The sequence below is a fragment of the Sphingobacterium sp. UBA5670 genome (genome assembly GCF_002420705.1).
Classification (GTDB): Bacteria; Bacteroidota; Bacteroidia; order Sphingobacteriales; family Sphingobacteriaceae; genus Sphingobacterium.
The window spans coordinates 1-115,343 of sequence record NZ_DIIM01000004.1 but is presented as its reverse complement, the minus strand read 5'-3'; the positions used below and the strand labels follow the sequence as shown (position 1 = coordinate 115,343).

The window sequence follows — 115,343 nt, the reverse complement described above, 5'->3', positions numbered from 1 at the left end:
AAAGTCATCTTGATCTTCTTCAGCTGAGGTTATCTCTTCGCGTATTTTTGTCGCATTATACAGTATGCCCGAATCTTTAGATTGACGGACAACGGAGGTCAGTTCATGTGGATAAACGCATAGATGAAATTCACTTTCGAGATAACTTGGGTTTAATGCGGGGCTGTCTAGGAGTCCTACAGGAGGTAACTGGGCGGTATCCCCAACAAATAATAGCGTGCAGTTCTTTCCTGATTGCACATAGCGGATCAGGTCATCCAAAAGACTTCCTGAAAACGCATTCACAGGTGCATTGGATATCATAGAAGCCTCATCAATGATAAATAAAGTATCTTCATGAAGGTTCTCCGCTAAAGTGAAATCCAGCTGAAATGAAACAGCAGATTTTTTTCGATAGATTTTCTTGTGGATCGTTAGTGCTTTGCGTCCCGAATAATAGGTGATTACTTTTGCGGCCCTGCCCGTTGGAGCTAGCAGAACAGCTTTTTTGCGCAATGCCGGTAGTACTTTGACCAGTGCCGAAATTAACGTTGTCTTTCCCGTACCGGCGTATCCTCTCAGTACAAAGCAGGATTGCTTGTCAAAAGCGAGTAGAAATTCTTGCAGTAATTCGAAGGCCTCCAACTGCTGATCGGTGGCCTGCCATGGGAATTGCTGTATTAACAGATTTTTGATGAACACCCTCAAAGTTATTTAAAAGGTTTGTCTTATCCTCTAGAAAAAGCTATTTTTGCTCTAAGAAGTTTTAATTTTTACAATTCAGCGAATGAATTATATTTCAAAACAATTTAATATTCATTATTTACCGGAGTACAATCTTTTGGTCAAGGCTGGCTTTCAGAAGGATGTCTTGGCAGTGGTTGATAAAAAGTCGGTTGCACCGATTTTGATCGAGTATCCGTCAGAAGAGCCCATTTTGGATGCCACACGAATTATGAGCCTTCCATTTCGATTTGTTCGCGTTGTGATACCGCATCAAACTTTTACGTTTATTCCAAAAGAATTTTTTCTGAGCGAACATGTGAGCGATTACCTACAGTTTTTAGGTACAACTGATCTTGAAAATACATTTAGCTATTCTTTAGATAATCTTAATTTAGTTGCTGTATACCAGTTTGATGGACTTTTATTAAATAGGTGGAAGCGGTTGTTTCCTGACGCTGTTATACTTCCCGAATTCGCAGTTGTGCTTGATCGCGCACAGGAGCGTGTATCCATTAGAGGCAGTGTGTTGGGGCTCCACTTTGTAGCTGAAAATACAGTTGATTTTTATCTTTTTAAAAACGGGGTTTTTCAGCTCTATAATAGTTTTGAAATTCATAATCTAGATGATATTAGCTACTATGTACTAAATATTTTAACGCAATTCAATCTAGGGGACTCCATCAATAAGGTGCTCCTTTCAGGAGAAATTCCAAATGAATCCTATTATAAACGTATCTCTACTTATGCTGGTGATATCGAAATATTGGATTTGAAAACCAAAGTTGTGTTGGCGGATAGCGAGATCGAGTCAAATTTGACGCCGTATAACGTATTATTTGATTCTATACTATGCGAATAATCGGAGGTCGTTTAGGTGGTTTAAGGCTGAACCCACCAACCAATTTACCTGTGAGACCAACCACGGATATCGCTAAGGAAGCGCTGTTTAATATTTTACAGAACCGACTGGATTTTGATAGTTTAAAGTGTCTGGATCTTTTTGCAGGAACAGGAAATATTAGTTTTGAGCTCGCATCGCGGGATGTGGAGCATGTAGATGCGATAGACCTTCATTTCAAATGTGTGCAATACATCAATGATACGGCAGAGAAGATGAAATTGGCGCGGATTAAAGCAAGGAAAGCCGATGTGTTTAAGTTCATTGCCAGTTGTAAGAATACTTACGATTTTATTTTTGCAGATCCACCTTATGATATTCCTAAATTGCCACAATTACCAAAATTAATTTTTGAACAGGAATTGTTGCATGAACATGGGCTCCTTGTTGTTGAGCATCCGTCAACAAGACAGATGGAAGATCATCCAAATTTTATAGAAATTAGAAAATACGGGTATTCATCATTTTCCTTTTACGCTAAGACTATCTAATATGAAAATTGCTGTTTTTCCGGGCTCTTTTGATCCCTTTACATTGGCTCATCAAGATCTTGTTGAAAGAGCAATGCCGCTATTTGATAAAGTTATTATTGCAGTGGGCTATAACGCCAATAAAAAAGGAATGTTAGATCACGACGAACGGGTAGATTCAATTAGCCGTGTTTTTAACGACGTAAGTAGGGTTGAGGTGCTTAAATATAAAGGCCTAACAGTGGATTTCTGCAAGCAGGTTAAAGCGCGTTTTATATTACGAGGGCTCCGCAATACCAATGATTTTGAATTTGAAAACGCCATTGCTCAAAATAATCTGTTGCTCAATAACGAGGTAGAAAGCTATTTTTTGATGAGTAGATCTGGAACGGCTCATATTTCTTCTTCCATTGTTAGAGATGTGTGGTTTAATGGAGGGGATATCAGTGCAATGGTGCCTGTTGCTATTCTGTCGTTGTTGAATGAAAAAAGTAGATAAGCCAGATTAGTAAAGCAAGATCGCGGATTTAACAAAAAATGTCATACGAAATAATATTTTGTATGACATTTTTTGTTTTTGATAAACAAGGTTTTGCGTGTTTTATGTAAGCAATATATTTTCATTTTTTAAGATGATATGCTCTCATCTATGCTGCATGGCCAAATATTATTTGGTTGCGCGGTTTACTTGTGTTTGATTGGTTTATTTTCAGTTTGTTATATTGTGTTTTTCTTGTTGATACTTTAGTAGGCGCTTGCTTTGTCCAATAGATAACACTCTTCAGGTGTTAACTTGATTTCGACAGCTCTGCTGAGTTCTTCTAGCTGCTGGATACTGGTTGCACTTACAATAGGAGCTGTAACCGAAGGTCTATTTAAAATCCAGGCTAAGGCAATGGCTGACATGCTTGCTTGTTGGCTATGCGCTGTTTCAGCCAAGACATCTAAAATACGTAGACCGCGGTAATTGAATCTGTCTTTTAATGCATCGTAACGCTTCACCTCTTTTATATCATCCAAAGAGCGGTATTTACCCGAGAGGAAGCCACTTGCGAGTGAATAATAGCTGATTACACCCAGGTGATTGTCAAGGGCCAATTGTTCATACTGTTCTTCATATTTCGTTCGGTCGTAAAGGTTGTATTCCGGCTGGATAGCGATGTAAGAGGGTAAATTGTGTTGTTCGGCAATACGGAGAGATGCCGAAATTCGCTCTGGACTTAGATTTGATGCAGCAATCCATTTTATTTTCCCAGTTTGGATCAGGTGATGATAAGCTTCCAGTGTTTCATCGATTCCGGTTGTCAGATCATCGTGATGAGATTGATAAAGATCGATTGTGTCAACATTCAGTCGCAAGAGTGAGTCTTCCACAGATTTAATAATATACTCTTTTTTCAGATTAGGTTTACTATTATCTGCTCGGCGCCCACCGACTTTTGTGGCGATCTGAACTTTATCGCGAATATCTCTTTGGCTGATCCATTTGCCAATGATTGTTTCTGATTCAGATCCGCTGTGTCCCGGTACCCAGTGCGAATAGTTGTTGGATGTATCAATAAGGCTGAATCCCATATCAATAAAAGCATCTAATAGGGCGAAAGACTGCTTCTCATCGACGGTCCAGCCAAATACGTTTCCACCAAAGACAAGTGGCTTGAATTCAATTTCACTGTTTCCGAGTTTTACTTTTTCCATGATCATTTGATTATTTACTGATTAAAAATAAGTAAAAAAGGCCGTTTTCAATCCACTGCTAGGGCAGTGAAAAGTTTTTTTAAAATTTTCTTATTCATTTTCAGTGAGTTTTAAAAATGCTCGTTAGGATGATTTGGAATAATAAAAACTTTCCTTACTTTTGCATCATCCCAAACGGATATGCCCGGATGGCGGAATTGGTAGACGCGCTGGTCTCAAACACCAGTGGGAAACCGTGCCGGTTCGACTCCGGCTCCGGGTACTAAGCCGAATTGAGTACTAATTTAGTTCTCGATTCGGTTTTTCTGTTTTCAAACCTTTGTTCTCCATGAAGGTAAGTTCGGCCGCTTTGTGTATTTTCTTTTTTTATTTTGCCATCATATTGTTGCCAGTTGTGATTCGATACTGCGTTGGTCAGGTTGCAGAGCAAGCCACATTATACTTGTGTGGTTATTTTTTCTTCCGTCAATGACCAGTTGATTTTAGATCCTGATGCAAGAGTAGATGAAGAAACTATTTAAGCTAAAATTTCATTTAAATTCCTTTTTATTTCAATTGTTCTTAATTTTAGTTGCAATAGATTAATTTTATCGAATAAAACCATTTTTTAACAAATATTATTAACTATAACGTTTTCGTTAATAGTGCAATCGTTTGCGGAAAACTGTAGCGATATTTTTCCCTTATATTCAGTAAATAATTATAAACGGGTTCTATAGAACATTATTTACTCAAGTCATAAACTTAAATTTAAAACTAATGAAAAAGAACATTTTTTATCTCATTGCGATGGCTCTTTTTGTACTATTTTCATCCTGTCGAAAAGATGGCGGCTGGATGTTGCCTGGTACGCCTAAAGTTCCAGTAATTAAATTGGCAATTGCAGATTCTACCCAAACCTATCACATTACCCCTTCAGCGAGCACAGAATCAGACCGTATGCAGTTTCAGGGAACCCACAATGAAATGCAAGCAACCGGATTTTATGTTGCGCCAAACAGTAGCATAACCCTAAATGTCAAGATCAATTCAGGCAATATTGTACCACGATTGGCGATAGGAACTCCTTTTAGGGATAACATTCGGCCTGTCAGGCAGTATTTTAATCTTCAGGACGGCACTCAGACCTTTACTGCCGATCAGTATGGCGGTTTGGTGTATGTCATCTACACGGCAAATAATTATACGGCCACCGGTGAAATTGAAATTACCTTCGGCAATGGTTTTATTCCCGTACCTTATTTTGAGAAAGGAAAAACCACGCATAGCCAATGGATTGCCACTTTGGACTCACTTAAGAATAGTGCTCCAGATGTGATGTTCTCGTCAGATCATACAATCATGGTAGCCAATATGGACGAAGCTGTTCTTTATAAGAATGAAGATCAGCAGCTTATTGTGAACAGACTGGATTCTATTATCGGCTTCTCAAATTATATTAGTGGACTGAGTGGATCAAGTGGGGTGCATGCAGTTCCTTACAATAAGCATCTGATTACCGTTAGAGACTCGGCATCTGGCGGATATATGGCTGCAGGAATTTCGATTTACTATACCGAGGCACTATCCTACAGGATGCTGCAGCCCAAGTACCTTTCCAATACCAACGGCTGGGGAATCTGGCATGAAATAGGACATACATACCAACAAAAAGCTTGGACTTGGGGAAACTTGACTGAAACTACAGTAAACGTTTACTCGATGGCTAGTGAGCGTGGATTTGGTCTGCCAATCAGCCGTGTGAAGGCCAACAACTCATGGCCCAAATTGGATACTTACTTTCAAAAAAATGTAGCTGATCGAAATTTCAATGCTGGCGATAACGATTTGAAGCTCATTATGTTCCATCAGTTATGGATGGCGTTTGGGGATAATCTGTATATAAATTTGAGTAAATCGACCCGTGAAAATAGACCTTCACTGGCTAACGATGGAGAAAAAATGCGTTATTTTATGCTTTCGGCCTGTCAGATTACCCAAAAGGACTTATCGGATTTTTTTGTTAAATGGGGATTCAAAGTGGACGCATCGGTCTATACAGAAATTGCCAACCTGAATTTACCGGTGCCTTCGCAGGATCTTACGCTATTAAGAGATTAGTTTTTGGAGATCACTTTTAACCGGCATTCCAAAAATTAGGCACGAATTTCTTCGTGCCTTTTTTATTTCGTACCCTCACAATACTTTAAGAATTTGATTGATATTTAGTTATTGCGCCATTTTTTTATAAAAAAGCCATCAACTGTTGGGCAGAAGACGGCAAGAATACGATTTTATTTTTTTATTAAATAATTCAATGAAATGTGAACTTCAGATTCCTGTATCCTTAACTGTTCAATATAATGATTGGGCGACATGCCCATATGCCGTTTAAAATAATTTGAAAACCCCGCAAGATCAGTAAATTTTAAATCCACGGTCAGTTGTTTTATTGATTTTTTACCAGTGACCAGGTCGTAGGTAATCAATTTTAGCGTTTCTCGTGTAATTATGGCATTAGCACTTTTATTTAGATGTCTGTGGCAAAGCTGGTTTAAATAATTTGCCGATACTCCGAGTTTATTCGCATAATATTGCGCCGTTTTACGCTCATAGATATTTGTCTGTAACAAGAGAAGGAAACGTTGCATGATGGGCTTGTGGACAGATTCAGCCTCTGGGCCTAATTTTTCTAGGATTTCCCTATTGTAAATGAGGGAAACGATTTTAAATTTTAAGAATGCAATTTCGTTTAGTCTTCTTTCCTCTTTAAATTCGGCATCTATACCCGTAAATTCGTGAAGGAGTTCTTTAAATATCCTTGGCGAAAGCTTCATCACCGGATAGCGCTTATAGTATTCTATGGGACAGATAAATAGATGTTCAAAAGTTTTAAATAATCTTGCCGATAAAAAAAGGACATGTATTTTACCGTCAGCTTGCATATCCCACCTATGGAATTGGCCCGGAAAAATAATGTGTAGTTGCTGGTCATTTAATTGATGGGTGACTCCATCGATTGTATGTGTGCCTGTTGCTTTTTCAAAAAGCAGAAAAGAAAAGAAGTCCAATCCAATTGGATCTTCCCGATATGAGCGGTGGCTAACCTGAAAATAAAGCATTTCCTCTTTGATTCTCATTTTCTGCTGAACATCCTCAAAATGTTCATGTAGATGATTTTTCTTTGTCATTTTTAATCCCCTTTGATGATTTTTAATTCTTTTCATTTTTATGCTGATCATAATGGATTAGCAAGGCGTTGTTCGAACAAACTGACCACTTTCTCTAATTAACGTGATTTTAAGCGTTCTTCAAAATATGTTTAAACAAATAAATAATTATAGAAAGCGTATTACTGATTTTGGAAAGCGATTCTTGGAATTTCTCAAAAAAGACAAATTGGGTTATGTAATTTTTAAATCGATAAAAAAGAAATAGAAATGATAATTAAGTAAAGTGAATGCATAATTACGGTAAGCGAAAGCTATTGCAATCAACGAAAGTTGCCTTTAACTTTAGCTAAATAAATACTAATATTCATAAACATAAAATTAGGATAGGGGAAGCTGGTTTTGAACCTGGTCAAGTATTTCATCAAAGTTTAAAGTTCCATAGGTTGTTTTAGAATTCCCCAGACCGAACTGAGTTGAATTTTTTACACTTTAAATAACATGAATATGGAAAGGCAAATTAATCTTAAACAGTTAGCGCTAAATCAGTCAAAACTGAAAGAAGAAAATGTCAGGGGAAAGCGGATTTATCGTACCCCAACAGTAGATTCTTGGGTTTTGGAGATGGAAAGCGGCATCGCTGCCGGATCTGGAACGGCTTCACCGGGAACAACAAACGATGAAGTGAAGTCCAACTGGAATGCTGATGACGATAAAAATGCAGAAATGCAATGGTAGCCAATTATTTGTTAATTAAGACTATTAAATCATGGAAAATAAATCAAAATTTGTTTCTGTACCGCTGATCGTTTCATTTTTGTTTCTGCTGTCGTGTAATTCAAAAAAGGATGACATTTCGGTCGGCAGCTTAGCGAAGGTTAGGATCGAACTTCAGGGCAGCAGCTATTCAGGGGCCGGTACACTGGGGGATGGAAAGAAAATGTCTAATCAGGTAAACAGTTCTCCCTTATCCGTTCAACGGAGGACGCTTCGCTTCAATGATGACCTGACACTTTTAATGGAACTGAGCCCGGTAACGCAGGCGGTAGCTCAGCTCAAGGCTACGACTAGAGCGGCAGTTGAAGAAAATGATCTGGCAGCTGGAGTGAAATATAAAGTTGCCGTTTTTAATTCTGGTGGAACTTACATCAGCGAGCGCGATTATGTGCGCGGATCTGAAGCCAATGCCGAAGAATTAAAACTTAATGGTGGACAGACGTATACCTTTGTTGCCTATTCAATTAACAGTAATACGGACCTGCCGACGATTGAATTTACGGATAATTCGGCAAAGACGTTATCTACGGCACATCTGAGTAGCATCCAGGGGAGTTCAGATTTTATGTACTTTCAGAAAGTTATGGAGATCGCCGCGGATCAGGACAATTATCTGGGAATCAATCTGCAGCATAAGTTTAGCCAGATAACCGCGAGTGTTGACGCATCAGCAACGGGTTACATGATAGGTGCTATAAATGCAGGTTTTGATTCCCATTATCCTACAGCAGATATTCAGTTGGCCAATGGGAGCATCACAAAGACCGGAGCTGCAAGTGACGTTGAGATCTCCTCATTTTCCGGACTGAACACTGCTGTCGTTACTGGCAGTCCCACTATCATCAATGGCAGTACAACCGACGCTTCCTTTAAAATTTCTTCCATCCAAATCGGTTCGGTTACAAAAACTAATTTGCCGGGTATTACAGGTCTTGCCATTAGCCCAGGAATCAAATATAACCTAAAATTAACCGTTACGCCGAATGATATCTATTTGACACAACAGGGGCAATCTGCGGCAAGGATCGGTGGCTTAGTTTGGATGCGTCACAATCTTGGCGCCAATACAGCAACGGATCCTGACAAATCTCCTTCTACGACAGATCTAAATGGAAATTATTACCAATTTGGAAGGAAAGCGGTTGTGGCAACGGTCAATACGGCCCCCGGTGCAATTTCGGGATGGAACACGACAGCCGCCGCAGATGGTTCCTGGAACTCAGGTACCGAAACCAGCCCTATCAAAACAGCGAATGATCCTTGTCCTACTGGATACAGAGTGCCTTTAAAAGCTGAATTCCAGAAATTAATGGACAATACAGATGATAGCAATACAGGGACCTGGGCAACTTCTGGAACACAAAATACAATCGGAGCTGCTAAAGTATTGACCAGTAAAACGAATAGCAATGTTAAGCTCACCTTTCCAGCTAATGGATACCGTAATGCAAAACAAGGGATTCTGTACTGGCGCGGCGGAAGTGGCAATTATTGGAGCGCGTCAACAAAAACTAACGATCAGGTGATGTTTGGGTTTTATGAGAATTCAGTAACGCTATATGGCGGAGTGCCATCTGATCCCGATTTTTTTGCTAAAACAACTGGAGCTCCAATCCGCTGTATCGCAGAATAGTTAAATTAAAATAGGTGTTATAGGTGTTTCAGATAAAAGGGCATGGATGATCCACGATTGTCCATCTCTTTTTGCTGACAAGATTTATCAATTTAAAGATAATGAGATCAAATATAATGATGTAAAGTAATGGATGAATTGCGTTAACTGGTTGTGCTAAATCATTGGCTATTTTTGGCTTAAAAGATAACTAGAGCGAATGGTCTGACGTTTGTCAGACCATTTCACTTTGATTTCCAATTAATAAAGACCAGAAACGAAGAAAAACCAAGGATGAAAAACCATCAATACCCTGTTGAACATTTCGAAGACTTTCAAAATAAAAAGGGTTCTAACGAAGACATTTTGTACTTTAAGACTAAATCTGCAATAAAAAGAAAAGATCCCATCGGATTGGATTTCTTTTCTTTCCTACTCTTTGAAACAGGCAGCGGGACTCATACCATTGATGAAGTGGCGTATGAGATCCAGAGTAAACAGCTTCATCTCATTTTTCCGGGGCAGCTTCACAGCTGGGATATTTTGGCAGGGAGTAAGGCGCATACGATATTTGTGTCGGCAAAACTGTTCAGGCTGTTTGAAAATTTTTTCATTTATCCGATCGATTTTTATAAGAAAAACCCTGTTTTTGAGCTGTCGAGTCAGATTTATCGAGAGCTGCTTGTTGAATTTAAAGGTATTGATAGAGAACTTGTTCATGCCGAAGGCATGCGGGAAATTATCTATTCTAAATTTAGGATCATTTCTCTGATGTTCAATAGGCTGGTTCTTCACGAAAGCAAGCAAATTGGAGATTCAAAATCTGGTCCTTTATTAACCAGGTTTTCGCTGCTCCTTCTTGCATTCAGCAGGGAGCAAAGGACTGTAAAGTTTTACGCCGAACGGATCGGAATATCTGCAAACTATCTTAATATCCTATGCCAGCGATATTTTGAGATGAATGCCAATGCTTTCATTTCAAAGGAAGTGATCAACGTAATTATTGTTGAGCTTCTAAGTGCTGGTCGAACCGTTAAAGAAATCGCTGTTGAATTTAATTTCAATGACCTTTCGGGCTTCTCTAATTATTTCAAAAGACATACCGGGTTGTCACCGCGAGAATTCCTGTCATTGCAAGAATGATCATTTTGGTAGAAAAAATTATCTAGATTATAGATGAGTTTTGTTTGTCATAATATTGTCAACTTAAGTCGTCCATTTATTTTGAAAAGCGAATGAATAATTACGAAAACTGCTGAATGAGATATATTTCTGAATTTAGGCGCCACAAATATGGGAAGGTGCATCTTCCATATTTATCAAATAATCAGGCTAGTAGCTACGTCTGCCAATAAGAAAACAATGAAAAGATGAAAATTATCGAAAAAAAGAAAGAGGCTTACATCGCGCCCCAAATTACGGTTGACCTAATCGAATTGGAGCAGGGCATTGCAGCTGGATCTGCAATTATTAATACAGGATCTGATAATCAGACTCCACAGGAAAAATCTTGGGATAACGGTTGGAACAATAACCAGGACTTTGATATTTAATCTTCTATTCAATCTAAAAAAATGTATTTTAATAAAATAAAATGGCTGGGAATCGCTGGCTTGATCACCATGACTGCGATTTCTTGTTCGACCAATAAGGATAAAAATGAAATCTCCTCTTCGGATAGCAATATCAGCATCCGGTCAGTAAAGTTTATCAATGATGATCATGTCACTGATATCAATGTAATAAGTGATGAAGATGGATCATCGGCCAAACTCAGCGCGTCAACACAAAATGCGACAACGGCAGAAAATACCTTGGATATTCAAAAATCGGCCGAATTTGATTACACCGCCGATCTGCAGTCTAATGCAACCCTCAAAACTAGTACGAATAGTGGACTTGCACGTGCATCGGTGGATAATAAGCTGAAAGCTGCTAACATTCCCCTTACCAAAGACAAGAAGTTCCGTCTAGTTTTCGTAGAAGATGGTCAGTCCACACCGCTTTACAATGATGTGCTTAATGCGGGCCAGGATCCGCAGCTAAAAGTTGCTGCTGGCAAAAAGTACCATTGGTATGCGTTTTCTGTTAACGACGCCAATACCGTTCCCAATATTGATGGATCGGGAAATATATCGCCTTCGGATCTGACCAATAAAGACTTTATGTTTGATTCCGGAGATATTACAACAACGGAGGATCAAAATTATCTGGATATAATTTTCTTGCGTCAGATGGCGGCAATTGATGTTACTGTTAATACAAGAGGTATATTTGGTGGAATCACCGATAATTCTACCTTTTCTGTAGGATCTGGAACCGGAACTAATTTTACCAACCTGATTCAGACCGGTACGTTTAATGTATACAATGGATCATTCTCGAACTTACAGGATGCGGAGCCATTAAAGGGATCTCAAATGACAGCTGTTGATAGCCGCTGGGGCAACGCTGAGAAAACCGGTCGTTTTTTTACAGCCAATACAACAGCAACGATAGCGGCCAATAATCTCCGTATTCGGTTAAATTCACTGAACATCGCTTTGGATGACAATACTACACGTACGTTCAGTTCGAATACACTTGTTCCTGTTAGCCATGCGGCATCATTGAGCCTAGCAAAAGGCACACTGTCCAAGACGAGCATACGGTTGATCGAATCTGGAATTAAAGTCGGCAATGTGGTGTGGGCACGCACTAATATGATTTATGACGCGAATAAATTATATGGTTCGGCCTATACAAAGGGTAGTTCCGATGCTTACCGTTTCAGAACCAACAATGAATATGCATACCCTAACGTCAATGCAGAATACTGGAACTTTGGAGCGTCCACGCCAACTGGGACAGATGTAAATACGGTAGACGGATGCGGACGCGTATTTCCCGAAGGTACCTGGCGTTATCCGCAGGAATTAAATAACCCGAAAGAAATGACACTGCTATCGCAGAATACGGATCGCACAACGTTGACAAAACAAGTTTCTGATGGCTACCGTCATAGTATCATCTGGAATACTACACAGGCAACAAATCCGGCGTATCCGGATAATAAACTGGTTATCTCTTACTATGGCTATCGTGATGCGAACGGTGTGGTTCAGCAGAACCCATCCAATTCCCAGACTGGAACGGGAACATTGCATCTGAGAAGCAACCAATATACTAATAATGGGAATGCCTATATCCTATACAGCCAATTACAGAACGGCAGTTTCGGTGGGACAAGTGTTCCTAATACATCACAGCGGCAGGGAGTACAGATCCGCTGTGTTAGAGCGAAGCTCAACAATTAAAGCAATTCTTTTTCGAAGCCTTTAACAATTCCCCGATCCCGCATTTGCGAGTTCGGGGATTTTTTTAGTTGAGATGCTCCTTCACGAACGGAAACAGTAAGATCAGAAATTCTTGTAAAACTGGAGAACATTCGGTTGAGATGATTTGCTTTGCTGACTTGTACACATTTTATATTCCTTGATTATTGTTTCATTGCAAATGTGTCTTTTTAAAAGTTTGTACTCTTACAGCCGTGATGAAGAATCCATTTTTTTGACTAAAAGATAATTTTGAACTTGTTTTTAATTAAAGTGTTTACGATACACTATATCGTTTTCGATATTAGCACAATCGATTGCGTTTCATTTTACCGGCAAAAATTTAAGTTTATTGACCTAATATTACAAATATGATTCACTTCTGGTATTCTAAATCCTGGAGTGGATTAATTTGATTCATGTATATTGGATTTTCCAATATCATAAACCATTTATAAATCATTATTTATATATCATTTATGAAAAGGAATAAAATTCAGATTCTTTTAGTGTTAGCTATGTTGTCTCAGGTAGCTTTGGTTAAAGCGCAATGGACAGGTAAAAGAGAAAAACCAACCAAGCTTGTTGAAGTTAAATTTGGGTCTATTACACCACCAAATAGGAAGGATTCGGCGATGGTGGCTTTCCGTAATTATGGGCTTGGACAATTTATCCATTGGGGATTGTATGCTATTCCCGGCAACGAATGGAATGGCGTAAGCGCGAGACAGGGGGCTCCAGCATCTGAATGGATCAGAACTTGGGAAGGTCCCACTGCTCCAAAAAACTGGCTGAACATTTATGACAATCTTTATAAGCAATTTAATCCTAAGAACTTCGATGCCAAAAAATGGGCTAGAAGAGCCAAAGAAATGGGGGTCAAATATCTGGTTTTTACGACAAAACACCATGATGGCTTTTGTTTATGGCCCTCTAAATACTCGGACTATACAGTTGCAAATAGCCCCTATAAGAAAGATATTGTCAAACAGGTTGTAGATGCTTATACAGAGCAAGGTATTGATGTCTTCCTTTATTTTTCGGTGACCGAATGGGCCAATAAGGACTGCGTTACATCGATCCCTCAAACCGCAGATGAAAAAGCAAGATTTGACCGTTTTCTAAAATATACAAAAAACCAGCTACTAGAGCTGCAAACAAATTATCCTCAGATAAAAGGATTCTGGTTTGATGGCACCTGGGATAGTTCCTGGGTGAATTCCTACGAATTTACCTACAATTTGGAAAAAGAACTCCGGAGAAATAACCCAAAACTAATCATCGGATCACGTTTTCGAAACGATGAGCACCAAAGTAGACATTTTGACTCAAACGGGGTATTGTTAGGGGATTACGAACAGGGATGGGAGCGGAAAATGCCCGCTAATATGGATATCCTTGATGGACATGATTGGGATTGCGTGATGACAATACCCCCGAATGGATGGGGCTATGTGAAAAATACAGATGGTATGTACCTTAAGACAACCGATGATGTTATTGACCTATTGATGAAGTCCCGTTCTATGAATGGTAATTTTGTCCTCAATTTTGGTCCTGATGCGGATGGAAACATGAGCAAGCATGAAAATGAACTGATCACAGATTTGGGAAGATGGACCAAGACGAATGCCGAAGGTATCTATAATGTCAGCCACTTTCCACTTGAGAGTGATTATGGATACTATACCGTCAGTAAAACCGATTCGACTTCATTATTCCTAACTGTGCTGAATAGGCCCGTTAATCATATTTTAAGAATAGTATTTCCTAGAAATTCTAAACTTATTCCCGCCGCAGCTTCATTATTGGACTCTCAGCAGGCTTTAATTTTAAAAAAGTCAAATATTGGTTTTGATAGGGATAAAAATATGTATTTCGATATTGTCATTCCTAAAGATTTACAATCTAAAAGACCCTTTTTGGTGAAGATAAAACTTGGGAATGCTAAAACTCTAGAGGACAAACTGATGGATGCGAAAATCTAATCCCAATATATCAAAAAATCAAAAGGAACAGAATAATTAATTGGTTAAAGGAAGATTTTGAACTAGGGCATGAACATGCTACAGTTATGTATGCTTATATTAATGGAAAACGTGAATAGAAAATTAGGTCCTAGGTGAATCATATAGAAGCTGTCAAGCCGTATTGCTTTTTTAAGCCAAATCTCAAAAAATAGTTAAGCATTGTTATAAATTCTTAAAGTGATTGAATAATTATGAAAATAGGAATATCATTACTGAACCCTATTTTTGCTATATCATAAATATGACAACAATCCTAATTGCTTGATCTATCTTATCCAGTCCCGGTTTTCCCGAATCCAACAAATTCCTCCGGGGCTGGTAATTTTTTGATATAGGTTAAATTTATTAAAGCAATACTTGTTCATGTTTGTAGAGATTAGCGGATTTTATGAGAAATAAAAAATTTGTTGCAGAGCATAGAGGCGGGGACCTTACTTTAGAAAACCATCGTGGATTAATGAATTGGGCAATCGCATGTGCAAAACATGCGTTGGAACTTTTCTCTGATAGGAACATTGATATCCGTTTATTTCAGGCGCTTGACATTGCCAGAGAATGGGAAAGGGGAAATGTCGGGACCGGTGCGGCAATGGAAGCGGCCTGGGCCGCACATGCAGCAGCGCGTGAGACAGCTGATCCAGTATTAAAAACTATTTCACGCGCTATTGGTCAGGCGGTATCAACAGCGCATATGGCAGATCATAGTTTGGGGGCTTCTCTGTATGCCCTCAAGGCTGTCAGCCAATCTGGAAAATCCGTTCAGGAAGAAATTGGCTGGCAGGATAAAATGCTCATCAGATTACCGCCGCAAATAATCGATCTTATACTTGAAACCCGTGAAATAAAAAGAAAAGGATTCAAAGATTTATAGTCTTACATTTCTTAGCTTTCGATTGATAACTTTTTAATGACTATGTACGTTCTCCTGTCTTTTTCCTTGATAGGTGTTTAAAATAAAAAACACCACAATACAGGCTATTATGGTGTTACATGGATATGTGGTTTGATTAGTTTTTCGCTAAGACCATCTCTGGTTCTTCTTTTCCGCCATGACAGGTTTTACAGGAAATCGCTTTGGCGGGTGATCCATCCCAGCTACGATTAAAATACTTTTTGTTTATCTTTTGGGTCATCTTAATCATCGCTCGTCCAATCTCTTTTTTGTGGTTATCATCACTTGCAAAATCCATTTTTTTAGGATCCTCTTTCGATGGCGCGTGACAGAAACCACATTTTACCCCTAAAGCGACATTAAATTCCTTCATAGTGGAAATCAATTCATCGTGGGTTATATTTTTGGGAAGAACTTTTAGATTGGTCGGTTTTGGTTCTTCTTTAGGTTTTTCCTGTTGGAAGCTAAATGCACTCAACGCAAGGGCTATAGCAAAGACAGACGCAATTGCACCTAATTTATGTATTTGTTTCATTTCTCTTTTCCATTTGTACCTAACTAAATATAGGGAGAAAGAGATAATTTTCAAACAGAATATGAATTTTATATGACAATTTAGATTGATTATTATTTACGGACAGCCTCATTGACTATCCAGGCCTGACTATTGGACTGGTAGTTAATTGTCAGCAATTTTCCCTCAATCTTCACGTTTTTTAAACCTGTTGAGTCGGTGGAGGCCCAGGTGCTGTCATTGGTTTTATTTAATACAAGGTCTGTAATATTCGGAATGCCTGTATAAAATTCAATTTTATAGGTATTTCCGCTCACTTGCAATACACGTATTAAACGATTATCCCGATCCACATCCAATGTATTATCCTGATATTGAACACGGCCTATAAAGCTGCCGGAAGCCCCTGCAGATTCACCCCCTGTGTTATCATTTTTTGCACATGAGATTATTAGAATAATAAATAAACTGAACAGGGCTAATGGGATAAACAACTTCATGTATGTAATTTTTGCTCTAAAATAAGACTTTTTGACCAAAAACTCAATTGATCAATCCAGAAATGATATTTATTGTCAATGCAACGACAAATGTATTTAGAGCAAAGGAGAGGAGGCCGTGAAATAAAACTACCCTTCGTATTTTTTTTGAAGAGATTCCCACGTCAGAGACCTGAAAGGTGCAGCCCATCACAAATGAAAAATAAGCAAAATCTAAATAATCGGGTTTGTCGTCTCCCGGAAATTCCAGCCCAGTTCCAGCCGCATTATTTTCATAGTATAAACGTGCGTAATGAAAGGTGTATATGGTATGGACCAATATCCAGGAGGATAGTATGGCTAATATGCAAACAACGATAATGTACGCGTCATTTAATTGTTTATCCTTACTTGATATAATAATCATCAGTACCGAAACAAAGCAACCTATGGTCACTAGAATGATAAATAACGACACGAAGAGCCGGCTTCCATCCTCCTGCTGTGCTTTCCGGGCAATGGAAGCAATCGGCATTGTGTAGAATGTGTACCAGGATATAGAAATATAGGATACACAAAAGCCAAACCAGCATAACATTAAATTAAGCAGTGGAAGGCTTTTAATCGGGGAGATCAGGTAGATCAACAAAAAGAAAAAGACCGAAATCAGTGCCCTATGGATGGATTGCATCCGATGCAAGTAGTAGTTCATTTTTCCCATTTGAGGTTCAATTAACAGTCAAATTGTTCTTCTGCTTCAAACATCAGTGGGTTGCCGTGATTGGACAGAAACAGGAGCATTGCTTCTTCCTCATAATTTTTTGGATTTGAAAAAATGAAATCTAATGCACCATCCCGGTCGATATCGCCAACGAATAGAGTAGACATAAATACATGGTCATATTGATCTACCTGGAAAAGTGTCTTTTCTTTATTTCCATTAATAGAGCTGTAGTTGAGTTTATAATTGGCAACCTCATGAAATACTTTCTCGTGACCGTTTTCGTCGGTTTGCACTTCAGTGGATTTAATGTCACCCAATGCTTTGAGCGCTATTTTTTGGTTCTTAAAAGTATACTGAACGGATTCTTTTGGCCAAATCTCGGACTGATTTATCTTGAGATGTTCTAGTGCGCCTGTTTTAAGTCCTTTCAGCTTCAGGAATAACAATGAATTTCTTCGTGATTCAACACTTTTAGTCGCTACTTGTGCGCAGTCGTCAAAACCGTCCTTAACTTCAAAATCTACTTTGTCCAAATAATACTGGCCATTTTCTTCGTAAAGATCATACCAATCTTTATTTAAGACGGCCGTTGGATCTTCCTTTTCCCAGATACGATAGCTGCTGACAAGAAAGATCTGCCCTTTTGAAGAATCTGTCTTCGGAGAAATTAAAGATGTAGTGCTATCGCTAGTTGATATTGCTAAACTGTCTGATGTTTTTGCTGTATCAGTTAAATTTCTGTTCTGTTTTGTAGAAGAGTTTGTACATGCCTGTAGGGAAAATAATCCTAAAATCAGGCTGAAGGCAATGAAAACATTCATATACGGTGAATTTTGCTTAAATATATAAAATTCACCGTATATATAATATTTCTGTTTCCTAGCTAAATAGCTCTTTTAACAATGAAAATGAACGAAGACATTTGTCGTCATCGAAGATATAGGAAGTCGCCATGATTTCATCGACCTTATGATCCTTAACAAACTTTTCTATTTCCGGACGGATTTTGGCACCATCGCCAATAAATGCACAAGAAGCCATACTCTGTACGGCCTGCTCAATTGCGGGGATACCTTTGTAAATTACATCCTGCGTTGGTTCTGAGAGAGGCCTTCGTGTGTTGGTCACTATGCCGGCAAATAGGTTATAGAAGCTTGTTGCCAAAAAATTTGCTTCTTCGGTACTGTCAGCTGCGATAACATTGACACACGAGATGAAATAAGGTTTTTCTAAAACTTCTGAAGGTACAAAATTTTGATGATAGATCATGCTTGCTGAAGCAAACTGTGCCGGAGCAAAATGCGTTGCAAAAGCATAAGGAAGACCCAAGCTAGCCGCTAAATAGGCACTATCGGTGCTTGATCCCAAAATATAGAGTGGGATATCCAAACCTTCACCTGGAAAAGCTCTAACTTTTGCATCATAGTTCTCTGCACTGAAATACCGCTGCAGATCTTTTACCTCTTGTGGAAATTGAAAGGCTGTATTCAGGTTGTTTCTGCGTAACGCCATGGCGGTCAGCTGGTCCGTTCCCGGAGCACGCCCCAAACCAAGATCAATACGACCGGGAAATAATGTTTCTAATGTACCAAATTGCTCAGCAATGACCAATGGTGCATGATTCGGCAGCATGATGCCCCCAGATCCCACACGTATATGTTGGGTGTTTGCCGCTATATGCTGTATCAGAAGTGATGTTGCTGAGCTGGCTATATATTCCATATTATGATGTTCGGCAACCCAAATCCTTTTAAAATCTAGTGTCTCTATATGTTGGGCAATTTTTACAGTACGTCGTAAGGCACTGGCGGTATTTTCTCCTTTTTTGATTGGTGCTAAGTCCAATGCTGATAATGCTATTTTATCCATGCATTAAAATTACGGAGAAGAATTTCGACAATTGTAATGAAAATGTCTATTCTAAGAGACGTTGTGTATGTATGACACTAAATTGATCATTTAGGGTTGTCGTAAAAAATGTGAACGAGTCGCCGGCATCTTTTATTTTAAACTTCTTTTTGATTTCCTCGGTTTTCAAGGGGAAGTTTTTTGCGATAATATCGGATTTTAATTGTTTTTTACTTTTCTTAAAATCCGTGAAAGATTCTACTTGCTTTATAACAAATGTCTTGCCCGGAAAATTTTCAACCTTTTTATCGGAGGTATAGAGGTGGGTGTTTTTATGCAGTTTTTTTACATTGAACACTTGAGCAATCGTTTTAAAAGCTCCAGCTTTGGATAGTGCAACATCAGGTTCATATAAATAGGACAGGGGAGCACTGTAATCGTTTACAATTGCACGTTCGTTTTCGTAAGTAAAGGAGACAAGCTGCTGCTGATCTTGAAACAATCTTACGCCATGTATGGATGGCTCACCTTCGTAGCCCTTTTCCTGTATAAAAATGAGTTCCTTGCAGTCATTCTGTAAAGAAACGACGTAAACGTTTTTTACATGTCGGAGCGCTTGTATTGCCGCTGATATATCCAATAATGGAGCAAGCTTGCTGATTATCGTATCAGCATGTTTAAAAAACTCATCTTGTAATTCAACTAGATTAGGCTCACATTCATCCAGTAAAAATACCTTTTTATTCAGGACTCTTCTTGATGGGTCTAGGTAGATATAATCAAATCGTTCAGCCGGGCCCCTGAGAATATAATCGACTCCATTTGCAGCGATGACCTGGAGATTGTCTGCATTTAAGACTGCCGCATTATGCATTGAAATTGCAGCGAGTTCGGGGTTCAACTCACAAGAAGTTACTTTTTTTGCCTTTTGCGAGAAGTAGTAGCTATCAACACCGAAACCGCTAGTGGCGTCAATTAAATGACTTCCTTTTTTTATAAGCGAACTTTTGAATATACCTGTTTTCTCGGAGGAACATTGCTCAAGATTAAGCTTAGCAGGAAAGTAGATTCCTGGTGTTTGTGCCCACAATGGAATTTTAATACTTGCCCGCTGGCGACCATCAAGCTGGGCTGCAAGTTCAGCGGAAGATATTCCTTCAAAAGGAGATTTTTTTAACGCAATTTTAGCTGGGGACTCATGCATGTTTTTCTCTAAAAACTGCTGAATCTCCTCTTGAAGGATTAATGTATTCATTTATATTTTTTTAACAAGAAGTTGGCAAGTATAAGTATCCTTTAATTCGCTAATAACTTCCTTATCAACCAAAACACGGTCAATTGTCTCCTGATTGTAGTAACGGATTGTAATGAGCTCTAGTCCTGATTCATACTTGACCTTAAAACGCTGCTCTAATTCATTGATCAGGTCGACCAGATTTTTCCCTGTATCGTCTACTGATACCGTAAAATTGATTGCTGTGTTGTGCATCATATTGATTTTGATACGGTGCTCATGAAATAAATTAAAGATATCCCGGAGGTTGTCTTCGACTATAAAGGAGAAATCTCTCGGCGAGATAGAAATGAAAATCTGGTTGACCTTAAAGATAAAAGAGGGTACTGGTAAGGTCTGATTTGTACTCTTTATCATGGTACCGGGTGAATCGGGATCAACAAAGGAACGTACATTTAGAGCAATCTTTTTGTTTTGCAGGGGTTTTATTGTTTTCGGATGGATGACTGTTGCGCCGTAATAGGTAAGTTCAATAGCGTCGGTGTAAGACAATTCAGGAATCAATTCAGTTTTTTCAAACCATTTTGGATCCGCATTGAGGACACCCGGTACATCTTTCCAAATGGTTACATTTTCGGCATTTAAACAGGACGCAAATATCGCTGCAGAATAGTCGGACCCTTCACGGCCTAAGGTAGTTGTGAAATTTTCAGAAGTAGATCCCAAAAATCCTTGTGTGATTACAATGTATTCGTCGAGAATAGCAGGAAGTTCTGCACGGATTTTTTCTTCCGTTTTGTTCCAGTCCACCACAGCTTCGCGATAGGTATTATCTGTGAATATATAGTCACGTGCATCCAGCCATTTTACTTTTTCTCCAATCGAAGAAACATAGGCCGCAACGATCTTCGTGGAGATAAGTTCGCCCATCGACACAATCTGATCAAAAAGGTAATCATATGAGTCTTGAGGTTCTTCTTCCAAAATCCATTCGATTTCGACAAAGCAGTTGGCAATTTCATCGAATATAGGGTTTCCGGCTTCAGGAAACAATTCCTGAAGGATATGAAAGTGAAATTCTTTAGCTTCCTCTAATGACTGAAACTGCGAACCTGTGTTATTAAAATACTCTTTGGTCAATTTTTCCAGGAGGTTTGTTGTCTTTCCCATAGCGGATATGACGACTAATAAGGCGTCGCCTTTGTATTTTGAAATAATCCGCGCTGAATTTCTGACACTTTCAGCATCTTTTACTGACGCCCCTCCAAATTTAAAAACCTGCATTTATTTATTAGTTTAGTTGATTGCTAATTGATACTGTTGATATAGTTTAGTCCTTTGTCCGAAATCAGATGCTTAAATGTTGTATAGGGGATACGCAGTTCTGTATTTCCCTCGGCATAGGATTTGATCTCGTATACATTGTAGTAAAACAGGATATCATTTTTTTCAAAAGTGAAATTATCGGCCAATGAAAACTTGCCGTCTTCAAAAAAATATTTTCCATTTAATGAATCATCACCGCTTAATCCTTCTTGATTCCGGAAATACTGCTCAACGATCTTTATAAATTTATCTTTATTATCTTCTAAAATGATATCATCGATCGTAATCGCTTTGTTGGATTGTCGATCAAAATTCGAATATAGAATGAAGTGGTCTCCATGTGCTCCACCGGTATACTCTTCCTGTTTGGTTCGTAGTCCTAAGAAAATGGGAGTGTTGGCGACTACATCCACTTGTAGGTCCCGGTTCCAGGTTGCTGTAGATTTCCCATTATTCTCTTCTACGTACTCGTTGTAGGAATTAATAAAACGATGTGCTGCCTCTTCCATGCTTGTATCGCCTTCGAGATGAACCACGGTAGCAATAAGGTCATTAATTTTGCTTTCTTTGAAAATAGGATATTTTGCCCGGAAATAGGTCGTATCCAATCGATCATCTTCTTTTAGAAAATAATTGCTATGCTCATCTATGTTTTTTCTGGTGTAGAAGAGTGTATCGGTATGCTGTACTTCTACAGGTGTTTTATTTTGACCATTGCATGCGTATAACAAACCGCTGAGAACTAAAATCTTTAAAAAAAAGTGAAACCGCATTGATTTGAATATTCCTGTTATTTAATAAGTGATTGACACATTGATCCACTCCGCATCAAAGTTTGCTTTATATCTTTCATAAAATTTTATAGCCGGCTCATTCCAATCCAGGACCTGCCATACCATTCCATGAAATCCACACTGTTTGCCATAATCCAAAGTCTTATCAAAAAGTAGTTTACCAATTCCTAGACCCCGCATACTTTCTGTGACAATCAGATCCTCTAAATAGAGTCTCCGGCCTTTCCAGGTCGAATAGCGTGTATAATATAATGAAATTCCAACAATTTCGCCGTCTATCTCCGCAACAAAGGCACCCCATACCGGATGAGTACCAAAACCAGCATCCTGAAATTCTGAAAGTGATACGGTTACTTCGTCTGGCGCTTTCTCATAAATAGCTAACTCTTTGATTAACTCAAGCATTCGTGGACAGTCTGCAATAACTGCTTGTCGTATAGTGGTTTTAGTCATTGTTTTTGAAATGTTTTATAATTCTTTTGCCAAAAATTGTACTTCCAATCCGTACCATCGTCGAACCTTCCGCTATTGCCAGTTTATAGTCTGAGGACATTCCCATGGATAGGGTGTTGAAAAACTCATCTTTTCGGTAGAAACTTGCCTTGATTCCATCAAACAACATCTTCAGTTCATAGAATTCAGCTTTAATTACTTTTTCCTTATCCGTATTTGACGCAATTCCCATCAAACCGCATATACGAATATTTGTCAACGCAAGAAACTCTTCATCACGGAGAAGTTCGATGAGCTCGGCATGGTCAAACCCAAATTTTGTTTCTTCTTCCGCAATATATACCTGCAAAAGGCAGTCGATTGTCCGCTTTGCTTTTAGCGCATGTTTGTTGATTTCTTTCAGTAATTTTAATGAATCGACTGATGCAATTAAGTTGATGAAAGGTACGATATATTTAACCTTATTTGTCTGAAGGTGCCCTATCATATGCCACTGAATATCTTTAGGTAAAAGCGCTGCTTTTTCAACCAACTCTTGAACATGATTTTCACCAAAGATACGTTGTCCAGCTTCGTAAGCCTCCATGATGTCTGAATTGGATTTTGTTTTTGAAACAGCTACAAGTCGTACACCAACAGCCTCGGTTTCCAATCTTAATGCTTCTAAATTACTAGCGATACTCATTTATGATATAGTTTTGATGATGTAAAAAGTGCCAAATGTCGGTGCTTTTTGTAAATTTGTACAAAACTACGAAATGCTACGATTAATACTGAATCTACTTGCTGTGATTTTTTTATTTGGTTCTTGTGTCGGAACTGGGGGGAAAGATATTATCTCTCAAAGTAAGTTTGTCGACGCACTTACTGAAATTCAATTGACTGATTCCTATCTCAATATTTTACCGATCGATAGTGCACGCAAAGTGATGTTGCCTTTGTATCAAGTGACTTTTGACAAATACGGTTTGGATTCGGTCTCTTTCAGGAAGAATTTGGACTATTATGGTAAGGATGCAGAAGTTATGGCCTCTATTTATAAGAGGGTGGAAGATAATCTGACGAAGGAAAATAAGTTTTATTCGGATATAGAACGAAAAAAACAGGATTCCATCCGGACGAGGGATTCTATTCAAAATATGCATATTCAGGATAGCACAAATCGCGTTATGCGTGCGCAGCAGGCCTATCAGGAGCGTATCGCAGCACTTATACATTATTTGCCGAATAAGTCGAAATTCAATTTTAGAGAATCTTCTTCACTGTTTAACAAAGGAATTCAATCAAAGACTGGTATCAGCATGGACGGTTATTTAATGAATCAGCTGTCCGTAGGCATTTCAAATTTACCAATTGAAACGCCTTCTCCACAGAAAAATGTAGTTTCTCCGCCGATAACACCTGGTACTTCGACTAGGGATACTACATTGACACAAAAATCTGTGGTGCCAGCGCCAACAACAAGTGAACTGGAAAAGAGGCCAGTTCTTACTCCGCCGCAGCAGATAAAGCCGCCGGTGAAACTTTAACCATTTAAGAAAATAATTTCTATGGTATATCCAATAAATGCAATTGATAAACTCGGATTTTCCGAGATAAAAGATAAAATAAAAGAAAAATGCCTGAGTGAGTCAGGCCGTGAGCTGGTTGAAAAGATTCAACCGCAGACTCGTTACGATCAAATTGATAGATTTTTAAGACAAACTAGCGAGTTTAAAGATCTTTTGATCAATGACAGTGCATTTCCCGTTGAGAATTTTTTTCCTCTTCGATCCATTATTGAAAAGGCAAGGGTAGAAGGTACATTTTTACTTGAAGAGGAATTTTTTAGGGTATTGTTGTCTCTAAAAACCGTCTATGCCATTATTCGTTATTTTAACGAACGCGAGGGGCTTTACCCCAATCTTGAAGTACTATTTGAACATTTACCGATCGAGAAAGGAATTATTCGTGATATCGAGATGGTTATTGATGAACGTGGGAAACTTAAAAATAATGCTTCCCGCTTGTTGTTGGAAATTACGCAGCAGATTCAGCGTGCCGAGCAAGAGGCAATGAAACGTATCAACAGCATCTTTAAGAGTGCTCAAGACAGTGGTTGGACCGCAGATGGGAACCTAACCATACGGGATGGACGGCTCTGTATTCCTATTTTGGCAGAGAATAAAAGGAAGCTGAAAGGTTTGATACATGATGAATCTGCAACCGGACAAACTGCTTATATAGAACCTGAAGAGGTGTTTCACCTAAATAATAAAATCAGAGATCTAGAGTTTGAACGCAGGCGTGAAGTCATTCGCATTTTGGTTGAATTGACGGATAAAGTCCGTCCACATATTCCTTTATTGCTGTCTTACCATGGTCTATTGACAAAAGTGGATTTTGTGCGCGCAAAAGCACTCTTTGCACTGGATATAGAGGCCGAGATGCCCGAATTGTCAAAAGAGGCGGAGATCAATCTGGTGAATGGTCGCCATCCGCTTTTACTACTGAATCAGCACCATACTGTTGTTCCATTGAATATTCAGGTTGATCATATCCAACGTGTTATCGTAGTATCGGGTCCTAATGCTGGTGGTAAATCAGTTTGTATGAAAACGGTGGGGCTGTTGCAGATTATGGTGCAGTCAGGTTTATTGATTCCCGCTGAACCGACATCAAAAGTAGGTGTTTTTAAACAGATATTTGCAGATATAGGTGACGATCAATCCATCGAAAGTGATTTAAGTACCTATAGTGCCCATCTGTCTAAGATGAAATATTTCACTGAATTTGCGAATGGTCGCACCTTGGTGTTGATCGACGAGTTCGGGACTGGAACTGATCCTTTGTTTGGTGGACCTATCGCTGAGGCTGTATTGGAATCGCTAAACAAAAAGCAAATTAGGGGAGTCGTGACAACACACTATTCAAATCTGAAAGTCTTTGCTAGTAATACCCATGGACTGGAGAATGCTTCGATGTTATTTGACAACCGCGAAATGAAACCGATGTATATCTTGCAGATTGGCAAACCTGGAAGTTCTTATGCATTTGAAATTGCGCAGAAAATAGGTTTGGGCAAAGATATTCTAGAATCTGCTAAGGGTATGATTGGCGTACAGCAGAAGAAAGTTGACACATTGTTAATTGATTTAGAGAGAGAAAAGAAAGAAGTATTTGATACAAAAGTAGCAATCAATAAAAGAGAGAAAGAACTGGAGTCGATTAAATCGGAGTATCTTGAACTACAAAACTATTTGGAAGAAAATAAACGTGTCATACTGAAGAAAGCCAAAGAGGAGGCGCAGCAGATTATTAAAAGTTCGAATAAGTTAATCGAAAATACGGTTGCGCAGATCAAATCTGCAAAGGCGGATAAGGAGAAAACACGTGAGCTGCGCAGCAATTTGGATCAGGCGCTTCAAGCTGTTCTTCCCAAAGAGCAAAAACCAGCAAAGCAAATCGTCAAAGTGAAAGTGCCTGAATCCGCCGAATTAAATATTGGGGATTGGGTACAGATTATAGATAATGGTGCTGAAGCGCAGATCGTCGAAATTGCAAAGAACAATTTAATTCTTGCCATGGGTGAATTGCGTACTGTTCAAAAGCGAAAGAATGTGATTAAACTTGAAGGTCGGGAAGGGAAGAAAACTGCAAAAAGTTTGTCCAGGTCACTATCTTCCGGTACTGTAGCTGACTTTAAACCCGAACTTGATCTTAGAGGCATGCGGACAGAGGATGCGTTAAATGAACTGGAACGCGTATTGGATCGAGCCGTAATGATTGGTTATCCATCTTTAAAAATCATTCATGGCAAGGGGGATGGTATTCTGCGTAAATTCATCCGTGATTATCTCCGCAAATATAGTCATGTAAGCCGATTTGAAGATGAACATCAGGATCGTGGAGGAGATGGCATAACCTATGCTTATTTATAGTTAAAAATTAAATGGAGTCCTAATGCATGCATATTGGGGCTCCATATTCAATCTTTCTGCAAAAGTTTCTTATGGAAAGCATTATTGATTTTTTGAGCAGTGAACCTTTATTAAATGCCCTTACTTCAATTTTGTGTGGCAGTTTAATTGGTTTTGAACGGGAATACAGAAACAAATCGGCTGGATTTCGAACGGTGGTGCTTATTTGTTTTGGCTCAGCCATGTTTACCATTGTTTCCTGTTTGTTTATAGGCAATAGTACAGACCGTGTTGCAGCCAATATTGTAACTGGTATCGGTTTTATTGGTGCTGGAGTCATATTTAAAGGTAAATTATCGGTCAGTGGCCTCACTACTGCTGCAGTTATTTGGGCCACAGCTGGAATTGGAATGTTTGCAGGTTTGGGGCAGCTTGTATATGCGATCTCTTTTGCAGTGTTTATGGTCGTTATACTTGCGCTTTTTCAACGGATAGAGATCCTTTTAGCGCGTTATTACCTGATCCGTTCACTTCATATTAAATTCAGCTCCAATGAATTCTATCATTTGCATGAATTTGAACAATTAGCACTTGATTTTAAGATTAAAACGACAAGGCGTGTCATAGAAAAAATAGGTGGGAAGCTAGAAGTAATGTATGATATCTCGGGCAAAATGAATGATCTGGATCGTTTTAATCAGCAATTGGCCGGTTCCCAAGTTATAGATGAGTTTTACTACAACAAATAAAACTCATCCCTTAAGATTGCCCAATATATTCTTAGGTCGTTTCTTTCCCCCCAAAAGTAATCAAAATCATGCCTGAAATAATGACAAACATGCCTAAGACCTGCTGCCAGCTCAATGGACTTTTAAAATACAGTGCCATGGCCAGCTGAACGGTTAGAAATGTGCCGCCTGAACATAAGGCGATGACGATAGGCTGAGAAACATTTTTAAATAGCTGTACAAGAAACCAACTTGCAGAAAGCAGAATAATATTTCCAATGATCAATGCTGTCCATTTATATTTTGGATGTATTCCTCCAAGTTTGAATAAGATAGAGGAGATAATTTGACATGCCCAAAATGCGGCAAAATATATATAGTTTAACATAAATCTGTTATTCGTATCTATTGTAAGCACTGTTAAAAGATTGACGCATCAATGCGAATTGATCGATTACACTTTTTAGAAATTCCTCATCAAGTAAATCGAATACGCCATTTACACCACCAATAATATCCATTTCCGCAATTTTATAGGATTGTTCTAAATTGCCTTGCTCAAACTTAATAATGAATTTTTGGTTCATGCCAAAAATTGAAATCTTGCAATCAGGGTGGGGAAGTTCAGCTATTAATCTCATGTAAAATTCTTGTTTTTAAATTTAGCATAAAAGTATAAAAAAACGCCCAAATGCAATGCATTTGAGCGTTCAGGATTATGATATGATTAGAAAAAGGCTTAATTATACGATACCTTGTGCTTTCATAGCATTGGCGACTTTAATAAAACCACCAATATTGGCACCTTTTAAATAATTTACGAATCCACTGTCCTGACCATATTTCAGACAAGTTTCGTGGATACTCTCCATAATGGATTTTAAGCGATTGTCAACTTCTTCTGTACACCATTGAGTACGGATTGAGTTCTGAGACATTTCTAATCCGCTAACAGCAACACCACCAGCGTTCGCAGCTTTACCAGGTGCAAAACTAATTTTTGCGTCAAGAAAAACTTTAATAGCTTCCGCAGTAGAAGGCATATTGGCACCTTCAGCAACACAGATACAACCATTTGCTATAAGTGCTTTTGCATCGGATTCATCCAGCTCATTTTGTGTTGCACAAGGCAATGCGATATCACATTTAAATTGCCAAGGTTTCTGACCAGCTAAAAATTGGGCATTAGGGTAGCGAGCCGGATATTGATCCAAATTTCTTCCTAATGTTGCACCAAAGGCCATTTTTTCAGCATCAAAACCGTCAGGATCATATAATGTTCCTAAGCTGTTTGATACCGTGATTACTTTAGCACCCAGTTGCAGCGCTTTCTCTACAGCGAAAAAAGCTACATTGCCAGCTCCTGATACGGTAGCAACTTTACCCTGTAATGATTTTCCCTGATGTCTGAATATACAGTCGACGAAATATAATAAGCCATAACCAGTCGCTTCTGGACGGATGTATGAGCCGCCCCACAGTTCACCTTTACCTGTAAGAACTCCAGTAAAGTTGTTTTGAAGACGTTTAAATTGTCCAAATAAGAAGCCAATTTCACGGCCGCCAACACCGATATCACCGGCAGGAACATCTGTATCTGCGCCAATATGACGGTACAGTTCAGTCATGAAACTTTGACAAAAACGCATAATTTCATTGTCTGATTTACCTTTAGGATCGAAATCAGAACCACCTTTTCCACCGCCAATTGGTAATCCAGTTAAGCTATTTTTAAATACCTGCTCAAAAGCGAGGAATTTTAAGATGCTTTGATTAACGGAAGGAGCGAAGCGTAGACCGCCCTTGTATGGACCGATTGAACTATTCATCTGAACACGATACCCACGATTAACTTGTACTTGATGGTTATCATCCAACCAGGTTACACGGAAAGATATAATACGCTCAGGTTCAGTAAGTCTTTCAAGAATTTTTTGGTCAAAAAATTCAGGATGGTTTTCAGTGATATAAGGAAATAAATCCTCAGTAACTTCTTTTACAGCTTGTAAGAATTCTGGTTCATTTGGATTACGTTTCTCAACGATTGAAATGAACTCGTTAAAGTTTTTTGACATGTTTTAATTAGTAAAATTTCCCTTTGGCTGGCACTAATTTATGTATTTTTTAACAAAAAACCAATAATCATTAATTATTTACAAATATTATTCTGTTTTGATGAAATTTCATATTTCATTTAAATTGTTTAAAACAGAATATTCAATTGCGAAATGAAGGTTAAATGACCATATAACAGTATTTTATTCGAGTTTATCTCAGAAAGATAGAATCATTTTCGTTTTTAATAAAATAGTTATAAATATCCCGTTATGATTGATGAATATTTAATTGTTGATAGTTTTTTCTGATTATTTAATAAGCGCTAATGACGCCTATTTTATCATTATATTTTGTTTATAATTTATATTATGTTAAATAGTAAATGTAGAAATGCCCCTATTGTACAATTACCTTCTATCATTTCGGGTCTTTAAAAGTAGATTCTCGATAATGTTAGCTATATTTCGAAAAAAAAAGGAACTCATACATTGTCTGAGTTCCTTGAAAAATATTTAGGTTGAATATTTACATTTTAAAAAGATATTAGTCAACTGCCTGAATCATTAAAGCACCAACAGTTAGATTTGTTCGTGGGTCAATAACAATGGCTTGCGAATTTTCTGCGTTTTCATTTTGTAAATCAAATACAAGATTTTCAGCAGATTTAATTGCTATTCGGCCAATATCATTAAGCTTGATCTCCTCATTATAAACTTTTTCTTGTGTATTGATATCAAATTTGTAAAGCACATCAACAATCTTAACTTTTGTTAATTTACTGTGACTTTGAACCAGGTAAATTTGGTCCGTATCCAAAGGTTTGTTGTCGAACCAGCACAAATTTGCTTGGATATTACGTTCGAACTTCGGTGGATTTTCCACGCTGGCAATTGTGTCTCCACGGCTAATGTCGACGTCATCGCTGAGATGGATAATGACAGATTGTCCACTTTCTGCCCGTTGAAGCTGCTGTCCGTTCAATTCTATAGCTTTTACTGTGCTGAAAGTCTCTGCTGGATAAACAATTACAGGATCTCCCACTGTTAACCCCTCTCCTAATACGCGACCTGCATATCCCCTATAGTCGTGTAAATCATCCGTTTGTGGTCTTACAACCCATTGGACTGGAAATCTCCAGTTGGCTGTTTCGTGTTCATGTATTTCTACATTTTCCAGGTAATCTAATAAAGATTCGCCTGTATACCAGAACATACGATCCGATTTATGGACGATATTATCACCTTTTAGAGCGGAAACGGGTATGAAATCAACATCTTTGAGCCCTAGATTGCTAGCCAGTGTTAGGTAATCACTTTTGATCTGTTCGAATACCGTTGCACTGTAATCGACCATATCCATTTTGTTAATGCAAACCAAAACCTGCTTCATAGCTAGTAGTTTAGCGATGAAAGAATGGCGTTTTGTTTGCTCTATTACGCCTTTACGGGCGTCAACCAAAATGATTATGAGGTCCGAATTGGAAGCGCCAGTTACCATGTTTCTTGTATATTGGATATGCCCTGGAGCATCAGCTATAATATATTTTCTATGATCAGTCTGGAAATATTTGTAGGCAACATCTATAGTGATCCCTTGTTCACGTTCAGCCTTAAGACCATCAGTCAATATGGCCAAGTCTACCGTTCCATCATCATTTTTCCGGTTAGCACGCTGTATGGCTTCCAATTGATCATCCAAAATGGAGTTGGTATCGTAAAGCAAGCGACCTATTAAAGTACTTTTACCATCATCCACGGAACCGGCGGTTATAAATTTCAATATATTCATTGTTGTCAATATCAGGTATTAATTTGAAAGTGGATTAAAAGTATCCTTGTTTTTTACGTTCTTCCATAGCTGCTTCAGACACTTTGTCGTCCATTCTGGCTCCACGTTCACTTACAGTTGACGCTTTTATTTCAGCTATGATATCATCAAGTTCTGTAGCCGTTGAATCTACAGCTGCTGTACAGGTCATGTCCCCAACAGTTCTAAACCGTACTGATTTGCGTTCGATTACATCATCATCATCGATATTCAGAAACGGTGCAGCTGCCATTAGTTGTCCATTGCGTGTGATAACTTCCCGTTCGTGGCTGAAATAGATAGATGGCAACGCAATCTGTTCACGTTTTATATAATTCCAGACATCCAATTCTGTCCAGTTTGAAATAGGAAATACCCGTACATTTTCACCCTTGTTTATTTTACCATTGAATATGCTCCACAGTTCAGGTCTTTGGCGTTTGGGATCCCATTGGCCGAATTCATCTCGCACGGAGAAGATCCGCTCCTTCGCACGGGCTTTTTCTTCATCTCTGCGTGCACCTCCAATACAGGCGTCGAAGCCATGTTTCGAAATTGTATCTAATAAGGTGACTGTTTGTAAAGCATTTCGACTTGCATTTTTTCCCTTTTGCTCCACCACTTTGCCTTGGTCGATACTTTCCTGCACATAACCTACAATCAGTTTTTCCCCAATTTCTTCAATCAGTGAATCCCTGAAAACAATTGTTTCGGGGAAATTGTGGCCTGTATCAATGTGCACTAATGGAAATGGAAATTTTCCAGGTCTAAATGCTTTTTTTGCGAGGTGAACAAGTGTGATAGAATCCTTGCCACCAGAGAATAGTAACGCAGGTTTCTCAAATTGCCCCGCGACCTCCCTTAATATATATATTGCTTCCGCTTCTAAATGATCTAAATAGTCCATTTTCTGAAATAATAAAATTTGATTTAATGAATTTGAGTTTATGCCTGGTTATTTTAAGATTTAACAGCATGTAAACCACATTCTTTTTTACTTTGATCTTCCCACCACCATCTGCCAGCACGGAAATCTTCACCTTCCTGTATCGCTCTGGTGCAAGGCTGGCAACCGATACTCGGAAAACCTTTATCGTGCAGGACATTATAAGGAATGTATTGTTCCTTGCAATATTTTTTCACCTCGTCAAAGGTCCAGTCAAATAAAGGATGGATTTTAATGATCTGATTAACTTCATCGTATTCGATAAAATCCATATCGTGCCGATTGACGGATTGATCAGATCTGATCCCGGTTACCCAAATTTTCTTCCCTTTGACTGCGCGCTGCAATGGTTCTATTTTTCTTATTCGGCAGCATTCCTTACGATTGTCTACCGATTCATAGAATGAATTGGGGCCTTTTCTGCTGATGAATTCTTCTAATAGGCTTGTGTCTGGCGTGTAGGTCTTAATTTGCAGTTGATAGCGCTCCAAGGTACGGCTCCACAATGAATAGGTTTCTTTAAACAGTCGTCCGGTGTCCAATGTGAATATTTCGATATCAATATTATTTTTACCGATCCATTCTGTAATAATTTGGTCCTCTATACCAAAAGATGTTGAAAAAACGACTTTATTCGGAAATATTACAGCTATCGTTTGTAAGAGCTCCACTCCTTTTTTGTCACCAATAATTTCTTTGATTTCTTTAACGTTCATAACGTAATATATTTTTGGTATGTTCGTTCAACTTCTTTACTTTAAATTCGAAATCGCCTTTGAGCTGCTCTCGGTAGGCACTCATCAATGACAAAGTTTCGTCAATTTCTTCAGGTAAAAGGTCATTTAATAATTCTTTTACACGTTTGGCAATTGTTGGAGATTTTCCGTTTGTTGAAATAGCTATTTTCAGATCACCTTTCTTAACAATTGATCCTAAGTAGAAGTCACACAAATCCGGTTTGTCCGCCGCATTAAACAGTATGTTTCCTTGTGATGTTAAACTACGTAACTGATCGTTGAGCGCAGTATTGTTTGTTGCTGCAATGACCAGCTGTTTATCGATAAGATCGTTCGGCTCAAATGGACGGACATACAGCTTGACCTGAGGGTATTCTTGTAGAAGTTCTTCAAACGCAGGATTGATTTCCTTCGCTACGATTGTTAAGTTCAATGCTTTGTCATTAGAAACGAGTGCCTGAAATTTTTCCAATGCAACGTTCCCTCCTCCAACGAGCAAGGTGTGAATCTGATTCAGTTTGACGAATATGGGAAATAGCTGGTTCATGGCTATAAGGTTAGAGCTTTTTCTTTAATTTCCTGAAATAAGCGATGTTTTGCCACCACTTCACCGATTACAATAATTGCGGGCACCCCTACTCTTTTCTCCGTAGATTCATCCAAAATGCTTTCTATGGTGGCGAAAACGACTTTTTCGTTCGGTAGAGAACCATTTTGAATTAAAGCAATTGGTAAATTATGCAGGTTTCTTTCGCGATAAATGTTCACGATTTCAGCTAACTTTCCATAGCCCATCAGTACAACAACGGTAGCTTTGGACTCAGCGGCTAAATAAAGGTCTTTGGATAGCGAACCGTCCGATCTGGAGCCCGTAATCACCCAAAAACTTTCACTGATACCGCGATAAGTTAATGGTAGCTGCTGCAATCCAGTCAGTCCAATAGCAGAGGAAATACCTGGCACAACACTTGTTTCTATACCATATTGATGTACATAATCAATTTCTTCTCCGCCGCGGCCAAAGACAAATGGATCACCTCCTTTGAGACGGACAACATGCCCGTAATTTAGTGCATAATCCACCAGTAGGCGATTGATTTCGTCCTGGGAAGTTGAGAGCTGTTCGGCGCGTTTTCCAACATATATCTTGATGCAATCAGGCGCTGCATAATCTAGCAATTCTTCATTTACGAGCGCGTCATATAAAATAACGTCCGCTTTTTCTATCGCTTTTATCCCTTTAAGGCTGATCAGTTCAGGATCTCCCGGTCCTGCTCCAACTAAGGTTACTTTCGCTTTTATTGACATACAATTCTCTCCCTATACCAATACTGGTTTTAAATTTTTACGTTGATAAACCGCATTGATAAACTTTGTTGCTTCCTGAATATAGGTAGCTGCAAAGTGTTCGTTTGGTTCATTTTTGCTGATCTGTAAGACCAGTTCTGGAAACGCCTGATCAAAACTATATTCACCTGTTTCCACAAAATGGGCTTGGAATTCATTGATAACCGTATTTTGTGTACTTGCGCTAACTCCCTTATCTAGTAATAATGCTTTTGCTGCTTGTACAAAGGCATTATATCCGTGATAGATAGCATCGGAGAATTTAGATTCCTGGAATGTCTCATTTGCCCATTGCAATTTTTCATCCGCCTCATAAATTAATGTTGCGACTAAGTCGATCACGACTCCCGCACATTCTCCCACGCCAATAGCTGTCTGAAATGTTCCTTCATGACCCCAGTCCACAAACTCGTCCTCAGCAAGATTGGTCAGATCCGAAAGTGGTTTTAAAAGATTGTAGAAGTAATTCTTTCCTTGTCTATCATAGTAAGCATGAAAATTTTCATTCTCTTCCGCATTTTTCTTGTAATCGTTCAGTACCCATTCAACGACATGCAAAACCCTTTTTGTTGGAACTTTGATAATGCGTTCGGCAACACGGCCTTCGCCATTTCCTATAGTTCCACCTCCCAGCATAACTTGTGCTGCAGGGACTACTTTGCCTTCTGCTTTGACAGAACTGCCGTGAAAACCGATATGTGCTAAACCGTGCTGACCACAAGAATTCATGCAGCCAGAGATTTTAATTTTCAGATCTCTATTAAATACGAAATCCTGATGGAATTCGGCGATGTAAGACTCAATAACACGAGCCATTTCCGTGCTATTTGAAATACCTAGATTACAGGTGTCTGTGCCAGGGCAGGTTGTTACATCTGCTGTACTGTCAAAGCCTACTTCTGCAAGATCCAGTGATTTCAGCAGCTGATAAATATGTGGCAGAGATTTTTCTGTCGCATATTTCAATAGCAGGCTTTGATTTTGCGTAATGCGAATGTCGTCAGCTACCAGGTTTTTTAGCCCTGTTACCAATGCGCGTGCCTTGTCAGTACCGATATCACCTGTGGACACTCTTACATAAACTCCGTAATATCCTTCTTGTTTCTGTGCAAAAGTATTGGTGCTTTTCCAAACCTGATAGTTTAGGTCACTATCCAAATCGATGCTTGATACCTCGCTATCGTCCGGGGCTAAAGGTTGTTCGATTTTGCTTCGGTCAATAGGGAAAGTCTTTACTTTCGTGGCAATTTTTTCGGATTCAATTAAGCTCAAAACCTGCTCTAAGCCTAATTTTTGGATAAGGTATTTGAAGCGCGCCTTGTTTCTGTTATTTCGCTCGCCATAGCGATCAAATACCCGGAGTGTAGCTTCTATATAAGGGATAAGCTCGTCTTCGTGTAAAAACTCACTCGTAACGGACGCCAGGAAAGGCTGAGATCCTAATCCTCCTCCCAGCAGAACTTTGAAGCCGCGGGTTTCGAAACCATCGATTATTTTAATTTTTGGGATAAAGCCCAGGTCGTGAATATATGAGAACGCTGTATCTTCATCACTAGCCGAGAAAGACATTTTGAATTTTCTGCCCATTTCTGCACAGACTGGATTACGTAGGAAATATTCAAATGTAGCCTGTGCGTATGGAGATACATCAAAAGGTTCCTTGGGATCAATACCCGAAGTTGGTGACGCTGTCACGTTGCGCACTGTATTGCCACAAGCCTCACGTAATGTGATGTCATCTTCGGCCAATTTGGACCAAAGTTCTGGTGTACGGTCCAAGCTAACATAATGGATCTGTATATCTTGACGTGTTGTAAGATGCAGGTTACGGCTTGCATATTCATCCGATATCGCAGCAATTTTAATCAATTGCTTAAACGTAACCTTCCCAAATGGAAGCTTTATACGAACCATCTGAACTCCAGGTTGTCTTTGTCCATATACTCCCCTGGCTAAGCGCAACGATCTAAATTTCTCGTCGGCGATCTTGCCCTCATGGAATAATCGAATCTTTTTTTCAAGTTCGATAATTTCCCTTTCCACGATTGGGTTTTCTAATTCTGTGCGGAAACTTTGCATAAAACAAATAAAATCTATTGATTTGGTATTCTTTTCTCGAGTCAAATGTAAAAATATTTTTTCAATATTCTATAATATCTACCAAATTAATATATATTTGCCATGTAAATTTTAATATACAAAACCTGTAGACTAATAGGTGTAATGATGAGAAAGTGTTTTATAGTCTTGATTTTAAGCTTTATAATCGTATTTGAAATAAGTTCCTGTGCGCCTAAAGTTAAGAATGGCTACAGTAAAGAACGTGGTTTTGAAGGTAATATTTCTTTATCTGGGGCATTTGCACTTTATCCTCTAGCAGTTGTATGGAGTGAAGACTTCAAAAAAGTACACCCCAATGTTCGGTTCAATATATCAGCTGGTGGAGCGGGTAAAGGAATTGCCGACGTACTTACAGGCATGGTCGATATTGGGATGGTTTCGAGGGATCTTCATGAACAGGAAATAAAAAAAGGGGCTGTTCCAATAATTGTTGCAAAGGATGCTGTGATCTGTACAATCAACCCAGGAAACCCCAACTATCAGGCGATTTTGAAACGTGGTCTAAGCCGTGAAGAACTGTCCGATATTTTTATCAGTCAAAAATTCAAAACCTGGAAACAAATTGACCCTCGATTCACAGCCGACCCGATCAATGTATATGTCCGTTCTGATGCAGCCGGAGCAGCGGAGACCTGGGCTAAATTTTTTGGTCATAAGCAGGAAGATTTGCAGGGTATTGGAATTTTTGGTGATCCTGGGATAGCGCAGGCAATTAAAGATGATATTCATGGTATTGGCTTCAACAATATTAATTATGTCTATAATCTAAAAACAAATAAGGTATTTGATCGTATTGATGTGGTTCCATTAGATCTGAATAAAAATGGCCAGATTGAAAATGAAGAACAGTTTTACCATACCTTATCTGAATTAACGGAGGCAGTTGCAGCAGGCAGGTATCCTGCTCCACCCTCCAGAGAGCTGACCTTTGTGACGCGTCATAAGACAGAGTCACTGCTATTGAAGGAGTTTATTTCATTTGTGCTTCAAAAACAGGCACAATCACAGCTCCTTGAAAACGGTTATGTGCCGTTAAATGAAATATTGATAAAAGAAGAACGTAATAAGTTGTAGTATGCTAAATACCCGTCTCGTTAAAGATGCGCTGGTGAAGAGATCCACTTTGCTTCTGCTGCTGATCTCTCTCTCCGTGGTGGTGATCATCGCGGTCGGCCTAACTATCAAGTCAATTCCACTATTTGAATATAGCAATATCTTTCAATTGCTGACTGATAAAGTATGGTCGCCGATGAAAGGCTCATTTGGTTTTTTACCTTTTATTGCAGGGACGCTAGCAGTCACTTTGATTTCACTTGTCATTGCAATTCCACTCTGTGTATTAACGGCAGTTTATCTGACTGAATATGCTTCCGATGCTTTAAAAAATATGATGCTTCCTTTGGTCAATATTTTGGCTGCTATACCACCAGTGCTCTATGGTGTTTGGGGGGTATTGTTCATAGTTCCATTGATTCAGCTGTACATTGCTCCTATTTTTGGGGCTGTAACCTCAGGGTATTCCGTACTTGCTGGTGGTATTGTGCTAGCCGTGATGATCTTCCCAATCATGATTTCCATTATGGTTGAAGTGCTTCAAACAATACCTTATGAGCTAAAAGCGGCTTCGTTATCTTTGGGTGCAACAAAGTGGGACACCATTAAACATGTTATTTTGAAAAAAGCACGGCCGGGAATTGTCGCTGCAATTGTCTTGTCGACCTCTAGGGCATTTGGTGAAACAATAGCCGTGTTGATGGTTTGTGGAAATGTTGCAAAAGTACCCACCTCGGTATTTGATGCTGGGTATCCTATTCCGGCCTTGATTGCGAATAATTTTGGCGAAATGATGTCAATTCCGCTCTATGAGTCCGCTTTGATGTTTTCGGCATTATTGCTTTTTGTCATCATATTTGTTTTTAATTTAATTTCTCGTCTGATATTGAGACGACTGGAAGGAGATCAGCATGGATAATACAAAAAGACGCTTACTGGGCGAAAAAGTAGCTAAGGGTTTTATGCATCTCTCGGGGATTACCGTAACTGCCTCCCTTTTTTTTATTGTTGGAACTATTTTGTATAAGGGGCTTCCCTATCTCAGTTGGGAGATGGTCAGCCAGCTGCCTAAGGGTGGATTTTATATTGGCAAGGAAGGTGGTATTTTGAATGCTATACTCGGTTCATTATATCTGGCTGGCGTAGCAACTGCGCTTTCCGCTTTCATCGGGATACCCATTTCCCTTTATCTTAATGTGTATTTGGGTTCAAAATCTAGGGTTACACAATTCTCAAAGCTGCTTTTTGACGTACTTTATGGTGTTCCTTCTATTGTTTATGGTGCCGTTGGTTTTGGGATCATGGTGTATTTGGGCATTCGTGCCTCCTTATTGGGAGGAATTATCACAGTAACCTTGCTTACTGTTCCCATTGTCGTGCGGACCGTGGATGAACTGATCAAAACAATTCCCGAAGATCTAAAGAATGTGACGCTTTCGCTTGGAACTACTCGTTGGGAACTGGCTAAGGTGATGTTAAGAAGTGTACGTACCGGTTTACTCACCGCTATTTTGCTCGCCTTTGGTCGGGCTATTGGCGATGTGGCAGGCGTCTTATTGACAACAGGTTTTAGTGATAATCTTCCAAAATATATCGATGAACCAGCGGCGACACTGCCTTTGGCCATATTTTTTCAATTAAGTAGCCCTATTCCTGAAGTTCAGGGGCGTGCCTATGCGTCGGCTTTAGTTTTAACAATCATTATTTTAATTATTGTAGTATGCACACATATCCTTCAATCGAAACAAAAGAATCGTCGATAATAAATACGCTTACTGATCCGCATATCGAAATTAAGGATCTTAACGTTTATATCGATGGACGGCATATACTCAAAAATATCAATCTCGCTTTGCCCAATAATAGCGTAACATCTATTATTGGTCCTTCGGGTTGTGGAAAGACAACGCTTTTAAAGACGCTCAACCGCTTGGTGGATGATACCAAAGGTGTTGAGATAACAGGGTCAGTGCTAGTGAATGGCGAGGATATCTATGGCAAGAATGCTGAAGTGACACATATCCGCAAGAAAATGGGACTCTTATCACAGAAACCGTATCCACTACCCATGTCTATCTATGACAATGTAGCCTATGGTCCACGTATACACGGTACTCGAAGCAAGAAAGAGCTGGATAAGATTGTCGAAAAACAGCTACGGAATGTAGCGTTGTGGGATGAAGTAAAAGATCGTCTAGGGCATTCTGCTAGCGGTTTGTCCATCGGTCAGCAGCAAAGACTTTGCCTGGCTAGAGGCTTGGCTGTAGAGCCAGAGATTATACTTGGCGATGAATCGACATCGGCTTTGGATCCATTGTCTACAGCTAAAATTGAGGAGTTATTGATTGAATTAAAAAAAGATTACACCATCGTTTTGGTGACACATATATTGCGGCAGGCAAGACGGGTGTCCGATTATATTCTTTTTGTTTATGGCGGGGAAATACTTGAGTTTGGTCCAACGGAACAGGTTCTATTAAACCCACAAAATGAAATCACTAAACAGTATGTAAAAGGATTTATATCCTAAGCAAGGAAGCTGATTATTCTTTGGTCAGAAGGTTGCATTCTGCCATCTTGATTCAGGCTATAACTTTACTTAGTTAAAAATATAGTTATAGCCTGATTTTATCGGGTGAATATTTCCGAATCGTTTTTACTTTAAATGGAATAAATCATCTACTCCAATTATTTTCTTTGATGTAAATCCTTCAGCATATTTTGCTTGGATGTAACGTCCAAATTCACGCGCTCTAGCCGCGGTGGATTCCATGAAATCGGGATTGGAGATATAAGTCTGCGGTTCGTCGGGATTTATATTTTCTCCAGTGTAAAATTGGGTTTTATAAGCTAAAACAGATTTTTCTTTGATGTGGTAATAGTCTGTTATGTCAATAACAACATCTGGTTTGATATAATAGTCCTGTACAAATTGTAGTACTAATCGAGGGCGGTAGGCCTCTTGAGGAAGATTGTTTTGGTCAAATGTTTCCACTTTTCGCAAGCCTGAAAGAAAGCAGGCTTCATTGACCATTTGTCCAGCTCTTCCGTGGTCTGGATGCCGGTCAGTAATGGCGTTTGTAATCACAATTTCTGGTTGATACTTTCGGATCGCGCGTATCACTGCCATTTTCTCTTTTTCTGCATTTTCAAAAAAACCATCTCTTAAGCCAAGGTTTTCCCTTGCAGCTAAGCCAAGAATCTCAGCAGCATCCTTTGCTTCCTGTGCTCTTGTTTCGGCTGTGCCGCGGGTACCCAGTTCACCTTGCGTCAAATCAACAATTCCTACTTTTTTTCCTTCAGCAACGTATTTTGCCATTACTCCGCCAGCGCCTAATTCAGCGTCGTCAGGATGTACAGCAATGATTAATAGATCTAATTTTAACATATAATATCTTTTATTGACCCTCCACTTTTTGGGCAAATTGTCTTACTTTATCCTTTTGAAATAGTCGGGTGTTATATTGTCTCTATTTCGAAATGATATTGTCGGCAATTCGATATACGAATGACGTTTGCACTGCGGAGCCGCGGCAAAGGTAAGTAGTTTATGGTTTACTCTTCTAATAGACGCTCAATATTGCGGCAAATTTTACGTGATAATGGCGAAGTAGTCGGATAATAGAAATCAATCACTTCACCTTTTTTGTTTATCAGGTATTTGTGGAAATTCCAGGACGGCTTACTGTTGATGCGTCCATTTTTTTCTTTGTTTGAAAGAAAGCTATAAAGAGGGGTTGTGTATTCACCAATAACATGACTGCGTTTGAAAATAGGGAAACTCACCTGTTGATTGATCCGGCAGAATGTTTCTAATGTACTGCCTGTTAACGGCTCCTGATTCCGGAAATTGTTGGCTGGGAAAGCTAAAATTTCAAATCCTTTGTCTCTGTATTTTTGATAGAGTTTTTCGAGCGATTTAAACTGTCTCGTAAAAAGGCATTGACTGGCAGTATTGACGATTAATAACACTTTTCCTTCAAAATCAGCGAGTGATTTTTGTTTGCCATTAAACTGAAGCGCATCAAAGTCATAAACTGTTTTCATCTATTTTATGTTTTAGTTGGCTACATGACAGGTTGAGGTCTCGACTTTTCGAATTCCCGAATGATATTTTCAATGGCAAAGTCTTCTCTTGGGTCATAAGTTGACTTTAGATTGTGCCCGAAAATTTTAGCAACACCTTGGTAGAAAAAAGCAGAAATCCCACCCTTCATTTCCTTGACCATTTCGTAGCCTGTATGTCCTGTATAACGGTCGATCAATTTGATGAGTATTTTACCTTGTGAAATGGTCATATTTTTGATTTCCCGATCAAACATTTGCTTTACATCGCTTTCACATTTCTCTACTAATACTTTCTGTTCTTTTTTGTCTGAAGTCAAAGCGAGATCCCGATCAAGCTGGTCATATCTTTTTTGCGCGTATATTGCATAAGGTAGAACCTTGAGGACATTTCTTCTAAAGCGGAGATACTCTCTTCGTGCTTCTTCGCTCGACCAGGTCCGTTTAGCTACAACAATGACTTCTGGAATGGGAAACCATGGTAAAATCTCCCCGCTTTCCAGGGTTGTTGTCATATAACTGTTTACAGTCTCCTGTGCCCCTTCTCCATACAAAGGGAGGGTGAGCGATTGAGACTGTGCCCAACCGGACAAAGTCCCTGTGAGAAAAAGCAAACAAAATAAAATTGTCTTCATCTGGGCAATTATATAACGCTTTTTTAATTTGTCAATGCTATAATATTTTGGTAGATTTATTACAAAATAAGTTAGCTTGAAAATAGTATTCAAGAATACATTAACTAAATTACACAAATTTACTCAAAAAACATCATTTACCTGCAACGTTTATGAAAGATTATGTGATTGATATTGAAGCAGAAAACAAAGAGATAAGGAAACGTTACCGTGCATTGTTACGCGCTTGTAAACCTACTTTACAACGTGGAGACAAGCAAGAGATCCGAAAGGCATTTGATTTAGCGTTGGATAGTCATAAAGAAATGCGTCGCAAATCAGGGGAGCCTTATATCTATCACCCGATTGCTGTTGCCCAGATTGCTGCCGAAGAAATTGGTTTAGGAACAACGTCAATTGTATGTGCCTTACTCCATGATGTAGTTGAGGATACCAATGTTACGCTGGATGAAATTGAAGAAATGTTTGGTAAAAAAGTTCGCCGTATCATCGATGGGCTTACCAAGATTTCAGGGATTTTTGACCCCAATAGTTCCATGCAGGCTGAGAACTTTAGAAAAATGCTGCTCACGCTTGCCGATGACGTCCGTGTAATTCTAATCAAATTGGCTGATAGGCTGCATAATATGCGTACTATGGAGTTCATGGCGAGAGACAAGCAGCTAAAGATCGCCTCCGAAACTAGTTATCTGTATGCACCTTTAGCGCATCGCCTGGGACTTTATGCCATTAAATCCGAATTGGAAGATCTTTCGATGAAATACACCGATCCGGATACTTATAAATTCATCGCGCGAAAACTGAATGAGAAGAAAGCGGAGCGTGAGCGGTTTATTGGTGACTTTATCGGTCCTATTAAAGAGATTTTGGAGGAACAAGGTATTATGGCCTCTGTATTTGGGCGGCCAAAATCTATCCATTCTATTTGGAATAAGATGCGGAAGAAGTCTATTCCTTTTGAGGAAGTTTATGATCTTTTTGCAATTCGTATCGTCATAGACGCTGTTGATGAAAAGGAAAAGACAGAATGCTGGAAAGTCTATTCTATTGTGACAGATCTGTATCGTCCTAACCCAGACCGTTTGCGGGATTGGATCTCCTCTCCTAAAGGAAATGGCTATGAATCATTGCATACCACAGTAATGGGGCCAAAAGGACAATGGGTAGAAGTTCAGATTCGGACCAAACGTATGAATGAGATTGCTGAAAAAGGTTTTGCGGCGCATTGGAAGTACAAAGAATCAAATTCTGATTCGGGTCTGGACCAATGGATTAAGAAAATACGCGATGTATTGAGTAGTCCGGACCAGAACGCAATGGATTTTGTGGATGATTTTAAAATGAATCTGTTTTCCGATGAGATTTTTATATTCACCCCGAAGGGAACTTTGATTCAGTTGCCAAATAGTGCTACCGCTTTGGATTTTGCGTTTGAAATACACTCCGATATTGGCGCTAGCTGTATTGGAGCTAAAGTAAATCACAAGCTTGTTCCTTTGAGTCATATTTTACAAAATGGAGATCAGGTAGAGATTATTACTTCGAGCAAACAATCTCCTAAAGAAGATTGGTTAAATTTTGTGGTGACTGCAAAAGCCAAATCCAAAATTAGATCTTCTTTAAAAGAGGAAAAAAGAAGAGTGGCAGAGGATGGAAAGGAGATTTTGGAACGGAAGTTGAAATCCCTAAAAGTCACATATAATACGGATAATATTAATAAAATTGCCAACTTTTTGAAATATCCCAGTTCTCAGGATCTTTTCTATAATGTTGCTAAGGGAGTTGTTGACATCAGGCAGTTAAGAGAGTATGTGGCGCATGAAAAAGCGGTTGAAATTAATACAAGTTCCTCATCCGGAAATCAATTCAATACCCATATTGGCGGTTTGGTCGAAAAGATCAATAAGAAGGAATTCGATACGATCTTGATTGGTGACGACATGCAGAAAGTCGATTATACCTTAGCGCCATGTTGCAACCCAATCCCTGGTGATGATGTTTTTGGCTTTTTAACTGTTAATGATGGCATAAAAATCCACCGTACGAGTTGTCCAAATGCATCCAAATTGATGGCTAATTATGGTTATAGAATTTTAAAGGCACGCTGGGCTTCAACAAAAGATTCTGCATTTTTGACAGGTTTACACATTGTTGGCATAGATGATGTTGGATTAGTTAATAAGATTACAACGGTTATTTCACAAGAATTTGCTGTCAACATTCGGTCGTTGGCCATTTCAAGCAACGAAGGTATTTTTGACGGTAATATTATGGTCTATGTGAATGATACTGCACAACTTGAAAGTTTAATGAAAAATTTAAAGCAAGTCAGAGGAATAACAGGAGTCAATCGATACGAATCGGAAAATTAATAGTCAATGTTTGGATTGATGATTCTGCTAGAGCGACTGCTCCTGCGTCCTATTTTAATAGAGGAAATATCAATCTTAATTGGTAAATTTGTACAAGAATATTTTTACTATGAATCAAGCTGAAAATTTTGCAACTGTAAAAAAAATCTTCGAAGCCTACTTAGAAAATAAAAATCTAAGAAAAACACCAGAACGCTATGCGATTTTGGAAGAGATTTATTCCCGTACTGATCACTTTGATGTTGAGTCTTTGTATATCCATATGAAGAACAAGAAATATCGTGTTAGTCGTGCTACAGTTTATAATACTCTAGAACTTTTGGTGTCATGTGACTTGGTTACAAAACACCAGTTTGGAAGGAACATGGCACAATTTGAGAAATCTTATGGTTTCAAACAACACGATCACGTGATCTGTATTGAATGTAATAAGGTCGTTGAATTCTGCGACCCACGTATCAATCAAATTCAGAGTCTGATGGGTGATCTTTTAAAATTTGACATTAAGCACCACTCACTCAATTTGTACGGTGTATGCCAAGATTGCCAAATTAAGAACAAAAAGGAAGAGACCATAGCTCATGAAGCTATTTCAAATTAATCTTATATTTTCTTAAATATAATAGTACATTTGTTCAGGAATGTTCAGGGGGAAAATTCCTGAACATTTTATTTTTAGATAGAGTCTATTTTATTAATAACATTTTAATTACTATACTTTAAAAGCTATGCAAGTTGATGTGCTTTTGGGCTTACAATGGGGTGACGAGGGTAAAGGTAAAATCGTAGACGTATTTTGTCCAAAATACGATTTAATCGCTCGTTTCCAAGGCGGCCCTAACGCCGGACACACGTTGGAATTCGATAACAAGAAATTCGTACTCAACACAATTCCATCTGGTATCTTCAATGAAGGTACGCTAAATCTTATTGGTAATGGCGTCGTTATCGATCCAATTATCTTAAAAAGAGAATTAGACAATCTGAAGGCAGCTGGTTTTGATCCGGTGGGTAAAGGCAATTTGGTCTTGGCGCGTAAAGCACACCTTATTCTGCCAACACACCAATTATTGGATGCCGCTTCCGAATCAAAAATGGGAGCAGGAAAAATCGGGTCTACCTTAAAAGGTATCGGTCCTACTTATATGGATAAAACAGGAAGAAATGGTTTACGTATAGGTGATACCACTCTTCCAGATTTTCAAGAGCGTTACCAAAAATTGAAGGAAAAGCACCTTAGCATTCTTTCGCACTATGGGGAAATTCCTGATTTCAGTGAAAAAGAGAAAGCATTCTTAGATGCTATCGAATTCATTAAGTCTATCCCGCATGTGGATTCAGAGCATTTGGTTAATCAATATCTCAAAGAAGGCAAGCGCGTGTTAGCGGAGGGTGCACAAGGTACACTTTTAGATGTTGATTTTGGTTCATATCCGTTTGTTACTTCATCGAACACTACAACAGCGGGTGCTTGTACAGGCCTTGGTATTGCTCCGAATAAAATAGGCAAGGTATATGGTATCTTTAAGGCATATGCCACTCGTGTGGGTGGTGGTCCCTTCCCTACTGAACTTCATGATGAAACGGGTGAGAAATTGCGTCAATTAGGTCATGAATTTGGAGCGACTACTGGTCGTGCTCGTCGTACAGGTTGGATTGATATTCCGGCGTTGAAATATGCCATTATGTTAAATGGTGTGACTGACCTGATTATGATGAAGGCAGACGTATTGGATACTTTCGATAAAATTTATGCGTGTACACACTATAAGTACAATGGTGAAGTGATTGATTATATGCCTTATGAAATCATCACACACCAAGCTGAGCCTATTTTAGAAGAAATTGAAGGCTGGAAGCAAGATTTGACAGGTATAACATCCGAAGGAGAAATACCTGAAGCATTAAAAAATTATATTTCTTATTTAGAGAAAGCTCTCGAAGTGCCTATCACGATCTTATCGGTGGGTCCTGATCGTAAACAAACATTAGCTTTATCAAAATAAACTATGCGGATCGAAAGTTTTGATCTTCTCGATTCTAAAGATAAATTTCATCAAAAAGCCCTGCATTGGTCAGGGCAATTTGATGAAATTTCTTTCTTTAATAGCAATGGGATGTCCGATCAATGGGGGAAATTTGAACGTATATTAGCAGTAAAAGCTTTATACTCTTTTCGTGCAGAGGAAAATGTATTTGACCAGCTTGATGCATTTTTGAAATTACATCAGCTTCCGTTTATTCCTGGATTCTTATCCTACGACCTCAAGAATGAGATAGAAGAATTACAAACAACAGGCAAGGATCAGCTTGGATTTCCGGAAGCCTATTTCTTTGTACCAGCCATTATACTTCGATGGACAGATGATCAAGTACATATAGAAGCCGAAGATCCTGTTAAAATCTATCAAGCTATCTTAAATACTAAGATTCCTGCAACAGCCCCAATTTCCGTGCAAGTTCAATCGCGTTGGACAAAGAGTGAATATGTTAAAGCGTTTGAAAATGTACAAGCTCATATTCAGCGTGGAGATATTTATGAAGTCAACCTTTGCCAAGAATTTTTTGCTGAGGGCGCAGATATCACTCCTGTCGAAGTTTATCATAGGCTAAATACCATATCGCCTACACCATTTAGTTCATTCTTCAAAATCGGGCATCATTTTATCATAAGTGCCTCACCAGAGCGGTTTTTAGCGAAAAGACAAGAGAAGCTCATTTCTCAGCCGATTAAAGGGACAGCTAAAAGGGGAGCAAATTCAGTAGAAGACCAGCAAATTATAGCGGAGATGCTGAAGTCAAAAAAAGAGATCGCCGAAAATGTGATGATTGTTGATTTGGTTCGGAATGATTTGACAAGGAGCGCTTTGCCTGGTACGGTTGAGGCTACCCATCTTTTTGAAATTCAATCTTTTGAGCAGGTGCATCAGATGATCTCTACTGTTACCTGTATGCAGGATCCGAAAATTTCCAATGTGGATATATTTAGAAATACCTTTCCCGCAGGTTCGATGACAGGAGCTCCCAAAATCGCAGCTATGCAAATCTGCGATCAGCTTGAAGGCCGAAAGCGAGGTATCTACGCCGGATCTATAGGATATTTTGACAGTGTACACGATGAATTTGATTTTAACGTGGTTATTCGCTCATTGCTTTACAATAAAGAAAAACAGTACCTTTCCTTTCATACAGGTGGAGCAGTTACCAATCAGGCAGCTGCAGATCAGGAGTATCAAGAATGTCTCTTGAAAGCTTCTGCGATCCTTGAAGCCTTGGATGCAAGTTTGGGATCATAAAACTATACTAATTTTGTAGAGAATATTTTTTGCATCAAGTATTTTTTCGACCTTTGTCCCGTTGGCAGCACAGACTCCTTATATCGATCTACATACTCATCGGAATTATCCGGTCAAAGAGCTTGGAATTCTTTTTCTTAAGAATGTTGCCTTGAACCATTCTGAGGCAATCACTGAAGCGGATTGCTCCATAGGTTTACATCCATGGTTTATCGATGGGAATTCTGAGGACGAATTGCGATTAATGGCCAATGAATTAAATCGAGCGCAAGTTTTGGCTATAGGTGAATGTGGCTTGGACAAAAATATCGCCATTCCCCTCTCCGATCAAAAGTCTGTCTTTGACCGACAGGTTCAGCTGGCTCAGACTTATCGGAAGCCCTTGATTATTCACTGTGTTCGCGCTTTTCAGGAAACTGTCGATAGTTTAAAGAGCATGAAGTTTGAAGGAGCTGTTGTTTTTCATGGTTATCGTAAGAATGGGATTTTAGCTAAACAGCTAATAGACGAAGGTTACTATTTATCTATAGGTGTACATTGTTTAAATGGAAGCCAGGATGAGCTCTTGAAAAATATTCCGCTCGCGCATTTGTTTCTGGAGACCGATATAGATGTTACAGTGGAGATCACCACGCTCTATCAATACGTGGCACAGATCAGATCTCTTGAACTAGAGGAGCTAAAAGAGATTCTTTACCAGAATTATAGGAATGTATTTAATAAATGAAATCACCTGGATTTATTTAGTCGCGATACTGAGCAAATAAATCTGATAATTTCATCACAGGAAGAAAATAAATTTGAATAGATGAAAGATTTAAGTTGGCTGTCGCGTACCGAAGCATTGATCGGTAGAACGGCAGTGGAAAAATTAGCAAATTCACATGTAATGGTCTTAGGTTTAGGTGGAGTTGGTTCTTTTGCTGCGGAATTTATATGCCGAGCAGGTGTTGGTAAAATGACTATCATTGATGGAGATACCGTAGATCCTTCCAATCGAAATAGACAACTACCTGCTTTGGCGACCAATCACGGCGAAGCAAAAGCAGAGATTATGCGGGAAAGACTATTAGCGATCAATCCTGAACTTGATTTAACAGTTATACAAGACTTTATCATACCAGAAAAAATACCAGCTTTGTTAGATCTTGCTCCGGATTATTGTGTAGAAGCTATTGATAGCATCACGCCCAAACTATTCTTTATTCGAAGAGCGCTGGAGGCTAATATTCCATTTGTAAGTTCCATGGGGGCCGGCGGTAAAGTGGACCCAACAAAGATCCAGATTGCAGATATCGGTAAATCCTACAATTGTAAACTGGCACAGCACATTCGTAAGAAATTACGTAAACATGGTATTCGTGATGGTGTTAAAGTAGCATTTTCCACAGAATTGCCAGACAAGAATTCATTGTTATATACAGACGGAAGTAATTTTAAAAAGTCCGCCTATGGGACCATGTCTTACCTACCGGCAGCATTTGGTGGAGCAATAGCATCGGTTGCTATACGAGATTTGATCGAAAATGCTTAACTTAGGTATTAAATAAACATATGAACAAATAAAAGAAGCTTCCTTTCCTTTGGATCGGAAGTTTCTTTTTATTTTCGCTATTTACTCGTGACGCCTTTCATGTCAATTCCTTTAGGTTTGATATGTGCTAACCTTTTTTTTAGCGTATCTATTTTTGATTTTTCAAGGTTACCCGTCGCAATGATAATTCCCTCCTTAACCTGTGCTGTTATGGTTGGAAAATCTTCAAGAACAAGGTTTACGTCCCTTGTCAAAGTAGAATCTATAGCACCACTCAAGATTTCATGATATTTTTCACGGGCATCCTCGGGTTCTGGAAGATTAACAACGATATTGTTGTGAATAGATTTGATATCCTCTCCTCCTACCGTTCTTGTTTTATCTTCAATTTCTTGTTTAAGTGAGTCTGAGCCGATCTGTCCGTCCAAAGTTACGTTACCTTCTTCCACATCCACTTCTATTCCCGCCGTAGTCTTTAATGCGTCCCGAATTTTTGACTTAAGCTGGTCATCCGATTCAGGCGACCTGCATGAATGAACAAATGGTAAGACACCTAACGAAAACATTAAAAATAAACTATTTAATTTCATATCCTCTTTCTTTTCTATACTAAATAAGAACAGATAGATTAAAATATTGTTTAATTTTTCCGTTTTCAGGCCGCTATTGAATTTCAGTTATTTGCTGAGTTATTTTGTTGAATGTAAAACTATCTCCTATTTCTTTTCCTATAAGCAGCTGACCTATTGGGGATGCAGGAGAAATGACGAAGATACTATTGTCCCTAATCTTTAATGCACCAATACTTGTTGCGATTAGGTATAGCCCCGTAGTTGTCCGGACAAGGCTTCCCGATCTGACAAATTCTGGTCTATCGTCTATGGTCGATTCTATACTGATAAGTTGCTGAAGATCTTTATTGGCCTCTAATAGTTGCTTCTGGAAACGATTGATATCCTGTTGGATCATTTCGCGAGAAGTCTCGTATTTGTCACCAGCACTACTTTTTGTGTCATCGTTACTTGAATCCTGCGCTGTTTCCAACGCTGATTCTATCATGTCGATTCGTTCCTGTGTCCGTTTTAAGGCCATTTCAAGTACTTCCTTTTTTAAATCGAAATTGCTATTTGTCATCCTGAAAAATAAGGAATAAGTTTTATTCATAAAAAAATAAAAGCAATAAGCTTAATCTCAATAGGATATAATAAATCCGCTAGGAAAATATTAAATGGGGCTTGCAATGCATTAGAAAATTGCTACATTTGTGCACTGAAACACGGAAAGGTGTCAGAGTGGTCGAATGAGCAGTCCTGGAAAGACTGTATACGGGATGACTGTATCGAGGGTTCGAATCCCTCCCTTTCCGCTAAATGATACAAATGCCACGAATAATCGCTATTCCTGGCATTTTTGTTTTTAGCATAAAATACGCACTGGATGCAGCTTTGACCTGTAAGGTTCAAATCCCTACCTTTCCGCTGAGAAGTTTTTTTTATCATCAAAAATCCTTTAATTTACTCAAAATTGTCTGCTTTTCGTTTTTGAATGCTTTACCAAAATTTTTAAAAACACGCTAATCCCTGTGATGTTTTGTATAATTGCGCGATTATAATAAGCAAGATAAATATTAAAACTAATACATCTTACTACCAGCTTATATCTAATAACAATTTTAAACCAATTTTTTGGACAGTGATCAGTCATTTATTATACAATTTATATTGAATGATCACTGAACAAGCTCTGTTAAAAGATCAAATTTAATCACTACTGCAAAAAGTCACTGATGTGAGTTAATATACGATTTGAAAAATAGTTATCAATGCTGCTTTATTTTGCAATCCAGCCTTCCCCCTATTGCTTCAATAATTTGGATAAATACTTGAATTATCCGCTATTTATACGGGTAGAGGCATTAAAGGCATATAATTTGTATTTCATCTATAAATTAAAAATTACTTTGTAGAATACTAAAATGTGATATATCACTTCAATATGACAAAAAACGATTCAAATATAGCGCAGTTAAAGCAATACCTCCATCGTAAAAGCAATGACCTTGATCTGTATCTCAAAGCATTAAATTCTGCTTATTCAGGTATTATTATCACTGACAATACACAATTTGACAACCCTATTATTTATTGTAACAAAGCGTTCGAAACAATTAGTGGCTATTCGCACAATGAGATTATTGGCCATAATTGCCGTTTTTTACAAGGGCAAGATCGTTCTCAGCCTGAACGCCAATTGTTGAAGGAAAGCATTTCTCGTGGAGAGGAATGCAAGATAGAAATTCGTAACTACCGAAAAGATGGTACTTTTTTTTGGAATGAACTCTTTATCTCTCCAGTAAAAAATGATGAGGGTTTTGTGACACATTTTATTGGGGTTCAGAATGATATTTCTGCACGTAAGAAGTCGGAGCACGAACTTCGGGAAGAAAAAAACTCTGTAGAATTAAAAATACAGCAGCGTACCAAAGAGCTGCGAGACAAAGAAGTGTTCCTATCGAGTATAATTGAAACTGTAAGAGAAAGCCTTGTTGTACTAGATGCCAATTATATTGTATTGAGTGCAAATAAACATTTTCTTAATTCTTTTAAAGTGTCTTCCGAAGAAACTGTTGGAACACCCCTCTTTGAATTAGGAAATCATCAATGGGATATTGCTACGCTTAGAGAGCTTCTGACGGACATACTTCCGACAAATAACCCTGTTGTGGATTATGAAGTAGATCATGTGTTTCCACATATTGGCCGGAAAGTTATGCTACTCAATGCTTACCGTATAGAATTTGAAGGACATTATAAAGACCGTATACTCATCGCCATCGAAGACATTACGGAAAAAAAAGAGTTAGATAGAAGGAAGGACGACTTCTTATCAATAGCGAGTCATGAATTGAAAACACCACTTACGACGATCAAAGGGCTTGTGCAGATTTTACAGCGAATCGGTACGGAACACCACAATACAAAGTTTGTTAGCACACTAGATAAAATGTCTTCTTACATCGATCGTCTTAATCTTTTGATTACACGATTATTAGATACGTCCAAAATTCAGTCTGGCAATATTGAACTTCATATGGAACCAATTGATATAGACAGAGTGATACGGGAAGCCATCGAAAGTATCAGCTATGCTACTCCGGATCATAACATATGCCTAATAGGAAGCAGCGAAGCAATTGTTGAAGGTGACGAAGCACAAATTATTCAGGTTGTCAATAATTTATTATCCAATGCGATCAAGTACTCACCCGAGCATAATAAAGTCGAAGTGAGCATCAGCATAGTGGCCAACTTTGTAAAGGTATCCATACGGGACTACGGTATGGGCATCAACTACCACGATAAACAGAAAATTTTTGAACGATTTTATAGAGCAAGTCATATACAGAAGAAATTTCCAGGCTTGGGCATCGGTCTTTACGTATCCCACGAGATTATTAGCAATCATCAAGGCACCTTATGGGTGGAAAGTGAGGTCGGTGAAGGTGCTACATTCAATTTTACATTACCTATTATGCAAAAAAATGAAATACATGGAGACTAAACGAATAATGATTTGTGACGACGATGAGGGAATACTTGAAGTGCTCGAACTATATTTAGAATTAGAGGGGTACGTTGTTTTTACTGTAGCTAATAGTATTAAGCTCGTTGAGCAGATAACACTTCATTCGCCCGACTTACTGCTTCTCGATCTGTGGATGCCTTTGCTTTCCGGAGATCAGGCGATAAGAATTATCCGCGAAAGCGATATGCTGAGCGCTTTACCCATCATTGTGCTTTCCGCTAGCGTGGATGGTGCAGCAGTAGCCAGTGCTATGGGAGCAGATGGTTTTATTGCCAAACCTTTTGATCTCGATGATATTAAATTAAATATTGATCGAATAATTAACAAGGAACCTCCACAATAATTTCATGCTCTAACCAATTCTATCAAAATATTTTTATTAATTATATTTAGCATATGATGCCAGTTTAAAATAAACTATGATCCTCTATTTTTTTGTGGGAAGAAAAGTTCTATAAAGGAATCTTTTAACTTGCTTTAGAAAATCAGCGGGGAGATAGATTTATAGTTTTTGGAGGAGCTTAATAGTGTATGATCGGGTATTTATCAGTATATTCGGTTATTGCCAAAATATACAAAAGCATGGATAATCTTAACTTTCAACTTACTCTTAGACCGACAATATTTACTGACTTAGAGACACATTATCAATTTCAACTGGATGAAGAAGCAAATCATCTCGCCGCTTTTACTTCAACCAGCTCTTCAGACAAGGAGGCTTTTCTTGAGAAATATGGTAGATTTCTTACTGAGCCAAGCATCAACAACCAAACAATTCTAGTTGATGGTACCATTGTTGGAAGTATAGCGAAGTTTTTAATTGGAGAAGATGCCGAAATCACCTATTGGATTGATCGAAAATTCTGGGGACGGGGTATTGCGACAAGAGCACTCAACTACTTTCTTTCGCTTGAAACAACCCGTCCTATTTATGGGCGTGTAGCTTTTGACAACATAGGCTCTCAAAAAGTATTGGAAAATTGCGGCTTTGTTAAAATAGGTACAGACCGTGGTTTTGCAAATGCACGGCAAACTGAAATTGAAGAATTTATTTATAGACTGGACAGTTAGGCTAATAGTTTGAATGAGGTATCCATTACCTGTTACAGAATAATAACAAAAAACTCATGCAAAAATGGCCCTCCAAAATAAGTTCTAAAAGAGGCTATTTGAAATATACTAAATTGATAGCTATGTTTAAATGGCGTTTACTTATATTGATGAGTTTTTAGTTTTTTTGCGAGCAAAAGTTTGTTTCAGTTATTAACATGCAGTATATCAGTTCACTATTGTGAACTAAATGCAATTAGTTGATGTCCTTTTATAAAAAAGATTGAAATGAAAGCGGGAAAGATATATATCGGTACGTCAGGTTGGCATTATAAACATTGGAAGGATTTTTATCCAAAAGATATCAAACAATCCGAACAGCTCGCATATTTAGCAAATATGTTTTCGACTGTTGAAATTAATAATTCTTTTTATAAATTACCAACAAAGGAAACCTTTGAAAATTGGCGAAAGGAACTTCCAGATGATTTCATTTTTGCCATAAAGGGAAGTCGATTCATTAGCCATATGAAAAAGCTTAAAGTCAATGGAAAGAGTATCGATGATTTCCTGGATCATGCTAAGTGCTTAAAAAGCAAATTGGGTCCTGTTCTGTTCCAGTTACCCCCTCGATGGAAAGTAAATGCGGAGAGATTGCGAGATTTTTTACAATTATTGCCGCGAACTGTTCGTTTCACTTTCGAATTTAGGGACCACAGTTGGAATACTTCGGAGATATATAACTTGTTGGAACAATACAGATGTGCTTATTGCATTTATAATTTAGCGGGATATCAAAGTCCGTCTATTATAACTTCTGACTTTGTCTATATACGTTTACATGGGCCCGATGATAAGTACGAAGGGAGTTACTCAAAGTCCGCGCTAACTAAGTGGGCAGAGAATTGCCTCGCTTGGCAGACAGAAGGAAAAGATGTGTATCTCTTTTTCGATAATGACCAAAACGCCTTTGCTACAAAAAATGCATTGACATTGCTCAGTTTGTTATGGTAAACTTGTCAATTTTTATTCTAAAACTTATAATTGGCAAGTTATTAATTTGTGTGTTTTGCCAAACTTTTGCATATTTGTGTGTTAGCACCAATATTTGACAAAATCACCTCTATATTAACTTAAAGCTGTAAAATGCAAGACGAAATTATTAAGCATACAAAGAAAATTTACAAAACTGCGAAAGAGCCAAAACATAGTCTTGGTGAAAAATTGAAAGAAATTTCCATAGAGATTTTTATTATTGTTTTTGCGGTATCCTTATCCATCTGGCTTCATGGTTGGAGTGAACATCGACATGAGCAACAAGAAGTAAAAGAATTTTTGGAAGACCTTAAAGTTGATCTAGAAAAAGATGTCAAAGATTTAGAGAAACAGAATTCATATCTTGCATATACGTCTGAAGGCTGTAAATTTTATGGAAATCTAAATCAGCAAAAAATTGACAGCCTGGCTAAAGTTAATCTAATTGATCGTATCAAGATGAATCTCAATCCTATTTTCAAAATCAGAAATACTGGAAATTATGAAGGATTTCGCTCCAGTGGGAAAATTGGTCTAATCAAGGATCGGAAATTAAAAACAGGAATTTTGGAATATTATCAAACAACAGTTCCAGCAAAAGACGACTGGCAGACATACTACAATTCTCTCGTTTTTAAGCTTGCGGATGAATTGGTAGCAGTGCCAAATGCGAATGCAAATCCTGACATAATGTACAGAGCAATTAATGCTTCCCCAAAAGTAAAGGGAATTCTTATGAATGCTGCTTCTCAGGCAGATATGGTTATTCAACTAAATGAAAAAGTAATCAAATCAGCCAAAGAAATTATTGAGGAAATAGAACATAATAGTTAATGAAAACAACTGTCAATAAGAGCAGCGCAGTACGCTTTTAGAAAAAAGAGCCCATTTTTAAATGGGCTCTTTTTTCTCATATGCTTAATGCTGTTTTCTCATTGGCCGTCGATTTCCATCCGCATCTCCAATAAATTGGGCTTAAATCCAACTTTGCGATAAGCATTTTTTGCGATGGTATTCTCATCATAAACCTGTAGCCTAACTTCCGAGATATTTCTTTCTTTGGCCCAGCTTATCAATCTCTCTAGAATTAATTTGTTAACGCCTTGACCTCGGTATGTCGGTTTAACATACATAAAACCTAGATAGGCATACTTTTTATATTTCTGATAAGGTTTAGCATCCAATAACTTAGCATACCCTGATCCGACAAGTTGATCTTCAACAACTGCAACGAGGACTTCTGCTTCCTCGGACTTGATCAGTTCTAAGAGATCATAATAATGAATTTGACCTTCTCTCAATGTATTGTCAAAAGGTCGCTCTGCTTCAACAATGCCCTGTTCAAATTCGATTAATGCATCGACTTCACTTTCCTGCGCCTGTCTGATGATTGTTCCCATACTTAAAATTTCCAGTTACAATAAGGTTACTTAAATATTACACTCCATATCTGATTATTGCAATCTATCAATTGAACATGCTACTTGATGATTTGAATTTTTATGAACGATTCCATCTTAAGGGCTGTTCAGCAGATAACAATATTTCAACAAAAATAGAAAATATGAGACAGTTTAAAAATCCACACTCGAAATATCCTGTACCGCCATTTCCAAAGCAGAAGCAGGAAGTTCCTGGAACGGAATCTGAAATGAAACCAAAAGCTGATCATGGTGAAGAAAGCTATATCGGTCATGGTAAATTGAATGGCGCAAAAGCTATTATTACAGGAGCAGATTCGGGTATAGGCCGTGCAATAGCAATCGCTTATGCACGCGAAGGTGCCGATTTGGTCATCAGTTACGGCTACGACATTGAAGATGAAGATGCTAATGAAACAATACGCCTAATAAAAAAGGAAGGTCGTAAAGCGATTCTATCTAAGGGAGATCTTCGCGATGAAAAATATTGTAATAAATTGATTGATAGTGCGATATATGAACTTGGAGGTCTAGATATTTTGGTGAATAACGCGGCTTACCAAATGGCACACAAGACCTTGGATGAGCTTACTGCAGCGGAGTGGGATTGTGCTTTTGAAACAAATATTCGGAGTATGTTCTATTTGTCGAAAGCAGCAGTCCCGCATATGCTGCCGGGAAGTTCCATTATTAATACAGCATCTGTCAACTCCTACCATCCTAATGCCGTTCTATTAGACTATGCTGCCACCAAAGGCGCAATTCAGAACTTTACGGCTAATCTTGCGCAAATGCTCCTCGAACAAGACAAAGGTATTCGCGTGAATGCTGTAGCACCGGGCCCTGTATGGACGCCTCTAATTCCTTCGACAATGCCTGAACCGGAGAATTTTGGTAAGGACAGCCCAATTAAAAGACCAGCCCAACCCGCAGAAATTGCGCCAGCCTATGTCTTCTTAGCTTCCGAAGAGAGCAGCTATATAGCCGGCGCTACATTGGCTATAACCGGAGGTAAAATTGCTATATAATTTAAGGGGAGTATAATATATTTTTTAACGCACTATCTGTGAGATATTTACAGCTAGTGCGTTATAATAAAAAAAAATAAGGTATAAGCCTTCAATATTTCGTTTATTCTACTGTAAACCAGCGATAACTTTCTGCTGGGATAGTAATGCTTAGCGTTGCTTTTGATTCACGATCTAGGGATACTTCTTTGGTCGATTTATCATCAAAGTCTATTTTAGCTCGACCGGTTAATCCTGTGTAGTACAATGGAAGTTTTATCGTTCGCGTAATCGCGGTTTTCAATGGATTGAATAGCATACCAAGCCCTTTGAATCCTGTTTCAGTTGCGTTAACATGTAAAAAGCCATCCCAGTCCCTCCCGTCGGCCCGACGAAGATGGATCAGGTCTGAGTTTAGGATCGTCCGATATTTTTTATACCATTGAATAACATCAATAACAGTCTCTTTGGTTTTTTCGCTGTCGTACAGACGCGGACCTCGGTAACAGGCTTGGACTCCAGCACCGTAATATTGCATCATGAGTTGCTTGTAGTCTTCCCTATGTGCATGGAGCGGCTCTAATACAGCGTCTTTGCCTCCACCTTGATAGGCTGTTAACGGCACAAAGCCCCATGCCATCGATGGATTCTCCTCCCAAAGTGCATCGAAGATATTCTGACGGTTGAGTATGCGCTGGTTTTCACGAGGAAGTGAAAAATTCACCTCACGATACCCCAACCCCGTCTTGTTCGAACCGTCCAGAAAATACCAATCCGGCGAATTTATATAAACTCCACGAGCATTGAGCCAGTGATAAAGTTCTTTTTGCATATTAAATTGTACCCATTGACTGTCTTCAAGGCCATGGTGACCGGGATGACTGGTCGAGGCACATTGATCACCCGGAAAAGGACCATCATTTTCCCAGATATCAAAACCAGTTTTTTCAAAGAATGTTTTAATACGTTTTGTGTAGCCTATTCCCCATACAGAACCAAAACATGGCGCATTCCCAAAGAAGGCACCACCTGTTTTACCTGTCTTGGGGTTAATCACATCGTCAGCTTCACTTATTTTACGTGAACTGAACAAGGAGTAAGCACCAATTTTAACGTTTCTATGATGGGCATAATCAGCTATTTTTTTGAGATTTGAAAGGTTTGCCGCTGTGGTATCCTCCATATTGACGTGGCTTCCAAAGCTTAATATAAGGGCTTCATATCCAGTAGCAGCACATTGATCAATAGCTGTATATACCTGATCGTCTGTTTTACTGACGAGGTGCATAAATATGGGATTAGCCGTAGTCCATGGCGCAATTGTACGATACATTTTTCGGATAGCGAGACCTCTGCGTTCACGGTCATAACTATCCATCAATAGTTCCCAAGAACGAATAGATACGAAGTCATCTTTCGGCTGCAATTTGATACCTATGCCAAGCTTCGGATATACTTCCATAATAGCTGGAGTTTTGTAGTCGTAATTTACCTGGGAGGTATAGGCAGAGTCAGCCTTCCAATGCAATGACTGATCGCTCAGATGGTAGCGCATCGAGTTGTTAAAAGCAAAGTTGCTCTCAACATACAAACCATGCTGTTTTTTCATGTCTTCAACAGAACCGACTACAGCGCTTTCTTCCTCGACCAATGCCAGTTTTTCGTGGATAACCTGATTGATCTGTACTTCCTGATTATTATAATTCTTTACGGTTACCCATTTGCTGATCAGCGGAATATCATCGTAAATGGCATAATGAACTTCTACAGTTATCCCTGACAGGCCTGATGTCTTGGGACTAGCATAACTGAATATCAACACCTTCCCCTTAGCCGCGGACTTATTGGTGGCCCACCATTTTTCACCCTTCCAATTCAAGAGTGGATCCAGATCACGAACTTCATAGTTTACAAAGATGAAGTCTTCATCACTGGCTGTAAAATCATTCATCCATTCTGGTCTCAGGTAGGCGCGTTCTTTTTGGCCATAGACCCCACCTACATTATACCATTTGCCATTAAGCTGCAGCTGTGCTTCAGGTTGTACAGCACGGATAAGCTGCTGTCCTGTAACGAGGTTTGTAAAATCATAGCAAAAAGCATTTTGTTTTATTTTAAACGAGCGACGTACAAGTCCGTTTTCAAGTATAATATCTTGATCGTTAGCGACAATATGTGCTTGATATTCGCCTGATCGACACATTATCCAATCACGCGGTTCGGGTTCTTTGGTCTGTGCAAATCCATTGCCTGAGCCTACAAGGATTAGTGCAAGGGTATGTGCTGATAGAAATAACTTAAATCTCATGGTTTATCGACGAATTGGAGAGTGAAATATAGGGGATTTAAACAACTTGGAGAAAAGTTTTTGCAATGCAATCGATTGCACAAAATTGAGTATGCTGATTATCTATCGTCTCTATAAAATTCCCGTTTTTCCAATATTCCATTTTCGTAAAATTCGGTATAAATCAGCGATCCCTTTTTTCTTGTATGGAATATCGGCTCCCCAGTTTCTGCATTATATTCTTGCAATAATTTATAATAATTCCACTTTCCAATTGGCAATCCATTATTATAAGTTGCTTCCAAATAAGTATAATTATCTGTTAATGCTGGATATTCCGCTAAATTCACATACTGATTTGATTTAAATTCTAACCATTCTCCTTCCTTGCGGTGATTCTTCACCAACCCTTGTTCCTCCTCACTTCTATACAAACCATTCTGATCGTAGTATCTTGAAAATTTTCCATTGACTAAAACCTGATACTGATGTATCGGTTTCGGTTTAAAAGGATCGTCATTAAATACATAGTCCTGCAAAGAGATCCTATAATATTTGTCGATATAAAACAAAGTATAATCTGCAAATCCCATTTCTCCTTCACGATGCAGATATATTCGCATCATATCTATCGGTTTATAGTCCTTTATCGAAATTAAATATATCTTTTCGATAAAGGGTTGGGCATAACGGACAGTATTGTATACGGCCATAAAATGCAACGAATAGTCACCATAAGGGATGAAATTGGAAGCAATTTTAATTTTGTCAAATTTTTCATTGACACTTTTATTGTATGGAAATGAAATATTGTATTCTTCGGAGAGCGATACAAGTTTTTTTTCAATTAACTGATTAAATTTCAACGTGCTGACAGCTCCCGATTTCCTTGGATCTTGTATTATAGAAAGTACAGAGTCGATAGTTGGCTGTTTTGAAATATTGGCATACCCAAAGGGTATCCCTATACGATTTTTATTATCCGTGTTAAAAACAATTGACCGCTCATGTGACCTATACATAGGTCTATTAGACCCTTTTTTGTCTGTTTGTGCTGTGCTGTTATTAGAAAGAAGGAAAAAGAGAAAACAAATGTAGTTTATCTTTTGAAACAGGACCTTTTTCATTTGTCTTCTTACGTGTTTGGAAATAATAAATTGAGCTTTACAGAAAGATTTTAATGACTAGAATGTAGTACTTTTGCTTGGCTTTCAAGCGAGCAAACAATAAAAAATGGATCAGAACACAACGTTGAAAACTATAAACTATTCAGGCATCTTTCTCTCTTGTTTTTCCGAATCTAGCGAAAAATGTGTCCATGCAACTCCAGAGCATGTTCTACTTTACCTATATTCGGGCGAACAAGTGATTGAAGATAGGGATAAAAAGATTACCATACAAGCTGGAGAATGCGCTTTTATATGTCGTAACCACCGCTTGTTGATGTATAAGAATAGTAAAGGTGAAGATTTATACAATGGAATTTCCCTGACTTTCAATCGAACACTGCTGCGCGAATTTTACGGTAAACTGAGCAAAAATAATCTGCCCAAAAAGGCTCCATTATCGGATAGGAATGTTTTTAAAATTGATGCGAGAGCAGATATTACAAGTCTTTTTCAGTCGTTGGTCCCCTATTTTGATGAGAAACTAAAACCTTCGGACGGCGTTACCCAGCTTAAATTACAGGAGGGCATTTATGCTCTATTAAACAATTCGGAAATCTTCTTTCCCATTTTATTTGATTTTGCGGAGCCTTGGAAAATCGATATTTTGGAATTTTTGAATGAAAATTATATGGACGAGCTGACGATGGAACAGGTCGCATTCTATACTGGCCGGAGTCTAGCAACATTCAAAAGGGACTTTAAAAAGATTAGCAACCTAAGTCCCCAGAAATGGTTAATTAGACGACGTCTGGAAGCTGCTTATATCAAGCTGAAGGAAGAGGGCAAAAAAGTGAATGATGTTTATCTCGAAGTGGGATTTAAAAATCCTTCTCATTTTTCAACTGCTTTTAAAAAGCACTATGGTTTTAACCCCTCAGAAATTGAATAATCAGATCCTGTCCTGATCGTTGACGGTATTCCTCCCAATATAGTCAAAGTAGCATTTTTATAAAACTATATTGTTGCTAACCCGCTCGCTGGGTATCCACAACATATGTCTGTCCATACCACGATATAACCAACTCGACAGCCAATATGTCCAGTTGAACCTATTGTTTCTTTAAATGCCCCTCTGCCTGATCTAAATTTGTCTTAACAAGAAAATTAGAACAGTAATCAAAAACCAGAAACAATGAAAACAACACTTTCAACAATCCTTTTAGCGGCAACATATGCATTAAGTATTCCTACAATTGTAAACGCACAGTATTATGAAACACCTGCGTCTTTTTCGACACTCAATAAGGAAATAAGACCCTTTAAAATTAACATTCCACAGGCAAAACTTGACCAGCTTAAAAAACGTATTGCCCAGACCCGATTTCCAGATAGAGAAACCGTCAAAGATGAATCACAAGGCATTCAACTTGCGCAGCTTAAAGATCTTGTGTCCTATTGGGGCACTGGCTATGATTGGAGGAAACTGGAGAAAAAATTAAATGCTCTTCCACAGTACGTCACTCATATTGACGGATTAGATATTCAATTCATTCATGTACGTTCCAAAGAAACCAATGCTTTGCCATTGATCCTTACCCATGGCTGGCCGGGTTCACCGCTCGAATTTATCGACGCGATAGGTCCATTAACAGACCCTGTCAGTTATGGTGGAAAAGCAGAAGATGCTTTCGACGTAATTATACCGGCGATACCGGGTTATGGTTTCTCAGAAATTCCTAAAGAAATAGGCTGGAATCCCGATCGTGTTGCAAAAGCCTGGGATGTATTGGTAAAACGCCTCGGATACACAAAATATGTTTCTGAGGGCGGCGACCATGGTTCGGTCATCTCCGATGCATTAGCCAGACAGGCACCCTCAGGTCTCTTGGGCATCCACCTGACAATGCCTGCCACAATTCCTTCTGAACTAGTTAAGCCGATAAATGCAGGAGATCCTGCTCCGGCGGGGCTTTCAGAAGATGAACGCAATGCTTATGTTGCCTTAAGTACCTTTTTTGGAAAAAATGCAGCCTATGGCGGAATGATGGTGACACGACCACAGACCACCGGTTATTTACTTTCCGACTCCCCGAGTGCCTTAGCTGCATTTCTTTACGAAAAAATTGCTGAATGGAGCGAAAGCGATCTCCATCCAGAAAATGTAATCGGCAGAGATGCAATACTTGATGATATAACATTATACTGGCTGACAAATACTGGCGCTTCTTCTTCAAGATTCTATTGGGAAAATAGTAACAATAATTTCAGCTCCGATCATCAAAAGACCAAGGACATCAGAGTTCCGGTGGCAATTTCAGTATTCCCACATGAAATCTATCAAGCACCTGAAAGCTGGTCGAAAGCGGCTTACCCCTCATTATATTACTACCATAAGGCACCTAAAGGCGGTCATTTTGCGGCCTGGGAACAGCCACAGGTATTTGCCGAAGAGCTTAGAGCGGCATTCAAACCGCTTAGATTACACTGATTTGAATACGATGATTTCTTAACATGTGCCTATGTATTCGGAGAATATTTAGTTTCTATTTCAGAAGTAAAAGAGCCAGTTTAAACAAATCTATTTGTCATCGGGCTCATAAATCTTGTTCCAGTTGTACATTGAAATACCAACTAACATTTTCTTTCAATAGAGAGGCACAATTGGTCATCAACGGTAAGATAGAGATGATCGGTTCTGAAACAAGCAAAGTACTGAGCGGTATCCAATCGGCGATGCTGGAAAATCATCCTGAAAATCTAGCTGTAAAAATTGATAAATATGAGTCGACCCATGTTCAAATAAGCTATACCTCAACTTCATTATCAAAGCATTCAACTATCCTGATGGCTCTTGTCCAAAAAGAGGCTTCATCACGCATCTCGGCTGGCGAAAACGTGGGTAAGTCCCTTTCGCATGTGCAGATTGTCCGGCAATTGCAGCGCCGCGTACACATTGCGAAGGATAGCTTTGCATTTAATCTCCCAGACGCAGATAAAGATTATGAAATTATTGTATTTGAGCAAAACCAACAGTCTGGTGAAATCATTGACGCAACGAGCATTAGTCTATAAAATGCTGTCTATTTTGATGACAGATATGCCGTTTTCAAGGATCAATATGTCCGGTTCAACATCTTTCCTCTTTCCTGAGGCGGTTTGACGCTATAATTTTAATAAAAAAAGGAGAAATATCATGAAGCACATAAAACGAAATAAACTACTGGCGATTACTTTCCTCTGTCTAGGGATTAGTTTCATTGTCTTACAATTTTTCAATGAGCCAATTACCCAGGCTTCGACTAAAGGCCAGCTACGCGACGTTCCGGCAGAAGTATCATTTATTTTGGAACGTTCATGCTACAATTGTCATTCCAATTCCCAACAGCTTTCATTCTTTGATAAACTCGCTCCGATTTCGTGGATTGTTAACAAGGATATCAGAAGAGCCCGTGAAGTCATGAACTTTTCCGAGTGGGACAAACTTTCCGATGCAGAAAAAAAAGGAAAGTTTTATGCTATATTCAATATGGTCAGGGCCGGAAAAATGCCACTTCCCAGCTATAAATTGACGCATCCAGAATCGAAACTCTCAAAAATTGAAATCGAGACGATTAAGCAATTTGCTTTATCACTTTCAAAAAAAGATGCATTTATCCCATTGAAAACGGCTGCTGACACCATACAAACTTTTCGGGTACAACAAACATTTGCGGCTCCCGTGGTAGCAAAAACCGAAGTTCCGGTTTCACCTAATGGTATAATATATAACGCGGACTTTAAAAGCTGGAAAGTGATCGGTATGAGTACGCTTATCGATAACAGCATACGAATAATCTATGGAAATGATATTGCGGTTGAAGCTATTGCAGCAGAAAATTTTCATCCCTGGCCAGATGGGAGCGCGATTGCAAAAGCAGTTTTCAAACAGACAAGAAAAGCCAATGGCGAAATAGTTCCAGGTGATTTTGTCAATATGCAATACATGGTTAAAGATAAGGTAAAATACTCCGGAACGGAGGGTTGGGGATTTGCAAAATTTAATGGACACGAATTGAAACCAACAGGAAAGACGGCTTTATTTGCGCAGCAATCTTGCATCAGCTGCCATAGACAGCTCGCCGCGTCTACAGGTTTTTTATTTAATGTACCGCCAAAAGTAAACTCCAAGAAACTAATCGAGAACTATCTAAAAACTTTACAAAATGAAAAAGATCCTATTTAAACTGTTACTAAGTAGCGTAATTTTTGCATCCTGCTCTAAAAATGCAGAAAGTGATGCTGGAAAAATCCGCTTTATGTTCGATGCGGGCGATCTTATGTTTATTACTTCGTCATTTAATCCCGAACAGCAAACCATGTCTGCACTCTATGGAAACCAGCAGGCAGTTTCGTTGTTGTCGAGCTCCAGCAAAAGACAGACCCGCTCCTCTTTCAAGCTGGTTACCTATCAGATGCAAGATGATCCCAATTACTTCGGCAGCAAGGTAAATGGTGAATTGCTACTTGTTGAAACATTAAAAACCGATACAAAGGGAAATCTTGAATATGGGATCGAATTTGGAAAGATGCCTTCCGGTCAGAACAAGGATCAGCGCATAGCAAACTTTCTCGACCATGAGGCTGTCAAGTTTCCTCAGTAATTCTTGAATTGTTTAAAATTAAGTTCAATAAAATAATAAAATCATGCAAACTAAATTAATTATATGTCTTAGACTAATTGTCCTGTCGCTGCTGATCTCAGCCAATGAGGCTATCCTCAAAGCGCAGAGTTCGTTGATTGAAGGACGGATCGGTGTTGATCGTAGCAAGAACACAAGTTTTGATGATACGAAGCTAATCAAAGCGGGTTTATTAAACGTTGGATACGCCGAGGTTGGACCTCAAAGCGGCAGCGCCGTTATCCTGCTGCATGGATGGCCTTATGATATCCATAGTTTCGAAAAGTCAGCGGCGCTCCTAGCCGCCAAGGGATATCACGTGCTTATTCCCTACCTTCGCGGATACGGAACAACAACATTCATTTCGTCCAAAACAATGCGTAATGCACAGCAGTCGGCTGTTGCTCTTGATATCATCAAGTTTATGGACGCACTGAAAATTGACAAGGCGATCATTGCTGGCTTTGATTGGGGTGCAAGAACAGCTGATATTATTGCAGCACTCTGGCCGGAGCGCTGTACTGCCCTAGTTGCAGTGAGCGGGTATCTAATTGGTACACCAAAAGCAAACCAAAAACCACTATTACCAAACGCTGAATTTTTATGGTGGTATCAATATTATTTTGCAACTGAGCGGGGTTATCAGGGGTATCAGGCAAATACTGCGGCGTTTAATAAACTGATCTGGAAAACAGCATCGCCAAAATGGAATTTCGACGACGCGACCTACGAACGTACTGCACTGGCATTTGACAATCCAGATCATGTCGCTATCGTCATCCACAATTATCGCTGGCGGCTTGGACTAGCCCAGGGAGAAAAACAATACGATAGCTTGGAGGCAAAACTATCAAAATTGCCTGTTATCTCCGTTCCAACAGTAACACTGGAAGGCGATGCTAATGGAGCCGCATTTCCTCCACCATCGAGTTATGCCTCAAAATTTACAGGGAAATACAAACACCATACCCTTACAGGTGGTATAGGTCATAATTTACCCCAAGAAGCTCCAGAAGCTTTCGCTCAAGCCATTGTTGAGGCAGACACTATGGCGCTAACAAACTGATCCTACTTACTGAACCACCATTTATAACTCAAATTCCGATTCGGAATTTAAATCAATAATAACATGACAAATACAACATATCAAAAAATCTATCTCGGCGGACGTATTTTTATGGCCATATGGTTTGCCATTAGCGGCTTCTTCGAACTTAGCCGCAATCCCGTAGTCTGGAATATTACACTAAAACTAGGCTATCCCGAGCATTTCATTTATATCCTAGGTGTATTCAAAATTTGCGCTAGTATCCTATTCTTCCTACCCAATCGCTTTGATCGCCTAAAAGAATGGATCTTTGCGGGAATGTTTTTTGATATAACATTTGCTTTTTTTTTCCAAGGTAGCGGTTCTCGGTATACCTTCAACCATGGATACAATGGTAGCCTTTGCAGTGCTTTTTCTAACATACTACGCATTCAATAAACTTTATAGGGCTGATTATACGAGCGCTTTATCCCAAATATGAGGATATACTTTTTTTTACTGTTTATGGTGAAATTTAAATATTTTTACCTCCGCAACATATCTAAACGAAGGAGATGTTGCGGTATTAAACATCGGCACATTTTTGCAATATAAATCTTACTTTCATGTTCAAGCCCAAGAAGCAAGTACCCTTTAGGATATCAAACCGGTTAATATGGATCAGCTCAATTTCGCTGGGAATCCTTACTTCGATACCAAAAATTGTTGACCATCATTTTGATCCAGCTGAGGGTATAGCTGATTTTGCAGTAACTTCTGGTTTTGCATTGTTAATCTGGTATTATAATATCTATACTATACCTGCCTATACAAAGAAAACAGGCCGTAAAAACGTTATTTCTCCCCAGCTATTTAAAGGATTGGGCGTAGGTCTTATCCTTATGTTTTTATTATCTTCAATTCAATATTATATCCTCTCCCACCTAAATTTCGGCCCTAAAATGCTAATGTACGAAGTAAGGGGAATATTGATAAACCTGACGTTCTATATGTTCATTCATATCCTGTACCAGACCTACATGAATCAACAGGTTGTACGTGAGCTCGAACGTACCATGGCGGCCAACCTGGAAGCACAATATGAATTATTGAAGCAGCAGGTCAACCCACATTTCCTTTTTAACAGTCTAAATACGTTAAAATATATGGTTGAAAGCCATGATAGCCAATCTGCCGAATTTATTATTAAGCTCGCTGCGTTCTATAGATTTACGTTAGATAGCCTTAAACTTAATATCCTTTCGCTGAGAGAAGAGCTGGCGATCATGGACTCCTATGTTTTTCTGCTGAAAGCACGTTTTGAAGAGGGGCTGATGATAACACAAAACCTTGATGCTAATGTGAAAGACACCTTCATTCCCCCTTTTACCCTTCAGCTACTCATCGAAAATTGTATCAAGCACAATATTGTTTCATTGGAAAAACCGCTTCATATCCGAGTCTATCGCGAAGAAGACTATCTCATCGTCGAGAATAACCTTCAGGAAAGAAAAATTCCCGAACCATCGACAGGACTTGGAATTGAAAATATAAGTCAGCGTTATCTTCATCTCTCTGATAAAGAAATTAAAATTTTGAAAATAGACGATACCTTTACCATAAAACTTCCCATAATACATACTATATGAACATCCTAATCATTGAAGATGAAATCAAGGCGGCCCGTTCACTTGAAAATCTAATTTTGAAGTTACGTCCAGACTCTCGAATTCTTTCCAAAATTCAGAGTGTCGAAGGCGCTATAGACTATCTTTCCAATACAGGTACTCCCGATTTGATCTTTATGGATATCCAATTGTCTGATGGCATCAGCTTTGATATCTTTAAGTCTGTCAAGATTCTATGTCCAGTTATCTTTTGTACTGCCTTTGGAGAATATGCGATGGAAGCTATAAAGGAAAACGGAATAGATTACCTGCTCAAACCATTCTCAGAAGAAGACCTTAGAAGTGCTTTTGAAAAAGTTGATAATTTCAAAAATTTCTTTCAAAAGATTTCGGGCAATGATCTTACGGAGCTTATCAGCAGGATCAACGGCGGTGAAAATAAAAAGACGAGCTTTCTTGTTTTTAAACACAATAAATATCTGACGGTAAAAACAGATGATATTGCTTATATCTATATCAATTATACCTCTCCTTCTCTGGTCACTTTCAAAGGGGAGGAATACGATTTAAATCAATCATTGGATCATTTAGCAGGCCTGCTGTCCAGCAAACAGTTCTTCAGACTCAATAGGCAATACCTCATTAGTTTTTCAGCAGTCAAGGAAGTTGAACACTATTTTGGAAGAAAACTGTTTGTAAAACTGACTGTTCCCACTGCCGAGAAACTACTGATTGGCAAAGATAAAACATCACTATTCCTAAGCTGGCTGGAAGATCGCTAATGGATACTGCTTATCTCTGCTAGGTGATACTGAAGTGAATCCTGCTGCAATATTACTTTAAAAAATGACTATTTTCTCTCTGTTCAATAATTTCATTATCTATCCGAGCACTGCCTTTTGTTTTCCTATGGCTTATGGTCTGTCTAGGCATGTATAAAAGGTTGCTGAACACTCTTATAATTTTCAATTTGAAAGTGCTTCGAGTCTGATATATACTTTCAAGGCACTGCATGCAAGTGCGAATAAAAGGAGGTATAAAAAAATATCAATCTCCTTCCCGAGTTTGATCAAAAATACAATGGCAAACATCAACGGAAGGAAGACTATAAAAATAAAAAACAAATTCGCTATCGCCGTAAAAATATCCAGACTGTCATTCATTAACAATAACATGATACCCATGTAAAACAACCAGATCACGAGTGGCGCAACAAAGCATAGCAGCAACTTCCATCCTAACTTAATTTCAAAGTGCCCTTGAGCAGTTTGGCGATAGTTTTTATGCAATAGGTAACATATACCCGCCATACATAGAATCAATGTTGCCAACTGCACGTAGGTATTAAATATGGTATCGGAACGGGTATTGATACTTGAAGATGACGTAAGTCCATCTTCGCTAAAGTGCTGGATATGGCTCGCTTCTCCGTTAACAAAAGTCTTTATCACTTTATTGTTGCCTGTAGTATCCCTAATGATCCAGGTGGAATCTTCAATTCCCATTTTATAAAATCCCTCGATGATCCGTTTTCCTCCTTTTATTCTTATAAACTTTCCATCCAGTCGCCCGCCATTAAATCTCAAAGAATCAAGGTTTTGTTCAGTACCGATTGTCAACAATGTTATTTTTCCAGAAGGAACTAGGCTTGCACTGTCTCCGATAAGGTGCAAAATATCTTGGTCTAGGTTTTTAATGGATCGGTTCTTATTGTAATCATCACTCTCGACCGGTTTGCCAATATTTAAATAATTTATTTTGACAATAAGAAAGGAGTCTCTTTTGTAAAATTCAAATTCATCATGAGAATGAAACTTGTGCATTGTCGGATCCTTTAACAATACATACTGCGGCTGATCGAAAGATTGGATATATCTAAGCTGGCTGGTAGCACAAAACGAAAAAATTGTGACAATGCCAATAAAGTTGGCGCTCAATCGAACCATTAACGTTGGATTGCTCCATCGCATTGAATTATTTTCCATGTAAAACCACGCAAACAAAAGCATGGGCAAAGCAATCAGATCGGATAGGTCCACCGTTCGGCCAATATTGAAATGGCGCGTTAAAAATTGAATAAGTCCCTCGGAATATTCGCTCTTCCAAAAAGTAAATAAGACCGCTGTAGAGATAAAGACAAGCAGTTTTCGTTGAGGAAAGATCACGGACCAGAAAATAGGAAAGATAAACAGCCCGCTAAAATCAGAAAGCTTTCCAGTAATTGCATTATGGAATTCGACTTTCAGAAAAAAGTCGTTGGTAATCAATAGCGTCAGAAAAAGGATAAAAAGAGGTGAAATAAGGATCTTTAAGCGTTCAGTCATATTTTAGAGTTTACCTTTGCTATTTATACCCAATTACGCAATTGGTAACCTTAACACCCCATCGGAGTTTTGAAGACGATTAACTTAGTTACTTTTTTTCCATTGTCTTTCTGGATGCCTGTGATTCGTAAGAAATATCGACTTATACCGATAGCGCAAGGGTATTCTGTAGGCGATTTTACCTTCACTAAAAGTTTAAACCATTCTTCACCGCACTGTTCTTTTACTTTCTGCTTTAGATCATCCATGGATACCTCGGGAAAGATTGTACGTTCGTCCGCAGTATATTCCGCACTTAAATATTGCCCATTCGCATTTTGCTTTAAGGACTTCCACACTGAGTTGAAATGTTTCCACTCAATGAGGTCACAATGGGGACCTTCATTCATAATTGTTGCACTGGTTTCATAGCTTTGTTCGACCCTTAAATCACTAATATGATCGCCTAAAATAGAAATAAAACTTCCTTCAATGCTTTCCCCGATCTCAACTTCTATCTCCACTGTGTCACCTTGTATCCTATCCATTTTATCTGGGTCAAAAATTGCCAGGTCTTGAATAGAAACCGTAAGATCATTGAACTTTATTGTTGTATTGGACTTCCTCTCATCTATAGCTTTTACTGTAGAGGCTGTATTAATTTTCTGATCAGATATGTTTGCTTCATGATCAACATGATGTTCAATTTGCTTTAAATTTTGCTTTTTTTGCTCTATACTAGGGTTATTGCAGGAACAAAATGTCCCAGTCGCTAAAATGATGATATGCAGCACTCGTTTCATAATCTTTCCAATGTTAGGATGCGGCACTATTCGGAGGTTTTTTCCTTTGTTTATTAATGTTGAACTCTTTCTCGATGTAAATAGGCCATAATTTTTATATACCATCGGCATAATTGGGATTTAAACAGGTGAAATTTTTAGGGATTGCTCTCTTAATAAATCTTTCTTGTACGATATTGACTTCCCACATCTTGTAAATCCTGGTCAATAAAGGTTTAGAATTGTCCTCATGTTCAATTAGAAAAAATTGTTTAGGCCCATCCTCGAGCATTTTAAGATAAATTGTCGAATAGCATTTTTCTGGATAATTGCTGTTTACCGTCAGTTCATCTTTTATTTGAAAATCCGCTTTTCCATCAGGAAAATATCGAATAAACTTTTCAAGCGTTATTTTACTTTTTCCATGTCGGCAGTCATTTACTCGTGCAGAATACTGAGCAACACCATACTTCCCCAATTCCGTTTGTTGTTCGATAATCACGCCAAGGCATTCTTGAAGATGGTAGCTGTTCAGATCTTGCGTCGTCTTTCCTATGAAAGAACTTTCCAGTCTACTTTGGAGTTTTAGCTCGCTCATCGCCTTTATATTTGCACTAGGTAGCTCGATTTGCACGGTATCCTGTGGAATTCTATCCCTTATAACGAAATGCGGAGAATTTAATCTAGACTTTGATTCACTTTCGTTTCTGCAGCTTAAAGCTACTAGAATAATTAATGTAGGTATGAAAAGAATGCTATTTTTCCCCATAATCTGTTCTCTTAAAAAGAAGGTCTTATTCGCTTGATCGCATTAATCTATTGATAAATGAAACTTGCTGTATTGCTGTTTCGGATAGTTTTTTAGCGTTAATTGATATGTTTTTGATTCATCTGAGCAATGTAATATATTTACTGTTTCCTATTTTGATTACCAACCTTTTAAATGTATAAACTTCTGCAATAATTGCGGTTCCATCAATACATCTGATATTTACGAAAGATAAGCTGCAAAACACAAACTCTGAAGGCTAATTAATATTTGTATGGAGTCAATTATTATTCGCGCTTTTAAAGCTCTTTTATACGATGATGTATCAATCTCTTTTAAAGACTACCTTCCCTTCTTTTATGGTTTCAAGGACTTTAATCTCGCGTAATTTCTTGGGATCAATCGTTAATGGATTTTTATTCAAGACAACTAAATCTGCTAGTTTCCCTTCTTTCAAAGACCCTTTATCATTTTCCTCTTGATATTGATAAGCTGCATTAATCGTAATTGCTTTTAAAGCATCAATTACATCGATCCGCTCGTTTGGTCCCAATACCATCCCCGACCGAGTGGTCCGGTTCACGGCAGCATAAACGCCAGTCAACAGGTCAGGTGGCGTCACAGGGCTATCATGGTGGATGGTAAACAATATTCCAGCTTTTTTTGCTGATTGTGCTGGACTGATAAATGCAGCCCGTTTAGGTCCAAAAACACTTTGATAGTGCCAATCTCCCCATAAATAGACATGAGCTGAGAAGTATGAAGGAATAACACCAATTTCTTTTATTTTGGCTATGTGATCGGGTCTGCTGTTCTGCACATGAATCAAAGTTGCTCTAAGTTCCGGTTTATAAATACCCTCTTCCTTCAATCTGCCGATCACGCGAAGTGCTTGGTCTATGGCCGCATCACCATTAACGTGAAGCTGTGCTGTGAGATGATTTGAGAATACTGTTTTTAGATCATTATAGAGGGTTTCGTCCGAAAAAATTGGAAAACCCATATAATCTGCAGATTGCCCTTCAGGTGGGATGAGGTAGGGTTGTGTCAGCCAGGCAGTCTTCCCTTGAGGCGAACCATCATCGGAGAATTTAAAACCTCCAAATTTCAGTCGCTTTTCATATTTCATGTAATTGGGCTTAAAAGATTCCCAATCAGCTTTATTCGCTTCAAAATCCGGAAAATATACCACATCTGCCTTGAGAAGGTTTTTGGCAGCAGCTTCTTTCAGTAAGCCGACACTCACGCCCATCGATCGTCCGTCGCATATTGTCGTCTGACCATAACTAAGCCATTCATCTTGAGCCTTGATAAAATCTTTTAGAGATTGGGATAGTTCGTTTTTAGTAGGCTCGGGCTTGGGCATCATTTCTGTTAACTTCACCAAAGCGGCAAAGGATGCATTTTCTTCCAGTTTTCCATTTAGACGATGATCTGACGTTCGGCCGTAATGGCCTCCTTCCGGATCTTTTGCATTTTCGGCAATACCCAATAAGGTAAGCATAGCACTATTCACAACACTGGCATGACCAGATGCATGAATGACAATAATAGGATTTGTTGTGCTTATGGCATCCAGTTCTACACGGGTCGGATGACGATGTTCAACCATAATGGCATCGTCATAACCGTTTCCCAATATCGGAACGGAGGATCCTGGTTTCATCTGCTGAATAACTGTTGTTAAAGTCTTTTGAAGGTCGGGTATGGAGTTTACGGTTCCATAAGGACTTGGAGAAAGGTCTATTGCTTGCTCCATTCCAGCTCTTGAAGTAATATGCCCATGTGCGTCGATAAAACCGGGTAGCAATGTTTTCCCTTTTAAATCAATTTGCTGCGTATTATCTCCAATATAGGCATTTGCTTTTTGTTGGCTTCCGACAAAAATAATCTTTCCATCCTTTAATACGAGAGCTTCTACCTGTGGAAACTTATCTTCCATCGTAATAATATCTCCGCCAAAATAGATTAAATCTCCTTTTGGCTGATTGCTTTTGCAAGCAAAAACAAAAAGTGGAAGAAGTAGAAATAGATATCTTTTAATTGATCCCATCCGAGAGGTTAATAGTGTTTATGGATAACAAAAAAAATAGTTAATTGTTTTACTTAATTCAATAGTACTTTTAATGTACTCTCCTTCACTAAACGCAGGCGATGTTCAATCTGACTAATCCAATAGGATGAGATATGATCCATGGATGCGCTTAAAAGAGGATCTTAACCCCATTTTAGCAGATTTGCAAGGTGCATTTAACGACGAGCATCTCATTGATGAACGCCCTAAACCGGCTGCGGGTCAGTTTGGGTGATAAAGATTAAAAAAATATAACGTTAAATAACAAAAAATGCGCATCTAGATGCGCATTTTTTGTTAAAGTAAGATTGGTAACAATTGATCTAAGCTGTCTACCTGTAGAAAATTGTTGGGTTTGATTTCAGCACTAGCTTGTTCATGTGTCCACGTAACATGATAAGGAACATGTATTGCCTGCGAGCCCATTTCCAAAACTGGCAGAATATCTAATAGAATTTCCGATCATTATGAAACTCTCGGTCTGACATTCAATTTTTCGCAGCAATTTTACATAATCCTCATTTTTCTTATTACTCATAATCTCCACATGGTGAAAAAATTTTTGAAGACCAGAATTTCTCAACTTTCTTTCCTGATCCAGAAGATCACCCTTTGTGGCTACAATTAATTTATAATGGGCACTGAGCTGCACCAATGTATCCTCAACTCCATCCAGTAATTCAATAGGCATTCTTATTAAATCCTGTCCAATCTCGATAATTTTATTTACTGTCTTCAACGGTAGCTGCCCTGCAGAAATCCGGCTAGCAGTCTCAATCATACAAAGAATGAAGCCTTTCACGCCATACCCATAGAGTGATAGATTGTTCATTTCTGTTTCAAATAGTTCTTTTGATATCGCGTGCTGTGGAAGATAGTTTTCCAATAATGCACAAAAATCGTGTTCAGCTTTTTGAAAATAGGGTTCATTTACCCATAATGTATCATCAGCATCGAATGCGATGACGTTAATTGCATCTTTATTGACAATCATTTTAATTCTTATTCAATTTACGAGTTCTACTTGATCTTGGTATTGCTATATTGTTCCAATAACGCTGTCAAATTTAATGCTGCATCATAAATGGCATTAAAAGCAAAAGGCTTTCCCTTGGCCACGTAATCATAGATATAAAGATCAGTTAAAGGTGTCGGAATAGATTCCAATTCAGTGGCTGAGATCCATTCCAGGTCCCCTTCATTACAATAAGGGGCTTCTACAAATTGGATATCAGAGACATATACATAACTGATCCAATTGTATTTTACCGGAGAAGTTTCGGTTAAAATTCCACAAAACTGTTTTGAAGTGATCCGGATACCTGTTTCTTCCATGACCTCACGTACAACGGCATCATCAGGATTTTCAAATGGGTCTATTTTTCCCCCAACAGGAACATACATATCCTTATTTGGTTCTTTAAGGCGTCTTAGCAATAAAAATCTATCTTTATTTCTTAATATACATAGTGTGGCTACTCGCTTCAAACCTATTACTTCGTTGCTCATCTTTTTCTATTTGTAACAAAAATAGAAAATGTTGCGAGACTCTTAACGCAGTTTAGCGAATTCATTTCTTTTTTGCTTTGTGAGTGAATTTTAAGTCCTGCTCTTCTTTCTAATGCTCCTTTTCGTTAGACTATAATTACAACAGTGATGTATCGCATATTCAATTCTATATTCGGATAAAAGCTGCGTAATAATTTCATTGATTTCAGTTTCATGAAGTCCCAACTGTTCTCCAACTTCAATTTCATTGAATCGTCCTCTATTTTCTATGAGCGCTTTGTAATATTTTTCTTTATTTTTCATAATTGTATTTTTTTTGAACCGCTATCATTATATGTGGGCTAAAAGGCAGAAGATAGCTATCGTTTTCAGTAATGTGGATAAGCTCCAATAATGTTTTTCGCTTTTCAGCATGCTGTAAATTGACAAAGAAATCTTTGTCTAACCAGGACATCCCCTCCACAGCGTAGGTATTTAAATAGGTTAATCCATGAATTAAAAACTCCTCTTTCAGCTCCTGGGGTTTATGATAAAATGCTTCGGCTAAAAGCCATGGAAACTCATCTGGCGGATTGTGTTTACCAATAGTTAACTCTTCTTTGCACATTTGAAAAAAAGAAGTTTTATGAATCAAACCATTCAAAAGGCCGGCTAAGGTTGAAGCCGTATAATTGATGGCAAATCCCAATATAATTCCCCCGTTTTTCAACACTCTCTTCGCTTCCCAAATCGTTGATATCCGGTCATCTCTTTCCTGCAAATGGTAAAGAGGTCCATGTAGTATGACCAGGTCTGCATGATTATTAGGAAACTCCAATTTTCGGGATTCACCGATATGAACAAAAAATTTGTTTTTTAATTTACGAGCCCTCTTTTGCGCAATTTTTATATGCTTTAAAACAGGCTCTACCAAATGAACATGATGTCCTTTTTTCGCAAGCCATTCAGAATACTTGCCTGTGCCACCGCCGACGTCAATTACGGTCAAAGGAAAAGATAAAAGATGCCGTTCGATAAGTGATTTGATTCGTTCAAATTCAAATATTCCCATTCCTTTGTCGAGCCGTGTCTCCTCGGACGCTATTGTATAGAATATTTCTATATCCCTGCTTATTAATTGTTTACTACTCATGATACATCACATATCGCCATCAATTTGAAATATTAAACCATTGCAAATTGATAGCACAATCGATTTTATAATCAATAGTTTATTTGAAATCTAAAAAATAAAAAGGTATTATCATCCTTACGCTAAAAATCACAGGATTTCCACGTGTTCGTTGCTCTTTTTAGTTAAGACGCTGATGATATGTTAGATATAGTATAACAGACTACAAAAGTAAGAAATTATGAGAAATTCCATCCTCATAATTTTAATTATTTAAAATGATACTAATAGATTGATTACAAATTGCCTAATTTAGATGCGCCCTGAAATTTTATATTAATAAAAAAATTGGCCTCAACTGATAATTTTCCTATAAATATAGCATCCGGCTTCCGTAGGGTGATCCTGAACAAGATCATGACCATTTTCTTTTCGAATTAGGTTGATGATTAAAAAATCTCCACATGCAGCCATCGTGAAAAATATACCAAAGATCAGCAGACCAATGCTTCCATTAAAGATGGCAACAACGGCGGGAAGAATTCCCAAAATAATACCAGGTGCAATAGCTCCGATAATATACTCTTTCACTTTCAAGGGTTCTTTGCAATGACAATATGGGGTAAGCATTTTCCACATTACGCCAAATTTCATAGACTTTAATCCATTCTTCGCGAAAATGGCCCATGTAATTCCATGAATCAATTCGTGAACAACAATCCCGAGGAGGATAATGCCAAAAACATAGATGCTAGCTGAAAGTCCCAGCCCACCAAATATACCTTTAAAATCCAATTCGGATCTCCAGACTAAATAAAAGGGTAAACCAAATACTAGAACTATTGGAATCAAGATGAGTAGACCAAACTTATTGGCCCAGACCAGATCGATCGTTAATTTCTCCTTTTCATATTTTTCAGACTCGTACATAAAGTTCATATTTGATTATGAATACATAGATTTTGAGGCTCATTGCTAAATTAACCTTTTTTTTCATATTTTATATGCTAATTCTAAGAACTGATAGTAATGAGTATGTTGAACCAGATCCGCTCAAATCATTTTTGATCTGTAGGAATTTCGATAATTTAACCTATAAAAAAAGGCCAGGTATTAAAACCCGACCTTTCCATTAAAAACTAATCTCTCCCTCCCGTAAACCTTACTTCAATTCATTGGACAAAAATTCAGATCATTGGTTTAAAATAGGAAAATAAAAGGATAATTAGATTTTAAGCTTCCTATTGAAAGCACTGCATCGTCCCCATTCTTTTCCGCCCATTCACTAATCATTTTTAATTTTTCGTCTCTCAACTTCATATCATAAAAATACCACTAATTTAATAAAGCCAATCTATTGGCGCTTGACCATTTAAACGGATTGGTTGTTGTCTTTCATTAAGTAATTACGAAATTTTAACATATTTGAAGCTGCCACGATAGCCTATACCCAAAAGCCCATTATCCAAGAATGATCTGTTTTATGGGCTTTATTAGACAAAATCTAGTTACTAGGGCCTCAAATGATAGGCTTTAGGTTGAACAAATGCTCGGATACCTTGGGCCGACAACGTAGAACCCAACCCTGAATTTCGTCGTCCAGACCAAGGCACATTAGGGCTTACCCGGTCGCAGCAATTCCAGTATACTGTTCCGGTATCCATTTGGTCAAGTATACGCATTGCTCTATTGCGATCTGAAGAAAATACCGCTGCTGTAAGACCGTATGCTGTATCTTGCATCAAACCTATTGCCTCTTCATCGGAAGAGACCTTTTGAATACCAATCAATGGGCCGAAGGTCTCGTCAATCATGAGTGCCATACTATGATCACAATGTTCGAAAACTGTAGGGGCATAATAATATCCTTTTCCTTGTAGCGCATGACCGCCTAATCGTAGTCGCGCTCCCTTCTCAAGAGCATCCTTCACCTGATCCGAAAGCACCGTCAGTTGCGCGGCTCGGGTTAACGGGCCGATAAAAGTATCTACAGTCATAGGATCTCCCACTTTATACGATGCTACTTCAGCAACAAAAGCCTCAACAAATTTATCATATATCTTCTCGGAAACATAGATTCGTTCAACAGCACAACAGCTCTGTCCATTATTGTAGAATGCTCCTTCCGCCGCTGAAACTGCTGCCTGCTCGATATCTGTCACATCGTCCGCAACATATAGCGGGTCCTTTCCTCCTAATTCAAGCTGTACGGGAACCAATTTATGCGCTACTGTTTTGGCAATATGCAAGCCTGTCTTGTAGGATCCTGTAAAAAAATAACCATCCAGCGGCAATGACAGTATATATTGCCCCGTCTCTCCATCTCCAACAACGCATTTGAATATATCATCTGGAATGCCTGCTTGATAAAGATATTTTGCAAACTGCTGACCTGTCAAAGTTGCAAATTCGGAGGGTTTATAGAGAACCGAATTACCGGCAACCAAAGCATACAGAAAAACATTAAAACCAACGTTATAGGGAAAGTTCCAAGCGGAGATATTAGCGATAACGCCTAAAGGTTCATATCGGATGCTTTCCAGAGTAGCTCCTTCACCTACGATAACTTCTTCTGAAAGCCATTTTGCTGCATTCTGCCGAAGATGTTCAATACGGTTTTGTGCTCCGCCAATCTCATTTAATGATTGAGTGATAGGTTTACCCGTTTCCGTGGTAAGGATCTCGGCAAGCTCCTGTTTATTGGCCGAAATTAATTGCCCAAATCGAAAGATACAATTCAAACGATCTTGTAAAGGGACTTTAGCCCATTTACGTTGTCCCTGTTTTAATATCGCCGCCATAACGTCCAACTCAATGGTTGTAGTGGAAGTCAAGGTCGCCTCTACAGCACCTGTTGCAGGATTTCTAATTGCTATGTTCTCTTGCATGTTCTATAAAAACATTAAAAATCAATTCTTCATCTAAAAGTTTACCTGCCTGGGTTTGAGAAAATTCAGGATGCCATTGCACACCCATGACCTTACCAGGCGCTTCTTTGCTATAGCCGAATGCTTCGACAAATCCATCTTCCGAGCGCGCATATACTTCGAGATCGCGGCCAAGATCTTTAACGGCCTGATGATGTACAGTGTTTACCAATGGGTTAAGAACATGGCCATACAACTTGTCGAAAAGTGTTCCTTGTTCGATATATATCGGATGATTGATCTTATCATATAAGCTTGCTGACCGGTGCATCCCTGCATGAGGTAGTTGACTGGCGATATCCTGATACATCGTACCTCCAAAATATACATTCATCAACTGAAATCCGCGGCAGATTCCTAAGACAGGCTTATGGTGTTTTATAGCATAATCCAATATTTTTAACTCATATTGATCCCTATATGGATCCCCTTTCCAAGAACCTATTGGTTCCTCCCCGTAATGCTGTGGTGCTATATCACTCCCACCCTGCAGAATTATACCATCCATCTGATCTAGGATATCTTCTAGTAATGTACCCTCAAGATCAGGCAATAGCACGGGGAGTACACCTTTTTTACCTATCCATCTGGCCATGTCATTTTCCATATAACTTAATGACTTATGACCAAAGACTGTCCTTTCGGTATCTGGATAAAAAAAACAGGCGCTGACGCCAATATTTACCATTTTACTTTTCTCCATATGCGGTCTCATAAATAACTCTAAAATCTGCTGTACTAACAGGTTTAGGGTTTGATGGATGACAAAAATCGGCAAATGCTAGTTCCGATAACGGTTCCAAATGATGCTTTTCTACACCGATGGCCGATAGCTGAGTAGGTAGACCCAAGCGTGTATTGAGATCAAATAGATAGTCTACGACTCGATCTCCAGCGTTGTTACCAAGCCCCAAGGCCATGGCAATACGCTCGAAACGATCTTCAAAACCGACATAATTAAACTGCATTCCATAAGGTAGATTCACGGCATTGGCCAGTCCATGATGCGTGTCGAGAAGTGATGATAAAGGATGTGCCAAGCTATGGACCACGCCTAATCCCTTTTGAAAGGCAACAGCCCCCATCAGTGACGCTAAAAGCATGTTTGAACGCGATGCCAAATCGGACTCCTTAGTGGCCTTCTCAATTGAGCTGGCTACCATCGCCATTCCTTCAAGAGCTATACCATCACACATCGGATGATACCCTTTGGCCAGATAGGCTTCCATATTATGCGTAAGGGCGTCCATTCCCGTCGCCGCCGTAATAAACGGTGGAAGGTCCATTGTAAGCAAGGGATCAGCAAATACTATCCTTGCCATTAACCTCGGGCTAAACAAAATCCGCTTTTTCTTGGTTTCATCTTCGGAAATAATGGCGCTGCGTCCTACCTCGCTTCCTGTTCCTGCTGTCGTCGGTACTGTGATCAATGGTGGTATTTCATTGGTCACATAGATATCTCCGCCGATCAGATCATCATAGTCAAACAGGTCCCGATGATGGTTTGCACGCAAAGCTATCGCTCGGGCAACATCCAGTGCCGCACCACCACCAATACCAATAACGGAATCTCTATTTTGCCCCCTAAATACATCCCCACCTAAAAGAACGTCTGATTTTACGGGGTTTTTGTGTAGGTCATGAAAGACAATTACATCAATCCCTTTATGCGTCAACTTCTGCTGAATATCTTTAAAAAAAGGCAGTTCGGCGATTGTGGAATCGGTTACTAACAACGGACGATTAAGTCCGTGCGCCAACAGGTAGTCAGGCAGTTCATTGATTGCTCCGGCACCAAAACGGATTGGCGTCGGAAAATTAAAACCATAAATTTTTGCTGTATCCATCGTTCAGTTAAATAATTTCAAAATATCTTTTTGTTTCCCAATCAGTTACTTGTTCTGAAAACTGCCGCCACTCCCATATTCTGGATTTGCAGAAATGGTCGACAAACTTTTCGCCAAATAATTGATATGCTACTTCAGATTGTGCCATTCGGGTAGTGGCTTCAAATAGATTTCTTGGCAAGATGCCATGCTGGAGATCTTTATAGCCATTGCCAACAGTATGTGCATTTTCTAGAGACAACTTATGTTTGATACCATATAGTCCACTTGCTAAACATGCAGCTATAGCCAGATAAGGATTCACATCCGATCCAACAACACGATGTTCAATACGTGTAGCTTTGGCTCCCCCTTCAATAACCCGAAGCGCTGTAGTACGGTTATCTATGCCCCAAGTCAGTGTTGTCGGTGCCCAGGCCCCTTCGGTTAACCTTTTGTAGCTGTTAACAGTAGGTGCAAACAGCGGAAGTATATCCGGCAAACAATACAATTGACCTGCAAGAAAATGCTTCATCAGTGGGCTCATTCCAAGATGGTCTCCTTTATCATAAAAGAGGTTTCTGTCTTGATTGAGATCCCAAAGGCTCTGATGTATGTGCCCGCTGCAGCCTGGCAGCTCTTTTGTCTGCTTAGCCATGAAACTCGCAGTGATACCATGTTTCTTTCCAATTTCTTTTACAGCAGATTTGAAGAGTGTCGCCCTATCTGCAGCTTCAAGAGCGTCACTGCATTGGATCGCAGCTTCAAGTACACCTGGTCCCGTCTCTGTATGTAATCCTTCAAGTGGTACACCAAACTTTTCCAGCATGGCTAACAGGTCCTGAAAAAAACCATAATTATCGGACATCCGTAAGATGGAATAACCAAACATACCTGAAGTAATTGGTATCATATCTTTGAAGACACTTACTGAAGATCCGTTATTTGCCTTCACAAAATTAAACCACTCGAATTCCTGTGAAAAAATTGGCTTATATCCGGCAGCCTCTGACTGTGAAATAATATTTTTGAGGAGTGATCTTGGGCATACATTCTGATCCCGCGAAATTGGAGAATCAAAATCAGCTAGAAAAAAAGGAATATCTTCCTGCCAGGGAATTAGCCGAAATGTATTTCCATCTATACGTGCAGGGAAATCGCCATATCCCGTATGCCAACCCGTAATTTCCACGTTATCATAGACCTGATCGTTAACATCCCATCCAAACACCACCGAACAAAATCCGAATTCATTGTCAAGCGCAGAGATAAACTTATCACGGTGCATAAATTTACCCCTTAAAACACCGTCTATATCGGCAACAGCCACTTTCACATGTGCGCTTGTACTCTCTTTTAGTTTGGAAATAATTTCATTTTTATCGATCATAATTTGATGGTTTTGTCCTTGTCAAGGAAGATTAGGAAATAGAGATAGGATAAGATAACAAGCCCAAAGAATAATAAGGCTGTCAATGGGTTATAATATATCATTGCAATAAGGCACACAACGGCAATAATCAACGCAATCATTGGAAAAATGGGATACATAGGGACTTTGAAAGGACGTTCCAGCATCGGTTCTTTTTTTCGCAGAGCAAAAAATGACCACATAGATATAATGTACAGACAGATAGCACCAAAGCAAGCGACGGTAATAATGCCTGCTGTCTTGCCCGTAAGCAGTGCTATGATCCCAATAGCCATATTGATCAGCAGTGCATTGGCTGGGGTTTTAAATCGCGAATGTACTTTCCCGAGTATTGAGGGTGCATACCCTACCCTTCCAAACTCAAATGTAGTCCTGCCACCAGCGAGAATGATACCGTGAAAAGAGGCTATAAGCCCCAAAAGACCAACACCTATGAGTAATTTATAGAGAATATGGTGATTGTCAATCACATTTGCAATGGCGAGTGGTAATGGTGAATCCGATGGCTCTGTACTGCCGATAGGGTATACAACGGCTTCCCAGCCCGCGACGCCAACCGCAGACAAAAATGTGATGATACACAGTACAACTAAAGTTACGATTGCCGATCCAAAGCCAATTAATACATTCTTTTGCGGATTGATCGTTTCTTCTGCGACATTGGCCACGCCTTCAATGGCTAGAAAAAACCAAATTGCAAAAGGGATAGCTGCAAAAATACCGGAGAAGCCATGAGGAAGTGCATTGTGTTCAAGATTGGAAAATTCAAATGCTGGTAGCGTCACGCCTGCAAATATCAATAATTCGACAACTGCCAGAACGGTCACGACTAATTCAAATGATGCTGCGAGCTTTACGCCCAAAATATTCATCGAGGTAAAAATGACGTAGGCCCCAATAGCAAAAGTAAGGTAGTTGACTGATGGATGTAGTAAATGTAAGTAAGCACCTATTGCCGCTGCTATCGCAGGCGGAGCAAAGACAAATTCAATATTTTGTGCAATTCCAGCAACAAATCCCAAGTGTTTGCCCAATCCCCTATTGGCATATTCAAAGGCTCCACCGGCTTTGGGAATCGCACAGGCCATCTCCGTATAGCTGAAGGTAAATGTTAGATACATGATAATAACGAATATCGTAGCAATGGCTAACCCCAATGTGCCTCCTTCAGCCAAACCGAGATTCCATCCAAAATACATTCCCGAGATTACATAGCCTACACCTAAACCCCACAACATAACAGGACCAAGGACTTTCTTTAATTGAGGCTCACTCATAATTTTATTTAGGTTGGTAAATTGATGTAATTAACTAAAATAAATTTACTACTTATTGTTCAAATTGTAGTGTTATATATCTACGATTATAGCTATTTTAGTAAAACAATATTATTATATTTATTTTCATAGTGTATAGGATCTAACTATATTCTTTGATTTATTTTTTTTAGAATTAATTTACTGCCCTAATGAAATTGGATGAGAAAGACCTCATGATTTTGGACCTATTGCAACAGGATGCCAACATAAGCAACAAGGAAATATCAGACCGTGTTAGTTTATCAATGACTCCAGTATATGAAAGAATCAAGAAATTGACAGCAAACTCAGTATTGAAGCAGCCTGTCTACCTGTTGGATAGAAGAAAACTTGATCTTAATTTGATGGTCTTGGTATCCATTAGCATGGAAAAGCATTCGAATGAAAGTGCCCTGTTATTTATGGAAGAGATACAGAAATTTCCAGAGGTGGCCGAATGTTTTCACGTAACGGGCGCATTTGACTATCAAATAAAAGTGATGGTAAGGGATGTTGATCACTATCATGAATTCAATTTTAATAAACTAGCGACGATCAAAGGGATCAGACATATGGAAAGTTATTTTGTGATGAAGGAAATTGTGAATACAACCCGTCTTCCTCTGTTTCTCCCACAAAATTAGGAGTAAACATTTTTGTTTAAGCTATTGGGACTATGCTGTCCTCAATACTTACCAATATTACCTTCTTCTTTCAAAGACGCCATGATCCTACTGACGATCATGGCAAGACTTAGCCTGTGTAAAATAACGATTCTTTTAATTTGAGATCCATTTCAGCTTTAACGCGAAGGCTTTTCCAATAATCCTTGACCCAGGATCAAATTCCACGGATTCCATATTACGGTATAGCACAATTTTATCATTCTTTTGCCCAATAGCACTTACATTACCTTTGGCCCAACTATATGGCCAGTTAGTGAAATATCGTTCTGCTGAAGTGATCTTTATCCTGTTAAACTGCTTTCCATTTTTCTCCGCCAATAGCATCTTCTCATTGCCGATCAGTACCAACTTATTTGTTTGTATATATCCCGTATTAAATTCACTCCAATTTAGGCTATCTGGCAATTTCAGCCATTCATTTATTGGTTGATCCTGTAAAATAGTAAAATCCTTCTTTGAAACTTTTCGGCAACGACCGTCAAATAAAATATACCAAAACGAGCGGTTATCAACAAATATGGGCGGATTGAATTCTGAGCTCGTTGCCAAAAATGGGAACAGTTTCTTCGCTGGGCTGACGCTGTAAGATGAGTTACTGGAATCAGTCGCATAGATAATGTCTTGGCTCAGATAATAAATACTATCTCTTTTTGTCCATACGGCTTCTGGAGTGAGCCAGGTCCCCTTCAAAGTGAATAGGCGATTATCTTCGTAGCCGTTAAATATAGCTGCATAATCCAGTCGATCTTCTTTTTTCGGTTGTATAGATCCTTCAATAAAAAACTTCGCGGTCACGCCATCATATTTCTCCAATCGAGCAGCAACAGCGATAGCGTGCCAATGGTCCGAAACGACATACACCGTATCTCCTCCTTGTATAATTCGCTGACCAGCTTCATTTTTTAAACGCCTGCTGAAAATATAATTCTGCACAGTTGTCTTCGAGTTTTCTTCTTTGAAGATTAAGCTTGATGGTACACCTTTACCAGCGAGCTGCAGAGCCATTGAAGAGGCCTCGCAAATCTTGGATCCATGAGCTCCACATCCTCCCGAGACAATGACAGCATCTATCGTACGTATTCTATAAAGCTGCGCAGCCACATCCACCCGACTTGTCAGCACATCAGGATTAGCCGACCCGAGAAGCAATAAAACGTTTTTGTGCCCGCTTGCCTGGCTATTGCTCAAAAAAAGAAATAGGAGGATCAATATGCAGCTTAGATTCTTCATGACGAGTATAAATATGCTTAAAAATAATACTTCTGATCGATTATTGGTCACAAAATAGACAAATAAAAAGTGATACGATCAAGATCTCTACTTTGTCCTTTATCATTTATACATTGAATATGGCTTCTGTAAATTCCGTAACATACATCCTATCTCCCCTTTAAATTTGGAGAGATGGAAAAAAGCTTTGCCCCCTATCCTGTCAGTCTAAATATTTCTGGAAATTTGATTTATATTTAGGTACCTAAAATTTGTATATGTTAGAAAATTTTGAATTTTATCTATTTTTAGTCCTACTCATCACCATGCTGATCATGCTGGCAAAAAAAATCCAGGTTGCATACCCTGTTTTACTGGTACTGGCTGGACTAGCTATTAGTTTTATACCAGGAGTTCCGCCCATAAAAATAGAACCCGAGTTAATATTTATTATTTTTCTTCCACCACTGTTATATGAAGCTGCTTGGTCGACCTCATGGAAAGAACTTTGGCGCTGGCGCAGGATTATTTTCAGTTTTGCTTTTGTTGTCGTGTTCTTTACAGCGTTATCTGTTGCGATTTTTGCAAACTATTTCATTCCGGGATTTTCCTTAGCGCTCGGCTTCCTACTCGGAGGCATCGTTTCACCTCCTGACGCTGTTAGTGCTGGAGCAATTTTAAAATTTGTAAAAGTACCAAAAAGGCTGGCTTCGATTCTCGAAGGTGAAAGTTTGCTGAATGATGCTTCTTCTTTAATCATTTTTCGATTCGCCATGGTCGCCGCTGCGACAGGTCAGTATGTATGGTACCAAGCCGCCGGAAGCTTTATTTGGATGTGTATTGGCGGCGTGGGAATTGGCCTTGCAATCGCATATATTTTTTTGAAAATGCACAAACTTTTACCTACCGATTCCAATACAGATATACTGCTTACTTTCATCGCGCCTTTCTCAATGTACTTGGTGACGGAGCAGCTTCATGCTTCGGGCGTATTGGCCGTTGTAAGTGGTGGTTTATTCCTCTCTTATCGCAGCCATGATTTTTTGAGCAGTGCATCCCGGATTCGCACAGTAACCGTATGGGAAAGCTTTTGTTTTTTACTGAATGGTATAGTTTTTATGCTTATCGGATTGGATTTACCCGAAATTGTTTCAGGTTTAGGCGATACGGATATTTCTACAGCCATTGGCTATGGCGTAGCCGTTACTGTCGTACTGATTCTCGTTCGGGTTTTTGCAGGATACGCGGCAGTAATTACAACATTGATCATGAGAAACTTCATAACAGTTGCAGATGCGCAATCACCAGGTTGGCAGACCCCTATAATCATCGGTTGGACTGGAATGCGCGGTGTTGTTTCCTTGGCCGCAGCACTTTCCATCCCATTAACTTTAGCCGACGGAACCCCTTTCCCACAAAGAAACCTCATCCTTTTCATCACTTTTGTTGTGATTCTTTTGACGCTGCTTGTCCAGGGATTAACACTTCCCTTTATATTAAGAAAAGTCAAATTGGTGGATAGAGATTTTGTAAGAAGCGAAAAGGAAATCGATTATGAAATCCAGAACAGACTCGCTCAGGTTGCAGTTGACAAAATCCGAAACGACTATGCAGATAAAGTTGAAAGTTTTCCAACCCTGAAAGATCAATTACAGAAATATGAAAATCAATTACGGAGCTCCGAAATCATCATTAACTACACAGAATACCGAAAAATCTATATAGACATTCTCGAAACGCAACGTATCTGGCTTATTAATAAAAACCGTGAGGAGCTTTTGTTGGACGAAGAAATTATTAGAAAACACCTCCGTTTACTGGATCTTCAAGAGGAAAGATTGAATATGAGAAGTTAGGTCATCCCTAGACCAGCTTGATGCTGTCGTTTAAGATCTGCAATAAAAACGCTATTGCAGATCTTAAACTAATAAACGCACTAATCTTCATCCAAATAAATATCGTGAACAACAAACTTGATATTTTTGTTAAATACAAGCATGTCTTCAACATCCTCAGAGTCTATGGCATAAAGGGTTTCCGCTCCTCCGTCATCCAAAAGTTCGGAGTCCGGTATAAGCTCAAAGAAAGTTATTCCCTCAACGATAGAAAGCTCTTCTACTTTAATATAAGATACGTCCTGGCTTTTCCAAAGCGATAAGATCTTTTCGGAAAATAATTGATAATTATTTGCTTGGTTTGACATGGATGCAAATTAACAAAAAAATAGCTCATTGCATTCGTTTTATAACGTTTCTAAAATCTTGACAACCTTCTCGTTTTTTGGATTAATTTCTAGAACCTTTTGATAATTCTCTTTTGCTTTAGCCTTTTGGCCTGATTTCAGATAGGCTTCGCCTAAACTGTCATAAACATTTTCACTTTTTGGATATAAGATCGTGTTAACCCTGAACATTTGAATAGCCTGATCCATTTTATGCTGACTGAGCAACTCATAGCCCGTACCATTCAAAAAACCTTCCGAGAGCAATTCGTGTTCACGATCTGCTTCCTTTGCTTTTTGATAAGCTTTTACTGCCTCATCATAATTTCCTTCCAAAATTAATTCCAAAGGAATTACATCTTCCGCTTTAAGTTTTGGGTTTCTGGAATAAATCCTTTTATCACGCAAGATTTGTACAAGCTCATATTGATTCGTTTGGGTATCTTTTGGGAAAACAATCTTCACATTTCGATCTCGCATAGCAAATGTATCGACAGCCACTTTAATTAATTCTACCGGTCTTTCTAGATTTTGAACAGACATGAGTTTACCATTTTCCTCGTAAACTTTTATAAATCCATATTTGTCAGACCTATAGCGTCCAACATTGGCTTGCAGCTCATGATTACTTAATGGCACAATTTTATTGACTGGAGCTAAGTATTTTTGCCATTGATAAGTTAATGCGACTGCACGCACGAGTTCGCTGATAAATTCGGGTTTGTTTGTATTCGTGAGGATGACAACCCCATCTCCACTTGTCTTGTTTCCAACAAAATAAGAACTGAAGCCTTCGTTCCAGCCGCCATGGCAAAAATAAGCTGCGTCATCATAATTCTCCAAAAAAACGCCTAAGCCTATTATAGGCTCAATATAGGCACTAGTAAATTCTTCTGCTGTCTTCCGAGAAATTACGGTATTGCTTTTGCCACTTAAGGTACGTTGAATATCGATAACGAATCGAGCATAATCCGCTGCAGTAGACCATAATCCCGCCGCTGCCTGTTCCGGGTAGACATGGTATCCTCCTTCTACTTTTTTGCCATCCCCAGTGTAAGCGGTCGCAGCAAACTGTCTTTTTGTCTCGGGGAGAGGCTGTGCAAAAGTACTTCTTTTCATACCTAAGGGCACAAGTACCCGTTCATTCATAATACTAGCATAATCCTTTCCTTCGATATCAATAAGCATCTGCTGCATTACCGTATACCCACCTCCTGAATACCGAAAATTCGCACCTGGAAGTTTATCCACAAAAACCATCGCTGTATTGGCGGGTTTTGAACCGTTCAGTACTTCTACAACTGTTGGAAGTGGATCGGTTATTTTATAGCCCGGAAACCCACTGACTGTAAGGCCGGCTGTATGGCTGACAATATGTTTAAGTGTAACACTTCTTACTTTAGTCAACTCATTATCTGGGATTTTCCAAGATTTCAGATATAAATTCACATCGACATTTGGATTTAACTTGCCAAGCTCTACTTCTTTCAAAGCAGCATATGCACTCACAGGCTTGCTCATGGAAGCCAACTGAAACAAAGTATTCTGGGTGACAGGTGTTTTCGATTCAAGATCTGCAAAGCCATAAGCTTTAGTCCATAACACTTTAGAATCTTTAATCACAGCTATACTTACTCCTGGAACTCCATAGAACTCCATCCGTGATCGGATATTCCAGGCAGGCTCACCCTCAAAACGAACAGGTGGAATTAAACTGGATTCTACCTGGGCAATATTGTTCTTCCATTGTTGACCCGTTTGAGCGGAGACTGTTGACACCACTATCGCAAGGATTGCGACCATAGGTAAGGCTTTTATTATGTTCATTATAATTTAAAATTTGATGATCCACACAGACGTTTCCACGTTTTCGTCGTGCTCTTTCGATTTTTCATTATGGTTAATGCCAATTTTGTTACCAAAATCATACATCGCTATAAAACAACTTAATACATTAAAAATAAAAAAAGAAATCGTTCGTATTCGAACAGAAAATGTTCGAATACGAACGATAAAATCACGTTTAACTCTTTGTCAAATTAGCTTATAACTGTACAGCTTTCAATTGGGTGTGCCACCATATCTCAATATTCAACGATCAGATAATAAAGTTATTTCTTATCAAAACTTTCCAAATATCCAATTAAATTTGGCGAAAACGCATGCAGCAATCTTACAAATGTTACCTAAAGATCCGTTATACGGATATAGCTGAGACTTTTGGGATACACTTCACTTTTTTCTCCTCGAAAGTTCAAAATGACGTACAAAAAACAAACAAATTTCAGCATTTTCGGATATAGGCATCATTAAAAACTATAATCAATTCCCAAAGATATATAGCGTGGCAAAAGCTGAAATGAAGTAATTGCTTGATAAGTATCTGTAAGGAGAGCTTGTTGAAAGGTCCGATTGTTAAATATATTTTTAGCGGTAATATCAAATCTGGTTTTAATTTTTTTTACATCATAGGAAATTGAAAAATCTGAAAAATAATATGCTTTAGATTTTGATCCCATAAAATCCCCAAAGCGATAAGATTCATTTTTTAAATTTGCCTGTATACCAGTCCCCATATTCAAAAAGAGTTGGAGAAAGCCATAAGTATTGTTTAATTTCATCTTATTTTCAACTTTATAGGATTTAGACTCCATGCGATAACCAGCATAGATATTCAATCGAGATCTCCAGACACTTCTGAACGAAAGCCCATAATCATAGGCATCCGTACAAACCTGTCGGATACCCAACTGTTCAACAGCAGTTTCATAGGAGGAATAACGACCTTCAATATCAAACTTGAGATTACCATTTAATGGCTTCAAGTAATAATTGAGCTGTGCTTTAAAAAATGAGGCCTTCTTATTCTTCAGCACAATTTGACGGTTTATAGTGAAATTGGGATTTATCAAACTGCTGGTGCTGATGTAATTGGAAAAAGTATGATGCCCTAGCGATAAGCTTCCAAAAAATCTATCCAACAAATTGCCGTGCGTGTAAGAAATGACACTACCATAATTAGTTAACAAAGTAATATTGTCTAGTCCTTTTACAAAATTTCTAATCCCTATGGTATAGTAATTCGGTACTATATCGGTTAACTCAGTATTATTCTGCTGTAATGAAAATGTTGCTTCTAACCTTCCCTTAGGATACATTGACCATTTGGTTGATAAACTGGGTGAGAATTGTAGATAATTTTTCTGATTTTCATTTGATAGACTCCCCCATCGACTAGCTGAAAATCGCGCTTTTAGCTGTGGTGTTAATTCCCATTTATTACGTTTTATCGTATATTTTGCCAAAATACTGCTGTTACTGGATCTGAGTTGCAAATAGTTGTTAAATCCATTAGGTGAGACCGCTTGACCATCATTGGTATGGAGAACAAGATCTGTAAGCAAGTTTTGATCTTTGTATTCGTTGCTAAGGGCCAGTTCCAAATAATCGCCATGAATTGATTTCTTCACATACTGGGAGGTAATGCCCAAATATTGGAGATCATTTTCGATATGCTGTGTTACATTTGCTACGTCCTTTGTTTGAAAGAGATCTTCATAATAGTATTGATCTAGACCATAATCCAGCGGAGATCGCTGCAGGATCCAGCGCACTGAACTGACAAGCGCTGCGGTTGGCGAAACCTTAAAAGTATGTGTTATATTATGGTTAGTCAAAACACCTCTACCCCATGTCAGCTCTTTGCTAGCAACATCATTAAAAAGAATGCTCCCATTGTCATTCCTTTGAAGAGACCCCAGATTACCAGTATAAACCAAATTTGAACGCTTGTTGATATCGTATTGCATCTCCCATTTTGAAAAATAGTTATTTTCCTCCTTGCTAAACTCATTATTCTCTCTGTTGGTAAAACTAATATCCTCAACATCATAAGTTTGAATGGTATTGCGATAGAATGATTTTTTTGTGAGGTTAACAAAACCGAGCCATTTTACTTTCAAATCTTCTCGTGGGTTCAGGATCACATTAAATGAATGCAACATATCTCGATTGAAATTTGTGCGTCTATAGTCAAATCCAGGAAGTTCCAGACTATTATCGATGATAGTCGGTGTAGTTACTTCAGCACCAATTTGCCCCGCTTCATCTGACTGAGCGGAATGTAGTAAATGATTGATGCTACTGACTGCGTCAACACCATTATTATTGGCGCTACTTAGCAGATAATATTTATTTTTTTTGCCAAAATTCATCACATTGATACTTCCGGCATAATATTGCTTACCAACAGGTGTCCCTGAAATAGCCACCGATCCAATCCATTGGCTTTTACTATCCGCCTTAAGAGATAGATTCAGCGCGACTTTATCAGAATTTTCAATACCTTTGAGATGTTTATTATTAGAATATCTTTGTAATATCTGTACCTTTTCTAAAGGCTGTACTGACATATTTTGTGTAAGGAGTCGATAACCTTTACCAAATAGATCGTCCCCTTCAACCATAACTTTTTCGACTTCCTTATCTCCTATCTTAATGATACCGTCATTTCCTACGCTTAATCCTGGAATTTTCCTGAGAAGATCTTCAACAGTCCGTTCATCTCCTTGTAGAAAAGAACTTGTTTGAAGTTCAATAGTATCCCGGCCAAGTCTATTAGGACGTTTTGCATGAACAAGAACTTCCTGCAATCTTTCGACACCCCCCGCAGATAGTTCCACATTAAATATTGTATCTGTTTTTTTTAACGAAACACGCTCATCCAGACTCTTGTAGCTCAATGCTTTAAAACGTAAAACAATCTGATCCAATGCGACATGGTCAAACCGATATTGCCCAAACTGATTGGTAAAGGTATATTGGACGAGTCCACTACTATCTGCCGAACAAAGATCAACACGGACGCTACCCAGCGGTTTTCCTGCAGATGTGACCTTTCCGCTCACACATACTTGTGCCTGTGAAACGGAAATGGTCATCCATATGCCGACAAATAGCCATGCACGTCGTGCCATCAGTCTAGTTCTCTTTATTTGATTTTTCCCATTCATAAACTTGTTCTACTGTACCGCGAACCCTCTTTCTTTCAACTGTTACACCTTCCATAGCCGGCATTTTACTTTCCATAATCCGCATCTGCTCCTGGATGACAGCTTCATCTTTTTGAACAAATTCCTGAAGAGATAATGCTGGTAAAGAACTGATATAGGACTTACTCACTGGAACATCACCTGTGTAAGGATACGATACCTCTTTAAGCATCCAATAGTTGGGCGTGGCACTTTCATTGTACAACATTACGATAAGCCCAGGTAGGCCGCCAAACTTATACGGACCGACAGGGACTGGAATATCGTTCGTATAATATGCCGTCAACTTAGTTCCACGGTAGGTCGTTGTTGCTTTGTGACAAATAAATTTACCTAAGGTATCAATGTCCTTATAGCTTGTGTTCCAGGATAGTTTAGGAAAATTATCATTGACGATATAGTTAACACCCTGGAGAGAGCGCGTTTCCTGAAGGGCATCTACATTCGCCTGTTGCATAACAATACGTTTATAACTGGCACCTGTATTCAGAACCATGGAGAAGCTAGATGCTATCTCTCCGTCGGGAGTTTCAATTTCTCCTACCGTTGTTTTAAGGGGGACAGAATCCCGTACAGCTATTTTGCTCCCATTTTCGTAATAGACATCTTCCTTAAAAGTGGCTATAGCAGAGGGAATGTATTCATAGGAGGCGTGTAATTTCTGCGCATAGGTTGTAAACGATGCACATGTAAGCATTAGAAATAAAAGTTGCTTTTTCATTGTTACGAGTAAAGTTTAAGCGAGAGCGCAAACGCTCCCGCCAAATAAATTTGATTAATTAGTACCTAATGATTGGGATTACCATAATAGTTTTGATAATTCTGGATGGTTGCACTGAACCATGCGCCGCAACTGCTATAAAACATATCATTTGCACCATAACTTGTGTACGTGAGAACCTGCGTATCTATTAGCTGACCGCTGGTATTGTAAATGCTCATCGTCAATCTGCAAAGCGTGCGGAATTTTCCCAATTTGATCTCTTTGGCTTCACCGACTACGCTTAAATTGGTCTCAGCTGCTTTGGATTTGTAAATCATTGTTTTTTCAGCGGTCTTGTTCTCTACAGCTTTTGTACCTGTCTTCGCAAAAGTAGCGGATGACATCAAGGCCAGCGCTGCGAAACTCATCATTAATTTTTTCATGTTACTAAGTTTTAAATAATACATTGGAAGACCATCTTCCCTGTTAATTATCATAAAACTGCCAATAAATTTAATGCTGTAAAACCTGCAATAAATATCTGGTACGGCACGAACAATATTCGATTAGTTTGAACAAACTTTTGGAAAAGAATGAGAATTTATAAAAAACTATTACCTTTGCAAACATCAGATGATATGACTATATGAAAACTGAAGCTATCGTACGAAGATCCTTGGCAGAGGAAGTTGCTGCCGCAATAGAAGAAAAAATCAGATTGGGTGAATTCCCTGTAGAATCTAAGCTTCCTGCGGAACCGGAATTGATGAAGCAATTTGCTGTCGGTAGATCGACTATTCGTGAAGCTGTTAAGTATTTAAGTCAATCCGGCTATCTAAATGTTCAACAAGGTTTAGGTACGTTCGTGAAGAGTACTACTGGTCATCATGCCCTCGATTCAAAAATTGAAAAAGCCAATTTTAACGATATTTTTGAGGTTAGACACGTATTGGAATTGCGAATTATCGAAAAAGCAGCATTAAATCGTACAACAAAAGGCCTTAAAGATATGGCACAAGCACTTAAAAATAGAGCTAAATATGCCGAAACTGGAAATTTGACTGCATGTGTGGATGCAGATATTGCTTTTCACAGTGCAATTGCAGAATCATGTGGGAACAATATCCTGACCGCCTTATATACAACTTTGTCGATCCATGTCAATAAGTTTTTCATGACTATCTATAAAGATACAGCCCCTTTCTTGGCTTCACAGAAACAACATGAGGAGCTGATGTTGGCAATCAAAGACAAAGAAGTCAGCAGAGCGGTCGATATTGCTAACCGAATTATTCAACAGCTCTAATTTTATTGTAACCGCTTGAGAATGACTAATCATAGTGTAAAATTTTTTATTACTTAAAACATCAGATGACCTGATGAATATATCCTTTATGAAAACACAATCATTAAATCCAAGTGGCGCTTGGAAAAGTTCCGAGACCGTCTATCCTATCTTATTTGCAATTAGTATTTCACACTTGCTCAACGACTTGATTCAATCTGTCATTCCCGCGGTGTACCCCATGTTGAAATCAAATTACGCGCTTAGTTTTACCCAAATTGGTATTATTACATTGGTTTTTCAACTTACGGCCTCTATTTTACAACCCTTCGTCGGCTTGTACACAGATAAAAAACCTACTCCCCGTTCGCTCGCCATTGGTATGCTTTTCTCTTTGGCAGGTTTGATATGCATTTCATTTGCATCAAACTTTATTTACATTCTCCTTTCCGTGAGTCTAATTGGAATGGGCTCGTCCATCTTTCATCCGGAAGCTTCCCGTGTTGCCCATTTAGCTTCTGGAGGAAAAAAAGGCCTCGCGCAGTCAATTTTTCAAGTCGGAGGTAATGCCGGTGGTGCCATTGGCCCGCTGCTTGTGGCACTTATAGTTATCCCATTGGGGCAGCAATACATCGGTGTGTTTGGTGTGTTGGCCATTGTAGCTGTTATGATTCTTACTTATGTCGGCAATTGGTATCAGATACATCTCAAACCTAAAACACATACAGCTTCCGTCAGTGCCTTAAAATCAGATCTGCCAAAGTCGAAGGTGGTATTTGCGCTCGTTATTCTATTAGTGCTTATTTTTTCCAAATACTTTTACATGGCTTCGATGACCAGTTATTTCACCTTCTATCTGATCAATAAATTCCATGTTTCAGTCCAAGAATCCCAAATCTATTTATTTATATTCCTTGCTTCTGTTGCTGCAGGAACTATATTAGGAGGGCCTTTGGGAGATCGTTTTGGACGCAAACTAATTATCTGGGTATCAATTCTTGGAGCGGCGCCATTCACATTATTATTACCACATGTCGGTCTCGGGGTAACCATTATTCTCGCTATTTTAATCGGTCTTATTATCTCGTCTGCATTCTCTGCTATCTTGGTCTATGCAACAGAGCTCATCCCAGGAAAGGTCGGTATGATTGCTGGTTTATTTTTTGGTTTTGCTTTTGGTATGGGGGGAATTGGTTCAGCAGTTCTGGGCTGGCTTGCAGATCAAACGTCAATCGAATATGTATTTAATATCTGTGCTTATCTTCCATTAATCGGAATAGTTACAGGGCTATTGCCTAATATAAATCAGAAGAAAAAGTTATTATAAAATCAGTATGTTCGAAAAGTCAGTCAACCGTCTTGTGGATATTATCTTTGAATAGCTGATACCGCTTTGCCTAGCCGTAAAAAAAGCTGTCCACATCATTGGGACAGCTTTTTTAATTGCTAATAACCTGGGTTTTGGATCAATTTTGTATTTCGATTAACCTCATCGCGATGTAAAGACGTGTAGTACATCTTGTCATCCCAGTTCCTATTTTCAATTCCTGGATCAATATTTGAAACAGTATATGTGTAGGTGTAGTTATCTGGATTATATTGATAAAGAGTTACATTTTTACCCGCCTTAAGGGTTCCCGTTATATTTATAATATTTGCTTTGCGACCTATAGTTTCTGCGGCTATCATCCAGCGTCGGACGTCAAAGAAGCGATGTTCTTCGTAAGCTAATTCAATACGACGCTCATTTCTATAACGTGCTTTTAGAGCTGCCCCAGTCTCGGCTGTTGGAATTGCAGGCATTCCAGCTCTAAAGCGGATCTTGTTTAACCATATTTTAGCTTCATTCTCTTCTCCCAATTCAAGACATGCTTCTACGTAGTTCAATATCGCCTCTGTGTAACGAAACATTGGCCAGGGAATTCGCTGCCTTGTGTTTTGGTCTTCCATTGTAGGATCAGGATCGGTAAATTTACGAATGTAATAACCTGTCCGTGAACCATTCCAATCTTCAATCGGGCTTTTTCTTGTATCAAGACCAAATTGAATAACCTTTTGTCCTTTGGCATTCATTATTTCGTATTGACCTGTTTGAATTTGATTCGCCTTGTCTCTTTCAGCGACATCAGCCGTCCTTGGTTTCCAATCCGCACCGTCGTATAAAATCGTTGCCTTTAAACGTGGGTCGCGATTTTGATAAGGGCTGGCCGCCATTGTCGGATCTGACCAACTGAATTTTTGGCCATCACTAGTCTCGTAGTCATCTACTAATAGTTGTATTGGTGTATTTCCGGCCCAGTTATGATAGCCATTTGGACCATTATCTCGTCCTACCCAGCCCCCACGTTCATCCTTTTCGTCAATAAAAAATCTACCTAAAATAATATCCTTCCCTGCAGTAAAATCAACGGTCTTGCTCCCCCCTCCCAACGATACGGCCATATAGTTGGCAGTACCATCACTTGGCGAAGCTGGTTGAGTTAAGTCTAACTTATAAGCGAATTCTGTATGATCCAGTACGGCTTTTGCTGCTGCTTTTGCTTTCGTCCATCGTTCCACCTGATTGCCACTCGTATACATTAAATACGCTGGATTTTTATATCCTGCCAATAATGTTGATTTTGCTTTGGCTTTACCTTCATCATGGAGGTCACTGGCAGCATATAGTAATACTCTTGATTTTAAGGCCAATACTGCAGTTTCATTTGCCCGTCCCTTTGCTGATGAAATTCCCTTTAACAAAAGAGCTGCGCTGTCTAGATCTTTCACAATGGCATTGACACACTCCTCATAGCTATTCCTCGGAACCATATAGTCTTTATCGTTCAATGTATATATCTTATTATCGATGGGGATGCCACCATAAAAGCGTAAAAGCTGTTGATAATAATACCCACGCAGGAAATATGCTTCACCTAGCAGCTTATCGGCCTTTGCTTTGTCAAACTTGGGTGCACTTAAATTGGAGATTGCAATGTTAGTTGCCCGGATGCGTGTATACATGCGACCATATTCGTAAGTATCCATAATATAGCCTTGATCAGCTGGATTTGATCGAGATTCGGTTACGGTATTTATACCCCGATTAGGGTGTGTAAATAAAGCTTCGTCTGTCATAGATGCCATTTCTTGTTCATAAAAGCCTCCTACTCCAAAGCCGTTATAGATTTCTGTCACGAAAGCCTCAGACAAACCGGCATCCGACCAAACGATCTCCTGTGGAACTTCACTGAGTGGCTTCGTGCTCACAAAATCATCATTACAAGCTTGTAATGATGCAGAAAGTACAAGTAGTATAAGTGATATATTCTTAATTTTTTTCATTTTTCTTCTTCGTTAAGTTCTTAATATGACAGTTGGTTAGAACGATAATAATGCGCCAAAATTAATTAATCTTGCCTGCGGATAATATTGTCCTAATGCATTAACTGCCTCAGGATCATACATCTTGATCTTACTCCACGTAATTAAATTCATGCCATTTGCATATAGACGTAAAGAACCAATGCCAATTTTACTACAAATGCTTGACGCCAGGTTATATCCTATTTCCACATTTTTAAGCCGCAGATAATCGGTACTCCGCATCCAATAGGTATTGTTATAAGAATAATATTGATTGCCACGGTCTGTCAAACGTGGATAAACACTACTTGGGTTGCTGATGCTCCAGCGTTTATCATAGAATTCTTCCACAAAATTTCCGATTGATCCAGATTCATCCGTTCCTACCCGTATCTCTCCTCCTGTAGCTCCTTGAAATAGTACCGATAAGTCAAAATCCTTATAAGTCAGACTAAAATTGAAACCTCCCTGAAAAGTTGGATCACTATTCTTGTCTCGCCTCACTTTATCATCAGGGGTAATTTTTCCGTCACCATTGAAATCTTTATATTTCATATCTCCAGGACGTAAAGTTTTCGTAATGGCACTATAGTCCAATTTATTGTTGGAGATATCTTCCATGTCACGGAATACACCATCATAAACATAATAAATATCCGTTTTGATAGGTTTACCTGTACTTTGCTGCCATGCAGGGGCGCCAGGAGCTTCATCCCAGAAGATAATTTTGTTTTTGGCATAACCACCATTCACACCAACCGTATACCCCAGATCTCCTACTTTGCCACGATAACCTAAGTTAAATTCCCAACCCTTGTTATCTACTTTACCAATATTTTCTGCCGGCAGTGTCATCCCCGTACTTTGGGGTATTGACGCATTTTTTCTCCACAGAATGGAATTACGGCGGTTTTTAAAAATATCAAACTCGAAATTCAGTTTTCCTTGTAAAAATTGAAAATCAAACCCTAAATTATAGTTATTGGCAACCTCCCAGGTAATCATCTCATTAGGAACACGGCTTTCAAAAAGGGATTTCGCTAGCTTATCATTGACGATATAAGTGCCAAAGGAATAGGTTGAAAAATATTGATATTCTTGTAACTTATCATCATAATAGATGTTGTCATTACCCATCTGGCCATATGAGGCACGAATCTTGAAATAATTAATTACAGGGACATTTTCCTTCCAGAAATTCTCTTCCGACACTACCCATCCCGCCATAGCACCTGGAAAGAAACCGAACCGTTCACTTTCAGGAAACATATACGATCCGTCATAACGCCAAAGGAATTCTGCAATATACTTGCTTTTATAATTATAGCCAAATCGCCCAAAGTAATTTAACCTAGCTCTTTTCCATGCAGACCCGTCATTATTTTTTTCCTGTTCCCCACCAGCAAAAAGATAGTCGATCGCATTTGAAAGAAAATAGCGGCGATATGCGCTGAATTTATCATTATCAATTGTTTCTCTATTGATACCTGCTATAGCATTTACCTGATGATCACCAAATTTCCGCTCGAAGCTTAAGATTCCGCCAAGTAGGATATTCAGCTGATCTTCATTGCTTTGGTTTAAATTTGGATCAGCAGGTCCACGCCTTCCAGGAACAAGTTGCGGAGTGCTGCCATCGGCTTCATAAGCGCCCTGCCAAGAATACAAGGTCCAGGGTGTAACCCATGTTTTTTGATTTTTCACATATTTGTCGACAGAGGCATTAAGCGTTAATTTAAGGCCATCTATCCAGGGATTTGTAATCTCAACCTGACCATTTGTTTGAAAATAGTAGCGTTTATCGTGATCATAACCTGTCGCATTGGTCGTAATTACTACCGGGTTTTCGCCATTTTCGATATCTGGTCCCGGCATTCCATTAGGCCATATTGCTGGTTGTGTCGGATTTCCCCGCATTAGCATTCTAAAGACTGTGCCGGCACTCTTGGTCGGGAAATTCCGGTTTTCCTGTCTTCCCAAAACACCGAACTGCGTTTTAACATATTGACTAATATTAGCATCTAGATTAATCCTTAAGTCGTACTGTTTATAACCTGTAGCCGAATTTTTATAATATGCATCCTGATTTTGATACCCCAAAGACATCAGATATTTGACATCCTCAGTACCGCCATTGATTTGAAGGTTGTGACGCTGTTGTGGTGACCAGTCTTTTAGCGTAGCCTTATACCAGTCGGTATTAGGATGCCCCCAAGGATCTGATCCGTCTTTGAACTTTTGGATATCTTCTGGTTTAAACGGAGCATCCAAAACTCCTCCACCTTGTTTATTATAACTGCCTTTCTCGTTGATAGCGGTATAAGCAGCAGACCATTCTTCAACAGGAAGGTTATAAATTTCAAGTTCATTTCTAATTGCCGCAAATTGGGAGGCATCTGTTAATTTAGGAATGACGGTAGGTTGGGAATAGCCTTGGTTGAACGTATACGAAAACTGCGGTTTTCCTGTTTTTCCTCGTCTTGTCGTCACGAGAATAACACCATTTGCCGCCCTGGCTCCATAAATAGCAGCAGAAGCATCTTTTAGAACGGAGATATTTTCTATATCTCGGGGATTTATACGATCAATTCCTCCTTCACGCGCAGGAACTCCATCAATAACGACTAATGGACTGCTATTACCAAGTGTATTCGTTCCCCTGATTTTGATATTGGAGCCATCATATCCAGGTTCAGCACTTCCATTGGTCGCTGTAACCCCTGGAACTCGTCCTGTTAATGCATTGGAAACGTTCAATGCCGGTGATTGAGCAAGATCACTTCCTTTAACAGTGGCAACAGCACCTGTAACTGTTTCCTTGCGCTGTTTACCGTAACCTACAACAACGACTTCTTCGAGATTCGATTCCGAATTAAGAAGTGTGACATCTATCGCATGCCTTCCTTTTACAGACTCATCCATAGATTGTTTGCCCACCATACGGAAGTTAATGGTTGCATTACTAGGAACTTTGTCTAATTTGTACTTACCTTGAAGATCGGTTTTAGTTACTAAACTTGTGCCGTTTACAGATACAGTTACTCCTGGGATTGGCATTCCAGTTTCATCATGTACCGTTCCAGAAACACTTAGCTCCTGCTGAAAGAGAATCCCATGGCTTGCGAGGGTTGCAGCATCGACGATTTGAGGACTCAAGGCCACTAATGAGCACAATGATCCAGTCCAAAACGCTCTCTTCCATTGATTTGAGAAATAATGGCAGTTAATCATAAAAACTGTTTAATTGTTTAAATTCTGTATTTAATTAGTTATTTTTTTTACCTCTACAAGACTTGTCGGTTTAGGAGTCTAATAGAGGCGATTTATAATTGTTTATCTAACATGAAAATACGAAAATAAATATATAATGCAAGTGTTATTTTTACACTATTTAACAATTAATACATAAGCAATTGACACTAAGAAACTTGAGTGCATGAAATTAATTAAGCTGGTTTTCTTTAAAATAATTGTAACGGTTGGCGCTACCACATACGTTATTAATGTGTTCACGAATAAATTTCATAAGGGGAATTCTTAGACGAAATGCATTTTTTATCCAATAGAAAGTATATTATCAATTTTTTAAATAATAATATGCATCTTTATCCTTTATAATTAGTTCTATAATTGATTTTTTTAAAACAACTATGTATACACAAAAATAAGTGTAGGAATTGGCTATATTAATAGTGAAGAAATACTACCATCCTTAAAGGAGGAATGTAAAAATCAGAAAAGAAAACATGGCAGCGTCCGCTATCCTAAAGAGTTTGGTGTTATTTCGTAAACCAAACTCTTCTATATTATCATCGTTAATCAACGATTCCAATTAATATTTAATCGGATAATCTTGCATAAATTCAAACTGATAACCCTCTTTTTTTAACGCATCAATTAGAGAGGTTAGTTCCTGTTGCCCCTTCTGCGTTTGAAACATATCATCATGCATCAAGAAAACTACATTGTTCGGTACCATTGAGCTTTTATTGTTCATATAATTCCGAATATGGGACAAAGTAGACGCCTGGCTTTGAATAGGTATACCAGTTACACTATTAAGCCGCCATTCCACATCCCAGCCATATATTGTATAGCCATTTTTGTGCAGCAAGTCCGCCGTAGTAGATCCATTTTTAAGATCAATTTTACGAACATTATCATATATCCAGATATTTCTGCCTGGAAGCCGGACGATTTTATGTTTTAAATTAAGATCCTTTTCATTCTTTTCAAAATCAGCAAACGCATGTTGTGGATTATTGTAAAACCGTGAATACTGATTATTTGCGTGAGTATAGCTGTGGTTATAACAGGCGACCAAAGGATTTGATTCATATCGTATGAGATCACGTTTTCGGCCTTTACTCATATTGGCGTGCTTGCCAATCAGAAATACACTCACTTTAATATTTTTCTCCTTCGCAATTGAATCGATAAAAGCACTACCGATTAACGGCCCATCATCGAAAGTCAAATAAATATGTTTTGGATGTGTATCAAAAGCTTTGCGTAACGAATCTTTGAGTTCGCGCTTTTGTTGTTTGATCGGGATAGGGTGTAAACTGTCAACAGTAAACTGAATCTGATTTTTTTGAAGTGAATCCCATCGATTTAACAAATGTGGCGCCTTTTCCTTGACCGCCAATTGCTTGGAAATTGTGTCTTTCAAATCTCCTTTTCCTAAGACTTTATTTGAAAAATCTTTACATGCGGTTATACCAAACACTATACTACAGGTGAAAAGTACAACAAACATCCTACTACACTTCATATCAATCGCTATAACTTTAATGAGTTTCTTTTTTTCAAAATTAATACAAAAACCTTTTTGTCAACCATAAAATAATACAAATCCCCATTTTCAGGGATAAGGTTCTACCTATTCAACACCATATGGCGGCTTTCTAATGGCCTTAATTTTTCAATCTAAATCCTACAGTAGAAACAATCGTGCCATTTTTGTTATGTTACTCGCACGACCGTTTTTACTTCTTTTTAAAAAATAGCGCTTTGTTATACTCAAAATTCATTCGTGCTATATTCAAAACTGATATCCCTTGTGGACACTCCACTTCGCAGGCTTCTGTATTCGAACAATGACCAAAGGATTCTTTATCCATTTGTTTGACCATATTTAAAACCCGTTGGCTGCGTTCTTCCTTTCCTTGGGGCAATAGCGCCATATGTGTAATCTTTGCGGCAGTAAATAGAGCAGCACTACCATTTTTACAAGTTGCTACGCAAGCACCACAGCCAATACACGCTGCAGAGTCAAATGCCGATTCTGCCAGCTCATGGGAAATTGGAATGACCGTTGCGTCCGGAGCTTGGCCTGTATTAATGGAGACAAATCCCCCTGATGAAATAATCCTATCAAATGCCGACCGATCCACTTTCAAATCTTTTTTTACCTGAAATGCTGCTGAACGAAAAGGCTCAATGGTAATAGTATCTTTATCCTTAAATGAACGTAAATGCAACTGACAAGTAGTTGTATGTTTAAGGGGGCCGTGTGCCATGCCATTAATCATCATTCCGCACTGCCCGCAAATTCCTTCGCGACAATCATGATCAAACTCCACAGGCTCTTCCCCATGCGTGATAAGCTGCTCATTTAATGTATCTAACATTTCCAGAAATGACATATGCGGATTAAGGTCAGTTAAGGTATAAGTCTCTAATTTGCCTGCAGCATTCCGCTCCTTTTGCCGCCATATTTTAAGATGTAAATCCATAATCGTTCCTTTTATTTATAGCTCCTTACAGTTGGTTGTATCTCTTCAAAAGTCAGTGGCTCCCTGATCAGCTCAGGTTCTTCATTTTCGCCCTTCCAGGACCATGCAGAGATAAATTGGTATTCAGCATCATTTCTTAACGCTTCCCCATCCGCAGTTTGATATTCCTCGCGGAAATGTGCTCCACAGGACTCATTTCGTGTCAATGCGTCATAACACATCAATTCTCCAATTTCAAAATAATCTGCTACACGCCCCGCTTTTTCTAGTTCCGTATTTAAGGTGTTAGCCTCGCCACTGACAATAACCTCTTTAAAAAATTCTTGTTTGAGTTTTTTAATCTCACCAATAGCATAGCGAAGCCCTTTCTCGTTCCGTGCGAGACCGCAATAATCGTAAAGTAGCTTACCCAGTGTTTTATGAAAATAATCCACAGTTTTACTGCCTTTAATATTCAGCAACATTTCAATCTGTTTTCTAACCTGTTCTTCTGCACGGTCAAACTCGATATGATCGGTTGAAATTTTACCCGTGTGAATTTCATTTGCCAAATAATTGGCAATGGTGTAAGGAGCAATAAAATAACCATCTACAGATGCCTGAAGCAGCGAATTTGCACCAAGCCTATTAGCACCATGATCTGCAAAATTAGCCTCCCCTAAAGCAAATAAACCGGGTAGGCTGGTCATCAGTTCATAGTCCACCCATAGACCACCCATGGAGAAATGCGCAGAGGGTGAAATCATCATTGGCTCCTTATAAGCGTCATATCCCGTTATCTTTTCATACATATCGAATAGATTACCATACTTCTCTTGTATTTTCTGTTTCCCTTGCTCCCGAATAGCTTTAGCAAAATCCAGATAAACTGCATTTTTAAGTGGCCCAATCCCAAAGCCGGCATCGATACGTTCTTTAGCTGCCCGCGATGAAATATCCCTCGGAGCCAAATTGCCAAATGCGGGATAGCGCCGTTCTAAATAGTAATCCCTTTCTTCCTCCGGAATGGTATTGGGTTCTCGTGATTCATTCTGTTTTAAGGGAACCCAAATTCTCCCATCATTACGTAACGATTCTGACATTAGCGTCAATTTAGACTGATAATCGCCAGATTGTGGCAACGAAGTCGGATGAATCTGAATCCAGCTAGGAGAAGCCATTAATGCACCTTTTTTATGTGCACGCCAGATTGCTGAACCGTTACACCCCATGGCTAAGGTCGATAGATAATATATCTTACCATATCCTCCTGTCGCTAATATGACTGTGTGGGCGGCATGTCGTTCAATTTCACCAGTATCTAAATTCCGTACAATAACTCCACGTGTTTTTCCGTCTATAACAACAATATCCAGCATCTCGTGCCTGGCAAAAAGTTCTACTGTTCCTTTACCTACCTGACGCATAAGTGCTTGATACGCTCCCAAAAGGAGCTGTTGTCCAGTTTGACCTCTTGCATAGAAGGTACGGCTTACCTGTACTCCCCCAAAAGAGCGATTGTTTAAATACCCACCATATTCTCGTCCAAATGGAACACCCTGGGCTACGGCTTGGTCGATCAAATTCAGAGAGCATTCTGCCATACGGTATACATTTGCTTCCCGGGCGCGAAAATCTCCCCCTTTCAGAGTATCAACAAACATCCGGTAGACACTGTCACCATCATTCTTATAATTCTTTGCAGCATTTACCCCCCCTTGAGCAGCAACTGAATGCGCCCGTCTCGGACTGTCCTGAAAACAAAAGGATTTAACCTGATACCCCATCTCCCCAAGGGAAGCTGCAATAGAGCTACCCGCCAATCCGGTACCGATGACAATAACATCCAATTTTTTTCGGTTGGCAGGATTAACTAATTTGGCAGTCTTCTTATAGCGTGTCCATTTTTCATCCAATGGTCCTTCCGGTATTTTCGAATTTAATATCATGATTTCCCTCCCTTATTTTATTGTAAAGAATATATAAATAGGCATCATTGCAAATCCAAAACTTATAATGACTGAGTAACCAATTCCGATGATCTTAAACCATTTCACAAATTTTGGATGATAGAATCCCAATGTTCGAATTGAACTATGTATACCGTGAACGAGATGATAGCATAAAGCTACCATAGACAATACGTAGATAATCACATACCACCATTGCTGAAAAACAGCGATCACCAATACATATAAGTCTTTGTTACCCCGTTCGTCGAGCGGCGGAGTACCAAATTTGTATACATACCAGAAATTCTGAAAATGGATAACCAAAAAAATAAGAATCAAGGTTCCCAAAATTCCCATGTTTCGCGAGTACCATTTGCTCGCTCTTCCCCGGTGGTCCGATTCATAAACAGCACCTGCCCTTTTATTTTTTAAGGTAATAATAAGGCCATCTAATGCATGGAGAATAATGCTGGCATAAAGTACATACGAGATGATCTTAATCAAGATGTTACCAGCTAAAAAATGTGAGTATGCATTAAACTGTAAATGTGCTTGCTCCTGCGGCAAGAATAACTGTAAGTTTCCTAAAAAGTGAATCAGCAGGAAGAACGCTAGGAACAATCCCGTTAGACACATAAGCATCTTTTTTGACAAAGTAGATAACATAATAAGGTCCTGATTTTAATAATAACCAATAACTTTCATCCACAGTCCGCCCACACCCATATAAATCACCAACAATACGATGCCTATTTCCAGTCCACGTAGCCACCAGGACTTTAAATCCACATAGCCACTTCCGAAAAATACGGGCGCTGGACCGTGTCCGTAATGGGTTAAAACGCCATAAATAGAACCTAGAAATCCGAGCATCATCGCAAGCAGCATTGGCGGGATGCCTAAAGAAACACCTACCCCCAATAAAGCCGCATACATCGCCGCCACATGTGCAGTAGCGCTGGCGAAAATATAGTGGCTAAAGAAATAAACAAGAATAATTACAGGAAAGGCAATTTGCCAACTTAAATCACCGATCTGTACTTTGATCAGATCGCTAAACCAACCAATGAACCCCAGTTCGTTTAAAGAGCTAGCCATCATAACCAAAACAGCAAACCACACAATGGTGTCCCAAGCACCTTTTTCAGCTTTAACATCTTCCCAGGTCAATACAGAAGTCAGCAAAAGCAAAGTCAAGCCTATAAAAGCTGTAGTGGTAGCATCAATGGAAAAAGATCCGCCAAAAATCCATAGTGCCAACAAAATAAAGAATGCCAGCAACATTAACCACTCATTTCTGGAAATTGGCCCCATCTCTTTTAATTTCTGGGCAGCCATCTTTGGTGCGTCCCCTGTTTTTTTTAATTCAGGTGGATATAATTTATAAAGTACAAGTGGAACCACAAAAAACGCAACAAGACCCGGTACAAATCCAGCAATTGCCCAAGACATCCAGGTAATATCAATCCCTAGATTCGCAGCAAACTTTTGACACATTGGATTGCTGGCCGTTCCGGTCAGAAACATCGAAGAAGCAATTAGATTCATGTAATAGCTATTTAAAGTTAGATAAGATCCTAGCTTTCGATGTGTTTCTGGCTTATCGGGAACGGAATCAAAACTGATAGCCATAGATTTCATGATAGGATAAATAATTCCACCCCCCCGAGCCGTGTTACTAGGGATTGCTGGAGCTAAACAAACGTCAGCAAGCCCCAATCCGTAAGCTAGTCCCAAGGAACTCTTTCCAAAAACACGAATAAAAAGAAAAGCGATTCTATTTCCCAAACCAGTTTTAATGAAACCGCGCGCAATAAAAAACGAAATACCAATCAACCAGATCACTTTGTCTCCAAAACCGGTCAAAGCTTTGGTAATAGATTTACCTGCATCTCCTGGCGCCAAAACTTGTGTCAGCGCAGTAAATGCAATCGCCATCATACACATCGTGCCCATTGGAGCCGCTTTTAAAATAATCCCTAGGATAGTCGCCGCAAAAATTGCAAATAAATGCCAAGCCTCGGGACTGACACCTTTAGGCACTGGAATAAACCATAAAATGAGTGCTACAACAAAAGTGATAGCTACATTTTTAATATTGATTTCTTTCATAATAAACGTGGTTTAATGGATTAGAATCGACTTTGTACTTGAACGATAAATAAGTTCTTATTAAATTCACTGGTATTCTCTGTTTGTTTTTTATAACGGTCTAACTGTAGGCCAAGCTGTATCCGCGCACCATAATTCTTTAAAAATTCCAGCCCAAACATAGGGGTATATGTTTGTCGTGCATTCGCATTAAGCTTATAATTCGGGTCGATATATTCGTATCGACAAGATAGTTCAAAAGCGCTTAGATTAAAATAGTTCACTTCATACCGTAAGTTTGGCAGAAAATAAATGCCTCGGACAAGGTAATCGCTCAATTTAGAGGTACGTGCACTCTCTTCCAAAGAATAATAAATGTTATGATTTATGGCCTGCTTTGCTTCCAGTTGCATATCGAGGTTCCATCGTCTACCAAAGCTCACATTACCTGTTAAATCAACACCCAACGCATGTACCTGTTTCTTCATGACTTCACCAATCCCACCATTGAGCCCCAAATTGACACCGTATTTCTTTGAAAGGCCGAATACAAGACGCGTAGCATATTGTTTTCCATTATCGTTATCGACGACCTGATTCTTTCCATTTCCATTAACAACCGATAGCGAATAGCTAAAAGGCACCTCACCAAGCTTAGTCTCACCTGTCGCAGCTACTCCGATCTGAAAGCTTGCCCATCCTAATTTCCCAAATTCAAGGTATTGATTCGACCAGTCCAATGATTTGATAATGTCAATTGGATAGGTTTCTTCGATTCCAAACCAAGGACGAAATTGCCCCACTGTAATTGCCAATTTGGGACTGAACGTATACTTCAGATAGGCATTTTCAAGAACTTTTGTTTTTGGATCACTTTTGAAATCAGCCAGGTTTGCCAAGACGGCTACCTCTGTACGTTTGCTAATTTGCGCACGCATCTGCACACGCATGTACTTTACCATAAAGTTGTTGTCTGTACCTGAGCCATCACTATGATGCAGCCCATTGACATCGACATTCTTTGTTCCACTGACAAGATACCTCGCCTGAAATAATCCTTTCACCTGAAGTTTGGGATAGGTAGTTTCATCTTTGGTTTGTTGCAGGATAGAATCGGTTTTGCTCTGCTGTATAGCTCCGATTTCCTGCCCTTTAACAAGGTTACACAATAGTAAACACGCTATAAAAATTGGAATATGGTATTTCTTCATATCAAAACAATTTGTTTTAGCCAGTAGCCTAGCCCACTTTTCACTGTCAATAATGTCGCTCTTTTGAGGGAGTCATGTAGTAACAACAGGTAGCATTAAAAAATGTTTTGTTATTTTAATATAATTTAATAACTGTAAGAAAATCAATCCAATTTCCATATGCGGTAGTATAATTCCATGTTTTTATGTATTTTCACGGACGAACGCAAAACCAATCGAATAGTCAAATCCGCAGATTGAACTTTTAGGGAGTTATAAGACTCATTGGATGCTTCGACCGTGAATTATGATAAGCAGAATTTAGAATCAATAAATATTATGAAAGAAAAATTAATCAAGATTTGTTTTATTAGCATAGTCCTCCTTATGATCCAGGGGTTCTCCGTATCGACAACCGCTGCCAGTGAAAAAGAAAAGCCCGCGATGTTTTGGACTTGGCTGGACTACAACGCCAAAACAAACTTTGATTCTATTTGTCGAGAGATGAACTATCTCGGAATCGATGGCGTCATGCTAAACGCTGCTAGCCCAGATGAGTATCGTGTGGCCATTCCGATCGCAAAAAAATATGGCATTCAGGTTATTGCGTGGCTTTGGACGATGAACCTAGAACACGACCGGGATAAGATACTCCAAGAACATCCGGATTGGTTCAGTGTCAATCGAAATGGAAAGAGTCTTGCAGATACCACCGCATATGTTGGTTATTATAAATTCCTGTCACCTGTAGTTCCTGCTGTAAAAGAGTATATCAGCAAAAAAATCGAATCGTATTGTGAAATTGAGGGACTTGAGGGAATTTCTATTGACTATAATCGTTATGTGGATGTTGTGCTCCCTACAACCCTTTGGCCTAAATACAACATTGTACAGGACCGCGAATATCCGGCCTGGGATTACGGTTACCACCCAATAGCCATAGAGAAATTCAAAAAACAATACGGCTACGACCCAAGGACACAGAAAGATCCTTCGAAAGATCTTAAATGGCGACAATTTCGATGTGATCAAATAACCGATATCGCCAATATGATTGCGGAGATTGTTCATTCTCATGGAAAGACGATGGCTGCATCCCCATTCCCGACGCCTAAAATGGCTTCACGTATGGTCCGCCAAGATTGGGGGAAATGGAATTTGGATGTTGTGTTTCCGATGGTGTACAGCAATTTCTATACAGAAGACCCCAGTTTTATTAGCGATTGTACCTTAGAAAACGTGCGGGATAAAGGTGCAAATACCACTTTATATTGTGGATTGATGGCTAAAAATAATGAGGAAATATTTACCGATATGGACGAGGCGTTAAATAATGGTGCACAGGGAATTTCGATTTTTACCATCCATAGTTTAAAAGATCCTCAGATCAGGGAAAAATTCAGAACCTACACAGCTGCCGCAAAAGCGAGAAAAGCTCAAAATAAGGGAATGTTAACGCGTACAGCACATACAAAAATTGAAAATGATCCTTTTAAAAAGGAAGGTATTATGAAATTAATAACCCAAAAGATACAATCTTTGGTACAGGCGGAGAATCCCGCGGCAAGCCCGATAGAATTGTCAAAGTATAAAAAAATAGACAGTTACGATGTGACAAGAAAATACCTTGTGACTGACAAGCTTAGTAAAAAGAACTTCTATGTTACTTTCTTTTTCTATGGTGGTATTCTCTCTGGATGGAATGTTGACCCAGCGCCAGCAGCTGTTTAATTACTAATCATTAGGTGCTGAAAAATTCATCTATTTAGCACCTTATTTAAGTTTTTAATAGGCTGTTCCCTATCTTTGGAACAAACAAATAAGTGAAAAATGAGAAAATATGCGAGGTTAGCAGCCTGTATTATGGGCCTTATATATTGTGGAGGATTCCAGCAATCCTTTGCTCAAGGAAACATTCAAAAGCAGATGCGTACTAACGCAACTACCGTAGATAAAACGTTATTAAATAAAATATTAGCAAAAAACAAGTTAGCTTTTAAAGAAGGTAAAGTAGCGGACTACATCCCAGAATTAAGTAAAGCGAATGCTGCATCCATTGCACTTTCAGTTGTAAATAGCGACGGAACGATAGTGAGTGTAGGCGATATACAGCAAAGGTTTACAATCCAGAGTATTTCAAAAATTGTCGCATTGATGGTTGCTGTATTGGAAAACGGCGAACAAAATGTTTTTGATAAAATGGGATACTTTGGTACAGACAAGCCATTCAATCATTTTGCGAATCTGGAAACGATAGGTAAGCCACTCAATCCAATGATGAATGCCGGAGCGATACTAACGACTTCACTCATTAAAGGAACAGGCGAGGAACCGTTTATCAAAATACTTAATATGATTCGTTTTATAACGAATAATGAAAATATCAATTACAGTAAATCCGTATTCAATTCAGAACGCGAGACTGGGCATCGAAACAGAGGGATGTTCTATCTGATGCGTAACAACGGACTCATTGATGGCGACGGCGAGGATAAGCTTAATAATTATTTTAAGCAATGCTCAATTGAAATAACAGCTGAAGATCTCGCTAAAATAGGCTTCTTTTTTGCAAATCATTGCATACGCTATGATGGAAATAAGCAATACAATAATCCAAGTCTATCCCAGCTAGTTCAATCACAAATGCTCATTGCAGGGATGTACGAATTTAGTGGTGAGTATGCAAGAACTGTGGGGCTTCCTAGTAAATCAGGCGTTGGCGGCGGAATCGCGGTAAGTGTACCGAATAAAATGGGTATAGGGGCCTATAGCCCAGCCTTGGATCAACACGGTAATTCTGTGGCCGCTTATCGCATGATATTAGACCTGGTCAATGAGAAGTCGCTAAGTCTCTTTTATTAAAATTAGAAACCAAAGATCATATGGTAAGAACAGAACCAATAATTGCGGTAGAGGACGTTCCTAAAAGCTCACTTTTCTATCAACGTCTTTTCGGGTGTACTAGCAAGCATGGAGGGGAAACATTTGAAATTCTCGCGGACAAAGCCACGGTAATTCTCTGTTTACACAAATGGGGCGAGCACGAACATCCTACCATGAAAGATCAAAAAAATGCGGGCAATGGACTTATACTTTTTTTTAGGGTAGATAATTTGCAGCAAATTTTCGAGAACGCCACATTGTTAAATGCTGTAATAGAAAAAGAAATACATTATAATGAAAACTCGCTGAAAGACCAGTTTATTCTTCGTGACCTCGATAACTATTATCTGATTGTATCAGCTTAGATTGATGTTTTTACCTATTCTAATCGCTTATTAGATTTGGCAAAACATACCGATTCCTGTTCTTAAACCAGTTTAACTTTTTTGTTGGATGATTGTTGCAACTTTGTCTTATCAAATTTTAATACGATGAATACAAGATTGAATATTGCAAAAGTAGATGCAACAGCCTACAAGGCGATGATGGGATTGGAAACATATCTTAACGATATTTTTTTGACACCTATCCAAAAGGAACTCATAAAAATCCGTGCTTCACAGATCAATGGCTGCGCATTTTGCCTAGATATGCACACAAAAGACGCGCTGAAATATGGTGAAACTCCGCAACGGATATTTCTTTTAAATGCCTGGCGAGAGACAGACTTATTCACTCCTGAAGAGCAGCTTTTGCTAGAGATGACCGAGGAAATCACTTTAATACACCAAAAAGGATTGACGGAACAAACTTTTCAAAAAGCGAAGCAGCTTTTCAACGAAAAGCAGATTGCTGAGGTTATTATGGCAATTATTACCATAAATGCATGGAATAGAATTGGTATCAGCACTCATTTGGAATTGCTAAAGTAGTACTGATATGCAGTCTGAAAAAGCTTCTTTTACTAGTAAAGGAAGCTTTTTCATTTACAAAATAAATTCCATCGACTGCCCTGTTTAATACCAATTTCCTTTATCTTTATAAGGAAAACCAATATAAAAACATGATTATGAAAATCATAAAAAAAATCCTAATTATTCTAGTGATCCTTATCGCCATCCCCCTAATTGTGGCACTGTTCATCAGCAAGGATTTCTCAGCTCAAAGTGAGATCACGATTGACAAACCAAAACAGGAGGTATTCAACTATGTGAAAATGCTCAAAAACCAAGACCATTTTGGCGTATGGCAACTTTCGGATCCTCAAATGAAAAAAACAGAACAGGGAATTGATGGTCAGGTCGGATATAAATACAGCTGGGACGGTGAAAAAGTGGGAAAAGGATCCCAGACCATTACGAAAATAGTCGATGGCGAAACGATCGAAACATCGCTCGACTTCGGTATGGGAGAACCTGCCAAGGGCTATTTTATACTGAAAGAAATCTCTCCAACCCAGACGTCGGTAACTTGGGGAATTTCTGGAAAATCGCCTTATCCATGGAACTTGATGAACGTATTTATGAATATGAATAAAGATTTCGATCAAGGCCTAAAAAATTTAAAAAACACATTGAAGTAGGAACTCTATAAAAAAGCGATGGTTGAAATAATAGCTACTTCAACCATCGCTTTTTCTAAACCTTGTTAAACTATCGTCTGCGCATCAGGATTCGTAAGATATACCAAAACAAAAGCATAATTGATGAGAATAGCTGCAAGGCAGCTCCAACATATTGTTCGTTCCCATAATTGTATTTAAGATTTTGGGTTTGATATAGTATACTTCCGGAGGCAAGAGCGATCATCGCTACGGAAAACCACAACCCAAGTTCAAAGCCAAATATCGCACCTGCAACAATGGCGCCTAAGGACAAAAATCCCCCAATCACCAATATGTTCCGAAGAAATGAAAAATCTTTGTTAGATACAAATGCGACTACGGTAAGACCGGTAAACAATGCCAAAGTCATTATACTAGCTTGGTAGATTACACTAATCCCTTCAGTCATAAATACCGCCATAAAAATCATGGGCAAGAAAATGATCGCCTCTAATACGATATAGAAAGCCAATCCCAGGTATTGGGTTTGCCTGCTTTGCGAAAGCGTCCATCTCGAGGATAGTGTTGAACCCAGCCAAAAACATCCCAATAGAAACAACCAGATAAATTTTCCACTGACCATCCACACGATAAAATCATATGGAACTAATTTGATCAGCAACGTCTCCAAAACGATAAATGCCAAAATGGAAAGCGCAACGTGAAGATAGGTTTTTTTATAAAACACTCCCCTTTCCGCATCATCTTGGATAAGAACATACTCTTGTGATTCCATAAAATAAATAGATTTGATTAAATAAAAATTAAAAATAAGCATTAATTCTATTTTCACAAGTAAGAAGTTTACATAAGCTTGTAAAAAAGAACCCCGCCTAGCGGGGTCCATTCAAACAAACAACTTATTTCCAGCCTCCTCCCAAATCTTTATAGATATTGACAACAGCATTGAGCTGCTGCTTTTTCGTTTCTATCAATTCAAGTTTTGAATCTAACACATCGCGTTGCGTCATTAAAACCTCCATATAGTCAGCCCGCGCTGATTTAAAAAGATCATTTGATACAGTGACGGAATTATTTAAAACCTCAACTTCTTT

General features: G+C 38.8%; 109 protein-coding genes, 2 tRNA genes and 1 pseudogene (1 of these 112 running past the window's edge). 52 read left to right on the top strand and 60 right to left on the bottom strand.

Annotation, left to right across the window (positions count from 1 at the left end):
* On the bottom strand, positions 1-681 hold the 5' portion of the coding sequence (locus B3C94_RS05130; RefSeq protein WP_293900028.1) for an ATP-dependent DNA helicase. Its footprint begins 744 nt before the window's first position; only the first 681 of its 1,425 coding nucleotides appear in the window; the start codon lies at positions 679-681; the stop codon falls past the left edge of the window.
* 85 nt (positions 682-766) lie between these two features.
* On the opposite strand from B3C94_RS05130, the gene B3C94_RS05125 reads away from it, so the two are divergent.
* From B3C94_RS05125 to coaD, 3 genes are read left to right on the top strand one after another with little or no spacing between them, the layout of a single operon-like run.
* The gene (locus tag B3C94_RS05125; RefSeq protein WP_293900025.1) at positions 767-1,564 is read left to right on the top strand and encodes a DUF3822 family protein; all 798 of its coding nucleotides are present in this window, start codon (positions 767-769) and stop codon (positions 1,562-1,564) included.
* Positions 1,555-2,094, top strand: coding sequence for a 16S rRNA (guanine(966)-N(2))-methyltransferase RsmD (gene rsmD, locus B3C94_RS05120; protein WP_293900021.1), 540 nt, complete (start codon positions 1,555-1,557; stop codon positions 2,092-2,094). Before B3C94_RS05125 ends, rsmD begins: the two co-directional genes overlap by 10 nt.
* 1 nt (position 2,095) lies before the next feature.
* Positions 2,096-2,572: a pantetheine-phosphate adenylyltransferase gene (gene coaD / locus B3C94_RS05115; RefSeq protein ID WP_293900019.1), complete on the top strand. Its 477-nt coding sequence runs from the start codon at positions 2,096-2,098 to the stop codon at positions 2,570-2,572.
* 245 nt (positions 2,573-2,817) lie between these two features.
* On the opposite strand, the gene B3C94_RS05110 is transcribed toward coaD, so the two are convergent.
* The gene (locus tag B3C94_RS05110) at positions 2,818-3,771 is read right to left on the bottom strand and encodes an aldo/keto reductase (protein WP_293900016.1); all 954 of its coding nucleotides are present in this window, start codon (positions 3,769-3,771) and stop codon (positions 2,818-2,820) included.
* A 182-nt stretch (positions 3,772-3,953) separates the two neighbouring features.
* Between B3C94_RS05110 and B3C94_RS05105 the strand changes: the two genes are divergently transcribed.
* Together B3C94_RS05105 and B3C94_RS05100 are read left to right on the top strand one after the other, a co-directional pair.
* Positions 3,954-4,033, top strand: a tRNA-Leu gene (locus B3C94_RS05105).
* 497 nt (positions 4,034-4,530) lie between these two features.
* Positions 4,531-5,871 carry a M60 family metallopeptidase gene (locus tag B3C94_RS05100; protein ID WP_293900011.1) on the top strand — a complete coding sequence of 447 codons (1,341 nt, stop codon included), beginning with the start codon at positions 4,531-4,533 and terminating at the stop codon, positions 5,869-5,871.
* Between the two features lie 173 nt (positions 5,872-6,044).
* On the opposite strand, the gene B3C94_RS05095 is transcribed toward B3C94_RS05100, so the two are convergent.
* Positions 6,045-6,977, bottom strand: coding sequence for a helix-turn-helix domain-containing protein (locus tag B3C94_RS05095; RefSeq protein ID WP_293900008.1), 933 nt, complete (start codon positions 6,975-6,977; stop codon positions 6,045-6,047).
* Positions 6,978-7,427: 450 nt separating this feature from the next.
* Here B3C94_RS05095 and B3C94_RS05090 point away from each other — a divergent pair, with 450 nt between their 5' ends.
* From B3C94_RS05090 to B3C94_RS05060, 8 genes are all read left to right on the top strand, one after another.
* Positions 7,428-7,658 (top strand): hypothetical protein, encoded by a 231-nt coding sequence (locus tag B3C94_RS05090; protein WP_293900005.1) that lies wholly within the window; start codon positions 7,428-7,430, stop codon positions 7,656-7,658.
* 31 nt (positions 7,659-7,689) lie between these two features.
* Positions 7,690-9,330: an FISUMP domain-containing protein gene (locus tag B3C94_RS05085; RefSeq protein WP_293900002.1), complete on the top strand. Its 1,641-nt coding sequence runs from the start codon at positions 7,690-7,692 to the stop codon at positions 9,328-9,330.
* 273 nt (positions 9,331-9,603) lie between these two features.
* Entirely contained in the window at positions 9,604-10,452 is an 849-nt protein-coding gene (locus B3C94_RS05080; protein WP_293899999.1) for an AraC family transcriptional regulator, read from the top strand.
* A gap of 227 nt (positions 10,453-10,679) precedes the next feature.
* A complete protein-coding gene (locus B3C94_RS05075; protein ID WP_293899996.1) occupies positions 10,680-10,862 on the top strand; it encodes a hypothetical protein in 183 nt (60 codons plus the stop codon).
* Between the two features lie 21 nt (positions 10,863-10,883).
* On the top strand, positions 10,884-12,605 hold the full coding sequence (locus tag B3C94_RS05070) for a hypothetical protein (RefSeq protein ID WP_293899993.1): 1,722 nt from the start codon (positions 10,884-10,886) through the stop codon (positions 12,603-12,605).
* 497 nt (positions 12,606-13,102) lie between these two features.
* Positions 13,103-14,611 carry an alpha-L-fucosidase gene (locus B3C94_RS05065; protein ID WP_293899990.1) on the top strand — a complete coding sequence of 503 codons (1,509 nt, stop codon included), beginning with the start codon at positions 13,103-13,105 and terminating at the stop codon, positions 14,609-14,611.
* A complete protein-coding gene (locus tag B3C94_RS23510; RefSeq protein WP_414712638.1) occupies positions 14,611-14,730 on the top strand; it encodes a DUF4287 domain-containing protein in 120 nt (39 codons plus the stop codon). Before B3C94_RS05065 ends, B3C94_RS23510 begins: the two co-directional genes overlap by 1 nt.
* Before the next feature lie 311 nt (positions 14,731-15,041).
* Entirely contained in the window at positions 15,042-15,524 is a 483-nt protein-coding gene (locus B3C94_RS05060; protein WP_343557756.1) for a putative immunity protein, read from the top strand.
* Between the two features lie 136 nt (positions 15,525-15,660).
* Here B3C94_RS05060 and B3C94_RS05055 read toward each other — a convergent pair whose 3' ends face one another.
* The 10 genes from B3C94_RS05055 to B3C94_RS05010 all read right to left on the bottom strand — a co-directional run bounded on the left by B3C94_RS05055 (position 15,661) and on the right by B3C94_RS05010 (position 23,602).
* Positions 15,661-16,080 (bottom strand): c-type cytochrome, encoded by a 420-nt coding sequence (locus tag B3C94_RS05055; protein WP_293899983.1) that lies wholly within the window; start codon positions 16,078-16,080, stop codon positions 15,661-15,663.
* Between the two features lie 92 nt (positions 16,081-16,172).
* Positions 16,173-16,559, bottom strand: coding sequence for a hypothetical protein (locus B3C94_RS05050; protein ID WP_293899980.1), 387 nt, complete (start codon positions 16,557-16,559; stop codon positions 16,173-16,175).
* 43 nt (positions 16,560-16,602) lie between these two features.
* Complete coding sequence (locus B3C94_RS05045; protein WP_293899977.1) at positions 16,603-17,259, bottom strand: DUF1345 domain-containing protein; 657 nt, start codon at positions 17,257-17,259, stop codon at positions 16,603-16,605.
* A gap of 11 nt (positions 17,260-17,270) precedes the next feature.
* Positions 17,271-18,083: a hypothetical protein gene (locus B3C94_RS05040; RefSeq protein WP_293899974.1), complete on the bottom strand. Its 813-nt coding sequence runs from the start codon at positions 18,081-18,083 to the stop codon at positions 17,271-17,273.
* 58 nt (positions 18,084-18,141) lie between these two features.
* The gene (locus B3C94_RS05035; protein WP_293899971.1) at positions 18,142-19,131 is read right to left on the bottom strand and encodes an LLM class flavin-dependent oxidoreductase; all 990 of its coding nucleotides are present in this window, start codon (positions 19,129-19,131) and stop codon (positions 18,142-18,144) included.
* A gap of 46 nt (positions 19,132-19,177) precedes the next feature.
* The gene (locus B3C94_RS05030; RefSeq protein ID WP_293899968.1) at positions 19,178-20,365 is read right to left on the bottom strand and encodes a THUMP-like domain-containing protein; all 1,188 of its coding nucleotides are present in this window, start codon (positions 20,363-20,365) and stop codon (positions 19,178-19,180) included.
* Positions 20,366-21,628: an aspartate kinase gene (locus B3C94_RS05025; protein ID WP_293899965.1), complete on the bottom strand. Its 1,263-nt coding sequence runs from the start codon at positions 21,626-21,628 to the stop codon at positions 20,366-20,368.
* Positions 21,629-21,651: 23 nt separating this feature from the next.
* Entirely contained in the window at positions 21,652-22,401 is a 750-nt protein-coding gene (locus tag B3C94_RS05020) for a DUF3298 and DUF4163 domain-containing protein (RefSeq protein WP_293899962.1), read from the bottom strand.
* Positions 22,402-22,464: 63 nt separating this feature from the next.
* Positions 22,465-22,917: a GNAT family N-acetyltransferase gene (locus B3C94_RS05015; protein ID WP_293899959.1), complete on the bottom strand. Its 453-nt coding sequence runs from the start codon at positions 22,915-22,917 to the stop codon at positions 22,465-22,467.
* Complete coding sequence (locus B3C94_RS05010; RefSeq protein WP_293899956.1) at positions 22,910-23,602, bottom strand: YggS family pyridoxal phosphate-dependent enzyme; 693 nt, start codon at positions 23,600-23,602, stop codon at positions 22,910-22,912. Before B3C94_RS05010 ends, B3C94_RS05015 begins: the two co-directional genes overlap by 8 nt.
* A gap of 73 nt (positions 23,603-23,675) precedes the next feature.
* On the opposite strand from B3C94_RS05010, the gene B3C94_RS05005 reads away from it, so the two are divergent.
* From B3C94_RS05005 to B3C94_RS04995, 3 genes are all read left to right on the top strand, one after another.
* On the top strand, positions 23,676-24,446 hold the full coding sequence (locus B3C94_RS05005; RefSeq protein ID WP_293899953.1) for a DUF4296 domain-containing protein: 771 nt from the start codon (positions 23,676-23,678) through the stop codon (positions 24,444-24,446).
* A 21-nt stretch (positions 24,447-24,467) separates the two neighbouring features.
* A complete protein-coding gene (locus B3C94_RS05000) occupies positions 24,468-26,837 on the top strand; it encodes an endonuclease MutS2 (protein ID WP_293899950.1) in 2,370 nt (789 codons plus the stop codon).
* 71 nt (positions 26,838-26,908) lie between these two features.
* Positions 26,909-27,565, top strand: coding sequence for an MgtC/SapB family protein (locus B3C94_RS04995; RefSeq protein ID WP_293899947.1), 657 nt, complete (start codon positions 26,909-26,911; stop codon positions 27,563-27,565).
* Positions 27,566-27,596: 31 nt separating this feature from the next.
* Here B3C94_RS04995 and B3C94_RS04990 read toward each other — a convergent pair whose 3' ends face one another.
* The 9 genes from B3C94_RS04990 to B3C94_RS04950 form a co-directional block, all read right to left on the bottom strand.
* A complete protein-coding gene (locus B3C94_RS04990) occupies positions 27,597-27,932 on the bottom strand; it encodes a hypothetical protein (RefSeq protein ID WP_293899944.1) in 336 nt (111 codons plus the stop codon).
* A 7-nt stretch (positions 27,933-27,939) separates the two neighbouring features.
* Complete coding sequence (locus tag B3C94_RS04985) at positions 27,940-28,185, bottom strand: hypothetical protein (protein ID WP_293899941.1); 246 nt, start codon at positions 28,183-28,185, stop codon at positions 27,940-27,942.
* 102 nt (positions 28,186-28,287) lie between these two features.
* Positions 28,288-29,619: an NADP-specific glutamate dehydrogenase gene (gene gdhA / locus B3C94_RS04980; protein WP_293899938.1), complete on the bottom strand. Its 1,332-nt coding sequence runs from the start codon at positions 29,617-29,619 to the stop codon at positions 28,288-28,290.
* Positions 29,620-30,145: 526 nt separating this feature from the next.
* Entirely contained in the window at positions 30,146-31,390 is a 1,245-nt protein-coding gene (locus B3C94_RS04975; protein ID WP_293899935.1) for a sulfate adenylyltransferase subunit 1, read from the bottom strand.
* 34 nt (positions 31,391-31,424) lie between these two features.
* Positions 31,425-32,315 (bottom strand): sulfate adenylyltransferase subunit CysD, encoded by an 891-nt coding sequence (cysD, locus tag B3C94_RS04970; RefSeq protein WP_293899932.1) that lies wholly within the window; start codon positions 32,313-32,315, stop codon positions 31,425-31,427.
* A gap of 53 nt (positions 32,316-32,368) precedes the next feature.
* The gene (locus tag B3C94_RS04965) at positions 32,369-33,070 is read right to left on the bottom strand and encodes a phosphoadenylyl-sulfate reductase (protein WP_293899929.1); all 702 of its coding nucleotides are present in this window, start codon (positions 33,068-33,070) and stop codon (positions 32,369-32,371) included.
* Positions 33,060-33,638 (bottom strand): precorrin-2 dehydrogenase/sirohydrochlorin ferrochelatase family protein, encoded by a 579-nt coding sequence (locus B3C94_RS04960; RefSeq protein ID WP_293899926.1) that lies wholly within the window; start codon positions 33,636-33,638, stop codon positions 33,060-33,062. The genes B3C94_RS04965 and B3C94_RS04960 overlap by 11 nt, the downstream gene beginning before the upstream one ends.
* Positions 33,639-33,640: 2 nt before the next feature.
* A complete protein-coding gene (gene cobA, locus B3C94_RS04955) occupies positions 33,641-34,399 on the bottom strand; it encodes a uroporphyrinogen-III C-methyltransferase (RefSeq protein ID WP_293899923.1) in 759 nt (252 codons plus the stop codon).
* 12 nt (positions 34,400-34,411) lie between these two features.
* Entirely contained in the window at positions 34,412-36,517 is a 2,106-nt protein-coding gene (locus B3C94_RS04950) for a HEPN domain-containing protein (RefSeq protein ID WP_293899920.1), read from the bottom strand.
* 144 nt (positions 36,518-36,661) lie between these two features.
* Here B3C94_RS04950 and B3C94_RS04945 point away from each other — a divergent pair, with 144 nt between their 5' ends.
* From B3C94_RS04945 to B3C94_RS04930, 4 genes are read left to right on the top strand one after another with little or no spacing between them, the layout of a single operon-like run.
* Positions 36,662-37,633, top strand: coding sequence for a PstS family phosphate ABC transporter substrate-binding protein (locus B3C94_RS04945; protein WP_293899917.1), 972 nt, complete (start codon positions 36,662-36,664; stop codon positions 37,631-37,633).
* A gap of 1 nt (position 37,634) precedes the next feature.
* Entirely contained in the window at positions 37,635-38,531 is an 897-nt protein-coding gene (gene pstC, locus B3C94_RS04940) for a phosphate ABC transporter permease subunit PstC (RefSeq protein ID WP_293899914.1), read from the top strand.
* Positions 38,524-39,375 (top strand): PstA family ABC transporter permease, encoded by an 852-nt coding sequence (locus B3C94_RS04935; RefSeq protein ID WP_293899912.1) that lies wholly within the window; start codon positions 38,524-38,526, stop codon positions 39,373-39,375. Before pstC ends, B3C94_RS04935 begins: the two co-directional genes overlap by 8 nt.
* A complete protein-coding gene (locus tag B3C94_RS04930; protein WP_293899909.1) occupies positions 39,333-40,142 on the top strand; it encodes a phosphate ABC transporter ATP-binding protein in 810 nt (269 codons plus the stop codon). The genes B3C94_RS04935 and B3C94_RS04930 overlap by 43 nt, the downstream gene beginning before the upstream one ends.
* Positions 40,143-40,268: 126 nt before the next feature.
* On the opposite strand, the gene bshB1 is transcribed toward B3C94_RS04930, so the two are convergent.
* The 3 genes from bshB1 to B3C94_RS04915 form a co-directional block, all read right to left on the bottom strand.
* A complete protein-coding gene (bshB1, locus tag B3C94_RS04925; protein ID WP_293899906.1) occupies positions 40,269-41,000 on the bottom strand; it encodes a bacillithiol biosynthesis deacetylase BshB1 in 732 nt (243 codons plus the stop codon).
* 167 nt (positions 41,001-41,167) lie between these two features.
* The gene (locus tag B3C94_RS04920) at positions 41,168-41,659 is read right to left on the bottom strand and encodes a glutathione peroxidase (RefSeq protein ID WP_293899903.1); all 492 of its coding nucleotides are present in this window, start codon (positions 41,657-41,659) and stop codon (positions 41,168-41,170) included.
* 20 nt (positions 41,660-41,679) lie between these two features.
* A complete protein-coding gene (locus B3C94_RS04915; protein ID WP_293899900.1) occupies positions 41,680-42,312 on the bottom strand; it encodes a DUF4294 domain-containing protein in 633 nt (210 codons plus the stop codon).
* Positions 42,313-42,464: 152 nt separating this feature from the next.
* On the opposite strand from B3C94_RS04915, the gene B3C94_RS04910 reads away from it, so the two are divergent.
* From B3C94_RS04910 to B3C94_RS04885, 6 genes are all read left to right on the top strand, one after another.
* Complete coding sequence (locus tag B3C94_RS04910) at positions 42,465-44,684, top strand: RelA/SpoT family protein (RefSeq protein WP_293899898.1); 2,220 nt, start codon at positions 42,465-42,467, stop codon at positions 44,682-44,684.
* 109 nt (positions 44,685-44,793) lie between these two features.
* Complete coding sequence (locus B3C94_RS04905; RefSeq protein WP_293899895.1) at positions 44,794-45,285, top strand: Fur family transcriptional regulator; 492 nt, start codon at positions 44,794-44,796, stop codon at positions 45,283-45,285.
* A 127-nt stretch (positions 45,286-45,412) separates the two neighbouring features.
* Complete coding sequence (locus B3C94_RS04900; protein WP_293899892.1) at positions 45,413-46,690, top strand: adenylosuccinate synthase; 1,278 nt, start codon at positions 45,413-45,415, stop codon at positions 46,688-46,690.
* A gap of 3 nt (positions 46,691-46,693) precedes the next feature.
* Positions 46,694-47,980 carry an anthranilate synthase component I family protein gene (locus B3C94_RS04895; protein ID WP_293899889.1) on the top strand — a complete coding sequence of 429 codons (1,287 nt, stop codon included), beginning with the start codon at positions 46,694-46,696 and terminating at the stop codon, positions 47,978-47,980.
* A 61-nt stretch (positions 47,981-48,041) separates the two neighbouring features.
* Positions 48,042-48,707 (top strand): TatD family hydrolase, encoded by a 666-nt coding sequence (locus B3C94_RS04890; RefSeq protein WP_293899886.1) that lies wholly within the window; start codon positions 48,042-48,044, stop codon positions 48,705-48,707.
* 81 nt (positions 48,708-48,788) lie between these two features.
* Positions 48,789-49,514 (top strand): tRNA threonylcarbamoyladenosine dehydratase, encoded by a 726-nt coding sequence (locus B3C94_RS04885; protein ID WP_293899883.1) that lies wholly within the window; start codon positions 48,789-48,791, stop codon positions 49,512-49,514.
* A 77-nt stretch (positions 49,515-49,591) separates the two neighbouring features.
* Here the strand turns inward: B3C94_RS04885 and B3C94_RS04880 are convergent, their stop codons facing one another.
* Both B3C94_RS04880 and B3C94_RS04875 read right to left on the bottom strand, forming a co-directional pair.
* The gene (locus tag B3C94_RS04880; protein WP_293899880.1) at positions 49,592-50,104 is read right to left on the bottom strand and encodes a BON domain-containing protein; all 513 of its coding nucleotides are present in this window, start codon (positions 50,102-50,104) and stop codon (positions 49,592-49,594) included.
* Between the two features lie 73 nt (positions 50,105-50,177).
* Positions 50,178-50,678, bottom strand: a complete 501-nt coding sequence (locus B3C94_RS04875; RefSeq protein WP_293899877.1) for a 3-oxoacyl-ACP synthase — start codon at positions 50,676-50,678, stop codon at positions 50,178-50,180.
* 114 nt (positions 50,679-50,792) lie between these two features.
* Here B3C94_RS04875 and B3C94_RS04870 point away from each other — a divergent pair.
* From B3C94_RS04870 to B3C94_RS04845, 6 genes are all read left to right on the top strand, one after another.
* Positions 50,793-50,880 (top strand) — tRNA-Ser (locus B3C94_RS04870).
* A 629-nt stretch (positions 50,881-51,509) separates the two neighbouring features.
* Positions 51,510-53,075 carry a PAS domain-containing sensor histidine kinase gene (locus B3C94_RS04865; RefSeq protein WP_293899874.1) on the top strand — a complete coding sequence of 522 codons (1,566 nt, stop codon included), beginning with the start codon at positions 51,510-51,512 and terminating at the stop codon, positions 53,073-53,075.
* 7 nt (positions 53,076-53,082) lie between these two features.
* Positions 53,083-53,442, top strand: coding sequence for a response regulator (locus B3C94_RS04860; RefSeq protein ID WP_293899871.1), 360 nt, complete (start codon positions 53,083-53,085; stop codon positions 53,440-53,442).
* A 239-nt stretch (positions 53,443-53,681) separates the two neighbouring features.
* Entirely contained in the window at positions 53,682-54,170 is a 489-nt protein-coding gene (locus B3C94_RS04855; protein ID WP_293899868.1) for a GNAT family N-acetyltransferase, read from the top strand.
* Positions 54,171-54,437: 267 nt separating this feature from the next.
* Positions 54,438-55,163, top strand: a complete 726-nt coding sequence (locus B3C94_RS04850) for a DUF72 domain-containing protein (protein ID WP_293899864.1) — start codon at positions 54,438-54,440, stop codon at positions 55,161-55,163.
* A 132-nt stretch (positions 55,164-55,295) separates the two neighbouring features.
* Entirely contained in the window at positions 55,296-56,018 is a 723-nt protein-coding gene (locus B3C94_RS04845; RefSeq protein ID WP_293899861.1) for a DUF6090 family protein, read from the top strand.
* A 98-nt stretch (positions 56,019-56,116) separates the two neighbouring features.
* On the opposite strand, the gene B3C94_RS04840 is transcribed toward B3C94_RS04845, so the two are convergent.
* Complete coding sequence (locus B3C94_RS04840; RefSeq protein ID WP_293899858.1) at positions 56,117-56,584, bottom strand: GNAT family N-acetyltransferase; 468 nt, start codon at positions 56,582-56,584, stop codon at positions 56,117-56,119.
* A 164-nt stretch (positions 56,585-56,748) separates the two neighbouring features.
* Between B3C94_RS04840 and B3C94_RS04835 the strand changes: the two genes are divergently transcribed.
* Complete coding sequence (locus tag B3C94_RS04835; RefSeq protein WP_293899855.1) at positions 56,749-57,633, top strand: SDR family oxidoreductase; 885 nt, start codon at positions 56,749-56,751, stop codon at positions 57,631-57,633.
* Positions 57,634-57,736: 103 nt separating this feature from the next.
* Here the strand turns inward: B3C94_RS04835 and B3C94_RS04830 are convergent, their stop codons facing one another.
* The gene (locus tag B3C94_RS04830; RefSeq protein ID WP_293899852.1) at positions 57,737-59,920 is read right to left on the bottom strand and encodes an alpha-galactosidase; all 2,184 of its coding nucleotides are present in this window, start codon (positions 59,918-59,920) and stop codon (positions 57,737-57,739) included.
* A gap of 98 nt (positions 59,921-60,018) precedes the next feature.
* On the bottom strand, positions 60,019-60,921 hold the full coding sequence (locus tag B3C94_RS04825) for a hypothetical protein (protein ID WP_293899850.1): 903 nt from the start codon (positions 60,919-60,921) through the stop codon (positions 60,019-60,021).
* 211 nt (positions 60,922-61,132) lie between these two features.
* On the opposite strand from B3C94_RS04825, the gene B3C94_RS04820 reads away from it, so the two are divergent.
* The 9 genes from B3C94_RS04820 (at position 61,133) to B3C94_RS04780 (ending at position 69,103) form a co-directional block, all read left to right on the top strand.
* Positions 61,133-61,957 (top strand): helix-turn-helix domain-containing protein, encoded by an 825-nt coding sequence (locus B3C94_RS04820; protein WP_293899847.1) that lies wholly within the window; start codon positions 61,133-61,135, stop codon positions 61,955-61,957.
* A 243-nt stretch (positions 61,958-62,200) separates the two neighbouring features.
* A complete protein-coding gene (locus B3C94_RS04815; protein WP_293899844.1) occupies positions 62,201-63,496 on the top strand; it encodes an epoxide hydrolase family protein in 1,296 nt (431 codons plus the stop codon).
* A 131-nt stretch (positions 63,497-63,627) separates the two neighbouring features.
* Complete coding sequence (locus B3C94_RS04810) at positions 63,628-64,080, top strand: DUF1223 domain-containing protein (protein WP_293899841.1); 453 nt, start codon at positions 63,628-63,630, stop codon at positions 64,078-64,080.
* A 121-nt stretch (positions 64,081-64,201) separates the two neighbouring features.
* Complete coding sequence (locus B3C94_RS04805) at positions 64,202-65,230, top strand: heme-binding domain-containing protein (protein ID WP_293899839.1); 1,029 nt, start codon at positions 64,202-64,204, stop codon at positions 65,228-65,230.
* Complete coding sequence (locus B3C94_RS04800; protein WP_293899836.1) at positions 65,211-65,648, top strand: hypothetical protein; 438 nt, start codon at positions 65,211-65,213, stop codon at positions 65,646-65,648. Before B3C94_RS04805 ends, B3C94_RS04800 begins: the two co-directional genes overlap by 20 nt.
* A 43-nt stretch (positions 65,649-65,691) precedes the next feature.
* Positions 65,692-66,732, top strand: coding sequence for an alpha/beta fold hydrolase (locus tag B3C94_RS04795; protein WP_293899833.1), 1,041 nt, complete (start codon positions 65,692-65,694; stop codon positions 66,730-66,732).
* 63 nt (positions 66,733-66,795) lie between these two features.
* On the top strand, positions 66,796-67,152 hold the full coding sequence (locus B3C94_RS04790; RefSeq protein ID WP_293899830.1) for a DoxX family protein: 357 nt from the start codon (positions 66,796-66,798) through the stop codon (positions 67,150-67,152).
* 167 nt (positions 67,153-67,319) lie between these two features.
* Positions 67,320-68,342 (top strand): sensor histidine kinase, encoded by a 1,023-nt coding sequence (locus B3C94_RS04785; protein WP_293899827.1) that lies wholly within the window; start codon positions 67,320-67,322, stop codon positions 68,340-68,342.
* Positions 68,339-69,103, top strand: a complete 765-nt coding sequence (locus tag B3C94_RS04780; RefSeq protein WP_293899824.1) for a LytR/AlgR family response regulator transcription factor — start codon at positions 68,339-68,341, stop codon at positions 69,101-69,103. Before B3C94_RS04785 ends, B3C94_RS04780 begins: the two co-directional genes overlap by 4 nt.
* A gap of 183 nt (positions 69,104-69,286) precedes the next feature.
* Here the strand turns inward: B3C94_RS04780 and B3C94_RS04775 are convergent, their stop codons facing one another.
* From B3C94_RS04775 to B3C94_RS04760, 4 genes are all read right to left on the bottom strand, one after another.
* Positions 69,287-70,645: a hypothetical protein gene (locus tag B3C94_RS04775; protein ID WP_293899821.1), complete on the bottom strand. Its 1,359-nt coding sequence runs from the start codon at positions 70,643-70,645 to the stop codon at positions 69,287-69,289.
* Between the two features lie 50 nt (positions 70,646-70,695).
* The gene (locus B3C94_RS04770) at positions 70,696-71,427 is read right to left on the bottom strand and encodes a hypothetical protein (protein ID WP_293899818.1); all 732 of its coding nucleotides are present in this window, start codon (positions 71,425-71,427) and stop codon (positions 70,696-70,698) included.
* A gap of 94 nt (positions 71,428-71,521) precedes the next feature.
* Entirely contained in the window at positions 71,522-72,004 is a 483-nt protein-coding gene (locus B3C94_RS04765) for a hypothetical protein (protein ID WP_293899815.1), read from the bottom strand.
* Positions 72,005-72,500: 496 nt separating this feature from the next.
* Complete coding sequence (locus B3C94_RS04760) at positions 72,501-74,228, bottom strand: amidohydrolase (RefSeq protein WP_293899812.1); 1,728 nt, start codon at positions 74,226-74,228, stop codon at positions 72,501-72,503.
* 127 nt (positions 74,229-74,355) lie between these two features.
* Here B3C94_RS04760 and B3C94_RS04755 point away from each other — a divergent pair, with 127 nt between their 5' ends.
* Positions 74,356-74,484, top strand: a complete 129-nt coding sequence (locus tag B3C94_RS04755; protein ID WP_293899809.1) for a hypothetical protein — start codon at positions 74,356-74,358, stop codon at positions 74,482-74,484.
* Between the two features lie 141 nt (positions 74,485-74,625).
* Here B3C94_RS04755 and B3C94_RS04750 read toward each other — a convergent pair whose 3' ends face one another.
* The 10 genes from B3C94_RS04750 to eat form a co-directional block, all read right to left on the bottom strand.
* The gene (locus B3C94_RS04750; RefSeq protein ID WP_293899806.1) at positions 74,626-75,243 is read right to left on the bottom strand and encodes an HAD family hydrolase; all 618 of its coding nucleotides are present in this window, start codon (positions 75,241-75,243) and stop codon (positions 74,626-74,628) included.
* A 26-nt stretch (positions 75,244-75,269) separates the two neighbouring features.
* Positions 75,270-75,758: an NUDIX hydrolase gene (locus tag B3C94_RS04745; RefSeq protein ID WP_293899803.1), complete on the bottom strand. Its 489-nt coding sequence runs from the start codon at positions 75,756-75,758 to the stop codon at positions 75,270-75,272.
* Between the two features lie 90 nt (positions 75,759-75,848).
* Positions 75,849-76,061, bottom strand: coding sequence for a hypothetical protein (locus tag B3C94_RS04740; protein WP_293899800.1), 213 nt, complete (start codon positions 76,059-76,061; stop codon positions 75,849-75,851).
* Positions 76,051-76,890, bottom strand: a complete 840-nt coding sequence (locus B3C94_RS04735; RefSeq protein WP_293899797.1) for a class I SAM-dependent methyltransferase — start codon at positions 76,888-76,890, stop codon at positions 76,051-76,053. Before B3C94_RS04735 ends, B3C94_RS04740 begins: the two co-directional genes overlap by 11 nt.
* 333 nt (positions 76,891-77,223) lie before the next feature.
* Entirely contained in the window at positions 77,224-77,799 is a 576-nt protein-coding gene (locus B3C94_RS04730; RefSeq protein WP_293899794.1) for a DUF3267 domain-containing protein, read from the bottom strand.
* A gap of 581 nt (positions 77,800-78,380) precedes the next feature.
* Positions 78,381-79,757 (bottom strand): aldehyde dehydrogenase family protein, encoded by a 1,377-nt coding sequence (locus B3C94_RS04725; protein ID WP_293899791.1) that lies wholly within the window; start codon positions 79,755-79,757, stop codon positions 78,381-78,383.
* A complete protein-coding gene (locus tag B3C94_RS04720) occupies positions 79,735-80,499 on the bottom strand; it encodes a gamma-glutamyl-gamma-aminobutyrate hydrolase family protein (protein WP_293899788.1) in 765 nt (254 codons plus the stop codon). The genes B3C94_RS04725 and B3C94_RS04720 overlap by 23 nt, the downstream gene beginning before the upstream one ends.
* Positions 80,486-81,643, bottom strand: coding sequence for an iron-containing alcohol dehydrogenase (locus B3C94_RS04715; RefSeq protein ID WP_293899785.1), 1,158 nt, complete (start codon positions 81,641-81,643; stop codon positions 80,486-80,488). Before B3C94_RS04715 ends, B3C94_RS04720 begins: the two co-directional genes overlap by 14 nt.
* A 7-nt stretch (positions 81,644-81,650) precedes the next feature.
* The gene (locus B3C94_RS04710) at positions 81,651-83,012 is read right to left on the bottom strand and encodes a glutamine synthetase family protein (RefSeq protein WP_293899783.1); all 1,362 of its coding nucleotides are present in this window, start codon (positions 83,010-83,012) and stop codon (positions 81,651-81,653) included.
* Positions 83,009-84,331 carry an ethanolamine permease gene (gene eat / locus B3C94_RS04705; RefSeq protein WP_293899781.1) on the bottom strand — a complete coding sequence of 441 codons (1,323 nt, stop codon included), beginning with the start codon at positions 84,329-84,331 and terminating at the stop codon, positions 83,009-83,011. Before eat ends, B3C94_RS04710 begins: the two co-directional genes overlap by 4 nt.
* A 191-nt stretch (positions 84,332-84,522) precedes the next feature.
* Here eat and B3C94_RS04700 point away from each other — a divergent pair, with 191 nt between their 5' ends.
* Positions 84,523-84,996, top strand: coding sequence for an Lrp/AsnC family transcriptional regulator (locus B3C94_RS04700; protein WP_293899778.1), 474 nt, complete (start codon positions 84,523-84,525; stop codon positions 84,994-84,996).
* 135 nt (positions 84,997-85,131) lie between these two features.
* Here the strand turns inward: B3C94_RS04700 and B3C94_RS04695 are convergent, their stop codons facing one another.
* The gene (locus tag B3C94_RS04695) at positions 85,132-86,268 is read right to left on the bottom strand and encodes a YdcF family protein (protein WP_293899775.1); all 1,137 of its coding nucleotides are present in this window, start codon (positions 86,266-86,268) and stop codon (positions 85,132-85,134) included.
* 257 nt (positions 86,269-86,525) lie between these two features.
* Here B3C94_RS04695 and B3C94_RS04690 point away from each other — a divergent pair, with 257 nt between their 5' ends.
* Positions 86,526-88,103: a Na+/H+ antiporter gene (locus tag B3C94_RS04690; protein ID WP_293899772.1), complete on the top strand. Its 1,578-nt coding sequence runs from the start codon at positions 86,526-86,528 to the stop codon at positions 88,101-88,103.
* Between the two features lie 80 nt (positions 88,104-88,183).
* Here the strand turns inward: B3C94_RS04690 and B3C94_RS04685 are convergent, their stop codons facing one another.
* The 5 genes from B3C94_RS04685 to B3C94_RS04665 form a co-directional block, all read right to left on the bottom strand.
* Positions 88,184-88,450, bottom strand: coding sequence for a hypothetical protein (locus B3C94_RS04685; protein WP_293899769.1), 267 nt, complete (start codon positions 88,448-88,450; stop codon positions 88,184-88,186).
* 39 nt (positions 88,451-88,489) lie between these two features.
* Positions 88,490-90,295 (bottom strand): beta-lactamase family protein, encoded by a 1,806-nt coding sequence (locus B3C94_RS04680; protein ID WP_293899766.1) that lies wholly within the window; start codon positions 90,293-90,295, stop codon positions 88,490-88,492.
* A 482-nt stretch (positions 90,296-90,777) separates the two neighbouring features.
* The gene (locus B3C94_RS04675; protein ID WP_293899764.1) at positions 90,778-93,444 is read right to left on the bottom strand and encodes a carboxypeptidase-like regulatory domain-containing protein; all 2,667 of its coding nucleotides are present in this window, start codon (positions 93,442-93,444) and stop codon (positions 90,778-90,780) included.
* Positions 93,445-93,448: 4 nt separating this feature from the next.
* A complete protein-coding gene (locus tag B3C94_RS04670) occupies positions 93,449-94,240 on the bottom strand; it encodes a GLPGLI family protein (protein ID WP_293899761.1) in 792 nt (263 codons plus the stop codon).
* A gap of 65 nt (positions 94,241-94,305) precedes the next feature.
* A complete protein-coding gene (locus B3C94_RS04665; protein WP_293899758.1) occupies positions 94,306-94,665 on the bottom strand; it encodes a hypothetical protein in 360 nt (119 codons plus the stop codon).
* A gap of 203 nt (positions 94,666-94,868) precedes the next feature.
* On the opposite strand from B3C94_RS04665, the gene B3C94_RS04660 reads away from it, so the two are divergent.
* Positions 94,869-95,528, top strand: coding sequence for a FadR/GntR family transcriptional regulator (locus B3C94_RS04660; protein ID WP_293899755.1), 660 nt, complete (start codon positions 94,869-94,871; stop codon positions 95,526-95,528).
* An 88-nt stretch (positions 95,529-95,616) separates the two neighbouring features.
* Positions 95,617-96,834: an MFS transporter gene (locus B3C94_RS04655; RefSeq protein ID WP_293899752.1), complete on the top strand. Its 1,218-nt coding sequence runs from the start codon at positions 95,617-95,619 to the stop codon at positions 96,832-96,834.
* A gap of 119 nt (positions 96,835-96,953) precedes the next feature.
* Here B3C94_RS04655 and B3C94_RS04650 read toward each other — a convergent pair whose 3' ends face one another.
* The 8 genes from B3C94_RS04650 to B3C94_RS04615 form a co-directional block, all read right to left on the bottom strand.
* The gene (locus B3C94_RS04650; protein ID WP_293899750.1) at positions 96,954-98,831 is read right to left on the bottom strand and encodes a RagB/SusD family nutrient uptake outer membrane protein; all 1,878 of its coding nucleotides are present in this window, start codon (positions 98,829-98,831) and stop codon (positions 96,954-96,956) included.
* Between the two features lie 36 nt (positions 98,832-98,867).
* The gene (locus tag B3C94_RS04645) at positions 98,868-102,083 is read right to left on the bottom strand and encodes a SusC/RagA family TonB-linked outer membrane protein (RefSeq protein WP_293899747.1); all 3,216 of its coding nucleotides are present in this window, start codon (positions 102,081-102,083) and stop codon (positions 98,868-98,870) included.
* 601 nt (positions 102,084-102,684) lie between these two features.
* Positions 102,685-103,626 carry a polysaccharide deacetylase family protein gene (locus B3C94_RS04640; protein ID WP_293899744.1) on the bottom strand — a complete coding sequence of 314 codons (942 nt, stop codon included), beginning with the start codon at positions 103,624-103,626 and terminating at the stop codon, positions 102,685-102,687.
* A 214-nt stretch (positions 103,627-103,840) separates the two neighbouring features.
* Positions 103,841-104,590 carry a succinate dehydrogenase/fumarate reductase iron-sulfur subunit gene (locus tag B3C94_RS04635; protein WP_293899741.1) on the bottom strand — a complete coding sequence of 250 codons (750 nt, stop codon included), beginning with the start codon at positions 104,588-104,590 and terminating at the stop codon, positions 103,841-103,843.
* Positions 104,591-104,601: 11 nt separating this feature from the next.
* On the bottom strand, positions 104,602-106,518 hold the full coding sequence (locus tag B3C94_RS04630; protein WP_293899738.1) for a fumarate reductase/succinate dehydrogenase flavoprotein subunit: 1,917 nt from the start codon (positions 106,516-106,518) through the stop codon (positions 104,602-104,604).
* A 12-nt stretch (positions 106,519-106,530) separates the two neighbouring features.
* Positions 106,531-107,187 (bottom strand): succinate dehydrogenase cytochrome b subunit, encoded by a 657-nt coding sequence (locus tag B3C94_RS04625; protein WP_293899735.1) that lies wholly within the window; start codon positions 107,185-107,187, stop codon positions 106,531-106,533.
* A 15-nt stretch (positions 107,188-107,202) separates the two neighbouring features.
* Positions 107,203-108,633, bottom strand: coding sequence for an anion permease (locus B3C94_RS04620; RefSeq protein ID WP_293899732.1), 1,431 nt, complete (start codon positions 108,631-108,633; stop codon positions 107,203-107,205).
* A gap of 20 nt (positions 108,634-108,653) precedes the next feature.
* Complete coding sequence (locus B3C94_RS04615; protein WP_293899729.1) at positions 108,654-109,823, bottom strand: porin; 1,170 nt, start codon at positions 109,821-109,823, stop codon at positions 108,654-108,656.
* A gap of 318 nt (positions 109,824-110,141) precedes the next feature.
* Between B3C94_RS04615 and B3C94_RS04610 the strand changes: the two genes are divergently transcribed.
* From B3C94_RS04610 to B3C94_RS04590, 5 genes are all read left to right on the top strand, one after another.
* Positions 110,142-111,533, top strand: coding sequence for a hypothetical protein (locus tag B3C94_RS04610; RefSeq protein ID WP_293899726.1), 1,392 nt, complete (start codon positions 110,142-110,144; stop codon positions 111,531-111,533).
* 99 nt (positions 111,534-111,632) lie between these two features.
* On the top strand, positions 111,633-112,664 hold the full coding sequence (glsA, locus tag B3C94_RS04605) for a glutaminase A (protein ID WP_293899723.1): 1,032 nt from the start codon (positions 111,633-111,635) through the stop codon (positions 112,662-112,664).
* A 20-nt stretch (positions 112,665-112,684) separates the two neighbouring features.
* Positions 112,685-113,050, top strand: coding sequence for a glyoxalase (locus tag B3C94_RS04600; RefSeq protein ID WP_293899720.1), 366 nt, complete (start codon positions 112,685-112,687; stop codon positions 113,048-113,050).
* Between the two features lie 126 nt (positions 113,051-113,176).
* Complete coding sequence (locus tag B3C94_RS04595; protein ID WP_293899717.1) at positions 113,177-113,617, top strand: carboxymuconolactone decarboxylase family protein; 441 nt, start codon at positions 113,177-113,179, stop codon at positions 113,615-113,617.
* Positions 113,618-113,754: 137 nt separating this feature from the next.
* Positions 113,755-114,267 (top strand): SRPBCC family protein, encoded by a 513-nt coding sequence (locus B3C94_RS04590; protein ID WP_293899714.1) that lies wholly within the window; start codon positions 113,755-113,757, stop codon positions 114,265-114,267.
* A 70-nt stretch (positions 114,268-114,337) separates the two neighbouring features.
* Here B3C94_RS04590 and B3C94_RS04585 read toward each other — a convergent pair whose 3' ends face one another.
* Both B3C94_RS04585 and B3C94_RS04580 read right to left on the bottom strand, forming a co-directional pair.
* Entirely contained in the window at positions 114,338-115,024 is a 687-nt protein-coding gene (locus B3C94_RS04585; protein ID WP_293899711.1) for a Bax inhibitor-1/YccA family protein, read from the bottom strand.
* A 124-nt stretch (positions 115,025-115,148) separates the two neighbouring features.
* Positions 115,149-115,343, bottom strand: a pseudogene (locus B3C94_RS04580) (TolC family protein); the annotation flags it as partial.

What these genes read in the sequence shown, in the direction of transcription:
- B3C94_RS04750 (WP_293899806.1), bottom strand. Translation starts at nt 75,243, where the DNA reads ATGATTGTCAATAAAGATGCAATTAACGTCATCGCATTCGATGCTGAT.
- B3C94_RS04860 (WP_293899871.1), top strand. Translation starts at nt 53,083, where the DNA reads ATGATTTGTGACGACGATGAGGGAATACTTGAAGTGCTCGAACTATAT.
- B3C94_RS04645 (WP_293899747.1), bottom strand. Translation starts at nt 102,083, where the DNA reads ATGATTAACTGCCATTATTTCTCAAATCAATGGAAGAGAGCGTTTTGG.
- B3C94_RS05045 (WP_293899977.1), bottom strand. Translation starts at nt 17,259, where the DNA reads ATGGGAAAAATGAACTACTACTTGCATCGGATGCAATCCATCCATAGG.
- B3C94_RS04600 (WP_293899720.1), top strand. Translation starts at nt 112,685, where the DNA reads ATGGTAAGAACAGAACCAATAATTGCGGTAGAGGACGTTCCTAAAAGC.
- B3C94_RS04945 (WP_293899917.1), top strand. Translation starts at nt 36,662, where the DNA reads ATGATGAGAAAGTGTTTTATAGTCTTGATTTTAAGCTTTATAATCGTA.
- B3C94_RS04610 (WP_293899726.1), top strand. Translation starts at nt 110,142, where the DNA reads ATGAAAGAAAAATTAATCAAGATTTGTTTTATTAGCATAGTCCTCCTT.
- B3C94_RS04830 (WP_293899852.1), bottom strand. Translation starts at nt 59,920, where the DNA reads ATGAGATTTAAGTTATTTCTATCAGCACATACCCTTGCACTAATCCTT.
- B3C94_RS04615 (WP_293899729.1), bottom strand. Translation starts at nt 109,823, where the DNA reads ATGAAGAAATACCATATTCCAATTTTTATAGCGTGTTTACTATTGTGT.
- B3C94_RS04595 (WP_293899717.1), top strand. Translation starts at nt 113,177, where the DNA reads ATGAATACAAGATTGAATATTGCAAAAGTAGATGCAACAGCCTACAAG.
- cysD (WP_293899932.1), bottom strand. Translation starts at nt 32,315, where the DNA reads ATGGACTATTTAGATCATTTAGAAGCGGAAGCAATATATATATTAAGG.
- B3C94_RS04915 (WP_293899900.1), bottom strand. Translation starts at nt 42,312, where the DNA reads ATGAAGACAATTTTATTTTGTTTGCTTTTTCTCACAGGGACTTTGTCC.
- coaD (WP_293900019.1), top strand. Translation starts at nt 2,096, where the DNA reads ATGAAAATTGCTGTTTTTCCGGGCTCTTTTGATCCCTTTACATTGGCT.
- B3C94_RS04930 (WP_293899909.1), top strand. Translation starts at nt 39,333, where the DNA reads ATGCACACATATCCTTCAATCGAAACAAAAGAATCGTCGATAATAAAT.
- B3C94_RS05055 (WP_293899983.1), bottom strand. Translation starts at nt 16,080, where the DNA reads ATGAAACAAATACATAAATTAGGTGCAATTGCGTCTGTCTTTGCTATA.
- B3C94_RS05035 (WP_293899971.1), bottom strand. Translation starts at nt 19,131, where the DNA reads ATGGATAAAATAGCATTATCAGCATTGGACTTAGCACCAATCAAAAAA.
- B3C94_RS04865 (WP_293899874.1), top strand. Translation starts at nt 51,510, where the DNA reads ATGACAAAAAACGATTCAAATATAGCGCAGTTAAAGCAATACCTCCAT.
- B3C94_RS04800 (WP_293899836.1), top strand. Translation starts at nt 65,211, where the DNA reads ATGAAAAAGATCCTATTTAAACTGTTACTAAGTAGCGTAATTTTTGCA.
- B3C94_RS04805 (WP_293899839.1), top strand. Translation starts at nt 64,202, where the DNA reads ATGAAGCACATAAAACGAAATAAACTACTGGCGATTACTTTCCTCTGT.
- B3C94_RS04855 (WP_293899868.1), top strand. Translation starts at nt 53,682, where the DNA reads ATGGATAATCTTAACTTTCAACTTACTCTTAGACCGACAATATTTACT.
- B3C94_RS05125 (WP_293900025.1), top strand. Translation starts at nt 767, where the DNA reads ATGAATTATATTTCAAAACAATTTAATATTCATTATTTACCGGAGTAC.
- B3C94_RS05040 (WP_293899974.1), bottom strand. Translation starts at nt 18,083, where the DNA reads ATGAATGTTTTCATTGCCTTCAGCCTGATTTTAGGATTATTTTCCCTA.
- B3C94_RS05100 (WP_293900011.1), top strand. Translation starts at nt 4,531, where the DNA reads ATGAAAAAGAACATTTTTTATCTCATTGCGATGGCTCTTTTTGTACTA.
- B3C94_RS04640 (WP_293899744.1), bottom strand. Translation starts at nt 103,626, where the DNA reads ATGAAGTGTAGTAGGATGTTTGTTGTACTTTTCACCTGTAGTATAGTG.
- B3C94_RS04670 (WP_293899761.1), bottom strand. Translation starts at nt 94,240, where the DNA reads ATGAAAAAGCAACTTTTATTTCTAATGCTTACATGTGCATCGTTTACA.
- B3C94_RS05050 (WP_293899980.1), bottom strand. Translation starts at nt 16,559, where the DNA reads ATGAAGTTGTTTATCCCATTAGCCCTGTTCAGTTTATTTATTATTCTA.
- B3C94_RS05080 (WP_293899999.1), top strand. Translation starts at nt 9,604, where the DNA reads ATGAAAAACCATCAATACCCTGTTGAACATTTCGAAGACTTTCAAAAT.
- B3C94_RS04975 (WP_293899935.1), bottom strand. Translation starts at nt 31,390, where the DNA reads ATGAATATATTGAAATTTATAACCGCCGGTTCCGTGGATGATGGTAAA.
- B3C94_RS05095 (WP_293900008.1), bottom strand. Translation starts at nt 6,977, where the DNA reads ATGAAAAGAATTAAAAATCATCAAAGGGGATTAAAAATGACAAAGAAA.
- B3C94_RS04935 (WP_293899912.1), top strand. Translation starts at nt 38,524, where the DNA reads ATGGATAATACAAAAAGACGCTTACTGGGCGAAAAAGTAGCTAAGGGT.
- glsA (WP_293899723.1), top strand. Translation starts at nt 111,633, where the DNA reads ATGAGAAAATATGCGAGGTTAGCAGCCTGTATTATGGGCCTTATATAT.
- B3C94_RS04910 (WP_293899898.1), top strand. Translation starts at nt 42,465, where the DNA reads ATGAAAGATTATGTGATTGATATTGAAGCAGAAAACAAAGAGATAAGG.
- B3C94_RS04635 (WP_293899741.1), bottom strand. Translation starts at nt 104,590, where the DNA reads ATGGATTTACATCTTAAAATATGGCGGCAAAAGGAGCGGAATGCTGCA.
- B3C94_RS04625 (WP_293899735.1), bottom strand. Translation starts at nt 107,187, where the DNA reads ATGTTATCTACTTTGTCAAAAAAGATGCTTATGTGTCTAACGGGATTG.
- B3C94_RS05030 (WP_293899968.1), bottom strand. Translation starts at nt 20,365, where the DNA reads ATGAATACATTAATCCTTCAAGAGGAGATTCAGCAGTTTTTAGAGAAA.
- B3C94_RS04875 (WP_293899877.1), bottom strand. Translation starts at nt 50,678, where the DNA reads ATGAATAAAACTTATTCCTTATTTTTCAGGATGACAAATAGCAATTTC.
- B3C94_RS04835 (WP_293899855.1), top strand. Translation starts at nt 56,749, where the DNA reads ATGAGACAGTTTAAAAATCCACACTCGAAATATCCTGTACCGCCATTT.
- B3C94_RS04850 (WP_293899864.1), top strand. Translation starts at nt 54,438, where the DNA reads ATGAAAGCGGGAAAGATATATATCGGTACGTCAGGTTGGCATTATAAA.
- B3C94_RS04675 (WP_293899764.1), bottom strand. Translation starts at nt 93,444, where the DNA reads ATGGCACGACGTGCATGGCTATTTGTCGGCATATGGATGACCATTTCC.
- B3C94_RS04785 (WP_293899827.1), top strand. Translation starts at nt 67,320, where the DNA reads ATGTTCAAGCCCAAGAAGCAAGTACCCTTTAGGATATCAAACCGGTTA.
- B3C94_RS05025 (WP_293899965.1), bottom strand. Translation starts at nt 21,628, where the DNA reads ATGCAGGTTTTTAAATTTGGAGGGGCGTCAGTAAAAGATGCTGAAAGT.
- B3C94_RS04650 (WP_293899750.1), bottom strand. Translation starts at nt 98,831, where the DNA reads ATGAAAAAAATTAAGAATATATCACTTATACTACTTGTACTTTCTGCA.
- B3C94_RS04825 (WP_293899850.1), bottom strand. Translation starts at nt 60,921, where the DNA reads ATGTATAGGTCACATGAGCGGTCAATTGTTTTTAACACGGATAATAAA.
- B3C94_RS04735 (WP_293899797.1), bottom strand. Translation starts at nt 76,890, where the DNA reads ATGAGTAGTAAACAATTAATAAGCAGGGATATAGAAATATTCTATACA.
- B3C94_RS04720 (WP_293899788.1), bottom strand. Translation starts at nt 80,499, where the DNA reads ATGGAGAAAAGTAAAATGGTAAATATTGGCGTCAGCGCCTGTTTTTTT.
- B3C94_RS04885 (WP_293899883.1), top strand. Translation starts at nt 48,789, where the DNA reads ATGAAAGATTTAAGTTGGCTGTCGCGTACCGAAGCATTGATCGGTAGA.
- B3C94_RS05085 (WP_293900002.1), top strand. Translation starts at nt 7,690, where the DNA reads ATGGAAAATAAATCAAAATTTGTTTCTGTACCGCTGATCGTTTCATTT.
- B3C94_RS05090 (WP_293900005.1), top strand. Translation starts at nt 7,428, where the DNA reads ATGGAAAGGCAAATTAATCTTAAACAGTTAGCGCTAAATCAGTCAAAA.
- B3C94_RS04590 (WP_293899714.1), top strand. Translation starts at nt 113,755, where the DNA reads ATGAAAATCATAAAAAAAATCCTAATTATTCTAGTGATCCTTATCGCC.
- B3C94_RS04760 (WP_293899812.1), bottom strand. Translation starts at nt 74,228, where the DNA reads ATGGGATCAATTAAAAGATATCTATTTCTACTTCTTCCACTTTTTGTT.
- B3C94_RS04985 (WP_293899941.1), bottom strand. Translation starts at nt 28,185, where the DNA reads ATGAGATTAATAGCTGAACTTCCCCACCCTGATTGCAAGATTTCAATT.
- B3C94_RS04655 (WP_293899752.1), top strand. Translation starts at nt 95,617, where the DNA reads ATGAAAACACAATCATTAAATCCAAGTGGCGCTTGGAAAAGTTCCGAG.
- B3C94_RS04965 (WP_293899929.1), bottom strand. Translation starts at nt 33,070, where the DNA reads ATGAACGTTAAAGAAATCAAAGAAATTATTGGTGACAAAAAAGGAGTG.
- B3C94_RS04895 (WP_293899889.1), top strand. Translation starts at nt 46,694, where the DNA reads ATGCGGATCGAAAGTTTTGATCTTCTCGATTCTAAAGATAAATTTCAT.
- B3C94_RS05000 (WP_293899950.1), top strand. Translation starts at nt 24,468, where the DNA reads ATGGTATATCCAATAAATGCAATTGATAAACTCGGATTTTCCGAGATA.
- B3C94_RS05015 (WP_293899959.1), bottom strand. Translation starts at nt 22,917, where the DNA reads ATGACTAAAACCACTATACGACAAGCAGTTATTGCAGACTGTCCACGA.
- B3C94_RS04770 (WP_293899818.1), bottom strand. Translation starts at nt 71,427, where the DNA reads ATGAAACGAGTGCTGCATATCATCATTTTAGCGACTGGGACATTTTGT.
- rsmD (WP_293900021.1), top strand. Translation starts at nt 1,555, where the DNA reads ATGCGAATAATCGGAGGTCGTTTAGGTGGTTTAAGGCTGAACCCACCA.
- B3C94_RS04630 (WP_293899738.1), bottom strand. Translation starts at nt 106,518, where the DNA reads ATGATATTAAATTCGAAAATACCGGAAGGACCATTGGATGAAAAATGG.
- B3C94_RS05060 (WP_343557756.1), top strand. Translation starts at nt 15,042, where the DNA reads ATGAGAAATAAAAAATTTGTTGCAGAGCATAGAGGCGGGGACCTTACT.
- B3C94_RS04905 (WP_293899895.1), top strand. Translation starts at nt 44,794, where the DNA reads ATGAATCAAGCTGAAAATTTTGCAACTGTAAAAAAAATCTTCGAAGCC.
- B3C94_RS04755 (WP_293899809.1), top strand. Translation starts at nt 74,356, where the DNA reads ATGAGATATGATCCATGGATGCGCTTAAAAGAGGATCTTAACCCCATT.
- B3C94_RS04765 (WP_293899815.1), bottom strand. Translation starts at nt 72,004, where the DNA reads ATGAGCGAGCTAAAACTCCAAAGTAGACTGGAAAGTTCTTTCATAGGA.
- B3C94_RS04950 (WP_293899920.1), bottom strand. Translation starts at nt 36,517, where the DNA reads ATGCAAAGTTTCCGCACAGAATTAGAAAACCCAATCGTGGAAAGGGAA.
- B3C94_RS04920 (WP_293899903.1), bottom strand. Translation starts at nt 41,659, where the DNA reads ATGAAAACAGTTTATGACTTTGATGCGCTTCAGTTTAATGGCAAACAA.
- B3C94_RS04820 (WP_293899847.1), top strand. Translation starts at nt 61,133, where the DNA reads ATGGATCAGAACACAACGTTGAAAACTATAAACTATTCAGGCATCTTT.
- B3C94_RS05010 (WP_293899956.1), bottom strand. Translation starts at nt 23,602, where the DNA reads ATGAGTATCGCTAGTAATTTAGAAGCATTAAGATTGGAAACCGAGGCT.
- B3C94_RS04960 (WP_293899926.1), bottom strand. Translation starts at nt 33,638, where the DNA reads ATGAACCAGCTATTTCCCATATTCGTCAAACTGAATCAGATTCACACC.
- pstC (WP_293899914.1), top strand. Translation starts at nt 37,635, where the DNA reads ATGCTAAATACCCGTCTCGTTAAAGATGCGCTGGTGAAGAGATCCACT.
- B3C94_RS04995 (WP_293899947.1), top strand. Translation starts at nt 26,909, where the DNA reads ATGGAAAGCATTATTGATTTTTTGAGCAGTGAACCTTTATTAAATGCC.
- B3C94_RS04715 (WP_293899785.1), bottom strand. Translation starts at nt 81,643, where the DNA reads ATGGATACAGCAAAAATTTATGGTTTTAATTTTCCGACGCCAATCCGT.
- B3C94_RS04990 (WP_293899944.1), bottom strand. Translation starts at nt 27,932, where the DNA reads ATGTTAAACTATATATATTTTGCCGCATTTTGGGCATGTCAAATTATC.
- B3C94_RS04710 (WP_293899783.1), bottom strand. Translation starts at nt 83,012, where the DNA reads ATGATCGATAAAAATGAAATTATTTCCAAACTAAAAGAGAGTACAAGC.
- B3C94_RS04730 (WP_293899794.1), bottom strand. Translation starts at nt 77,799, where the DNA reads ATGTACGAGTCTGAAAAATATGAAAAGGAGAAATTAACGATCGATCTG.
- B3C94_RS04880 (WP_293899880.1), bottom strand. Translation starts at nt 50,104, where the DNA reads ATGAAATTAAATAGTTTATTTTTAATGTTTTCGTTAGGTGTCTTACCA.
- cobA (WP_293899923.1), bottom strand. Translation starts at nt 34,399, where the DNA reads ATGTCAATAAAAGCGAAAGTAACCTTAGTTGGAGCAGGACCGGGAGAT.
- B3C94_RS05065 (WP_293899990.1), top strand. Translation starts at nt 13,103, where the DNA reads ATGAAAAGGAATAAAATTCAGATTCTTTTAGTGTTAGCTATGTTGTCT.
- B3C94_RS04900 (WP_293899892.1), top strand. Translation starts at nt 45,413, where the DNA reads ATGCAAGTTGATGTGCTTTTGGGCTTACAATGGGGTGACGAGGGTAAA.
- B3C94_RS04585 (WP_293899711.1), bottom strand. Translation starts at nt 115,024, where the DNA reads ATGGAATCACAAGAGTATGTTCTTATCCAAGATGATGCGGAAAGGGGA.
- B3C94_RS04845 (WP_293899861.1), top strand. Translation starts at nt 55,296, where the DNA reads ATGCAAGACGAAATTATTAAGCATACAAAGAAAATTTACAAAACTGCG.
- B3C94_RS04700 (WP_293899778.1), top strand. Translation starts at nt 84,523, where the DNA reads ATGAAATTGGATGAGAAAGACCTCATGATTTTGGACCTATTGCAACAG.
- B3C94_RS04685 (WP_293899769.1), bottom strand. Translation starts at nt 88,450, where the DNA reads ATGTCAAACCAAGCAAATAATTATCAATTATTTTCCGAAAAGATCTTA.
- B3C94_RS04665 (WP_293899758.1), bottom strand. Translation starts at nt 94,665, where the DNA reads ATGAAAAAATTAATGATGAGTTTCGCAGCGCTGGCCTTGATGTCATCC.
- B3C94_RS04780 (WP_293899824.1), top strand. Translation starts at nt 68,339, where the DNA reads ATGAACATCCTAATCATTGAAGATGAAATCAAGGCGGCCCGTTCACTT.
- B3C94_RS04660 (WP_293899755.1), top strand. Translation starts at nt 94,869, where the DNA reads ATGAAAACTGAAGCTATCGTACGAAGATCCTTGGCAGAGGAAGTTGCT.
- B3C94_RS04775 (WP_293899821.1), bottom strand. Translation starts at nt 70,645, where the DNA reads ATGACTGAACGCTTAAAGATCCTTATTTCACCTCTTTTTATCCTTTTT.
- B3C94_RS04795 (WP_293899833.1), top strand. Translation starts at nt 65,692, where the DNA reads ATGCAAACTAAATTAATTATATGTCTTAGACTAATTGTCCTGTCGCTG.
- B3C94_RS05005 (WP_293899953.1), top strand. Translation starts at nt 23,676, where the DNA reads ATGCTACGATTAATACTGAATCTACTTGCTGTGATTTTTTTATTTGGT.
- B3C94_RS04840 (WP_293899858.1), bottom strand. Translation starts at nt 56,584, where the DNA reads ATGGGAACAATCATCAGACAGGCGCAGGAAAGTGAAGTCGATGCATTA.
- B3C94_RS04690 (WP_293899772.1), top strand. Translation starts at nt 86,526, where the DNA reads ATGTTAGAAAATTTTGAATTTTATCTATTTTTAGTCCTACTCATCACC.
- B3C94_RS05070 (WP_293899993.1), top strand. Translation starts at nt 10,884, where the DNA reads ATGTATTTTAATAAAATAAAATGGCTGGGAATCGCTGGCTTGATCACC.
- B3C94_RS04695 (WP_293899775.1), bottom strand. Translation starts at nt 86,268, where the DNA reads ATGAAGAATCTAAGCTGCATATTGATCCTCCTATTTCTTTTTTTGAGC.
- B3C94_RS04680 (WP_293899766.1), bottom strand. Translation starts at nt 90,295, where the DNA reads ATGAACATAATAAAAGCCTTACCTATGGTCGCAATCCTTGCGATAGTG.
- B3C94_RS05110 (WP_293900016.1), bottom strand. Translation starts at nt 3,771, where the DNA reads ATGGAAAAAGTAAAACTCGGAAACAGTGAAATTGAATTCAAGCCACTT.
- B3C94_RS04740 (WP_293899800.1), bottom strand. Translation starts at nt 76,061, where the DNA reads ATGAAAAATAAAGAAAAATATTACAAAGCGCTCATAGAAAATAGAGGA.
- eat (WP_293899781.1), bottom strand. Translation starts at nt 84,331, where the DNA reads ATGAGTGAGCCTCAATTAAAGAAAGTCCTTGGTCCTGTTATGTTGTGG.
- bshB1 (WP_293899906.1), bottom strand. Translation starts at nt 41,000, where the DNA reads ATGTTAAAATTAGATCTATTAATCATTGCTGTACATCCTGACGACGCT.
- B3C94_RS04815 (WP_293899844.1), top strand. Translation starts at nt 62,201, where the DNA reads ATGAAAACAACACTTTCAACAATCCTTTTAGCGGCAACATATGCATTA.
- B3C94_RS04620 (WP_293899732.1), bottom strand. Translation starts at nt 108,633, where the DNA reads ATGAAAGAAATCAATATTAAAAATGTAGCTATCACTTTTGTTGTAGCA.
- B3C94_RS04725 (WP_293899791.1), bottom strand. Translation starts at nt 79,757, where the DNA reads ATGCAAGAGAACATAGCAATTAGAAATCCTGCAACAGGTGCTGTAGAG.
- B3C94_RS05075 (WP_293899996.1), top strand. Translation starts at nt 10,680, where the DNA reads ATGAAAATTATCGAAAAAAAGAAAGAGGCTTACATCGCGCCCCAAATT.
- B3C94_RS04745 (WP_293899803.1), bottom strand. Translation starts at nt 75,758, where the DNA reads ATGAGCAACGAAGTAATAGGTTTGAAGCGAGTAGCCACACTATGTATA.
- gdhA (WP_293899938.1), bottom strand. Translation starts at nt 29,619, where the DNA reads ATGTCAAAAAACTTTAACGAGTTCATTTCAATCGTTGAGAAACGTAAT.
- B3C94_RS04790 (WP_293899830.1), top strand. Translation starts at nt 66,796, where the DNA reads ATGACAAATACAACATATCAAAAAATCTATCTCGGCGGACGTATTTTT.